Here is a 113,695-nt window from a genome sequence, read left to right on the forward strand (position 1 = left end):
ATACGAAGCGTCCGTCCGGCGGCGGGGGCAGGCGTCGATGGCGAGGGGGGCGGATGGCGTCGGGTCATGGCTTCATTCTGTTGCAGTGCGCCATGCAAGATTCGCGCCGGGTGCGGGGCGGACCACCCGCACTGCCGTGGTGCAGTGTGGTCGCGGGCCCGCCTGGATTCATTGTATGCCGTCGTACGCAGCCCGCCGCGCGCGGTGTATCCTGTTGCCCTGCCGCGCAGGGGGCGTCTGCTGGCGACGCCGCAATGCCTACCCCGCATCCCGCGCCGCGGAACTGATCAGAAAAAATCTGGAGAGATGCATGACCGAATTCGTGTTCGCCCCGCCGGCCCCCGTTGGCGTGCCGGTGCGCGGCAGCAACGCTAGCTTCCCGGTCCGCCGCGTGTACTGCGTCGGCCGCAACTATGCTGCCCATGCCCGTGAAATGGGCTCGGATCCCGACCGCGAGCCGCCGTTCTTCTTCTGCAAGCCGTCCGACGCGGTCAGCTACGTCGCCGATGGCACCGAAGGCTCCTTCCCGTACCCGCCGGGCACCAGCAACTGCCACTATGAAGTGGAGCTGGTGGTGGCGATCGGCACGGGCGGGCGTGACATCCCGGTGGAAAGCGCCGCGCAACACGTGTTCGGCTACGCCGTGGGCCTCGACATGACCCGCCGCGACCTGCAGAACGAATCCAAGAAGACGGGCCGCCCCTGGGAAACCGGCAAGGCCTTCGACCGGTCGGCGCCGATCGGCCCGATCGTGCCGGTCTCGGCCATCGGCCACCCGGAGAAGGGCGAGGTGACGCTGTCGGTCAACGGCGCGGAAAAGCAGCGCGGCGACCTGTCCGACCTGATCTGGTCGGTGCCGGAGATGGTGTCGTACCTGTCGAAGCTGTTCGAATTGCAGCCGGGCGACCTGATCTTCAGCGGCACGCCCGAAGGCGTGGGCCCGGTGGTCAAGGGCGATGTCATGCAGTGCCACGTCGGCGGCGTGGGCGACCTCACCATCAAGGTAGTCTGATCCGATGCTCAAGCTTTACAGCTACTTCCGCAGCTCGGCCTCGTTCCGTGTGCGCATCGCGCTGGAGCTGAAGGGGCTGCCGTACGAATACGTGCCGGTGCACCTGCTCAAGGAAGGCGGCGAGCAGCTCAAGCCCGAGTTCCGTGCGGTGAACCCGGACGGCCTGGTGCCGGCGCTGGCCGATGACGGCAACGTACTGCAGCAATCGCTGGCCATCGTCGAGTACCTGGACGAAGTCCATCCCGAGCCGAAGCTGCTGCCCGGCACGGCGCTGGAGCGGGCCTACGTGCGTGGCCTGGCGCAGGAAATCGCGTGCGAAATCCATCCGCTGAACAACCTGCGCGTGCTGAAATACCTGAAGCACAAGGTAGGCGTGACCGACGAGGTCAAGGACGCCTGGTACCGCCACTGGATCGAGCTGGGCTTCGAGTCGCTGCAGGCCAACCTGGCGCGCGGCGGCAAGGCGGGGCGCTTCAGCTTTGGCGATACGCCGACGCTGGCCGATATCTGCCTGGTGCCGCAGGTGTTCAATGCGCAGCGCTTCAATGTCGACGTGAGCCGCTATCCGACGATCGCGAAGATCTATGAGGCGTGCATGGAGATGGAAGCGTTCCAGAAGGCGGAGCCGAAGTCGCAGCCTGACGCGGAATAAGCGTTCGCGGGATCGCACGCAAGAAAACGCCCCGGTCAATGCCGGGGCGTTTCTGTTTCTGTTTCTGTTTGATGACTGGCTGATGACTGGCTGATGACTGGCTGGCTTCAGCCCAGCAGCGCTTCGGCGAATTCCTCCGCCTTGAAGGGCTGCAGGTCCTCCACCTTCTCGCCCACGCCGATGAAGTACACCGGCACCGGGCGCTGGCGCGCGATCGCCGCCAGGATGCCGCCCTTGGCGGTGCCATCCAGCTTGGTCACGATCAGGCCGGTCAGCCCCAGCGCATCATCGAAGGCGCGGGTCTGCTGCAGGGCATTCTGGCCGGTATTGGCGTCGATCACCAGCAGCACCTCATGCGGCGCCGTCGGCATGGCCTTGCTGATGACGCGCTTGACCTTCTTCAGCTCCTCCATCAGGTGCAGCTGCGTCGGCAGGCGGCCGGCGGTATCAGCCATCACGATGTCGATGCCGCGCGCCTTGGCCGCGTTCACCGCGTCGAAGATCACCGCGGCCGGGTCGCCGCTTTCCTGCGCCACCACGGTGACGTTGTTGCGCTCGCCCCAGATTGTCAGCTGCTCGCGCGCGGCGGCGCGGAAGGTATCGCCAGCGGCCAGCAGGACCTTCTGGTCGTAGCGCTGGAAGTGCTTGCACAGCTTGCCGATGCTGGTGGTCTTGCCGGCGCCGTTGACGCCCGCGATCATCATCACCAGGGGCTGCTCGCGGCCCAGCGCCATGGTTTTTTCCAGCGGACGAAGCAGCTCGGTCAGCAGCGTCTTGAGCGCGGCCTTGACGCCTTCTGCCGATTCGATGCGCTCGGACCTGACCCGCTTGCGCAGCTCGGCCAGCAGGTATTCGGTGGCTTCCACGCCCGCGTCGGCCATCAGCAGCGCGGTTTCCAGTTCTTCGAACAGCGCCTCGTCGACCTTGACGCCCACGAACAGCGTGCCGATGTTGCGGCTGGTCTTGGACAGGCCCGTGCGCAGCCGATGCATCCACCCTTGCCGGGCTTCAGCGGTGACTGCGGGGGCGGGGACCAGTTCAAGCGTTTCGATGGCGGCGGCCGGTTCCGGCGCGGCCACGGGGGCCGGCGCCGGGGGCGGCACCTGTGCGGGAACCGGTGTCGGCGTCGGGACCGGAGCCGGAGCGGGGACCGGGGCAGGCGCGGGTGTGGGCGTGGGGGTGGGCGCGGGCGCCTCTAGCGGCGCGGGTGCCGGGGCTGGCGTCTCGACGGACGCGGGCTCGGCCTTGCGCTTCTTCCAGAAACTAAACATTGGGGAATGGAGTCAATACCGGGGCCGCTACCCTGGTGGCACATTGCCGGCAGGCGACCGGTTAATAATCAAGGGCTTACGCTGACATCGCGAAGGTCGGGGAGAACCCGTTGTGGTCCCGGCCGGCGATTGCGTATAGTTCGCTACATCAGTTCGATACATGGCTGATCCGCGCGCGCATGCCTGCCCGTGTGGATCGATCGGCAAAATTCTAGCAGACGGGGTCGCATGAACCATTGCGTTGTCCTGACCGCGGCGGGCGCCGAAGGTGCCCAAGCACGCATCCAACGGCACTGCCAACCTTCCTCCTCAACACTTCCCGCCGGCGCCGCGCGCCTGGCGCGGCGCATCGTCCCGGCGCTGCTGCTCGGCCTGCTGCCCTGGTCGTTGCCGGCCGGCGCGCAAGGCGTGGTCGGATCGCCGATGCCTTCCGCGCAGACCGCGCCCGCCGGCGCCACCGCGCATGGCACCACTGAATACCGGCTCTCCAACGGCCTGCGGCTGATCGTCAAGGAGGACCACCGCGCACCCACGGTGGCGCACCAGATCTGGTACCGCGTCGGCGGCATCGACGAGGTCAGCGGCACCACGGGCGTGGCCCACATGCTCGAACACATGATGTTCAAGGGCACGCCCAAGGTCGGCGTGGGCGAGTTCTCCAAGCAGGTGGCGGCACTGGGCGGGCGCGAGAACGCCATGACCAACCGCGACTTCACCATGTACTACCAGCAGATCGGCAAGCAATACCTGCCGAAGATGATGGAGCTGGAGGCCGACCGCATGGCCAACCTCATCATCAGGAAGGACGAGTTCGACCGCGAGATGAAAGTGGTGATGGAAGAGCGCCGCCTGCGCACCGACGACTCCGCCCGCGGCAACGTCTATGAGCAACTGCTCGCCACCGTCTACACCGCCGCTGCCTACCGCCACCCGGTGATCGGCTGGATGGACGACCTGGTCAACATGCGCGTCGACGACGTCAAGGACTGGTACCGCCAGTGGTACGTGCCCAATAACGCGCTGGTGATCGTCACCGGCGACGTCAAGGCCGAAGAAGTGCGGGCGCTCGCCGAGCGCTACTACGGCAAGCTCAAGCCGCGCACGCTGCCGCTGCGCAAGGACCAGGAAGAGCCGACGCAGCAGGGCATCAAGCGCATCTGGGTCAAGGCGCCGGCCGAGAACCAGTACATGGTAATGGCCTACAAGGTGCCGCGCCTGCGCGATGTCGAGAAGGATGTCGACCCCTACGCGCTGGAGGTCCTGGCTGCCGTGCTCAACGGCTATGACAATGCCCGCCTGACGCGCGAGCTGGTGCGCGAGCAGCGGCTGGCCGACGACGTCAACGTCGGCTACGACAGCATCAACCGCGGCGAGTCGCTGTTCGTCCTCGACGGCACGCCCGCGGCCGGCCACAACACCGACGAGATCGAACGCGCGCTGCGCGCCGAGATCCAGCGCATCGCCCGGGAAGGGGTGTCGCCGGAAGAACTCAAGCGCGTCAAGGCGCAGGTGGTGGCGGGGCAGATCTACAAGCGCGATTCGGTGTTCGGGCAAGGCATGGAGATCGGCGTAACCGAGATTTCCGATATCCCCTGGCGCCAGATCGACCGTATGCTCGACAAGATCAAGGCCGTCACACCGGCGCAGGTGCAGGCCGTCGCCGCCAAGTATTTCAACGACGACAACCTGACCGTGGCCACGCTGGTGCCGCAGCCGATCGACCCGAACAAGCCCAAGACCCAGGCCCCGTCGGGCCTGCGCCACTGAGGAACGACAATGTCCCAGTCCGCCACTTCCACCAACGCGCGGCCCCGCACGCTGCGCACGCTGGCCGGCGCGGCGCTCGGCGCCGCCATGCTGCTGGCCATGCAGCTGGCCCAGGCCGCGATCCCGATCGAGCACTGGACCGCATCCACCGGCGCGCGCGTGTTCTTTGTCCACAGCCCGTCGATTCCGATGCTCGATGTGAATATCGATTTCGATGCCGGCAGCCGCTATGACCCGCCCGGCAAGGCCGGGCTGGCGACGCTGACGGCGGCGCTGCTGGACAAGGGCGCGGCCGCGCAGGACGGCCAGCCGGCACGCGACGAGGCACAGATTGCCGACGCCTTTGCCGATACCGGCGCGGCCTTCGGCGGCGCGGCGGGCGGCGACCGCGGCGGCATCGGGCTGCGCACGCTGACCGCGCAGCCCGAGCTGGACCAGTCGGTCGCGCTGGCGGCGCAGCTGATCAAGGCCCCGATCTACCCGGACGCCGTGGTCGGGCGCGAGAAGCAGCGCCTGATCACTGCCATCCGCGAGGCCGACACCAAGCCGGGCGTGATCGCCGACAAGGCGCTGGCCAAGGCCATGTACCCGGACCATCCCTACGGCGTGGCGGCCACGCCGGAGAGCGTGCAGTCGGTCACGCGCAATGACATCGCCAAATTCTGGCGCGACAACTACGGTGCGAAGCGCGCGGTGGTGACGCTGATCGGCGCGATCGACCGCAAGCAGGCCGAAGCCATTGCCGAACAACTCACGCGCGGGCTGCCGCAGGGCAGTGCCGCCCCGGCGCTGCCGCAGGTAAAGCTCAATATCCCGGCCAGCGAGCAGCGCCTGCCGCATCCGGCGCAGCAATCGAGCGTGGCCATCGGCCAGCCGTCGATCGCACGCGGCGACCCCGACTATTTCGCGCTGCTGGTGGGCAACTATGTGCTCGGCGGCGGCGGCTTCAGCTCGCGCCTGACTGACGAGGTGCGGGAGAAGCGAGGCCTGACCTACGGTGTCGACAGCTACTTCGCGCCGTCGAAGCAGCCGGGGCCGTTCGGCATCAGCCTGCAGACCAAGAAGGCTCAGACCGACGAGGCGCTGGCGCTGGTGCGCCAGGTGCTGGCGCGCTTTGTCGCCGAAGGCCCGACCGAGAAGGAGCTGCGTGCGGCCAAGGACAACCTTGTCAACGGCTTTCCGCTGCGTATCGACAACAACCGCAAGCTGCTGACCAATGTCGCCAATATCGGCTGGTATGGGCTGCCGCTGGACTACCTGGACACGTGGACCGCGCAGGTCGGCAAGGTGACGCGCGAGCAGGTCAGGGCGGCCTTCCAGCGGCATGTGCGTCCGGACGGCATGGCCACGGTGATCGTCGGCGGCCCGGTGGCCAGCACGCCGACCGCATCGCGTAAGTGATGCAGGCACCGCATCTCGAGGGCCGGCCTATGCGCGCCCCCTCACGCGCGGCTGCGGCGAACCGGCCCGCAGGCTCTACAATCACGGGATGAATTCGCGTTCCCGATTGCCTTCGCCCGCTCCCGGCGGGCGTACTCCTTCCTCCGCGCCGGCCTCCGCTGCAGCCGGCGGACGTTCTCCCGCAGGGCCTCCGCGCCCGGTGCCGCGCCAGGCGCCGTCCCAGGTCCGCATCATCGGCGGGCGCTGGAAGCGCACGCTGCTGCCCGTGCCCGACGCCCAGGGTTTGCGCCCGACACCCGACCGCGTTCGCGAGACCCTGTTCAACTGGCTTGGCCAGGACCTGTCAGGGCTTGCCTGCCTGGACCTGTTTGCCGGCTCCGGCGCGCTCGGGTTCGAAGCCGCCTCCCGTGGCGCGGCTGCAGTAACGCTGGTGGAGTTCAACCCGCGCGCAGCCAGGCAGCTGCGCGACAACCAGTACCGGCTCGATGCCAGCCAGGTCCGCGTAGTGCAGGGCGATGCCTTTACGGTCGCGGCGCAGATGCCCGACGGCAGCTTCGACGTGGTGTTCCTGGACCCGCCCTTTGCCGAGGACTGGATCGGCCCGTCGCTGGAGCATGCCGCGCGGCTGCTGCGGCCCGGTGGCGCAGTCTATGTCGAAACCGACCATGCGCTGACCGGCGTCGAGGCCCCGGTCCCGGCATCGCTGGAGATCGTGCGCCATGCGCGCGCCGGCGCGGTGCATTTCCATTTGCTGCAGCACCGCCAGCATCCACAGCACGGTAACGGCGCCGATTGACAACCTGCGCACGGATTGCCCGAAGCTTCAGTTTCGCCATGTGCTAAGGGCACCTTTCCGATTGCGAAATGGATTCGTGGGTGCAGTGCCGCAAAACGGTGCGCTGCCCGCCTTCCAAGTGGCGCATTTAGGGTTACACTACGCCGCTGTCACAACGCTCGCGACGCAGCACCCACGCCGGTCCGACCGGCGAACGAGGCGGCCACAACGGCCGGCAGCGGGCAGATCAAGGAGGAAGTATGGTCATCGCGGTCTATCCCGGCACCTTCGATCCAATGACCCGGGGACACGAGGATCTGGTCCGCCGTGCGTCGAATATCTTCGACGAACTGGTGGTCGGCGTGGCGCATAGCCCCAACAAGCGCCCGTTCTTTGCGCTCGACGAGCGCATCGGCATTGCCCGCGAAGTGCTAGGGCACTATCCCAACGTGCGCGTGGAGGGTTTTGCCGGGCTGCTCAAGGACTTCGTTCGCAAGAACAATGCGCGCGTAATAGTGCGCGGCCTGCGCGCGGTGTCCGACTTCGAGTATGAATTCCAGATGGCGGGCATGAACCGCTACCTGCTGCCGGACGTCGAGACCATGTTCCTCACGCCGTCCGACCAGTACCAGTTCATCTCCGGCACCTTTGTCCGCGAGATCGCGGTGCTGGGCGGCGATGTCAGCAAGTTCGTGTTCCCGTCGGTGGAGCGGTGGCTTCAAGAGAAAATCGCCAAACCGGAATAAAATACGGCTTCAGACACGTCAGACCGCGGCCAGTCGGGCGCGGGCGTGTCCGCAGGAAGGAAACACCATGGCGCTACTGATCACCGACGACTGCATCAACTGCGACGTTTGTGAACCCGAGTGCCCGAACGAAGCCATTTCGATGGGGCCCGAGATCTATGAAATCGACCCCAACAAGTGTACCGAGTGCGTCGGGCACTTCGACGAGCCGCAATGCCAGCAGGTCTGCCCGGTCGCCTGCATCCCCAAGGATCCGAACCGGGTGGAGTCGCAGGAGGTGCTGATGCAGCGCTACCGGCTGCTGACGGCGGCCAAGCACGCTGCCTGATCCGCTGCCCGCCTGCCTGCACCGCTTCGCGTCGCACTCAGAGGTAAAAAAAGCCCCCGTCACCGCAAGGTGGCGGGGGCTTAACTTTTCCCCAGTTACTACGGTACTACGGCACTACAAGGCACTGCGCGGTTACGCACCCACCGGCTTGCCGTCCGTGCGGCGCACGACGATGGTCGACGAGCGCGGCGGCTTGGCGGCGTCCGGCCACTGGCCGGTCGGGTGCTGGATGTTGATGAAGCAGGTGGTCAGGTCCGGCGTGTAGGCGATGCCGGTGATCTCGCAACCCTTCGGCCCGGCCAGGAAGCGCTTCGACTGCCCGGTCGGCGAGATGTAGTACATGCTGTTGTTGCCGAAGGTGTTGGTATAGGTCGCGCTGGTGCTGGAGTCGGTCTGCACCCACAGGCGGCCCTTCGGGTCCACGCGCAGGCCGTCCGGGCTCGAGAACGTGTCGCCGTTGATGTTGCCCTTCAGGTTGTCCGTGGCCAGCGACGGGTCGCCGGCCTGCAGCAGGATGCTCCAGGTGAAGGCGGTGGCCAGCGGCGAGTCGCCGGCTTCCTTCCACTGGATGATGTGACCGTGCAGGTTCTGCACGCGCGGGTTGGCGGCGTCGGTCTGCTGGCGGCCGCTGTTGTTGGTCAGCGTGCAGAAGACGGTCTTGTCCAGGCCGACCGTGATCCATTCCGGGCGGTCCATCAGCGTGCCGCCGGCCACGCGCGCGGCTGACTTCGTGTTGACCAGCACGTCAGCTTGCGTGGCGAAGTCAACAGTGGTCGGTGCCGGCGAGGTGGCAGACTGGGTCCAGTTGCCCGGATCCGAGGCGCCGACGGTCAGGCCGTTCTTGCCCTGGGTCAGTTCGATCCACTGGCCGCTGCCGTCTGCGTTGAACTTCGCCACATACAGCGTGCCGCTGTCCAGCAGGTTGGCATTGGCAGTGCGGTTGTTGGGGTCGAACGCCTGGCTCGGGATGAACTTGTAGATGCAGCCCGGGGTGCCGTCGTCACCCATGTAGAAGGCCACCTTGTTGCTGGCATCGGTCATGAAGGCAACGTTTTCATGGTCGAAGCGGCCCATTGCCGTGCGCTTGGCCGGCGCGCCCAGCGTGCCGTAGGGGTCGATCTCGACCACCCAGCCGTAGCCCTTCTCGTCCTGGGTCGTATCCAGGTAGTTGTCCGTGCTCTCTTCGCAGGTCAGGTAAGTGCCCCACGGCGTGTAGCCGCTGGAGCAGTTGTTGAGCATGCCGACCACGGTCGAACCCACCACCGCAGCGGCCGGACCGCCCACGCGGTACAGCGTGTTGCCGGTGTAGCGCTTGTTGTAGATCGAGTCGCGCTTGACCTGCCACTTGCCACTGGCTGCCAGCTCGACCTCGATCACCGAGATGCCGACCGCCGACAGCGCGATACGCTTCTGCTCCGGCGTGGCGGTGCCTGCGGTGTAGGTGCCGCCGGCGAACAGGATGTTGTAGTCCGGCAGTTCGTGGTTGATGGCGAGCAGCCCGCCCTTCTGCGGATCGACACCCGACAGCGCGAAGAAGTGCATGCCGTCATGGTTGCCGCCGGCCTGGCGCTCTGTTTCGGCCGACGACTGGAACGCGCCGGCATAGCCGGTGGCGCCGGCCTCGACCGGATCGCCTGCGGAGAACAGTACGTCGACGCTGTAGCCGTTCGGCACGACCACCGTGTCGGCGGTCGACTTGGCGATCGCCTCGAAGGTGACGTCGTAGCTCGGGGCGACGGCGCCAGGCACGGGGCCAGGGGCGGGAGCCGGTGCCGGAGCGGGCGCGGGCGCGGGATCGTCGCCGCCGCCGCAGGCGGCCAGCAGGCCGCTGCCAAAAGCCGAGAACAGCGACAGGCCCACGCCGCCGCGCAGCACCCGGCGGCGAGCGGGGTTGGCGGCGACGATGTCTTCCAGCCTCTGGCCGGGCACGTCAACGTCAGGCTTGGCAGCACGGCCGGCGGCGCGCGCTTCGTCGGTCAGGTACGACATGGGCTTTCCTCTCTTGTGGGTTTGTCATGCGCGCCGGCTACCATGTGATGCCGGAGCGGTGGAAACCCCGCAATGTAGGGACTGCCCGTGGAAGTTTGATGACAGCATGTCTGCAACATAAGAGTTGCAGCGCGCCAACGACAAACGGGCCGCGTGTGCGGCCCGTTTCACATGCTTGTCGCAGGAGTGTGCCTGCGGCGCTTGTTCAGCGCGTAGTGTGCAGCTGCGCCATTGCGCGTTCGGCATCGCCGCGTGCCAGCAGGCCGAGCGGATCCATGCTGCGGTCGATGGCCGCGTCGATCGCTTCCTGCTCCTCTTTGCGCGGTGGCTTGAGCACGAAGTTGACCACGTCCTCGCGTCCCGCGCCGGCGCCGCCGGGCGCATTGCGCGGATGGCCGACGCCGATGCGCAGGCGCCAGTAGTCCTGCGTGGTCAGGTGGGCCGAGATGTCCTTGAGGCCGTTGTGGCCACCCACGCCGCCGCCGCGCTTGAGCTTGACGGTGCCGGACGGCAGATCCATCTCGTCGTGCGCGACGACGATCTCGTCCGGCAGGATCTTGTAGAAACGTGCCAGCGAGACCACGGCCAGCCCGGAGCGGTTCATGAAGGTCGAGGGCTTGAGCAGCCAGATGTCCTGGTCCCACAGCCGCGCGCGCGCGGCCAGTCCGTGGAACCGGCCTTCCACGCGCGGCGTGGCGCCGCCCATGCGGGCGAGCTGGTCCACCAGCCAGAAGCCGGCGTTGTGCCGGGTGGCCTCGTATTCCGCGCCGGGATTGCCGAGGCCGACGATGAGCTTGATCATGCGATTGACTGAGTCGTTGGCGCGCAGGGCTGCGCCACAGGCGCCAAGGATACCGAAAAACCCGCCACCTGCCGGTTCGGCAGGGTCGAAAAAAAACCGCCGCGAAGGGCGGCGGTTTTTCCGTGGCGCGGCCCATGGGCCGCGGCCGCTGCAGCAGCAGCTTAGGCAGCCGGCGTTTCGCCTTCGCCTTCGGCGCTTTCGGCGGCCGAAGCAGCGCCAGCCGGCAGCGAGATGCTGGCGATGGCGGGGTTGTCGTCACCGTGGGTGATGACGGTCACGCCCTTCGGCAGCTTCAGGTCGCTCAGGTGCAGGGTCTGGCCCAGTTCCATCGTGCCGACGTCCACTTCGATGAACTCAGGCAGGTCGGCCGGCAGGCACGACACTTCCAGGTCGTTGACGATGTGGTTGACCAGGCCGTGGCCCAGCTTCACGCCAGGAGCGGTTTCCTGGTTCATGAAGTGCAGGGGCACCTTGACGTGGATCTTTTCGGTGGCCGACACGCGCTGGAAGTCGACGTGCAGCACCAGCGGCTTGAACGGGTGCATCTGGAATGCGCGCAGCAGGGCCTTTTCTGCCTTGCCAGCGACTTCCAGGTCGAGGATCGACGAGTGGAACGCTTCCTTCTTCAGGGCGTGCCACAGCGCATTGTGATCCAGTTCGATCATCTTCGGCTCGGCGGCGCCGCCGTAGATGATGCCGGGGGTCTTGCCCGAATTGCGCAGGCGGCGGCTCGCACCCGTACCCTGTACGCTACGCTCGAAAGCGACAACTTTCATGATGACTCCAAAAGTAAAGAAGGCCGTCCGCGACCAGACAGCCTCGTTGCGGCGCTAACAAAGAATCAGCGCCGATCAAGTCACGTTGGCCGCCGTAAAGCGGCTGCCAACGCAGTAAAGCCCTAAATTCTATCAGGAACCCGCAAACAGCGACATGATCGAGTCGCCCTTGACGATGCGGGTGAAGGTCTCGGCCAGCAGCGGTGCGGTCGAGAGCTGGCGGATCTTGCCGCACTTGGCGACTTCTTCCGACAGCGGGATGGTGTCGCACACCACCACTTCGTCCAGCGCCGAGTCGGCGATACGGGCAGCGGCGCCGCCGGACAGCACGGGGTGCGTGCAATACGCGAACACCTTCAGCGCGCCACGCTCCTTCAGCACCTGGGCGGCCTTGCACAGCGTGCCGCCGGTGTCGATCATGTCATCCATGATGACGCAGTTGCGGCCTTCGACTTCACCGATGATGTTCATCACCTCGGCCACGTTGGCCTTGGGACGACGCTTGTCGATGATCGCCAGGTCGCAGTTCAGTTCCTTGGCCAGCGCACGCGCACGAACCACGCCGCCGACGTCCGGCGAGACCACCAGCAGGTCGCCGTAGTTCTTCTCGCGCAGGTCGCCCAGCAGGACCGGCGATGCGTAGATGTTGTCGACGGGAATATCGAAGAAGCCCTGGATCTGGTCGGCGTGCAGGTCCATCGTCAGCACGCGCTCGACGCCGGCGACTTCCAGCATGTTGGCCACGACCTTGGCCGAGATTGCCACGCGCGCCGAACGCGGGCGGCGGTCCTGGCGGGCATAGCCGAAGTAGGGCATGGCGGCGGTGATGCTGCGTGCCGAGGCGCGCTTGAGCGCGTCGACCATCACCATCAGTTCCATCAGGTTGTCGTTGGTCGGCGCGCAGGTGGACTGCAGCACGATGACGTGCTTGCCGCGAACGTTTTCCTGGATTTCAACCTGGACTTCACCGTCGGAGAAACGACCAACCTGGGCCTTGCCCAGCGGAATGCCGAGGTGCTGTACGACAGCCTCCGCGAGTTTGGGGTTGGCGTTGCCGGTAAATACCATCAAGCCTTCGCTGCTCATTCGGGGCACCTGTCTTGCTGCTGGGGGAGCTTGGTGTCACCGGCGAAGCCGGTGACTTGGGATATCGTGTTCCGTTAGGACACTATAGGAAGTAATGGCAGGGGAAGAAGGATTCGAACCTTCGAATGCCGGAATCAAAATCCGGTGCCTTGACCAACTTGGCGACTCCCCTACACAACCGGGCCGTTCTTCGTGGTACCAACCTGCCGTACCGCGCCGAACGATAACTTGCTATGCGAACGCTGCGAGCGGGTGATGTGCCAGACTCCTCACACACCTGCCATCCCATTCGGGAGGCAACCTTTCCAAGACCTGCTGCGCTGTCTTTGCGTCAGAAAAACGCGCAAACACGCAGGCTCCGGAACCGGTCATCCTGGCATGCTGATTGTATTGCTTCAGCCATTCCAGGGCTCGGGCGACTTCGCCGAACTTCGCTGTTGCTATCGGTTCCAGATCGTTGCGACCGAAATCGAATTTGTTTGTGCGAGCAGCGAAGACCGCAATTATGGAGAGCGGCGTATCCCTTGTCAAGCGGGGGTCCGAAAAAATTTCAGCGGTGGGCACATGCTGCTTCGGATGGATGACCACGAACCAACTCTCGGGCAGGTCCACCGCCGTCAGTTGCTCGCCCACGCCCTCGGCAAAGGCGTTCTGGCCGAACACGAACACGGGCACGTCGGCGCCCAACGACAGGCCGATGCGCATCAGTTCTTCGCGCGCCAGGTCCAGGCCCCAGAGGTGGTTCAGCGCCAGCAGCGTGGTCGCGGCATCCGACGAGCCGCCGCCAATGCCGCCGCCCATCGGCAGCACCTTGTCAATTTCGATGTCGGCGCCGAAGGTGGTGCCCGCCGCGGCCTGCAACGCGCGCGCGGCGCGCACGACCAGGTCGCTGTCGGCGGGTACGCCGGGCACGTCGGTGACGCGCGCCACGATGCCATCGTCGCGCCGGCGGAAATGCAGCGTGTCGCACCAGTCGACCAGCTGGAACACGGTCTGCAGCGTGTGGTAGCCGTCGGCGCGGCGCCCGGTCACGTGCAGGAACAGGTTGAGCTTGGCGGGCGCGGGGCAGTCGCGCAGCTCCGCGGGAGGCAGGTTGTTGGCGCGATTCATGGCGTCTGGGGATCGATGACCAGGCGCACCGACAGCGGGTTTGCGGCGGAGTCGCGCGCCAGGTCGATACGGCGCGGCAATGCCGTGGCCGTGCCAGCGGCAGCAGTGTCTTGCCATGCGACATAGCGCACGGTCCAGCCGTTCTGCGCCAGCGTAGCCACGCGTCCCTGCTCGTCGCGCGTGGTGCGCGCCGGCGAGCCCTGCGCGGCACGGCCGTGCAGCCAGTCGCGCATTCCGGCCACCGGCAGCGCGAAGCCGAGCGCTTCTTCCATCAGCGTGTCGACCTCGGGCGCGTTGCGCGGCGGCTGGTTGGGCAGGTCCAGCGTGGCGCCGGACGGCGTGGCGGTGACCACTGCCAGCGTCTGGCCCAGCGGCGAGACCAGGTCGAGCCGCACGTTGCGGCCTTGCTCTTCCCAGCGGAAGCTGCCGGTCACGCCTTCGTCGCGGCCGTAGCGCACGTAGTTTGCCGAGAAGCGGCCGGTGTATTGCTGGCTTGCGCTGGCGTCGCCGGCATCGAAGCCGCGTGTCGGCGCCACGCTGGCGCAGGCCTGCAGCAGCAGTGGGGCGCCCAGGCAAAGCAGTGCCAGGCGTCTGGTTCGGTTCATGGACATGGTCGTGGAGCGGCGGCGCGCGGCCGTAGCCGCGGCCGCCGCACTGGGACGGGAATCCGGTGCCGTGCCTGGCTGTGCAGGCGCGGCTCGCCGGATTTCTCGGTTACGGGGTTACGGATTACTTGGCCAGCTGCACGTCGAATTTGTACCGGCGCAGCGTATCGACCAGGGTTTCGTTCTCGGGATCGATGCGCATGGCCTCGGTCCAGGTCTTGCGCGCTTCGTCGTGCTCGCCGAGCTGCCACAGCACTTCGCCCAGGTGTGCGCCGATTTCAGCTTCGGGCGCCTTGGCGTAGGCGTTGCGCAGCAGGTCGGCGGCGGGGCGCAGCTCGCCCATGCGGAATTTGACCCAGGCCAGGCTGTCCATGATGTATGGATCGTCCGGGCCCAGCTCAGAGGCGCGTTCAAGCAGGCTGCGCGCTTCGGGCAGGCGTTCGTTGCGATCGGCGAGCGAGTAGCCGAGCGCGTTGTAGCCTTGCTTCTGCTGCGGCTGCAGCGCGATCACGCGGCGCAGGCCCTTTTCCATGCTGTCGTAGCGCTTCTGGCGCTCGTCGAGCATGGCCAGCTCGTAGATCCAGTCGGCGTTGTCGGGCTCGGCCGCGACCCGGTCGTCAAGCAGTTTGCGCGCGCGGTCGTAGGCCTTGGTCTCCATCAGCGTGGCCACCTCGGCCTGGCGGATTGCCATGACGCGCTGCGCGCGCTGGCCCGGGTCGGGGATATCCTCGGCGTCGGCAAGCATTTCGCCAAACAGTGCCTGCGCGTCGTCCAGCTTGCCCAGGCGTGCCAGCAACTGCGCGCGCTTGGCGGTGGCAGCCGGGGCCAGGCGGATGTCCTCGATGCGGTCCAGCCACTGGATCGCATTGGTGTAGTCCTTACGTTCCTCGGCGATCTGTGCCAGGTACTGGTAGGCGATGTCGGGATTGGCCGTGGGCTGCTTCTCGACCAGCTGCAGGTACTCCTTCAGGTATTGCTCGGCTTCGTCGTAGTTCTTGGCCTGCAGGCTGGTCAGCCCAAGTGCCAGCGGCACGCGCGGATCCGCGGGTGCCACCTTGCGCAGGGTCTCGAACTCTTGCCGGGCCGCCTGCATGTCGTTGCGCAGCAGGTACAGGCGTGCCAGCGTGATATGGCCGTTGACCGAATCGGGCGACTTGTCGAGGAAGCGCTTGAGGATGGCGACGGCTTCGTCGGGCTCCTTTTCGGCGCGCAGCTCGGCGGCCATCAGCGCGGCAGGCTCATAGCCCGGCCGCAGCTTCAGCGCCTGGTCGAGCGCGGCGATCGCGCCTGGCATGTCGCCGGCAACTTCGCGCGCGCGCGCCAGCGCCAGGTAGGTTTCCGGCAGCTTGGTATCGTTGCGCGTCAGCTCCTGCAGCAGCGTAGCTGCCCCGGCGGGATCACTGGTGCGCGACAGCTGCTGCTGCATCTGCAGGATGGCGTCGCCGCGGTGGCTGGCGGGTACAGCGGTCAGCTGCTGCTGCAGCAGCGGACGGGCGTCGTCCCAGCGTCCGTTCAGTACCAGCAGCGTCGACAGGACCTGCGCGGCAGCGGGCGAATTGGGCGAGATTTCGCGCCACAGCCGCGCCGCATCCAGCGCCTGCTGCGGGACGCGCGCGTTGAAGGCGATCTCGGTGGCGCGCTGCGCGAAGCGCGGGTCGCGGGTCTGCCGCGCCAGTTCGAGGTAGGTGCGGTAGGCCGGGCCGACCAGGCCGCGCTGCATGGAAATTTCGGCCGCCAGCACCATATAGACGATGTCGTCGGTCAGCTCCAGCGACGGCAGCGGGCTGCGTGCCGACTTGCCGGTGCTTCCGGCGGCGGGGCGCGCGTCGTCAGAAGCGGCGAGCTGCAGCGGCGCAACCTGCGCCAGCGGCACGTCGCCGGCGGGAGGTGCGGCATGGGTGGCGCCGGCGGCTATCGCCAGCAGCGCGGCGGCGCCCAGCGCACGTGCGTGGCGGCGGGTTCTGGCAAAGGCTCTCGCGACGCCTGCTGTGCGCGAAAATGCGCCCTCGCGTACGGGTATCCCGCACACAGTGGCTTGCAATGTGGCGTCCGGCATCAAATCCGGCGTCAGGTCCAGCTTCAGGTCCGACATGTATCGAGTGCTCCGGCGCACGCTGGCGAAGGAATGGATAAGGCCATTGTAGCCTGCCGCTACAATGCGCTGCTTGGCGCGCGGGCCCATGGCCCGCAAGGCCGGCAGGAGTTTGGAGCGCTAACCAACGGAGAGGTTCGATGCCTGAATTGCCCGAGGTCGAAGTGACCCGGCGCGGCTTGCTGCCGCACGTTGTGGGACGGCGAATTGAGGCGGTGACGGTGCGCCACCGCGGGCTGCGCTGGCCGGTCGACCCGGACCTCGAAGACCGCCTGTCGCAGCGCGTGGTGCGCCGGATCGAGCGCCGGGGCAAGTACCTGCTGCTCGAATGTGTCAGCGATGAACCCGCCGAGCCGGCCGGCTGGCTGCTGGTGCACCTGGGCATGACCGGCACGCTGAGGGTACTGCCCAAGGCGCCGCCGCCAGGCGCCCATGACCACCTGGACGTGGTGCTGGCTCCTGGTGCCGAGGGCATAGAGGGTGGCCAGGGGCCGGTGGTGCTGCGCTTTCGCGATCCGCGCCGCTTCGGCGCGGTGCTGTGGACCACGCTGCCCGAGCACGAACTGCCATCCCACCCGCTGCTGCGCACGCTCGGCATCGAGCCCTTCGATGCCGCTTTCGACGGCGCCTGGCTGCACCGCCACACGCGCGGCCGCAGTGCCGCCATCAAGACGGTCTTGCTGGCCGGCGGCATCGTGGTCGGGGTCGGCAATATCTATGCGTCGGAAAGCCTGTTCCGCGCCGGCATTCGCCCGACAACCCCGGCCGGCCGTCTCAGCCGCGCGCGTTGTGACCGGCTGGCGCAGGCCGTGCGCGAGACCCTGGCGCAGGCCATCGAGCGCGGCGGCAGCACGCTGCGCGATTTCGTCGGCAGCGACGGCGCCAGCGGCTATTTCCAGCTCGATTGCTTTGTCTACGACCGGGCCGGCCAGCCATGCCGCGTCTGCGCTACCCCGGTGCGCCAGATCGTGCAGGGCCAGCGCTCTACCTTCTACTGCCCGCACTGCCAGCACTGAACGCCGCTGTGGTGATGCGCCGTGTGGCGCACAATGCGCGTCGCCGGCGATTGTCGATGGCTCGGCGCAACACTCAGGCCCGCACGCCACCCGCATGGGACGCGAATTCCACAAAACCGCCGTGGAAACCTGTATCGTGTGCGCAGTCATAAAAAGTTACAAAAATGGAACAGATTGGTCCGCCGGACGACCGCGGCGGGCCGGTAGTGCGGGAACACGGGCGCGCCACCGCTGGCGGCGCCCCGAAGTAAAAACCGAGTCAGCCGAACAGCCATGACAACGCTCGCCCACCAATTCGAACAATACGGCGCCTGGAGAACGGGGGTCCTCCAGTCCCTGGCCGAATTCCAGTCGTGGCTGCAACAGCACGACCTGTATGACGCGCAGGCCGACGATCGCGTGCAGCGGATCCAGAACGTGCTACGCAGCGACCGGCTCAAGGTAGCCTTCATTGCGGAGTTCTCGCGCGGCAAGAGCGAACTGATCAACGCGATCTTCTTTGCCGACTACGGGCGCCGTATCCTGCCGTCATCGGCGGGCCGCACCACGATGTGCCCGACCGAACTGCGTTACGACGAGGCCGAGCCGCCTTGCATCCGGCTGCTGCCGATCGAAACGCGGCTGCAGGACGCCTCCACCGCCGACTTCCTCGAGGCCGGCCCGTCGGCAACGCACTGGCATACGGTGTCGCTCGACCCGTCCTCGCCCGAGGGCATGCTGGAAGCCTTCCAGCACGTGGTCCAGACCGTGCGCGTGCCGCCGCAGCAAGCCGAGGCGCTGGGCCTTTACCACGAGAGCGACCCCGATGCCGCTTACGCGGTCGATGCAGAGGGCATGGTCGAGATCTCGCGCTGGCGCCATGCGGTGATCAATTTCCCGCACCCGCTGCTGCGCCAGGGGCTGGTCATCCTCGACACGCCGGGGCTGAACGCGATCGGCACCGAGCCCGAACTGACGCTGCGCCTCATCCCCGACGCGCACGTGGTGGTGTTCGTGCTGGCCGCCGACGCTGGCGTGACCAAGAGCGACCTGGAGCTGTGGCGCACCCACGTGGACGCCGGCCACCGGCGCGGCTGCCTGGCCGTGCTCAACAAGATAGACGGACTCTGGGACCCGCTGCGCCAGCCTTCCGAGATTGCCAGCGAGATCGCGCGGCAGGTCTCGAGTACGGCGCAGGTGCTGGGCATCGAGCAGGCGCGCGTCTATCCGGTGTCGGCGCAGAAGGGCCTGGTGGCCAAGGTCACGCATGACGATGCACTGCTGGCGCGCAGCGGCTTGCCGGAGTTCGAGCATGTGCTGTCCAACCAGCTGATCCCGCGGCGGCGCGACATTGTCTCCGACCAGGTGCACCGCCAGGCGCAGGACATGGCGCGCGCCGCGCAGCAGCTGCTGCAGAGCCGCCGCCGCGATATCGTCGAGCAATTGTTCGAACTGCGCGGGCTGCGCGGCAAGAACCACGCGATGGTCAAGCACATGCTGATGCGCGTGCAGGGCGAGAAGGAGGAGTTCGAGCAGAGCATCAGCAAGTTCCAGGCGCTGCGGCTGGTGTTCGGCCGCCACAGCGCCGACATCATCAAGAGCCTGCAGCTGCGCGACGTGCGCAGGACCATGCGTACCGCGCGCGAGCAGATGAAGGAGCGCTTCTTCTCGCGCGGCCTGCGCGAGGACATGGATGCGCTGTTCGCCCAGCTCACCGCGCTGGTGACCGATGCGGATAACAAGATCGGCCAGCTGCACCAGCTGATCGAAAGCATGTACCGGCGCTTCAATGCCGAGCATGGCTTCACGCTGCCCGCGCCGATGCAGTTCACCGCCGAGCGCTACGTCGCCGAGCTGCAGGAAACTCTGCGGCTGGTGCATGCGCACTTCGGCACGGTCAGCATGCTGACGCGTTCGCGGCCGCAGCTGGTGGAGAACGCGTTCAGCACCATGGCCAGCCGCGTGCTGGAGAATTTCCGCGACCTGAACCGCGATATCGAGGTCTGGCTCAAGTCGGTGATGACGCCGCTGGAAGCGCAGGTGCGCGAGCACCAGAAGCAGCTGCGCCGGCGCGTCGATTCGATCGAGCGCATCCATGAGGCGACCGATACGCTGGAAAGCCGTATCGCGCAGCTTGAGGAAGTGCTGAACGGGCTGGATGAGCGCAGCGGCAAGATCGAAGGGTTTGCGCTGCGGTTGCTGCGGCCGGCGGCCGGGGCGGAGGAAGCGAGCCTGGCGGTGGCGTGACGGGAAGCGGTTGACGGGATTCGGCTGACGGGATTCGGCTGACGGGATTCGGCTTTCCTGGCCGGTATATCATGTAGCGCCGCGCATAGCGGCGCATTTTTTTTGCTGACAACGTTCGCATCCCCCAGAAATGATGCAACGTCGGTCGTCAACACCAGCCCACACCACAAGCCGTACCCCATGCCCCGCAAGTCCACCCCCCGCGCCACCGCCGCCATTCCCGACGACATCCACGTGCCCCCCGATTTCGGCGCACGGATCGTCAACTGGCAACGCGTCCACGGCCGGCACGACCTGCCGTGGCAGAACACGCGCGACGCCTACCGCATCTGGCTGTCGGAAATCATGCTGCAGCAGACCCAGGTCAGCGCGGTGATCGAATATTTCCAGCGCTTTGTCGCCGCATTGCCGACGGTGCAGGCACTTGCCGCCGCGCCCGCAGACCAGGTGATGGCGCTGTGGGCCGGCCTCGGCTACTATTCGCGCGCGCGCAACCTGCACCGCTGCGCGATGCAGTTGGTCAGCGAGCACGGCGGCGTTTTCCCAACCGATCCCGCGGTGCTGGCCACGCTCCCCGGTATCGGCCGCTCGACCGCGGCGGCGATCGCCGCATTCAGCGCCGGCGTGCGCTCGCCGATCCTCGACGGCAACGTCAAGCGCGTGTTTGCGCGCTGCTTCGGCATCCATGGCCATCCGGGCGAGCGCGCGGTGGAGACGCGCATGTGGCAGCTGGCCGAGATTGCACTGCCCGCAGCGGGCCCGCGCCAGGCCGACGACATGGTCGCCTATACGCAAGGGCTGATGGACCTGGGCGCGACGGTCTGCTCGCGCGGCAAGCCGGCGTGCCTGGCCGATGCCGGCGCCTGCCCGCTGTCCGCCGACTGCGCGGCGCGCCGCGAAGGGCTGACCGGCGTGCTGCCCACGCCAAAGCCGCGCGCCGCGATTCCCGAGCGCAGCACGGTGATGCTGATGCTGCGGCGCGAGCGTGAAGTGCTGTTGCGGCTGCGCCCCGATAGCGGCATCTGGGGCGGCCTGTGGAGCCTGCCTGAAATGCCGGTCGACACCGTGCCTTTCGATGCGGAAGCCGCCGAAATGGCCGCGCTCGACTACGCCCGCGCCTACGGCAAGCCCGTGCGCGCCGCGATGGCGGGTGAGCTGACCCATGTCTTCACGCACTTCCGCCTGTTGATCCGCGCGATTCGCGTCGATGTGGGCGCAGGTGATTTGATGGTGCAGGACAGCGTCACGGAAGCCGGGCAACGCTGGCTCTCGCTCGACGATCTCGACGCGCTGGGAACGCCCGCGCCGGTGCGCAGGCTGCTGGAGGACCAGGCCCGCGGCGGCCTGTTCTGAAGGGGACCGCGGCGCGGGTCAGACGATGTGGTTCTGCCGCATGTAGCGGTGCACGATCTCGATGCGCATGCCCGCATCGGGCAGCGCCATCAGCATCTGCTTGGCCTTCAGCGGCACCGGCAGCAATTCGCACAACCGGTTGGCGACCCAGCTGGGATCGTCCCACAGGTAAGGCTCGTCGAACGGCATCCGGTCGGGTTGCTCGGCATGCAGCCGCGTCACGATGCGGCGCAGCGCATCCAGGCATTCGCCCAGCAGTTCGAGCTTGCAGTCGATGATATCGGCGGGCAGCACCTCCGCACGCGCCACCAGCAGGCCGTCGTCGCGGGTCTCGTGGCTGATGATGTGGAAGCGCTCGCGCCCGCGCGCGCGGATCAGCAGCACGCCGAGCTGCTCCATGTTGCAGTCGACGATCTCGGCCAGGCAGCCCACCATCTCCGGCACGGTTGCCTTGCCGGGCTGCGCCACTTCGTCGCCGCTCTCGATCAGGCAGGCGCCGAACGGGGTGCTGTCGCGCAGGCAGTTGCGCACCATGTCGACATAGCGCGCCTCGAATACGCGCAACGGCAGCCGGCCACCGGGAAAGAGCACGGTGTGCAGCGGGAACAGCGGGAGGTTGTCTAGCGTCTGCGGCTCGGGGTCGGACCCGGCGGACGAGGTGGGGCGGTAAAGGTCAGTGGAAGACATGCGGTGCCAGCGTGCATAAGGGGATGCAAGGGGATGCCAGAATGCAGCAACGGCGCGCCGCCGGACCGTACGCCGCGCCGCCGATGCCCGCAGGCCCGCACGCTTGGCGTCAGCCCGCCGGCGCGAGCTCTCGGTGTCTCACCAGCACATTACCATGCGCGCGGAAATAGTTGGCGAGCCTTTCCGCAATATAGACCGAGCGATGTTGGCCGCCGGTACACCCGATGGCGACGGTCAGGTAGCTGCGGTTGTCGGCAATGAAACTCGGCAGCCACTTTTCCACATAGGCGCGGATATCCTCGGCCATTGCCAGCACCATCGGCTGCGCCTGCAAAAAATCTATCACCGGCGTGTCACGCCCGGTCAGCGGGCGCAGCGCCAGGTCGTAGTAGGGATTGGGCAGCGAACGCACGTCGAACACCATGTCGGCATCGCTGGGCACGCCGTGCTTGAAGCCGAAGGACTCGAACAGCAGCGTCAGGCGCTCGCTGTCGTCGCGGATCAGTTCCTTGATCCAGCTGCGCAGCGTATTGGTGCGCACATTGCTCGTATCGATGCGGTGCGCGGCCTCGGCCAGCGGACTCAGCAGTTCGCGCTCCATCTCGATCGCTTCCATCAGCGCCGTGTCGCTGAGCGCCGGTTCACCACCAGGGCCCTCCTGGTCGGCGGTACGGATCGACAGCGGATGGCGCCGCCGCGTCTCGGAATAACGCTGCACCAGTGCATCGGTGCTCGCTGTCAGGAACACCACCTCGACCTGGTGCTCGCCGGCGAGCGCGCGCACGGTGTCGGGCAACTGGTCGAGCGACTCGCGGCTGCGGATGTCGGTGGCGACGCCCAGGTGCGTGTAGCCCTGGCTGGAAAGGTAGCGTGTCAGTTCCGGGATGAACTGCGCCGGCAGGTTGTCCACGCAGTAATAGCCTGCATCTTCGAGGACGTTCAGTGCGACGGACTTGCCGGAACCGGAAATGCCGGTGATGAGAATGATGCGCATAGCAACTGAAGCATAGCATCAGGTGATGGCCGCGTCATGACAGCAGGATGACGGCGGACCCGCAAACAACAATGGCGAACCTCGCGGTTCGCCATGCCGTGGTTCCTTCCGGGGTCGTACCTCAGGCCGCCTTCGACAGGCACTCCTTCATGTACGCCTTGTATTCGTCGCCCTTCTTACCCTTGCCTTCCTTGCTGCAGGCTGACATCTTTTCCTGCTGGGTCTTGGGCGTGGCGTCCGATTTGGCCGACAGGCACTCCTTCATGAACGCCTTGCGATCGTCCCCCTTCTTGTCGCCGGCCTGCGCATTGCAGGTCTTCATCTTTTCCTGCTGCGCGGTGGGCGCCTTGGCGGCGTCCTTGGCCGGGGCGGCCGGTGCCGACGCCGACTGGGCGAAGGCCACGGATGCCAGCAGCGGGGTGACCAGCGCGCACATCGCGATCAGTTTCTTCATGCTTGCTCTCCTTGGTGTGGAAAACATCGTGGCCGCACGGTGTCAGGGGCTGGCGGCGGCCTTGTAATGGGCTCGATGCCCATTACAGCACAAAACGGAAGACGTCCCTAGCGCGTTGACGGCGGTGGTCGCCGCCGTTGTAAGCAATTGAAAACGGAGCGCTGATGGCCCCGGCGCTCAGAGCAGGCGGCCCTGGCCGCGCGAGACCGCATCGGCCTGCATCGCGGCGCGCTGGCGGTCCATGAAATCGCGCAGCGTGTCGATGCCACGCAGGCGCAGGATGGTGTTGCGCACCGCGGCCTCGACCAGCACGGCGAGGTTTCGCCCGGCCGCCACCTGGATCTTGACCATGTGGATCGGCAGGCCCAGCACGTCGAGGTATTGCGAATCGAGCGGCAGGCGCTCGAACTCGCCGTCGTTGCGGCGCACCAGCTGCACCACCAGCTTGATCTTCATCTTCCGGCGCACCGCGGTCTCGCCGAAGATGGTCTTGATGTCGAGCAGGCCCAGGCCGCGCACTTCTAGCAGGTTCTGCAGCAGCGGCGGGCACCGGCCCTCGATGAAGTCCGGCCCCAGGCGTACGAAGTCAACCGCGTCGTCGGCCACCAGGCCGTGTCCGCGCGATATCAGTTCCAGGCCCAGTTCGCTCTTGCCCAGGCCCGATTCGCCCATGATCAGCACGCCCATGCCGAGGATGTCGAGAAACACCCCGTGCATGGTCACGCGCGGCGCGGAGATGCGCGACAGGTACAGGCGCAGGTGGTCAATCACCGCGGCCGACGACACCGGCGTGGTGAAGAGCGGCGTCGACGAGCGCGTGCAGCGCAGTTCCAGGTCCGGCGGCGGCTCCATGCCATCGGCCACCACCAGGAAAGGCGGCTCCAGCAGGATCAGCTCGCCCATCTGGCGCTTGCGGATATCGTCGTCCAGCCGCTGGTAGTAGGTGATTTCGGGCTTGCCGAGCACCTGGATGCGGTTGGGGTGGATCAGGTTCAGGTGGCCAACCAGGTCCGCGGCAGAGGTGGCTTCGCGGGCGAATTCCACGTCGAAGGCGCGGTCCGCACCTTCCAGGCCGGCCACCCACGAGAGTTTGAGGTCGGCTGCGTTGTCGTCGAAGATGGACTGGGAAGTGACGCCGGTGAGTTCCATGCGGGTATGACGTGTGGGGCGGTGTGCCAGGCGCTGCGCCTGTCCGGTCTGTGCCGGCCCGTTCGGGACAGATCAGGGGATCAGGGGTGCCATTCGGTCAGCAGCTGGTGCACAGCTTCGGAAGTTGGCAAGGTCGCCAGCCCTTCGCGCATGTCGCGGTCTGACAGCAGCTGCGCGATCTCGGACAGGATTTCCAGGTGTTGCTGCGTGGCCTGTTCCGGCACCAGCAGGAAAATCAGCAGCGACACCGGCTTGCCGTCAGGCGATTCAAACGGGATCGGCTCGGCCAAGCGCATGAAGGCGGCCAGCGGCTGCTTCAGGCCCTTGATGCGGCCGTGCGGAATCGCCACGCCGGCGCCGAGCCCGGTGGAGCCCAGCGACTCGCGCGCAAACAGGTTGTCCGTCACGATGGCGCGCGCCACGCCATGGTTGTTCTCGAAGAGGAGCCCGGCCTGCTCGAACACACGCTTCTTGCTGGTGACGCTGACGTCGAGGGTGATGTTGCCGGGTGGCAGCAATTTGGCCAAACGATTCATGGGCGATGCGCAGGATTTCAGTTAGCGGGCGGATCCGCCGTTCCGCCGGGCAGTGGATGGCTCAGAGGCAGCGGATCACCGGCAGCGCCGAGGCGTCCGGCCATTATAGAGCAGCGGCCTCCCTGTGATTGTGCACCGCAGCGCTGCGCCCGTGTGGGTCCGCACCGTAACCGGGCGCGGGGCAGAATGCGGCGCTGCATGTATGGCGCAGCATACACCTTGCTGCGGCCGTTGCGAACACTCCGCCTCAAACGGGTGACAGGCGTTTGCGCACGCGCCACAGCGCTGCAGGCGCAAAAAAGCCGCGCAAATGCGCGGCTTGCCTGTTTTGTCTTGATTCAGCAGCCCTCTGTGGGGCCACCGGGCACGGTCATTGCTGCATCTGCGCTGCGGCCATCTGGTACTTGACCGCTTCGCGGTCGTGGCCCTGCACGCGGTCCTTGTAGCGGAGTACCTGACGGTCTAGCTTGTCGACGAGTGCGTCGATCGCTGCATACAGGTCTTCATGATGCGCTTCAACGAAGATGTCCTTGCCCCTGAGATGTAGATTGATTTCCGCGTATTGCCGACGGTCCTTTTCCTTGTGGTTGTCGACAGAGAGCAGCACGCTAACGCCAATGACCTGATCGAAATGCCTGACGATTCGCTCCAGCTTCGTTTCCACGTACTCACGCAACGGCGGCGTGATGTCCAGGTGGTGTCCACTGATCTTGAAGTTCATAGCGCTTCTCCTTCTGAAAGAGCCTCACCAGGCAGGCGGTGGGCTCGGCTACAAAGACTTGCGGAGATTCACTGCGGGGATCTTCAGGGCTTCGCGATATTTGGCAACGGTGCGGCGTGCGACAACGAAGCCTTGCTCACCCAGCAGTTCGGCGATGCGACTGTCGGAAAGGGGATTCCTCGGGTCTTCGGCTCCTATCAGTTGCTTGATCAAGGCGCGGATGGCCGTTGATGAAGCCGCGCCACCGGTTTCGGTGGACACGTGGCTCCCGAAGAAGTACTTCAGTTCGAAAGTACCCATCGGCGTTGCCATGTATTTATTGGTCGTCACCCGGGAGATGGTTGACTCGTGTAATCCCAGTGTATCGGCAATCTCCCGCAAAACCAAGGGGCGCATGGCGATTTCGCCGTGCGTGAAAAAGTTCTTTTGACGCTCGACAATGGCCTGCGAGACACGCAGGATCGTGTCGAACCTTTGCTGGATATTCTTGATCAGCCAGCGTGCCTCCTGCAGCTTCTGCTGCAGGCCAGCGGTACCTGACTCTCCCTTCGCGCCGCGCAGGATCTGCGCGTACATGTCGTTGATGCGCAGCCTCGGCATCACATCCGGATTGAGTTGCGCGATCCAGCCGCCGCCGCTCTTGCGCACGAACACATCGGGCACGACGAAGTCGGCTTCGGGGCGGCTATACGCGTGGCCGGGGTAAGGTGCCAGCGAGCGGATCAATTCGTGCGCGGCCTTGAGTGCTGGCTCGTCTACCTGCAGCGCTTTCTTCAGTCGCGTGTAGTCGCGCACTGCCAGCAGTTCCAGGTGGTTATGCACGATGTTCAGCGCCAGCTCGCGCTGCGGGTGCTTCAGCCGGCGCAACTGCAGGCCGAGGCACTCGGCGGCATTGCGCGCGCCCACGCCAGGCGGGTCGAAGCTCTGCAGCAGCGTCAGCATGGCCTGCACTTCGTCGATCTCGAACTCGAGTTCTTCGGGCAGTTCTGCGCAGATTTCTTCGAGTGAGGCGCTGAGGTAGCCGTCGTCGTCGAGTGATTCGATCAGGAAGATGGCAAGGCCCTTGTCGCGCACCGAAATCTTCAGCGGCGTCAGCTGTTCCATCAGGTATTCGCGCAGCGTGGGCTCGGCCTCGCGCAGCTGCATCGGCGTCTTCTCGTCTTCGTCGCCTTGCGGGCGGCGCGCGAAGTCGTCCAGGCTCCAGTCGCCGCCATAGTCATCGCCGCTGTTGCTGTCGCCGTAGCTGTCGTCGTCGCCCGCGCCATCGGCGCGCGCCTCGCCGTTGCCTTGCGGTTCGGCTGGTGCCGGGGCCGGCGCGCTCTGCAAGTTGACCGAACCATCGGCAGCCACGCGCAGCGGGCTTTCGATCCAGTCGTTCTCGCGTTCGAGCAGCGGGTTTTCCGTGAGCGCCTGTTCGACTTCCTGCTGCAGTTCCAGCGTCGACAGCTGCAACAGCCTGATCGACTGCTGCAGTTGCGGCGTCAGTGCCAGGTGCTGGGAGAGGCGGAGCTGTAGCGACGGTTTCATGCGACCTATTTTATGCGCATCTTTCCGTTGTTGGAACGGAAATTGCTATCGATGTCGCGGCTTGATCGACGCCGGCAGTGGGCTGGCCCATATGCAGATCATGGGGCCGAAAGCAGGGAGAATCAATGGCCTGCCGCAGCGGGCAGGCCAGTACATCACATGCGGAAGTTCTCGCCCAGGTAGACGCGCCGCACCGATTCGTTGGCGATGATCTCCTCGGGCTGGCCCGCGGCCAGCACCGTGCCTTCGCTGATGATGTAGGCGTGGTCGCAGATGCCGAGGGTCTCGCGCACGTTGTGGTCGGTGATCAGCACGCCGATATTGCGCGCCTTCAGGAAGCTCACGATGCGCTGGATTTCGCCCACTGCGATCGGATCCACGCCGGCGAACGGTTCGTCCAGCAGGATGAAGCGCGGCGACGATGCCAGCGCGCGCGCGATTTCCACGCGGCGGCGTTCGCCGCCGGACAGCGACAGCGCCGGGTTGTTGCGCAGGTGCGCGATCTGCAGGTCGTCGAGCAGCGCGTCGAGCCTGCGTTCGATCTCGGCCTTGGCCAGCGGCTTGCCGTTCTCCACCTGCAGTTCCAGCACCGCGCGGATGTTCTCCTCGACGTTGAGCTTGCGGAAGACCGACGCTTCCTGCGGCAGGTAGGACAGGCCCATGCGCGCGCGCTCGTGGATCGGCAGGCCGCTGATATGGTCGCCGTCGAGCACGATATCGCCCTCGTCCAGGTTCACCAGCCCCACGATCATGTAGAACGAGGTGGTCTTGCCCGCGCCGTTGGGGCCGAGCAGGCCGACCACTTCGCCACTCTTCACGTCCAGCGAGACATCCTTGACCACGGTGCGCGAGCCGTAGCGCTTTTTCAGGTGGCGCACGACCAGCGTGCTGCCGCCTTCGAGGACGGCCGTGGCTTGGACGGAAGGCTTTTCGGCGATGGTGGCGGTATCGGTCATTGGCACAGTCTGGCGTTCAGCGTTTCAGGCGAGGAAGCGGTCCCGGCCCGGCGTCAGGGTTTGTTGGCGGGCGCGGGCGCCGGCTTCAGGTCCAGCGGCGAGCCGCTGCCCGAACCCTGCGCATTCGGGTCCTGCCGCGGCGACAGCACCGCGCGCACGCGGCCCGACGGATTGGCGGCCGAGGTATTGTCGCCGCCGCCGGCAGCCGTGTAGAACTCCTTGCGGCTGTCGTAGGTCAGCACCGCGCCGCGGATTTCGTCGAGCATCTTGGCGCCCTGCAGGCGAGCCATGCGCGCGTGGCCGATCAGCTTGGACAGTTCCTGCTTGCCGTCGTATTCGATGCGGTCGCCCCAGCCGTCGATGTATTCGTCGACGCCTTCGCGCTTCTGCCGGATGTAGGCCTGCTTGCCGGCCTTGGCGGTGGCCACCGCGAACTGGTAGCCCTCGGGATCGGTGCGCAGCTCGGCCGCATCTGACTTCAGGACCATCGTGCCCTTGGTCAGCACCACGTTGCCGGTCAGCGTATAGATCTGCTTGACGTCGTCGTAGCTGGCGTTGTCGGCCTCCAGCACCATCGGCTTGTCGCGGTCCGCGCGCTCTGCCAGCGCGGGCTGGGCCAGCAGCAGGCCGAGGGCCGTGGCCGTGGCGAGCAGGGCCTGGGCGGCGTGTCGACGGGACGAAGTCGTCAGGGAAGCGGTCATGTTGGCAGCAGTGGCTAGAGGGCGTGTTGGTGCGGGTGGTGCGGGTGGTGCGGGTGGTGCGGGTGGTGCTGGTCGTGCGGGCAGGCAGGGCGCGCAGCGGCATTGCCGGCGGCCGGCCGCGTGGCCGCGCGGACCGGGTCAGGGCCCCGGCGTACGGCCCGGGGACGGCCCGGTGACGATGGTGCCGCGTACATTGCCGAGCAATTGTACTTCGCGGGTGACGTTGTTGAAGATCAGCCCGTTCGCGGTCATCACCGAAGGGCCGCGCGTCAGCTTCACCGGCTTGTCGGTCTTGACGATGTCGTCGTTGACCAGCAGCTGGAAATAGCTCGACGCGGCGGTCAGCTGCGGATCCTTGGACGGATCGACACCCTGCTGGCGCAGGATATGACCGTTGCCATACAGGTCGATCACCGAGCCTTCGGCGTTCATGTGCCCGATGTCGGCCCGCGCCGTCACTGGTGGGCGGTCGGGTTCATAGGCGCGCAGCGCGGGACGCGTGACCTCGTAGGTCTGGTCGTCCTCGAAGTGGACCATGCGGTCGCCGGTGAAGCGGATCTTGGTGCTGCCATCCTGTGCCAGTTCCGTGGCCGAGAAACGGTCCATGAAATAGTCCGGCTCGTGCTTCTTGGTGGCCTGCGTATCCTGGCTTTCCTTGGGCGAGTTGATCTGCACCAGCCAGAAAGTGCTGCCAGCGACGATGGCCATCAGCAGCAGCGGCAGCAGCCGCATGACGATGCCGCTGAGGGAGGCGATGAGTGCCTGCATGGTGTGCTTGTCCGCGCCCCGTTCAGATGACCTTGGCGCGGGTCAGGTCGTGGATATGCAGCGCGCCGACCAGGCGCCCGTCGTCGTCGACCACCAGCAGCTGGTTGATGCGGTTGGCTTCCATGACCTGCACTGCCTCGACCGCAAGCTGGTTCTGGTTGACCACATGCGGGTTGTGGTGCATGACGTCGCCGATGGGAACGGTCTTCCAGTCGCGCGGGGTTTCCAGCAGGCGGCGCAGGTCGCCGTCGGTGAAGACGCCGATGGCATGGCCGTCGGGATCGACCACCGCGGTCATGGCCATGCCCTTGCGCGTGATTTCCATCAGCGCCTGGGCCAGCGGGGTGTTTTCCCGGACTTCGGGCACCGCATTGCCGCTGCGCATGACGTCGCGCACATGGGTCAGCAGCTTGCGCCCAAGCGCGCCGCCCGGGTGCGAGCGGGCAAAGTCTTCCTCGCCGAAGCCGCGCGCGTCCAGCACCGCCACCGCCAGCGCATCGCCCAGCGCCAGCGCGGCGGTGGTGCTTGCCGTCGGCGCCAGGTTCAGCGGGCAGGCTTCTTTTTCCACGCCCGCGTCGAGGTGCGCATCAGCCAGCTTGGCGAGGTTCGATTCAGGATTGCCGGTGACCGAGATCAGCCGCGCGCCGATGCGCTTGACGATCGGGATGATCGACAGCAGCTCGCCGGTCTCGCCGGAATTGGAAAACGCGACCAGCACGTCGTCGCGCGTGACCATGCCCAGGTCGCCGTGGCTGGCCTCGGCCGGATGCACGAAGAACGCCGGGGTGCCGGTGGAGGCCAGCGTGGCCGCCACCTTGCGCCCGATATGGCCGGACTTGCCGATGCCGGAGACCACCACGCGCCCATTGCATTGCAGAATCATCTGCACGGCGTGGGCAAAGTCGTCGGTCAGGCGGCCGGAAAGTGCGGAAACCGCATCGGCTTCGGTCTGGAGGGTATCGCGGGCAAGGCGGAGTGCTCGATCCGCATCGAAATTGGCTATCATGGCGTCGAAGTATACCAACGAATGCGACGTCGCCCGGGGCTGGCTCCATGTCCCCCTGGTGCCCGCCGCATCGCCGCGCTTGCCAAGTTTCCCCGGCAGGGTGCCCGTGCCGGGTCGGACGCGCGCCTGGCCGGTCACCCGACCATCTTGATGCACTCACCGCTGGAACTGACCCTGGTGCTGCTGGCCGCTGCCGTCTTCGGCGTGGTCGCTTTCCGCATGCTGCAGCTGCCGCCGATGCTTGGCTACCTCGCCGTGGGCATCCTGATCGGCCCGCATGCGCTGGGGCTGGCCAGCGACACCGCGCAGACCAAGTACCTGGCCGAGTTCGGCGTGGTGTTCCTGATGTTCTCGATCGGGCTGGAGTTCAGCCTGACCAAGCTACGCTCGATGAAGCGCCTGGTGTTCGGGCTGGGCGGCTCGCAGGTGGTGCTGTCGATGCTGGCGGTGGTGCCGGCCAGCTGGGCCTTCAACTGGCTGTTCCCGCTGTCGTGGCAGGCCTCGGTGGCGCTGGGCGGGGCGCTGGCGATGTCGTCCACGGCGATCGTCTCCAAGATGCTGTCCGAGCGCATGGAGCTGGAAAGCGAGCACGGGCGCAATATCATCAGCATCCTGCTGTTCCAGGACCTGGCGGTGGTGCCGCTGCTGATCGTGATCCCGGCGCTGTCGCGCGATCCCGGCGACCTGGTGGTGGCGCTGGGGATGGCCACGGTCAAGATCGTGGTGGCGCTGGGCGCGATCTTCTTCCTCGGCCAGCGCCTGATGAGCCGCTGGTTCCACATCGTCGCGGCGCGCCGCTCGCAGGAACTGTTCATGCTGAACCTGCTGCTGGTGACGCTGGGCATGGCGGCGCTGACCGAGCGGCTGGGCCTGTCGATGGCGCTGGGCGCGTTCATGGCCGGCATGCTGATCTCCGAGACGCCGTACCGCCACCAGGTGGAAGAAGACATCAAGCCGTTCCGCGACGTGCTGCTGGGGCTGTTCTTCGTCACCATCGGCATGCTGCTCAATATCCGAGTAGTGCTGGACCACCTGTGGCTGGTGCTGGCCCTGCTGGTGGTGCCGATCGTGTTCAAGCTGGTGCTGATCGCGGTGCTGGCGCGGCTGTTCGGTTCGCGCCAGGGCGTGGCGATCCGTACCGGCCTGGGGCTGGCGCAGGCCGGCGAATTCGGCTTCGTGCTGCTGAACCAGATCGACGGCCTGAACCTGGTCGACCCGGTGCTGATCCAGGTGATCCTGGCCTCGATGCTGCTGTCGATGCTGGCCGCGCCGTTCCTGATCCAGTACAGCGACGCCATCGTGCTGCGCTTTGCCGCCAACGAATGGCTGATGCAGTCGCTGAACATGACCCGCATCGCCGCGCAGAGCCTGCAGACGGAAAAGCACGCCATCATCTGCGGCTTCGGCCGCAGCGGGCAGAACCTGGCACACATGATGGAGCGCGAGGGCATCACCTATGTCGCGCTCGACCTGGACCCCGACCGCGTGCGCGAAGCCGCCGCCGCCGGCGACACCGTGGTCTACGGCGATGCCGGCCGGCGCGAGGCGCTGATCGCCGCTGGTCTCCACCGCGCCGCGGCGCTGATCATCACCTACGCCAACACGCCGTCGGCGCTCAAGGTGCTGCACCACGTGCAGGAGCTGGCGCCGGCGCTGCCGGTGATCGTGCGCACCGTCGACGATTCGGAACTGGATATCCTGCAGAAGGCGGGCGCCACCGAGGTGGTGCCCGAGATCATCGAGGGCAGCCTGATGCTGGCCTCGCACGCGCTGGTGCTGCTGGGCGTGCCGATGCGGCATGTGCTGCGCGGCGTGCAGGAGGCGCGCGACGCGCGCTACAGCCTGCTGCGCGGCTACTTCCACGGCCGCGACGACGATGAAGACATGGTCGAGCGCGATTCGGTGCGGCTGCATTCCGTGTCGCTGGGGCCGCAGTCCACCGCGGTCGGGCGGCGCCTGGGCATGCTCGGGCTGGAGCGGATCGGCGTGGAAGTTACCGCGGTGCGCCGGCGCGGCATCCGCGCCTTCGATCCGGAGCCCGAGACCGTGCTGGAACCGGGCGATATCGTCGTGCTGCGCGGCCAGCCGGAAGCGCTGGAAGCCGCCGAGACACGGATCCTGAACGGCTAGCCGCCGTGCGGGGCGCCTGTCAGTGGGAGAGCGCTTGCCGTGGGCGTGCTTCCGCCCATGACTCCGGCAGGTCGTTCAGCACCGCGCGCGCGTCCAGCGAGCGGATCGGCACCGACTGGTCCGCCGGAATCCGGCCCTCGCCCTGCAGCTTCAGGTAGCGCAGGCAGCACACCCGCAGGAACGAAGAGAAGTTGCCCGCTACCGCTTCGCTGCCGCGGTGGGCGGTCAGCTCGTCATGCAGGCGCGTGATCAGCTGGTTGACGGTCATGCCGTCGCGACTGGCCAGTTCTTCCAGCACCTCCCAGAACAGGCTTTCCAGGCGGATGCTGGTGGCCACCCCGTGCAGCCGCAGCGACCGTGCCTGGGTCTGGTACGAGGCCGGGTTGGCGCGGATAAAGATTTCACACATCGAAGCTCTCCGTGCTGCGCCGCGAGCGGCGTGCGGGTGCATGCCACGCCGCTCTGAAATGGCGCGGCGCCGCGTGGCGGAAGGCTCTAATGTACGATCCGCGTGCCCAGCACCGCAAGGAACTGTGCCAGCCATGCCGGGTGCGCGGGCCAGGCCGGCGCGGTGACCAGCTTGCCATCGGTATGCGCCTGGTCGACCGGGATATCGACATAGGTGCCGCCGGCCAGCTTTACTTCCGGTGCGCACGCCGGGTAGGCCGAACAGCCCTTGCCCTCCAGCACGCCGGCGGCGGCCAGCAGCTGAGCGCCGTGGCAGACCGCGGCGATCGGCTTGTCGGCCTGGGCGAAGTGGCGCACGATCTCCAGCACGCGGGCATTCAGGCGCAGATATTCGGGCGCGCGGCCGCCGGGGATCACCAGCGCGTCGTACGCGGCCGGGTCGACCTCGGCAAAGGTGGCGTTCAGCGTGAAGTTGTGGCCGCGCTTCTCGGTGTAGGTCTGGTCGCCCTCGAAGTCGTGGATCGCCGTGGCGCAGGCGGCGCCTGCCTTCTTGTCGGGGCAGACGGCGTGGACGGTATGGCCGACCATCTGCAGTGCCTGGAACGGCACCATGGTCTCGTAGTCTTCGGCGTAGTCGCCGACCAGCATCAGTATCTTTTTCGCCATCGCGGTCTCCTGTATGGTTACGGGTGGCCGGCCGACAGCCGGCAGGGCCATTGTGCTGGCCGGACCGGCGGCGCGGGTGGTATCCCGTTACCGCAGCCGGCGCGGGCATCTTTCACCGGCGCGCCAGCGTGATCCTGCGCTCCTGCTCCTGATTTCTTCCAGACCCTATGGCAGATTCCATCATCCAGTCCCCCGACCTCGGCGACGTCACCGGCTACCTGCGCGACCGCATCCGGACCGTGCCGGACTGGCCCATGCCGGGCGTGATGTTCCGCGACATCACGCCGCTCTTGCAGAACCCCAAGACGCTGCGCGTGCTGATCGACGTCTTCGTGCACCGCTACATGGACGCGGAGCTCGACCTGGTTGCCGGCATCGACGCGCGCGGCTTTATCCTGGGCGCGATCGTCGCGTACGAGCTGAACCTGGGCTTCGTGCCGATCCGCAAGAAGGGCAAGCTGCCATTCCAGACGGTGGCCGAGGAATACGAGCTGGAGTACGGCAGCGCGACCGTCGAGATCCATGCCGATGCCTGCAAGCCCGGCGACCGCGTGCTGCTGGTCGACGACCTGATTGCAACCGGCGGCACCATGATGGCGGGGCGCAAGCTGCTGGAGCGGCTCGGCGCCACGGTGGTGGAAGGCGCCGCCATCGTCGACCTGCCCGAGCTGGGCGGCTCGAAGCTTTTGCAGAACGGTGGGTTGCCACTGTTCACGGTATGCCGCTTCGAAGGGCATTGAGCCGCGGCCACCGGACCGCACACCCGCCGCCAGATTTCCGCTGAGGACTTCCCATGCCAGACCTGCTGCTGTTCCTGCTGACCTCGGTCGCCGTCACCGTCGCGCCCGGCCCCGACAACCTCCAGGTGCTGGCGCGCGGCATGGCGCAGGGACGCAGCGCGGGGCTGGTGGCGGCGCTGGGCTTCTCGGTCGGCTGCCTGTTCCATACCGTGATCGCGGCGGTCGGGCTGGCGGCGGTGCTGCGCTCGTCGCCGCTGGCGTTCCAGCTGATCAAGTACGCCGGCGCGGCCTACCTGATCTGGATCGGCATCCAGGCGCTGCGCGCCAAGGGCGGGCTGACGCAGGGCGGCGATGTAGACGCCGTGCCGCTGGGCCGGGTCTTCCGCCAGAGCGTGCTCGGCAACATCATGAACCCCAAGGTCACGCTGTTCTTCCTGGTGTTCCTGCCGCAGTTCGTGCGCGCCGATGCCGCGCATCCGGGGCTGCAGTTCCTGCTGCTGGGCGTGGTCTTCATGCTGCAGACCGCGGTGGTGTTCTCTCTGTTCGGGCTGTGCGCGGGCTGGCTGGGTGCCTGGCTGCGGCGCCGCCCGGCCACCGGCCGCTGGCTCGACCGGGCCGCGGGCGCGATCTTCGTCGGGCTGGGCATCAAGGTCGCGCTGCCCTGAGCGGATTGACCCGACTTGCCCCCGACGCCGCGCTGCGGCACCTGTTGCCTGTTGCCCGCATCCCCGCCTTGTGCCGTTGCCGCTGCCCCGTGACGGGCGCATAATGCCTCATTGACAACTACACGATGACCGGGCAGGGCCGCCTCCGGCAGTAATTCGGCACCGGTCACACTGAGGCGCACAATGGGCGTACTTCTTCATCTGCTCTCGGGCGTTGCCCTGCTTGTATGGGGCACCAACATCGTCAAGGTTGGCATCCTGCGCGTCTACGGCGCCAACCTGCGCCACGTGCTGTCGACCAGCGTCTCCAACCGCTTCACCGCCTTTCTCGCCGGGCTCGGCGTCACCGGGCTGGTCCAGAGCAGCAACGCCACCGCGGTCATCGTCAGCTCCTTCGTCGGCCAGGGCCTGATCGCCGTGGCGCCGGCGCTGGCCATCATGCTGGGCGCCAACGTCGGCACCGCGCTGATGGTGCAGGTGTTCTCGCTGGACCTGTCGTGGCTGTCGCCGCTGCTGATCTTCGTTGGCGTGATCGGCCACCTGACGTGGAAGGGCAGCAAGCCGGGCCATGTCGGGCGCGTGCTGATCGGCCTGGGGCTGATCACGCTGGCGCTGGAGCTGATCTCCATTGCCACGCGGCCGGTGGTGCAGGCAGCCGGCGTCAAGGTGCTGTTCGCCTCGCTGACCGGCGACTCGGGGCTGGACATGCTGGTGGGCGCGTTCCTGACCATCCTGTGCTATTCCAGCCTGGCCGTGGTGCTGTTCTGTGGTGCGCTCGCCTCGGCCGGCGTGGTATCGATCCACGTGGCGCTGGCACTGGTGCTGGGTGCCAACCTGGGCTCGGGCATCTCGGCGCTGCTGACCACCTCGGGCAACAACCAGCCGGGCAAGCGCGTGACGCTGGGCAACCTGCTGTCGCGCCTGCTGGGATGCCTGGTGGCGCTGCCGCTGCTGAACCAGGCCGAAGAACTGCTGGCGCTGATCGACCATGACCCGCAGCGGCTGATCGTCAATTTCCACCTGCTGTTCAACGTCGCGCTGGCGGTGCTGCTGCTCGGCGCCACGGCGCCGCTGGCGCGCCTGTGCGAAAAGGTGCTGCCCGGGCGCAATACCGGCGACAGCCAGGTCACGCCGCGCCATCTCGACCCGGCCGCACTGACCACGCCCACGCTGGCGCTGGCCAACGCCGCGCGCGAGGTGCTGCGCATCGGCGACCGCGTCGAGCAGATGCTCGACAACATGCTGCGCGTGATGCGGACCAACGACGCCAAGCTGGCCACAGCCACCTGCCGCATCGACAACGAGGTCGACGACCTCTACACCGCGATCAAGCTCTACCTGACCCGCATCAGCCTGGAAGCGCTGGACGAGCGCGACGGCCAGCGCTGGACCGAGATCATCTCGCTGACCATCAATCTGGAGCATGCCGGGGACATCATCGAGCGCATCCTGCTCGATACCAAGGACAAGAAGATCGCCCACAACCTGATGTTCTCCGAGGCTGGCATGCAGGAAATCGCCGAGATGCATGGGCGCCTGGTGGCCAACCTGCGGCTGGGTTTGTCGGTGTTCCTCAACGGCGACCTGAAGAGCGCGCAGGCGCTGATGGCGGAGAAGGCCAACTTCCGCGAGCTGGAGCGCAAGTACGCGCGCACCCACCTGCAGCGCGTGGCGGTGCAGACGGCCGAGAGCGTCGAGACCAGCTCGCTGCATCTGGACGTGATCAGCGAGCTCAAGCGCTTGAACTCGCTGTTCTGCGCGACGGCCTATCCGGTGCTGGAGCAGGCCGGCGTGCTGAACCGCAGCCGGATGAAGGAAGACGATGTGCCGCCCGTCACGCGGGTACAGGCGGCGCAGCACTGAGCCGCACGGCTACAGTTTGTAGCCGATCTTGCGCAGCAGCCCCTTCCGCTCCGCCACATCCGCCTCGGTCTCGATTCCCAGCGGCGAGGCGCCATCGATCACGCCCACCACGCCGCGGCCGGCATCGGTCTGCGCGACGATCACCTGCGTCGGGTTCGCCGTCGCGCAGTAGATCCGGCACACCTCCGGCACCGCGCGCACCGCGCCCAGCACGTTTACCGGGAAGAACCCGTCGCCCAGGAAGATCAGGAAGCTGTGTCCCGCGCCGATGGCGCGCGCGTTTTCGCACGCCATGTCGATCAGGGGCTCGTCGGTGCCCGACCAGCGCACCAGCCGCTTGCCCGAGGCCTCGCAGAACGCCAGCCCGAAGCGGATGCCGGGCACCGTGCCCACCAGCGCTTCGTGCAGGTCTTCCACGGTCTTGATGAAGTGCGACTGGCCGAAGATGAAGTTGGTGGCTTCCGGCTTGGTGACCGGTACGACCGTCAGTTCCATGGCGGGGCTCCTGTGCGATGCATGTCGCCGTCCGGTTCATGGTAGGGCGCGAGGTGGTGAAAGCAAGCCAGCGCCTGCTATACCGGAGGGGTTGGCCCACCACCGGAGCCGCCGATGCCCGCCTTTTTCCGCTTGCCTGCCGTGCTTGCCATGTTCGCCATCGTTCCCACGCTTGCCGCCGCGCAGGTCGCTCCGGCATCACAGGGCGAGATCGCGGTGAGCGAGCTGAAGCGCGCGCATGTCGTGGTGGTGCTGCGCCATGCCAGCGCGCCGGGCGTGGGCGACCCGCCGGGATTCCGGCTGGCCGATTGCGCCACCCAACGCAACCTTGACGCGCGCGGACGCGAGCAGGCAGCGCGGCTGGGGGCGAGCTGGAAGGCGGCCGGCTTTCGCCCGACGCAGGTGTGGAGCAGCGCCTGGTGCCGCTGCCAGGACACGGCGCGGCTGATCGGCCTGGGGCCGGTACAGGTGCAGCCGCTGCTCAATTCGTTCTTCGGGGCGGAAGCGCAGCGCCGCGACGCGCAGGTCGCGCAGTTGTCGCGCCTGATCGACGGGCTCGACCCGCGGGGCGGGCCTTACCTGATGGTCACGCACCAGGTGGTGATCACCGCGTTGACCGGCCATGGAGCCGACAGCGGTGGCGGCGTGGCGATCGAATTGCCGCAGGGCGGCGCGGCGCGGCGCACGCGCGTGCTCCCGGCCGCCGGACTCGACTGAGCCCGGCAGGTCGGCCGGTCAGCCGCGCTTGAGCAGCGGCGCCAGGTACTTGCCGGTGAAGCTGGCCTTGCTCTTCGCCACCGCCTCCGGCGTGCCGCGCGCGATCACCTGGCCGCCGCCGGCGCCGCCCTCCGGGCCCATGTCGATCAGCCAGTCGGCGGTCTTGATGACGTCCAGGTTGTGCTCGATGATGACCACGGTATTGCCCTGGTCGCGCAGCTTGTGAATGACCTTGAGCAGCAGCTCGATATCGTGGAAATGCAGGCCCGTGGTGGGCTCGTCCAGGATATAGAGCGTGCGCCCGGTGTCGCGCTTGGACAGCTCCAGCGACAGCTTCACGCGCTGTGCCTCGCCGCCGGACAGCGTGGTCGCCGACTGCCCCAGCCGGATATAGCCCAGGCCCACGTCCAGCAGCGTCTGCAGCTTGCGCCGCACCACCGGCACGGCGCTGAAGAACTCGTGCGCCTGCTCGACGGTCAGGTCGAGCACCTCGGAGATGTTCTTGCCCTTGTACTGCACCTCAAGCGTTTCGCGGTTATAGCGCTTGCCGTGGCAGACGTCGCAGGGCACGTACACGTCGGGCAGGAAGTGCATCTCGACCTTGAGCACGCCGTCGCCCTGGCACGACTCGCAGCGCCCGCCCTTGACGTTGAACGAGAAGCGGCCCGGGTCATAGCCCCGTTCCTTGGCCGACGGCACGCCGGCGAACAGCTCGCGGATCGGCGTGAACAGGCCGGTGTAGGTGGCCGGGTTGGAACGCGGCGTGCGGCCGATCGGGCTCTGGTCGACGTTGATGACCTTGTCGAAATGCTCCAGCCCTTCGATGCGGTCGTGCTGTGCCGGCTCCGGCGTCGAGCCGTACAGGTGGCGCGCCACCGCATGGTAGAGCGTGTCGTTGATCAGCGTGGACTTGCCTGAGCCCGATACGCCCGTGATGCAGGTCAGCAGGCCCACCGGCACTTCCGCCGTGACGTTGCGCAGGTTGTTGCCGCTGGCGTTGACGATGCGCAGCAGCCGCTCATCGTCCGGGGCCGCGCGCTGCTTCGGCACCTCGATGCGGCGCTGGCCCGACAGGTATTGCCCCGTCAGCGATGCCGGCGAGTCTTCGATCTGGCGCGGCGTGCCCTCGGCGACGATCATGCCGCCGTGCACGCCGGCGCCCGGGCCGATATCGACCACGTAGTCGCAGGCGCGGATCATGTCCTCGTCATGCTCGACCACCAGCACCGAGTTGCCGATATCGCGCAGGTGCTTGAGCGTGCCGATCAGGCGGTCGTTGTCGCGCTGGTGCAGGCCGATCGAGGGCTCGTCCAGCACGTACATCACGCCGGTCAGGCCCGAGCCGATCTGCGACGCCAGCCGGATGCGCTGGGCCTCGCCGCCGGACAGCGTATCGGCGCTGCGCTCCAGCGACAGGTAGTCCAGCCCGACATTGTTCAGGAAGTTCAGCCGCGCGGAGATCTCCTTGATGATCTTGTCGCCGATTTCGCGCTTGGCGCCGTGCATGTCCAGCGTCAGGAAGTACGTCAGCGCGTCGCGCAGCGGCCAGCCGTTGATCTCGAAGATCGCGCGCGCCTGCTCGCCCTCGCCCAGCTTGACGTGGCGCGCCTCGGTGCGCAGCCGCGTGCCGTGGCAGGCGGGGCAGGGCTGGTTGTTCTGGTACTTGGCCAGTTCCTCGCGCACGGCGACGGAATCGGTCTCGCGGTAGCGGCGTTCCAGGTTGGGGATGATCCCTTCGAACACATGTTCGCGCACCGTGGTGCGGCCGCGCTCGTTGATATAGGTAAAGGGGATTTCCTGCTCGCCCGAGCCGTGCAGCACCACCTGCTGCACGTTCTCCGGCAGCTCCTCGAACGCTGTCTCGGTATCGAAGTCGTAGTACGCCGCCAGGCTTTGCAGCATCTGGAAGTAGAACTGGTTGCGGCGGTCCCAGCCCTTGATCGCGCCCGAGGCCAGCGACAGGTTGGGGAAGGCCACCACGCGCTTCGGATCGAAGAAGGTGATCTGGCCCAGCCCGTCGCAGCTCGGGCACGCGCCCATCGGATTGTTGAACGAGAACAGCCGCGGCTCCAATTCCTGCAGCGAGTACGAGCAGATCGGGCAGGCAAAGCGCGAGCTGAAGGTGTGCTCCTTGCCGCTGTCCATCTCCAGCGCCAGCGCGCGGCCGTCGGCCAGGCGCAGCGCGGTCTCGAACGACTCGGCCAGGCGCTGCTTGATGTCGGCGCGCACCTTCACGCGGTCGACCACCACGTCGATGCTGTGCTTCTCAGTCTTCTTCAGCTTGGGCAGCTGGTCGACCTCGTACACCCTGGCCTCGGCCTCATGCGCGGTGCCGCCGCCCGAGCGGATGCGGAAGCGCACGAAGCCCTGCGCCTGCATGCTGTCGAACAGGTCCGAATGCTCGCCCTTGCGGTCGACCACCACCGGCGCCAGGATCATCAGCTTGGTGTCCTCCGGCAGCGCCAGCGCCGCATCCACCATCTGCGACACGCTCTGCGCCTGCAGCGGCAGGTTGTGGTCGGGGCAGTAGGGCGTGCCGGCGCGGGCATACAGCAGGCGCAGGTAGTCGTGGATCTCGGTGACGGTGCCGACGGTGGAGCGCGGATTGTGGCTGGTGGCCTTCTGCTCGATCGAGATCGCCGGCGACAGGCCCTCGATCAGGTCCACGTCCGGCTTTTCCATCAGCTGCAGGAACTGGCGGGCGTAGGCGGAGAGCGACTCCACGTAGCGGCGCTGGCCCTCGGCATAGAGCGTATCGAAGGCGAGCGAAGACTTGCCCGAGCCCGACAGGCCGGTGATCACGATCAGCCGGTTGCGCGGCAGGTCGAGATTGATGTTCTTCAGGTTGTGGGTACGCGCCCCACGGATCTTGATTTCTTCCATAAGCCGAAAAGTCGTCGCCAGGCAGGCCGCCGCGGCCGGGGTGGCCGAGGTTGTCTGAAGGAAAGGCAAAACCCAATATGGCAAAGCCCAATGGCAAAACCCCACTAAGCAGGTGCAGCCAAGTGCGCTGGCTGGCACTCCGGACCGCTGGCGACGGCCGGAATGCGCATCCGGGCACACGCCGAGGGCCGCTGGCATGGCCAGGTGACCCGGGAAGCGCGAAGGAGCAAACCTGTTAATATACCCAACTTCGGTTTCCGGGGTGGTCGTCCCACAGCGGGCGCGTGCCGGGAACCTGGCGCAGAGCCGCCGCCGGCCCGGCTCCCGGGCGACCCGGAAGGCGGGAGGCGATGGGCTTCAGGCGATCCCGGTCGCGACCGTCCTGGACTGTCCGCCAGCCGACCCCGCTTTCCAGAGATCCTCACGAGCGCAATGCCGCCGATCCAGTCTTCTTCCCCGGACGCGAGCCCTGCCGGCGCGTCCCAGGCCCCCGCCCGCGAACGCATGACGCGCACCGAGCTGCGCGCCAGCGTGTCGCTGGCCAGCATCTTTGCGCTGCGCATGCTGGGGCTGTTCCTGATCCTGCCCGTATTTGCCGAATACGCCCGCAACCTGCCCGACGGGCATGACGCGCAGCGCGTTGGCCTGGCCATGGGCATCTATGGCCTGATGCAGGCCTTCCTGCATATTCCGCTGGGCTGGCTGTCCGACCGCATCGGGCGCAAGCCGGTGATGGTGGGCGGGCTGCTGCTGTTTATCGCCGGCGGCCTGGTCGCGGCGTTCTCCGACACGCTGACCGGCATCATCGCGGGCCGGGCGCTGCAGGGCATGGGCGCCATTTCCGCGGCCATCACCGCCTGCATCGCCGACCTGACGCGCGAGCGGCACCGCACCAAGGCGATGGCCATGGTGGGCGGCAGCATCGGCCTGACCTTTGCGCTGTCGCTGGTGATCGCCTCGCCGCTGCTGCACAGCATCGGCATGCCGGGCATCTTCAGCCTGATGTCGGTGCTGGGCGTGGTGGCCATCGGCGTGACGCTGTTCCTGGTCCCGACGCCGCCGGCGCCGCACCCGGTGCGCCTGCCGTTCCGCAAGGTGCTGCTCAATGCCGACCTGGCGCGGCTGAACGTCGGTGTGCTGGCGCTGCACGCTTCGCAGGTCGCCATGTTCATGGTGGTGCCGGCGATGCTGACCGATGCCGGCATGCCGCTCGACCAGCACTGGAAGGTCTACCTGCCGGTGGTGCTGGTGTCGTTCGTGCTGATGCTGGGCCCGATGATGGCGGCCGAGCGCTACGGCCGCGTACGCCCGGTGCTGCTGGGCGCGGTGGCGCTGATGACCGCGGTGCAACTGCTGTTTGCCGCGGTGCATGGGCTGTGGGCCATCGTCGGCGTGCTCTTGCTGTTCTTTGTCGCGTTCAACGTGCTGGAGGCAATGCAGCCCTCGCTGGTGTCGCGCTACGCCGCGGCCTCGCGCGGTGCGGCACTCGGCGTCTACAACACCACGCAGGCGCTTGGCCTGTTCCTTGGCGGTGCCGTCGGCGGCTGGCTGCTGAAGTACGAGGGCCGCAGCGCGGTGTTCGTCGGCTGCGCGGCGGTGCTGCTGGTCTGGCTTATAATCGCCTGGAACATGAAGGCGCCCCCGGCCCGCGGGCAGGAAGGCGCACCGGCGCCGGCAGCCTGAAATTGCCTTGCCATCGCATCAATCCGTAAAGCTTTTCGGGCCGGAACCGGCCTAGCATGATCGCGCCACCCGACACCCGGCCGGGCGGCGCGATGTTCGTTTACGTTGCTGCGCGCGGCGGCACCGCAGTGAATGCGCGGTGACGGCGCGGTGCTGAATCAGGCATCCGGGCACGGTAGCCGGCGGCGCAGTATCGGATCACACTTACAGTCAGCTTCACCCTCATCGTATTGCCACGCTTTTCAACACAGCGCGTGGCTTTTGGAGAACATTCACATGGCATCGGTCAACAAAGTCATTCTCGTCGGCAACCTCGGCGCAGACCCCGAAACCCGCTACATGCCCAGCGGCGACGCCGTCACCAACCTCCGCCTGGCGACCACCGATCGCTACAAGGACAAGCAGTCCGGCGAGATGAAGGAAGCCACCGAGTGGCACCGCGTTTCGATGTTCGGCAAGCTGGCCGAGATCGCCGGCCAGTACCTGCGCAAGGGCTCGTCGGTCTATATCGAAGGCCGCATCCGCACCCGCAAGTGGCAGGACCAGTCCGGCCAGGACAAGTACTCGACCGAAATTGTCGCCGACCAGATGCAGATGCTGGGCTCGCGCCAGGGCGGCGGCGGTGACGAAGGCGGCTTCGGCGGTGGCGGCGGTGGTGGTGGCTACAGCCGTGACGCGCAAGGCGGCGGCGGTGGTGGTTACGGCGGCGGCCGTGGCGGCCAGGGCGGTGGCCAAGGCGGTGGCCAAGGCGGCGGCCAGGGCGGTGGCCAGGGTGGTGGCGGTGCGCGCCGCCCGCAGCAGGCACCGTCGAACGGTTTCGAGGATATGGACGACGATATTCCGTTCTAATCTTGTGTAACTTACATTTGTGAAGATCAGCCCCGCTTTTATGCGGGGTTTTTCTTTTTTATCAGTACCTTATGGGCAGTGGTGCGTTGGAAAGATCCAAGCGTGGTTTTGCGGAGGAGCATGAGATTTCAGTCAGGGAGCAAAAGTGTCAACTTCGGCGTCCAAGGAGCGAAAATCTCGGGCAGGATCATCAACGTCCAACGGGGTGGACATGCTGTGCGAGGAATGTGAGCCAGTGCTAACCACCGTTGAAAGACGCATAACGGACCCTCTGCGGTCGTTCAGGCGTAGCTGCGCTGTGGCCGCTTCGCAGCGGCTGCTGCCGCTCAGCTACCGCAAGCCGATACCTACCGCTTCATCCAGTGATCGCTTCTGTTACTGTGCGTATCATTAGGGCCATCACGACAAGGGAGATAGCACAGCAATGGCACGATGCACAGCACCAGTTCGAGGGCACCACTCGGCAGCCGCGCAAGCAGCCTGCCCTGCATGTAGTTCCCGCTATGGCGGGTACCGCAGCAGCTATGGCAGCGGGTACGGCAGTGGCTACAGCTCGTCCTACTCTTCTGGCGGCGGGAGCAGCTACAGCAGCGGTGGCAGGTCCAGCGGAGGCGGGAGTTCAAGGCCGCGCTGGTCGCGTGCCGGTTCGTCCGTTTCGTACACGCCTGCTCAGGTGGCGTCCCTCACACCGATTCGCGAGGCTGTTGAAAAAGAAGCAGCGGCGAAACCGGACCTTCGGGATTGCTTCCTCTGCCACGCTTGGGATGACAGGCAGGGCGCCGCCAAGGAGCTGCACGATTTGCTCGAGGCGGCTGGTGTCAAGGTTTGGTTCAGCGAGAAGGACCTTGGCCTTGGCGTGCCGATGATGCGAGCCATCGATAAAGGCTTAGCGGCCTCGAAAATTGGGCTCGTCCTGGTGACCCCTGCCTTGTTGGCACGCCTTCCGAAAGAGGGCGTCGCCGACAAAGAACTTTCGACTCTTCTGCAGGGTAACCGTCTCGTGCCCATCGTGCACGGCACTACGTACACTGCGCTCCGGGATGTCAGCCCCATGCTTGCTTCGCGAAGCGGACTTGACACGTCGGAAGACACGATGGCGGTGGTCGCAACTAAAATTGCCGAGCTGGTCGCCATCTGGAGCTGACAGGTGAGGCTTTCTTCGGCGGCTTCACCTTTGACTCTAGTCTCCGGGTCTCCCTCCAAGACCGCAGTCAGCCTGAAGTGGTCGATCAAGAAAAAGCTCTGACTGGCCGCTCGTGGCCGAATTCTGCCTCCGGACAGGGAGTCCTGTCTCAAATCCACCTGGTGTGTGGGGAAACGCCGGCGAGAGCCGGCCTTTTGCTTTCGGGGGCTGCGGCCACCGCTTCGTGACATGGAAAAGTCGTAAACATTGCCTTATATGGTCGCCTCCCTTTTGCAAGGGATATTTGTCAATAGCCAGTAGGTGGTTGCGGACTTATATCCGGACTCTATCGCGGGCGTACCCGCCGGCCCCGATGGATTTCGCCGCAGAGGTCCTCATCTACAGTCCGGACTCAAGGTCCGAGTAATGTTTCAGGTTTGGCTCTGCGCGGTCCGACCTGTCTTGCCATCAATTCAATATCAACCTATGCAACCGTGAAAGGTGGTGTGGATAGTCGTTTCATCGAAGTCACGCCGGTAATGGTGGCGCGAGGGGAACCTGGTACGCGCGTCCATGTGCAAGGAGAGCCCAAATGATTCTCGCCATCTTGTTGGCCAGCGCGACGGCCACAACGTTTTTCGGTCGCCGCGCCAGCATAGATATAAAGTGGTCTGGCAAATGACGCGCTCGCGAAATTACGGCTCGTGCCCCGTGGATCAACAAGGTGCGGAGATAGACGTCGCCCCGCTTGCTGATGCCGCCCAGTTTGACTTTGCCGCCGGAGCCGCTCTGTCGAGGCACAAGTCCAAGATAGGCTGCAAATTCTCGTCCGGACTTGAAGGTGCGGGCATTCCCAATGACGGCGACTGCGGCAGTGGCTGTCAACAGGCCAACCCCCGGGATGTCGGAGATACGGCGGCACGCTTCGTCACAGCGGCGCCATTCCATAATGCGTTGCTCAATCCGTTGGATCTGCTCGTCGAGCGCGAGCAGCCGAGATAGTTGGTCTTGCAAGCCATCCGTTAGCATCGCAGGCAACTGGTCTGCCAGATCAGCCAAGGCGATCTTGGCAGCTGCGATCCCCGTGCGGCGCCCCTGTGGCAGCACCACCCCGAACTCATATAATAGTCCGCGCAACTGGTTCACCTGCATCACGCGAAAGCGTACAAGTTGCTGGCGCATGCGGTGGAGCGCCAGCATGGCTTGCTGTTCCTCCGTCTTGACGGCCACAAACCGCATTCCTGGGCGTTGCGCTGCCTCCCAGATTGCTGCGGCGTCTGCGGTGTCGTTCTTGTTGGATTTGACAAACGGCCGCACGAACTGGGCCGCAATAAGCCGGACATCGTGCCCGAGTGCAGACAACTTCCGTGCCCAGTAATGCGCACTGCCACAGGCCTCCATGACGATGCGGGATGGCGGTCGGTTTGTGAAGAACGGCAACAGCTGAGCGCGCCTCATGGCTTTGCTGTGAATCGTGCCAGTGTCTGGCTCAACGAAATGAATTTGGAAAACGTGCTTGGCCAGATCGATGGCTACTGTGGTCGGTTCCATGTGGATCCTCCTTGGCAGGCTGCGACGACAGAATCACCACTGTGACACACATGGGAGCTCAGCCTTACGAACTGCTCCGGCACGGTCGGCGATTCGCCGAGGCGGGAGGCGACCATTCCATCTACGGTAATTGGGACGCGTCGGCCGAAGGAGCGCCAATGCATGCCCGATTCCATGTGGTGACGGTCCGGCATCCGGATGGCGAGCGCTTCCCGATCCTACTGGACGCCGACCGGCATCCCATCAGCTGGATCAACGAATATGCGATTCTGCGGCTGCGTCCGCGGCTGTCAGCCAACAGTCTGTCCAAAACACTGCAGGTCCTCGGGCTGTTGTGGCTGTGGGCGGATCAGCATTCCATTCCGCTGCAGGCGAGACTGATTGCCGGCGAGGGCCTCTCACCGGACGAGATTGCCGGTCAACTCTATCCTTGGTTACGACGCAACTTCCAGTCGCGAGCAGCAGTGCGCCGGCTGGTCGTGGCCCCGACTACCGTAGCGCAGCGTCTGCAGGTCGTCATGCAGTTCATTCGTTGGCATCTGGAAGGCGCCATGGGGCGTTTGCCGACCGGTTGCCCGGAACTGAGCGATATCAGGGAGCGACTGACGACGATGCAGCACACCTTTGCCACGGCAGGGCCAAGACGTGCCGCTTCAGTGCATCATGCCTCTCCGCTGTCCGCGGAGGGGGTGAATCGTCTTCTGAGCATCTGCCGTCCTGGTGATGATAAAAATCCGTGGAAGGCGCCGTATCAGGATCGCAACTACCTCATCGTCCTAGTGCTGTTGTTGCTGGGTATCAGGCGGGGTGAAATCCTAAAACTGCGGGTTGGGGACTGCATGCTATCCGGAGCCATTCCGGAGATCAGGGTCGAGCGCTCGCCTGACGACGCAAGGGATCCTCGTCGCAACGAACCGCAGGTGAAGACGGAGTCGCGACAGTTGCCTTGCGATCGCGCGCTGGCTGGACTGTTGAACGCCTATATCTGTCGAATCCGTCGAGAGGTACCGGGTGCAGACAAAAGTCCGTTTCTGTTCCTGAGCCGGAATGGGACGCCGATGAGCCTGGCTCGCGTTAATGGATTGGTCACGCAGGTGGGCGCAGCGCACGCGGAATTCCGCGATCTGCATCCTCACTGCCTGCGCAGCACGTGCGCGACGAACTTCCGTGCGCAAGCGCTACGCACCGGCCTGGATGAGGAGCGAATCGAGAAGCACATGATGTACTTCTTTGGTTGGCGTTCGTCGGACTCCATCCGGCCGTACGTTTGGCATGCAATCCGGCGAGAGTCTTGTGAACTCAGCCTTGAATACCAGTCCACGATCTTTAATGCATTGACTTCGGATATCGAATGACCAACTCCGAAGTCAACCGCGCCATCATGTCATTGCTGCGCCAAAACAAACTCCCGCCGTTGCCGAGCTACGTCATCGATCGAGATGGCCGTCGCATGGAAATGAGTGGAACGTACTGGAAGTTCAACGTCCCGACCTTCCATGCGGCGTTTGACTGGGCGAGGCAGTCGGACGGAAGCATCATCGTGGGCTACGCGCTGCGGCGATGGGCATCGATGCTTATGACGCAGCAAGCGGGATGGAGTGTGCTGAACGCGCTGACTACTGTGCTTGGCGCCCTGAGAGGAAGGTCCTCTGACAATGGTACTCAGGCACGGTTGCTATTGGAGCAATGGCAAGCCTTGGCGTCGACGGCGGAGGCAGACGATCTGAAGGGTGCCCTGCGCAGGCATGTCGAGGCAGCCGTTCGCGCGCTGCGGACCGGGAAGGCGATGGACGAGTTCTACCTTCTGCGAAGTTGGTATCGTTGGTCGGCAACAATGCTGCCATGTCTGGGGTTCGATGAGCAGTTCGCGCTCGAGCTAGACGAGGTTCCTGTGCCCACGCGCTCTTCCTTGCTGGCCGTGGAGATGGAGGACGAAGAACGCGGGCCGCTCTGGGACACCGAGGTAACCGTCTTGCGAGCGGCATTGGCGAGTGACCGCTCGCAGGAGCGATCGCATGTGATGCAGCGTGCCGCGGTAGCGTTGAGCCTCGCTTATGGTCGGAATCCATCAAATTATTGCCTCCTGAGGGAAGAGGACCTGTCCAACCAGTTAGCAGCGTTCGATGTGCCGCCACAGTGGATATTGGCCATCCCTCGCATCAAAAAGTGGGGGATAGGAGCACGTCAACAATTCGTGGAAGAGCGGGTAAGCAACGAGCTATTGCAGTTGATGAGGGATCTGCTGGCGGCCAACGCGAGTATCGATTGCAAAGGGTATCCGCGACCGCTATTTATGCGCGCCAGTGCGGACGCGTGGCGAGCCGGTACCGGTATTGAAGAGTACGCGCACCACATGACGGGAAAGGAGTTTCTGTCACTTATACGGGCGTTCGCAACACGAATGGCGATCGTATCGCCTCGAACAGGGCGGCTGCTTCGACTGAGTTCGCGCCGATTGCGTTACACCTTCGCGACGACGATGGTGGAGCTTGGCGCATCCAAGACCGTACTCGCCACGATGTTGGACCACTCCGATACGCAACATGTGCGGGTCTACTACGCTTTGAAGGGAGAGCGGCTGACCCGCATTATGGATCGCGCCGCAGCTCTGCGACTCGGCCCTCTTATGAAGCTGTTCAAAGGGGCGCCCATCGGAGCAGACTCGGAAGTGGCGAAGGAGGTGAGCCAGGAAAAGCGAGTCCGCTTCGTCGGCGACACGGAAGCGGTGGATCCAGTGGAGATTGGCGCATGCGGCCAGTCACCGCGCTGCTTGCTGGACCCACCATTCTCCTGCTACGTGTGCCCCAAGTTCCAGCCGTACCTTGAGGCTGATCACCAAGCCGTACTAGATGCGCTACTCAAAGGCAGAGAAGATCGCCGTGGTCGGCTCGGCACGCGACTGTCAGTACAGATGGATGAGGTGATCTACGCAGTAGCAGAGGTTGTTCAACTGGTGGCTCACCATGGCAAACGGAACGGCGGGCAGGCGTAAGACCATGGCGGCCGTCGGCCGCCCGGAGGTACTCGCAGGCGATGACTGGGTCGAGAACGCAAAACAGTTGATCGGCAAGGCGAAAGCGTTGATGCCGTTCGGTGACGTCGATTGGGCAGCGGCGGTCTGGGATGTCTCGGCGGCCTATGAACACCGAACGCGAGCATACAAGGCAAATGCCCGCGGACTGCGACTGCCATTCACGCAGCACAGGCAAGTGGCCAAGGGTGTGGGCGAGCCGCTGCCAGAGGCCTTCGCGGAGCTGGTCAAGGCGCTTGTATGCATGCGCCATCAAAAGCGAGGTCAGTCTGTGGGAAGCCACAGCGTGTTCATCCGCGCTACGCGCTACGTCTGCGAAGCAATCCGAAGGCCGGGGCGTCAACTCAGCGAATTATGTAAAGATGATCTGGATCGGGCGGCGGCCATGGTTCTCCGAAAGGAACGGGAGACATCCGCATACAAGGTTCTTGGCCACATGGAGGAGTTCGCCGATATGTTGGACCGATACCGGCTCAGCCGGGTGAGGCTGGACTGGCGTTGTAGGCGGAAAGCGCGGCCCCGGTCATTAACCCCCGATAGGATCGGGGACACTCCGACTGAGGTACCGGACAGGTTGCCCAAAGAAGAAGCGATCCGGGCGCTTGGGTGGCTCTACCAGACGATCCCTCGAGCCGAACACCTGGACGACGCGGGCGCCGCGGACCGCATACTGATTCTGATCGCCACGATCATGGCGTGTACGGGCCTGAGAGTTGGCGAGATGCTGACGCTGCCGGTGAATCCGATCTCCGTCGCGCAGGATGGCAGTCGGAACCTGCGCTATGCGAGGCTGAAAGGTCGCGCTGACGACGTGATGGTCGAATGGCATTCCAAGCCATTACTGTCCGAGACGGTGGATCTAGTGGAGGCTGCAGTGGCGGAACTGCGCGAGGCAACCGCTGGGCCGCGACAGGTTGCTTTGCAAGCCAGCCGCCGCGGATCTCTGATGCCGAGGAACGCGCTTCCCAAAGTTCTATACACGCGTGACCTGCGAGCTGTTCTAGGGTTGAACAGTTCGAATCTTGCGCAATTCCTGCGGGCCCGCGCGATTCCCTTCGAGATCGTGGATCGACGGCTACGCGTAGATCGCGACGCGCTGTGCAGAGGCATTGAAAAAGACCATTGGTTCGGACCGGTGATCCCGGGGGCCGCCGGTCAAGGACTCAAGCTCCACCAAGCGCTGTGCGTCGTCTATGCGAACCAGCTCCATCGCGGGACACGGACAACGCTCACATATGCGGCCCGGCTGGTGTCCGATCAGAACGTGCAGGACTTCCTGGCCGGACGGCCCGCCATTCGGTCGGCGTTCGAGCGGTATGGGCTTGCGGGTGAAGATGGCCTGGTACTGCGTTTGCGATCGCATGGACTCCGGCACTTCTTGAACCATCTGCTGGACGAAGGTGGGGCGCCGGATCTCGTGCAAACGAAATGGTTCGGGCGAAAGCATGAGGCAGACACGAGAGCCTATCAACATCTGACGACTGCCCAGCGCGCGGCGCAGGTGGTTAAGGAGGTTCTGGAAGGCAAGTTGGCGGGCGGTATCGTTGAGGTGGCCAAAGCCCTCCCGCTTGAAGTGGAAAAGACATTCCTGGCAGCGCGCATTAAGGCGGTCCACGACGTGGGACCGGGACTATGCGTCCACGACTTCCAGATGTCGCCCTGCGAGCGGCATTTGCAATGCACGGCGAAGTGTGATGACTACCTTTGGATCAAGGGCGAAGAGGCGAGAGTGCATGAATTGAAGAGGCAGGCGGCTGTGGCATATGTCAGTCTGCATACGGTGACGGCGCGTGCGAGGTCGCGATCCTTGATGCAATCGGATTGGTATCGGCACATTGCGACTCGATATGATCAGCTGATGAAGCAGCTAGCAACGATAGGATTCCATCAAGCTGATCTGGTGCAATACGTGGAGGAGTCTGGAAATGCCGGCACGCATCCGCGCGAGTGCAAAGATTAGTGAGCAAAGGAAGGCAGGAATCATTGCCGAGCTTGAGCGATGGCAAGGAAGGGAGCTTGGTACGCAGCTGACCTGGTGGCGTATCGAAGCGTTCTCTGGATACAGCCGGCAAGCGCTCAGCCGTCACCCTGAAATCGTGCACGCCTATCAGGAAGCGAAGCGAGCGTTGGCCGATCGCGGACAGAAGTCCCGGTCGCGAACGCGCCGCGATGAAATCGCGTACCTCGATCAAACGGTGGAGAGGCTGCGCGCAAAGATCCGATGGTATGAACAACTCGAAGCGTCTTGGCTGGAGCGTTGGCAACGTATTACCAATCAGTGCCTGCAACGCGGCCTCAGCATCGAGGATCTGGATCGCCCCCTGGATCCATTGAACCGAAAAGGCTAGACCGTCCGAGCCGTGCTGGACGGGCTGATGTCGAGTGTGTGACACGGGACGCTCCATTCCGGCAGGAAACAGAAATATTCTGCCATCTGGTCAGAGTGCTTTATACGGCTCCCGAGAAAGCTACGCAAAATTGGTGAGCATTCGCTCCGCCATCCTGCATGAATGTGTAGGAGAATGATCCCACTCCAGCGCATCGCGCATCGATCTCCGGCCCTAGCCTGGGCCCCCACGATCCTCAATCTTTACGATTGCCGGGTCGCATCTCTCCCAAAGCCACCATCCATGCCGGTTTGCGGTCAATGTTTACGCCATTGCGCAACAGAACCGTTCTGAGTTTGCCTAACGCAGAACCGTGACACCAACCCCGCCTGTGCGCGGGGTTTTTTTATGTCAGTAGCTTATGGAGTATCAGGTGCGGTCATGCTCCATGGACCCAGAGGTGACGGAACAGCTGGAAACCGGAGAACACGGATTGCCGCCACAGCAGTTCTCCGTGAGGTATCCGAGCAGGGCATTCATGGTTTCGAACTGAGCCACGTAAATGATGGAGCGCCCTTCCTGGCGGCTGGCGAGCAGGCCAGCCCGGTGCAGCTCCTTCAGGTGGAAGGACAGCGACGAGGGCGGCATCTCCATGAGTTCTGCGATGCGCCCTGCGGGCAGGCCTTCAGGACCCGCCTGCACGAGCAAGCGGAATACGGCCAGCCGGATGGCGTGTGCAAGCGCGGCAAGCGCTTCAAGGGCTTTGTCGGTTTCCATATTTCGAATATAGTCAAAATATCGGGGGCAGGCAACTGACTCGCCGGCCGGGTGCGATCTTTATACGTTCTTTATGCCGACCCGCTCCCTTTCTACCCGGTTTTTACGACCCTGCCGGTAAGCTGCATGCCAGGACTCACTCAAGGATGCCATGCCGTGATCGGGATCTTCCTGATCGTATTGATCGCCTTCGCCGCGCCGCGCCGCAGGGCGCCATCCATTTGCCATCGCCGTGCGTGTGGCAGGCGGCCGTTCTGCTAGCATGGGACGCGAACTTTCCCATGCCTGATACCGAACTCCGCGCCGCGGGCGCACGCCCCGATCCGGATGACCTGCTCAGGCAGGTGCAGGCCGAAACCGCACGGGCCGCGCGCGGCAAGCTCAGGGTCTACTTCGGCGCGTCGGCGGGCGTTGGCAAGACCTTTGCCATGCTCACCGCAGCGCGCGCGGCGGCGGCGCAGGGCATCGATGCCGTCATCGGCGTGGTCGAGACCCACGGCCGCGCGGAAACCGACGCATTGATCGACGGCATCGAGCGCCTGCCGATGAAAGCAGTGCCGTACCGCGAGCGGGTCTTGAGCGAGTTCGACCTGGACGCGGCGCTGGCCCGCCATCCCGCGCTGGTGCTGGTCGACGAACTGGCGCATTCCAACGCGCCGGGCAGCCGCCATCCCAAGCGCTGGCAGGACATTCAGGAGCTGCAGGCGGCCTGCATCGACGTGTGGACCACGGTCAACGTGCAGCACCTCGACAGCCTGAACGAGGCCGTCGGCGGCATCACCGGCATCCGCGTGTGGGAGACCGTGCCCGACACGGTCTTCGACGCCGCTGACGAGGTCGTGCTGGTCGACCTGCCGGCCGATGAACTGCTGCGCCGGCTGAAAGAGGGCAAGGTCTACCTGCCCGAGCAGGCGCGCCACGCGGCACGGAATTTCTTCCGCAAGGGCAACCTGATCGCGCTGCGCGAACTGGCGCTGCGCCGCACCGCGGATCGTATCGACGACGATGTGCGCGCCTGGCGCCAGTCCGAAGCCGTGCAGGCGGTCTGGCGCACGCGCGAGGCGGTGCTCGCCTGCATCGGCAGCGGCGACGATGCGGAGCAGGTGGTGCGCAGCGCGCGCCGGCTCGCCGGGCAGCTCGATTGCGACTGGCACATGGTGACGGTGGCGACGCCCCGTCTGGCGCCGCTATCCGATACGGCCAGGCTGCGCCTGCAGGCCGCGATGCGCCTCGCCGAGGAACTGGGCGCGCGGACCGAGACGCTGGCTGGCAACGACATGGTGCAGGCAATTGCGGGCTACGTGCGCCGCCATAACCTGACCAAGGTCGTGCTCGGCCGCGCGCCGGCGGACTGGCGCCGCGGCGGCTCGCCGGTAGAGCGTGCGCGGGCGCTGCTGGGCCTGGTGCTGTCGCCGCTCGTCAGCGGCCCGGGTGGGCTGCCCGGCCGCCGCGCCAGCTTTGCCGATTCGCTGGCGCGCGGCTGCCCCGAGATCGATATCATCCGCGTGGCCGCCGACATGACGCGCGCCGATCTCCGTCCACGCCACGGCATCGACGAAACGGAAACCTCGGCAAGCACCGATGGCGCCAGGCGCAAGGACTACGCCTGGGCCGTGGCATGGTGCGCGGGCGCGACGCTGCTGTCGGCGCTGGCGCTGCCGTGGTTCGAAGTGGTCAACATCGTCATGCTGTTCCTGGTCGCGGTGGTCGGCGTGGCGCTGCGCCATGGCCGCGGGCCGGCGGCGCTGGCGTCGGTGCTGGCGGTGGCGGCGTTCGATTTCTTCTTCGTGCCGCCGCGGCTGTCCTTCGCCGTCACTGACGTGCAGTACCTGCTGACCTTCCTGGTGCTGCTGTCGGTCGGGCTGGTAGTCGGCCAGCTGACCGCGGGGCTGCGCGAGCAGGCGCGGCTGGCGGTGCGGCGCGAGGAAGATGCGCGCACGCTGTACGAACTGGCGCGAGAACTCTCGGCGGCATTGCAGCCCGAACAGATCGTCGCGATCGGCAGCCGCTTCCTGCGCGCCGCCTTCGATGCCAGCTCGGCCTTCTTCCTGGTCTCGGAGGACGGGCGGCTGTTGCCGCCGGTGTCGGATGCCAGCCCGCCGCGCAGCATGGGAAGCAGCGCCGGGCACACCGACTCGATCGACCGCGTGCTGGCCGAATGGGTCTTCCACCATGGCCAGCCCGCCGGCACCGGCACCAACACGCTGCCGGGCAGCACGGTGCTGTACCTGCCGCTGAAGGCGCCGATGCGGACCCGCGGCGTGCTCGCCGTGGAGCCCGCGGTGCCGCACGCATTCGCGCAGCCCGCGCTGCGCCGGCAGGCCGACGTGTTCTGCACGCTGATCGCGATCGCGGTCGAGCGGCTGCACTATGTCGAGGTGGCGCAGCAGGCGCTGTTGTCGATGGAGTCGGAGCGCCTGCGCAGTTCGCTGCTGGCCGCGGTCTCGCATGACCTGCGTACCCCGCTGACCAGCCTGATCGGCATGGCGGAAACCATGCAGCGCGTTACGCCACAGCTGGCCCCGCCGCTGGATGAGACCGTCGCCGCGATGCTGGAGCAGGCGCGCCGCATGCGCACCATGGTGGTCAACCTGCTCGACATGGCCAGGCTGCAAAGCCGCGACGTGCACATCCGGCGCGAGTGGCAGTCGGTCGAGGAGCTGGTAGGCGCGAGCCTGGCCGCGATGCGCGATGCGCTGGCGCGCCACCGTGTCGCCGTGGCCGATCTGTCGCAGGTGCCGCTGGTGGAATGCGATGGCGTGCTGCTCGAGCGCGTGCTGTGCAACCTGCTGGAGAATGCCGCCAAGTACACGCCGCCAGGCACCCAGATCCGGCTGTCCGCGGCGGCCGAGGGCGACGAGATCCGGGTCGTGGTCGAGGACGACGGACCCGGCGTACCCCGGGGCAGGGAGCGGCAGATCTTCGAGAAATTCACGCGCGGCGAGCGCGAGTCTGCTACCGCAGGCGTCGGGCTGGGACTGGCCGTGTGCGATGCCATTATGCAGGCGCATGGCGGGCGCATCTGGGTGGAACCTGCGCAGCGGCATGGGGAGCATGAACGTCCCGACGAGGGCACCGGCGCGCGCTTCACCATCGCGTTGCCGCGCGGCAACCCGCCCACGATCGAGCCCGAGCCGGCCGAACTGCCAGAGCTGTCGCCAACCAGGCAAGGAGAGGCATAGATGCCGTTCGATTTCTCGCCCACGATCCTGCTCGTCGAGGACGAACCGCATATCCGCCGTTTCGTCCGCCTGACGCTGGAGGCCGAGGGCTGCACGGTGCACGAGGCCGAGTCGCTCAAGCGCGGCCTGATCGAGGCCGGGACGCGCCAGCCCGACCTGGTCATCCTCGACCTTGGCCTGCCGGACGGCGATGGGCTCAAGCTGATCGGCGAGATGCGCACGTGGACCGCCGTGCCGATCCTGGTGCTGTCCGCGCGCAGCGGCGAGGCCGACAAGGTCGGCGCGCTGGACGCGGGGGCCGACGATTACCTGACCAAGCCCTTCGGCGTGGCCGAGCTGGTGGCGCGCCTGCGCGTGCTGCTGCGCCGGCATGCCCGGGCCAATCCGCAGGGTTCCAGCCAGGTCAAGTTCGGCGACGTCCACGTCGACCTCGCCAACCGCGTGGTCACGCGCGGCGGGCAGGCGGTGCACCTGACGCCGATCGAGTACCGGCTGCTGGCGGTGCTGATCGCGCATCGCGGCAAGGTCATGACGCACCGCGAACTGCTGCGCGAGGTGTGGGGCCCCGCGCAGTCGGAGAGCAGCCAGTACCTGCGGGTCTACATGGGACACCTGCGCCACAAGCTCGAAGCGGACCCGGCGCAGCCGGTACACCTGCTGACCGAAGTGGGGCTGGGCTACCGGTTCGCCGGATAAGGCGGGGCACGGCAGCCGGCGGCACGCCTGCCGGCATCAACGACCACCATATCCACCCCACGGATCCGAGGACCTTCCGTGCCGGAGTGCCGTGGAAGTTCCAGGCGACGGCGCTACCACGCGCTGTCCGCGCCCCCCGGCCCCCGCGAGCGGTGCCCGGCAAACCGCTCCAGCATGAAATCCACCAGCGCCCGCACCTTGTCGGGCCGGTGGTTGCGCGCCGGGAACACCAGGTAGATATCCGCCGGCGCCAGCTGCCACTGCGGCAGCACGCGGCGCAGCGCCCCGCTGCGCAGGTGCTCGGCCACGTCCCATTCGGACCGCACCAGCAGCCCTTGCCCGTCCAGCGCCCACGCCAGCGCCGATTCGCCGTCGTTGGTGCTCATGGTGCCGCGCACCTTGACCGTTTCCTGCTGGGCGCCGTTGCGCAGGTGCCAGGTGCCGAAGGTTTCGTCCGCCTCGCGGATGAAGATGCAGTTGTGCCGCGCCAGCTCGCGCGGGTTCGCCGGCTCGCCGGCGGCCTGCAGGTAGGACGGCGCGCCGCACAGCAGGCGGCGGTTGTTGGCGAGCAGCCGCGCGGTGAGCCGCACGTCGGGCAGCTCGCCGAAATGGATCAGAGCGTCCAGGCCCTGTTCGACCAGGTTCAGCGGCCGTTCGCTCAGGTGCAGCTGCACCTCGATCCTGGGGAACGCGCGTGCGAACGCCGACAGCGCGGGCGCGATATGGCGGCGACCGAAACCCAGCGTTGCGCCGATCTTCAGCAGGCCGTGCGGCGTGCTGCTGCTGCCGGCGATGGCGCGTTCCAGCGCTTCCATTTCCGCCAGGATGCGCGCGCCTTCGACCAGGTAGCTTTCGCCCTCCGGCGTCAGGCTGATGCGCCGCGTGGTCCGGTGCAGCAGCCGCACGCCCAGCCGCGCCTCCAGCGCGGCCAGCCGCTTGCTGACCGCGGGCGGCGTCACGCCCAGCTCCTGCGCGGCGGCGGCCAGGCTGCCGTGCTTGTTGATGCACTGGAAGAAGGCCAGGTCGGAAAAGTTGTCCATTGCTGAATTACAGGAACTAAAGAAGTAACGGAGTCTGAATTATGTTTCTCCGGGGCAATGATACGATCGTTTCCACAACAATTCATCCCACAGGAGACGCCCGTGAAACTTGTCCGCCTGACGGCCTTGATGGCTTGCGCCGCGGCTTTCGCCGCCACCGCTGGCACCGCCGCCGCCCAGTCCTATCCCCAGCGCCCGGTCCGCCTGGTCGTGCCTTATGCTCCCGGCGGCAGCGCCGACATCGCCGCGCGCCTGGTCGCGGATGCCTGGGCCAAGAGCCTCGGCGGCACCATGGTGGTGGAGAACCGCGCCGGCGCCGGCGGCAACATCGGTGTCGACGCCGTCGCCAAGGCGCCCGCCGATGGCTACACCATCGGCCTGCAGACGGTGTCGCTGGCGATCAACCCCGGCCTGTTCCCGCGCATGCCGTACGACACGCTGAAGGACCTTGCGCCGATTGGCATGGTCGCCAGCTCGCAGCACGTGCTGGTGGTCAACAACAACATCCCGGCGAAGACGCTGCCGGAGCTGATCGCCGCGGCGAAGGCCCAGCCGGGCAAGATGACCTACGGCTCGGCCGGCAACGGCAGCACCTTCCATATGTCGGCGGAGCTGTTCAAGTCGGTGGCCAACGTGTCGATCGTCCACGTGCCGTATCGCGGCGGCGGTCCGGCGCTGGTCGACACCATTGCCGGCCAGGTCGACATGAGTTTCCCGGTGGTGTCGGCGGCCCAGCAGCATGTGCAGGGCGGCAAGCTCAAGGCGCTGGCCGTGACCGGTTCCAGGCGTTCCGCGCAGTTGCCGAACGTGCCGACGGCGGCGGAGGCCGGCCTGCCTGGCTACAACTTCGAGACCTGGTTCATGGTGTTCGCGCCGACGGGCACGCCCAAGCCGGTCATCGACAAGCTGAACACCGCGCTGAACGCCGCGCTCGCGACGCCGGCCACGCGTGACCGGATGCTCAAGGAAGGCTTCGAGCCGACGCCGAGCACGCCCGCGGCCGCCCGGCAGCGGCTGGAGAAAGAAATGCCAGTGTGGGCCAACCTGATCAAGCAGCGCGGCATCACCGCGGAATGACCGTCATACCATCACCAAGCATTACCAAGGCCTTTGCCATGACACCCCGGACCCTGTACCAGAAGCTGGTCGACTCCCATACCGTCGCCAGGATCGACGACGACAACGTGCTGTTGTACTGCGACCTGCACCTGATGAACGAATACACCAGCCCGCAGGCCTTCGCCGGCCTGCATGAGCAGGGGCGCGGCGTGCTGGTGCCGGGGCAGAACGTGGCCGTGGTCAGCCATATCATCCCCACGCACCCCGGCGCGATCCGCGTGATCGCCGATCCGGCGTCGGCGCTGCAGGCCACCAACCTGCGCAGCAACTGTGACCGGCACGCGATCCCGCTGTTCGACACCAACGACACGCTGCAGGGCATCGAGCACGTGGTGGCGCCCGAGCACGGCATGATCCGCCCGGGCACGGTGGTGATCTGCGGTGACAGCCACACCACCACCTACGGTGCGCTCGGCGCGCTGGGCTTTGGCATCGGCACGTCCGAGGTCGAGCACGTGCTGGCCACGCAGACGCTGGTCTACCGGATGGCAAAGACCATGCGCATCCGCGTGGACGGCAAGCTGCCGCTCGGCACCACTGCCAAGGACCTGATCCTGCGCATCATCGGTGCGATCGGCGCGCAGGGTGCGCGTGGCTACGTGGTGGAGTACTGCGGCACGGCCATCCGCGACCTGAGCATCGAAGCCCGCTTCACGCTGTGCAACATGACGGTCGAGGCCGCCGCGCGCGGTGCGCTGATTGCGCCGGACGAGGCCGCCATCGACTACGTGCTGCGCCGCGCGCCGGATATTGATGGCCCGCTGCGCGACGCCGCGTTGCAGTACTGGCAGACGCTGCACAGCGACGCCGGCGCGCAGTTCGACATGGAATACGTCTTCGACGCGAGCCAGGTCGAGCCGCACGTGACCTGGGGTACCAGCCCCGACCAGGTGCTGCCGGTGTCGGGCCAGGTCCCGTTCCCTGAAGACCAGATCGACGAGGCGGAGCAGCGCGCGGTCGAGCGCGCGCTGGCCTACACGCACCTGCAGCCGGGCGCGACGCTTGCCGGCACGCCGATCCAGCACGTCTTCATCGGCTCATGCACCAATGGCCGCATCGAAGACCTGCGCGCGGTCGTGAGCGTGGTGCGCGGCAAGCGCGTCGCTGCGGGCGTGCGTGCCATGGTCGTGCCGGGATCGGGCGCGGTGAAGGCGCAGGCCGAGCGCGAAGGGCTGGCCGACATCCTCACCGCCGCGGGATTCGAATGGCGCCAGCCCGGCTGCTCGATGTGCCTGGCCATGAACGACGACGTGCTCGCCGACGGCGTGCGCTGCGCCTCCACCACCAACCGCAATTTCGAAGGCCGGCAGGGACGCGGTGCCATCACCCACCTGATGAGCCCGGCCATGGCGGCCGCGGCGGCCATTACCGGCGCGATCACCGACGTCCGCAAGCTGGAGCTGTCCCATGCCTGAACTTTCCTGCCTCACCGGCAAAGCCGCCGCGATCCGTTTCGAGAACCTCGACACCGACCAGATCATTCCCAAGCAGTTCCTGCGCGGTATCGACAAGTCCGGGCTCGCCGAAGGCATTCTCTATGACCACCGCTTCGACGCCACCGGCGCGCGGCGCCCGGAATTCGTGCTGAACCGGCCGGAGTACGCCGGCACCAGCATCCTGGTCGGCGGCGCCAATTTCGGCTGCGGCTCCAGCCGCGAGCATGCCGTATGGGGCCTGCAGCAATTCGGCATCCGCGCCGTGATCGCGCCCAGCTTCGGCGAGATCTTCTACTCGAATGCGATGAACAACCGGCTGCTGCTGGTGATGCTGCCGCGCGAGGTGATCGAACGGCTGATGAACGCGGTCGATGCCGACAGCGCCAACGCCATCCACATCGATGTCGAGGCCATGCAGGTGCGCACGCCGGTGGGCGACTTCCCGTTCGAGCTGTCGGCACGGCATCGCCGCATGTTCCTGGAGGGGCTCGACATGATCGGCCTGTCGCTGACGCAGCGCGACGAGATCGAGCAGTTTGCGCGGCGCTACTGGGATGCGTTCCCGTGGGCCAAGGATGTGGCCCGGCGCACGCGCGAGCGCTTGGGAACAACCTGAGCGCTTGCAGATGCCGCGTCATCCCCGGCGCGGCAGAAACCGCATGACGTCATGCGGACACATTCGTATGCGGATGGTTGTCCGCGCCTCTATATTTTGCGTCCTAACTTTGTATGCAAAATGGAGGTCGACGTCAGATGGTCCGTCAGGGAGTCCGAACAACGAGGCGCGGTCGCGCCATGCCGCGGGCGCGTGCCGGCGGGCTCGCTGGCGCATTTGCCGGCGCATTGGCTGGCGCATTTGCCGGAGTTGTTGCCGCCAGCGTATCCACGCCTGCACAGGCCCAGTCGGTCACGCTGTATGGCCTGCTCGACACCATGGTCCGGTACTCGGACAACAACCGCGGCGACCAGCGCCTGGCGGAGTTGAGCGAGGGCTATTTCAGCGGCTCGCGCTGGGGCGTGCGCGGCACGGAGGCGCTCGGCGGTGGCTGGTCCGCGCTGTTCAACCTGGAAAGCGGCTTCGACCTTTCCACCGGCATGTCGCTGCAGGGCACCGCAACCACCAACTACGGGCAGGTCGGCACGCAGGGCAACGGCCGGCTGTTCGGGCGGCAATCGTATGCCGGCCTGCAGCATGAGACGCTCGGCACGCTGACCTTCGGCCGCCAGTTCACCACGGCCTATGACGCCACCTTCCGCTTCCAGCCGTACGGGCATCCGAACCTCGATGCCGTCGCCATCCTCAACGGCTATACGGGGCCGCGCCAGGACAACATGGTCAAGTACGCCGGCAAGTGGGGCGCGCTGTCGGCGGCGGGGCACTACACCTTCGGCGAAGTGCCAGGGGATATCCCGGCCAACAGCAGCCGCGGCCTGGCGCTGGCATGGACCACGCGCAGTGTCGACATCGGCGCGCTGTTCCAGAGCACCAATGCCGCCAGTACCGAAGAGCGCCGCACGATCTGGGGCATCGGCGGCAGCACGCAGCTGGGCCCGGTCAAGCTCGCGCTCGGCTATCTCGACAACCGCTACCACCTGAGCCCGACGCGCAACCATGTACTGACCGGCGGCGCCACCGTGCAGGCAACCGCGGCGCTGGCGCTGTCGCTTGCGGCGGGCTACGACCGGCAGGCGGTTGCCAGCGGCCATCGGCTGATGCTGACCGGCGTGGCCGATTACGCCTTGTCCCGGCGCACCAGCGTCTATGCCGAGTTCGACTTCAACCGTGTCAGCGGCGCCTACGCGCTGCCGGCGTTCATGGGCGTATATGGCAACAAGTTCGGCGGCGGCGTGGGCCTGCGCCACCGGTTGTGACATCGATGCCGCCGAGGAACTGACATGATTTCCAGAAGACGATTCCTGGCCGCTTCCGCCGCGCTGTCGCTGCCATTGCCCTTGCCATTGGCGGCGCGCGCCGACGCCGCGCCGTGGCCACGCCATCCGGTGCGCATGGTGGTGACCTTCCCGCCGGGCGGCGCCAGCGACATCGTGGCGCGGCTGCTGGCGCCTGCGCTGCAGGAGCGGCTGGGCCAGCCCTTTGTCACCGACAACCGCCCGGGTGCGGGCTCGACCATCGGCGCGGCCGCCGTTGCCGCGGCGCCGGCGGACGGCTACACGCTGCTGATGTCGAATTCAGCCGCGCTGAGCATCTCGCCGTTCCTGCCCGGCCGGCGCCCGTACGACCCGGTTCGCAGTTTCACGCATGTGCATTACATCGGCGCGGTCCCCACCGTGTTCGCGGTGCATCCGTCCGTGCCCGCGCGCACGCTGCCGGAGCTGGCGGCGTGGATCCGCGCGCAGCGCGATCCGGTGCCGTTCGGCAGCGGCGGCGCGGCATCGGTCGCGCATATCGTCGGGGAACTGTTCGGGCAGCAGGCCGGGCTGCGGCTCACGCACGTGCCATACAAGGGCGCGGGGCCGATGCGCGCCGACCTGCTGGGCGGGCAGCTGCCCTTCGCCGTCGATGCCTTGCCGCAGAACCTGCCGTTGATGCAGTCCGGTGCGCTGCGCCTGCTCGCCGTGACCGCGACCCAGCGCGTGCCGCAGGCACCGCAGCTGCCCACCGTGGCCGAAGCCGGGTTTGCCGGGCTGGTGGCCGAGAATTTCGTCGGCGTCTCGGCGCCGGCCAACCTGTCCGGAGACATCGTGAACCGCTTGCACCATCACCTGAATGAAATCTTGCAGCAACCCGCTGTGCGCACCCGCCTTGAAGCCTTGGGCTTCGTGCTGGCACAGCGTCGGCCCGACGAATTCGCCGCGTATGTGCGCCAGCAGGCGCAGGCCTGGGGCCCGGTGGTGGCCGCGACCGGAGCGAGCCTGTCATGAGCGCGCGCATCCAGGTCGTATTGTTCGGGCCGCAAGGGCGCGGCAGCTTCAATGAAGCCGGACATGCCGGCGCCTTGCGCGCCCGCGCGGCGGGGCACGACGTAGGGATCGCATGGATCGGAGACCCGTCGCCGCGGGCGCGCACGCAGGCGCTGCTGGCGCTGTGCGATGCGCGGCCGGACCTGATCGTCGCGCACGGCGGCCAGGGTGACGTGCCGGTTGCCGCCGCGGCGGCGCGCTATCCGGCCCAACGCTTCGTCATCACGCAGGGCAGCGCGCTGTCGGCCAATATCGCCAGCTACGAGGTGCTGCAGGAACAGTCCGCATTCCTGGCGGGTGTGCTCGCCGCGCTCACTTCGCAAACGGGCGTGGTCGCGCACCTGTCCGGCGAGAAGGTGCGGCCGGGCCTGAAAGGCCGTGCCGCCTTCGTCCACGGCGTGCGCAGCGCAGTGCCCGGGCTGCCGGTGCTGACCACGTTCTGTGGATACCAGCACGATCCCGCGCTCGCGGCTGCCACCGTCGAGGCCCAGGCGCGCGCCGGTGCCGACATCTTGTTCGCGATGATCGACGGCGGCCGCGACGGCGCCATCGCGGCGTGCCGCGCCACCGGCGTGCGCCAGATCGGCAATGTGCTCGACTGGACCGCGCGTCATCCCGACGTGTTCATCGCCTCGGCCATCGCCGACAGCGGGCTGTGCGTGGAACGGGCGATCGACGACTATGTCCGCGGGCAGGTGGCGTGGGGGACGGTGCGCAGCTTCGGGCTTGAAGTTCCCGAAGCGGTCCGTCTCGCGCTGGGGCCGGGAGTCGGCCACGACGTGCGCGCGGCGCTCGATCAGTGGAGCCAGCGGCTGCTCGACGGCAGTGTGATGTTGCCGGAATCGGTGGCGGTGCAGGAGTTCGACATCGACAGCGCGCCGGATCATTAGTATGTGTCGGTAAAGCCCGATGGTTCGGAAATCGGGCGAACCGAAGTTCATGCGCCCGCGGCCGCGCGTCGCTATGCTTGGCATATTTCCGCAAGCCGCAACGGCATGCAGCCCCGGACAATGCCATGACGACGAACGACGACAGCGCAGTCCCCGCACCGCCCGACGCGGGCCACCCCGCCAACCCGCGCCTGCTGGCCGCGATGAGCCACGAGATCCGCACGCCGCTGTACGGCATGCTCGGCACGCTGGAACTGCTGTCGTTGACCGAGCTGAGCGCGGCGCAGCGCCAGCAGGTTGCAACCATCACCGCATCCTCGCGCGTGCTGCTGCAACTGCTCGATGACCTGCTCGACTTTTCGCGCATCGACGCTGGCCAGCTGCGCCTGGAAGCTGTGCCATTCGATCCGGTCGCGTTGGCAGAGACGGTGGCGCGCGCACAGGAGCCGCTGGCCATGCGCAAGGGCGTGGCGCTGGACTGCGACCTGCAGCCGGGCGTGCCGTGGCTGCTGGGCGATCCGCTGCGCGTGCGGCAGGTGCTCGCCAACTTGTTGCGCAATGCGATCAAGTTCACCGCGCACGGGCGCGTCACGCTGCGCATGTGGCACGAACCGCAGCCCTCGCCGCTCCCGGTCAGGCTGATGCTGGAAGTGGCCGACACCGGCCCAGGCATCGATGGCGCGCTGCTTGCGCACCTGTTCGAGCCCTTCACGCAAGGCGATACCGCAGGCGCGGACCGGCACGGCGGCGCCGGGCTCGGCCTGGCGATCTGCAGGCACCTGGCCAGGCTGATGGGCGGCGACATCACTGTGGACAGCACGCCGGGCCAGGGCAGCCGGTTTCTCGTGGCACTACAGTTGCAGGCCACCGCCGCACGGTCAGCGAGCGGCGCCGCCTGCCCCGACACGGCGCAGGCCATGCCTGCGCTGCCGCATCTCGGGCTGCGCGTGCTGGTGGTGGAAGACCATCCGTACAACCGGCAACTGCTGCGTGGCCAGCTGGAGCGGCTTGGCTGCACGGTGCAGCTGGCGAGCGACGGCGCGCAGGGGCTGGCGGCCTGTGCGGCAGGGGCCTTCGACGTCGTGCTGACCGATGTGCAGATGCCGGTCATGGACGGCTACGCGCTCAGCCGCCAGCTGCGCGCGACAGGCAATCCGGTGCGCATCGTCGCGCTGACCGCCAACGCCGGCGATGGCGAAGCCGGCCGCTGCCACGCGGCGGGCATGGACCGCTGCCTCGTCAAGCCGGTGCTGTTGCCAGAGCTGGCCGCGTGCCTGCAGGCACTGGTGCCGGCGCACGGGGAGATGTCGCCAGGCGCCGGCGACGACGCTGAAGCCAATGCGGCGCTGCTGGCACAGAGCGTGCGTCACGACCTCGATGCCTTGCTTGCCGCTGCCGCCAGCGGCGACCTGGGCGCGGTGCAGACGCACGCGCACCGCATGCGCGGCGCGCTGGCGCACATCGATGCCGCGCGCGACGCGGCGCAGCTTTGCCAGGAGCTGGAGGCCGGCGCCGCGTGGGCCGTGCAGGCGGCGCAGGACCGCGTTGGCGACCTCCGCCTGTCCCTCGACGCCAGTTTTCCGGGCCACCACCAGCCGCGCTTGTCGCCATGATCCGGTCCTCGTCCGCGGCATGGCAATCATCGAGGGAATCTGCCTGTAGCCCTGTCTCAGACGAGGGCGCCAAGCGCCTGCAAGGCTTCGTCCCGCTCCCAGGCGACGCAGTTGCGGCCGCGGTTCTTGGCCGCGTAGAGCACGTGGTCGGCGCGCATCAGCAGCGCATCCAGGTCCTCGCCGGGCCGCAGCGTCGCCACGCCAAAGCTGGCGGTCACGCGGTGCACGCCGGGTAATACCGTCATCGGCGTGTGTTCGAGCGTGTGGCGCAGGCGCTCGGCCAGTTGCAGCGCGGCGTCGGGCGCGGTATCCGGCAACAGCACGACGAACTCCTCGCCGCCCAGCCGCGCCGCGATGTCGCGCCGGTGGATGCCGCCGGCGATGATCTGGCCGAACTGCGCCAGCACCGCGTCGCCGGCGCTGTGGCCGTAGTTGTCGTTGATGAACTTGAAGTGGTCGAGGTCGCACAGCAGCAGGCTGAGCGGCTGCCCGGGAGGCGGCGGGATCTGGTACATGGCCAGCGCGGCCAGGCCGCGGCGGGTATGCAGCAGCGTGAGCGGATCGGTGTCGCGCTCATGCCGCAGGCCGACGATGATGTCCTGCACCGCCGCGGCCAGCAGCGCCAGGGCCAGCGCCATCAGCATCAGTGCCAGCGTGGCCTGCAGCCACAGCCAATAGGCCGAGCGGGTGAAGCTGGCCGGATCGTACGATGCCGCCGGCACGACGGTCAGCACGGTGCGCGGCAGGAAATGCAGCGCGAACAGCAGGTAGGTCCAGAACAGCATGCGGTCCGCCAGGCGCCCCGTGCGCAGTCGGGCCAGCGCCGGCATGCCCAGCAGCAGGATCATGGCGATGCCGATGTTCAGGATGTAGATGCGTGCCACCAGCCGCGGCTGCACCAGGTCGAACCACGCGATGGCGCCGAGCAGCGCGAGCGGCAACGCCACCTGCACACAGGTATCGACCCGTGCGCCGATGCGCGCCAGCATGCCGCGCAGCAGCAGCACGCCGCTGCCCAGGTACAGCAGGCCGGTCACCGTGGCCTGTCCGCCCCCGTCACGCGGCGGCCACACGATCTGCACGCTGATGGCGATCGCATACATGCAGTACGCGGCCGCCGGCAGCAACAGGTAGTGCCGGGTGCGCTCATAGCGCCAGGCTGTGACGAAGCACAGCGAGAATGCGATGGCGATGGCGGGATTGACCAGTGCCAGTAGTCGACCAGCGTCTTGCAACACGAGAGTCCCCTGTTCTTGTCGTCCTCTGGCAGGGGTGCTTGCAAGCCGCGGCAAGGGCGCGGACAAGCGGCGGCATCAGGCGGCCGGCAGCTCTCGCGACCAGCATCCGGTGACCGAAGGGGCATGGCCAGGGAACATTATGGGGCGCATGCGCCCGGGCAGGCGCGACGCTCGCCGCGGCCTGCTGAGTGTTTCCGTCAGGTCGCATTCTAGCCAGCACCTGGGCTCGCGGCGCATGGCGGGTGCCGCCGCGCGGCAAACAATTGTGAACGCAAGGGCGTGGCTGGCGGGCCACGGATGCCACGTTTTCCGCTTTTGTGACTAATCTGGAAGGTGCTGTCCGGATCCTCCGGCAGTTCGGTTTTCCGTACGCAAGGAGATCACGATGAATACCAAGAAAGCGATGCCGGCACTGCTGCTGGCGGCAAGCGTGCTGGCGGCGCCGTTTGCCATGGCGCAGGGCACCGGCCGGACTCCCCGGCCGATGACGGAACCCGCGGCGTCAGCGCCGCCACCAGCCCCGCAAAGCTCGCCGTATGTGCAGGTGCAGCAATGGAAAAAAGGCGATCGCCTGCCGACCGAGTTCAGGGATCGCCAGTATGTGATCGACGATTACAAGCAGTACAACCTGCCGGCGCCGCGCAAGGGCACGCGCTGGGTGGGGGTTGGCGCCGAGTATTACCTGGTGGCGCCCAATGGCGTGATCCAGCAGGTCGGGTCGGGCTCCTGATCCACACCGTCCTGGGCGCCTCGCCCCGGGCCATGCAGCAAAGCAGAGCCGCCGCGCGGGGTGCGCGGCGGCTCCATTTTTTGTGCAGCGCTCCGTGTCACATGCCGAGTATCTTCTTGGCCTCCAGCAGCGACTTCATCGATTCGTCATGCTTGCCGGCCTTGTGGTAGGCCTCGCCGTCGGCACGCAGCTTGGTCACCTTGGCGGCATTTTCGGGCGACAGCGCCGGCTTGGTGGAGAGCTTGGCGTCGATGGCCTTCATCTCGTTGGGACAGTTGTGGGCGAGCGCCAGGCCGCTGGCGCCGCACAACACCAGCGCCGCGAGGATCGGGATGGATTTACGCACGTCGGCCTCCGCTTGGAGATGGTGGAATTTCCAGCATAGTGCATCGCCCGCGTGGCCAACATGCCCGCTGCCGGCCGACGCCGATGCTGAAACCGGCGATACCCCCTGCAGGGGGTAAATCGGGGCGCAATGTTTCTTGCATGAAATACGCGAATCCGGTTGGCTCATCCGGATTTCAGCCGTTTGGACGAAACCTGCATCTTTTGATTTCAGCAGCGCCTTTGCCCTGCTGGTGCGTTTGACGGTCCCATTTTCCGAGGCACCGGAGGCACGCGGGAATACACGCCGGCAGGCGGTTTCCCTGAATCAAAAAGACCATTTCGCGAATCGCGCGCATTTTAAACGGCGCTATGTTTAGAGCCGTCTGCATTAGCTGGCGAGGTGATTTTCCTCATCCTTGCCGCGCGCTTCATTCCTGAATCAGCCCGTGCCAACGCACGATTCTTCTGAACCTCCGCGAAACATAAATTGAAGTCGCCCGGCAAACAGCCGGACAGCGAAATAAAAAAATATACGGGGAGCTTCACAATGAAACACATCCACCTGAAACGGGCGGCAATTCCGGTCGCGTGCCTGGCGTTCATGCTCGCCGGTTGCGGCGGCGGTGGCGGGGATGCGGCACCGGCCAGCATCTCCCCGTCGGAAAGCGTGCCGGGTCCGGCTGGCGCCAATGGCAAGACCATCCTGTCCGGCATCAATGCGCCGGGCGCGAGCGTGGGCTCGGACGGCGATTTCTACCTCAATCTTTCTACCTCGACGCTGTACGGGCCAAAGGCCAACGGCGAATGGCCGGCCGGCGTGCCGCTGGTCGGGCCGCAGGGGGTTGCCGGCGCGCCGGGCGCCTCGCTGCTGCACGGCGCGGCGGACCCGACCGCGGCCGATGGCGCCGAGGGCAGCTTCTACCTCAACACCACCACCAACACGCTGTTCGGGCCCAAGACCGGCGACAACTGGCCGGCGGGCATCTCGGTGGTCGGGCTGACCGGCCCGGTGGGCGCTGCCGGCCCGACCGGTCCCACTGGTGCGACCGGGGCCACCGGCGAGCAGGGCCCTGCCGGCCCGGCCGGCGCCGATGGGGCCACGGGGGCGACGGGAGCGACGGGAGCGACGGGAGCGACGGGAGCGACGGGGCCGCAGGGAGAGAAGGGCGATAGCGGCGCTACCGGTGCTACAGGCGCTACCGGTACGCAAGGCTCTCAAGGAGACAAGGGCGACAAGGGAGATACCGGCACTACTGGCGCTACCGGCGATACCGGGGCCCAGGGCCCGCAAGGGGAGAAGGGCGACCAGGGAGAGAAGGGAGACCAGGGCGCGGCGGGCGCAACGATCTACACCGCCAACTTCGCGGTCTCCAAATCGTCCGGCGGCAACGGCACCTATGTCATGACCGGCAGCGGACTCGACCTGCAGGGTAGCGACCCATACTTCGGCGCGCTGATGCCGGTCGGCTGCGCGGGCGGCATGACCATGACGGCAACCCTGGCCGGCTCGCCCCAGTCGGGCTCGCTGTACACCGTGACCGCCTACCGGGTGGCCAGCGGCACGGCGCTGCAGACGGTCAATCCGGTCGCCATCACCGAGTCGGCCAGCTGCAATCTGAGCAGCTCGGGCAGGACCTGCTCGACGCCGGCCACGGTGCCGGTGGCGGCCAACGACATCATCCAGGTCCAGGTCAGCGGCAACCGCACCTTCAACTGGGACGGCGGCCTGTACGTCAGCCTGTCCTGCAAGACCCAGTAAGCCGCCGCCCCGTTGCGCCTGCGTTCCCGTGCTGGTTTTCCCGCGCGCCTTCCGGTGTTATGTTGGAGGGCGTCTTTTTTTGCCCGCCCGGTACCGGACGCCCCCGCCCCTCAACCGGTTGCGCATGGAAAACTCTGCCGAAAATTTCTTGCTGGCCCTGCTGTGCGCCGCGGTGCTGACCGTGACCGTGGTGGGCATCCACTACGAAGCGCTGCGCCTGCTGTCGGCGCTGCATCCGCGGCGCTGGAGCGGGCGCGTCAATATCGGCGTGCTGATCGTCTGCATCATCCTGGTCCACTGCCTGGAGGCGATGGTGTTCGCGTTCGGCTTCTGGTTTGCCGACAACGTGCTCGGCCTCGGCTGGCTGGCGGGATCGACCGCGCCCGGCATGCCGACCCGCCACGGCGAGCCGTCGCTGCTGGTCTATGCCTACTTTGCGCTGGAGACCTTCACCACGCAGAGCCTGGGCGATCTCTACCCGGTCGGCGCGACCCGGCTGATCGCGACCATCGAGCCGCTGGTGGGCCTGATCCTGATCGGCTGGTCCGCATCCTTTACCTATGTGGTGATGCGGCGCGACTGGCAGCTCGACGACGAAGGCGAGCATCGCGCGCGCTAGTGCAGCGCCCGCCGCCGGCGCCGGCCAGGAATGCCGGAAGTGCCACAGATGCCGGTAGTGCCAGATGAGCCGCGAACGATTAAGCTTGGCATCTTCCGAAAGCCAACGAGCCACCCACGAGGAGCCACCATGTCGAGCCGACAGCGCAACCTGATCCGCCTAGCCGCCGTTGCCACCCTTGCCATGGCCTGCAGCGTCCACGCGCAGAAGCAGGACGGCCAGGGTGCCGCCGCCGCCGCGATCAATGAGGCCGTGCAGCAAGGCACCACGCCCTACCGCCCCGATCCCGCCGCGACGCCGGGCAGCATCGAGTCGGCGGAATGCCGCGAGCTGGCCGCCCAGATCGCCACGGCGCCCAAGCGCGAGTACCGTACCACCGACTCGACCATCGAGACTGCGCAAGGGCGGCAGATCCCCGAACTGGAACGCGAGCGTCCGCGCAAGTCGCTGCAGCAGGCGTACCAGGAGAAGTGCACCCAGTAAGCCGTTTCCACGGCGGAGGGCTGTGCCAGGCGCGCCCTCCGCCGCTGTCCTTCCGCTGCCCTTCCTACTACCTTCCGCTCTGGCGCGGTTCCGCGCCAGATCTCGCCCCTGCCAGTCCCATGCTGCGCCGCCGCACGGATCCGGCGCCTCGATGCCCCACGTTCGCGCACGTTCGCCCGCCGTCCCAACGGGCGTTTCACCACGCCGGTGAAAAAATACATATGTTTCATGGTTATCCATGATGGAACACTTGTTGCTGATTGCCTAGCATTGGCGATGCGATGGCGCATCGCTGAGCGCTACCCACGCCAACCAAGCTATCCCAGGAGAGCCTGTATGAAAGCAGCAGAAGTCACGCGTCCGTGCGGCGGTTCATCGACCCCGCGCCGGTTCACGGGCGCAGCGGTCGCCGCCGCGGCGCTGGTGCTCTGCAGCGGCGCGGCCGGCACGGCGCATGCCGCCGATGTCGCCGCGAGCCCGACCCTCAGCAAGATCAAGTCGTCAGGCACGATCTCCATCGGCCATCGCACTTCGTCGATCCCGTTCTCGTACTACGACGCCAACCAGAAGGTGATCGGCTTCTCGCAGGACATCTGCGACCGGGTGATCGATGCGGTGACGCGCGAGACCGGCGTGCCGGCGCTGCAGGTGCGCATGGTGCCGGTGACCTCGCAGAACCGGATCTCGCTGGTGCAGAACGGCACCGTCGACCTGGAGTGCGGCGTCACCACCAACCTGAAGTCGCGCCAGCAGCAGGTGGCGTTCTCGACCACGTTCTTCGTCGCCGGCACGCGGCTGCTGGTGAAGAAAGGCAGCCCGGTGCGCGACTTCGGCGACCTCTCGGGCAAGGCGGTGGTGACCAATGCCGGCACCACCTCGGAGCGCATCCTGCGCCGGCTCAACGACGAGAAGCACGCCAACATCACCATCCAGAGCGCCAAGGACTATGGCGAGTCGTTCCTGATCCTGCAGTCAGGACGCGTGGCCGCGTTCATGATGGACGACGTGCTGCTGTCGGGCGCGCGCACGCTGGCGCCCAACCCCGCCGACTGGACCGTGGTGGGCACGCCGCAGTCGTTCGAGGCCTATGCGTTCATGCTGCGCAAGGACGATCCCGGCTTCAAGCAGGTGGTCGACAACGCCATCAGCGGGCTGATCCGCAGCGGCGAGATCAACAAGCTCTACAGCAAGTGGTTTGCCGCGCCGGTGCCGCCCAAGCAGGTCAACTTCGAGCTGCCGATGAGCGAGCCGCTGAAGAAAGCCTACGCCAGCCCCAGCGACGAGGCCTTCGAATAATCCCCCTCAGCCGCGGCCGGCGGGCACGTAGGCGCCGGTGCGGTGCAGCTCGCCTTCCGCCTGCTCGAGCGCGCGGATCGCGCCCTTGCCCTTGCGCGCCAGCAACTGTTCGACCAGCGCCTCGACCATGGCCACGCCGGCCGTGATCGACGGGAAGAACGACGGACTCTCGACCGAAAACAGCAGCGTGCAGTCGGCCGCCAGCGCGATCGGCGACACGGTGCTGTCGGTCAGCGCGATCACCTTGCAGCCGCACTCGCGCGCGGCCGCGGCCACGCGGATGCTCTCCTGCGAATACGGGGCGAAGCTGGCCACCACCACGGCGTCCTTGGGCGCCAGGCCGCGCAGCTCCATTTCCAGCGTGCCGGCATCGGCGCGGATCAGCTGCACCGAGCTGCGGAACAGGCGGTAGACATAGTGGAAGGTGAACGCGATCGGGAAGCACGAGCGGAAGCCCGCCACGTGCACGTTCTGCGCGTGCGACAGCAGCTCCGCCGCCTGCTGCAGGGTCTTGTCGTTGTTGGCGGCGATCAGGTCGAGGTTGTGGTGCTGCGCGTCGAGCATCTCGCCGAGCATGTGGCTGGCGCTGCTTTCGCGCACCACCTTGCGCGCGCGGCGCGCATAGGGCTGGCTGCCGCCGCGCAGCGCATCGACAAAGAGCTCGCGCAGGCCCTGCCAGCCCTCGAAGCCAAGGTGCTGCGACAGCCGGACCAGCGTGGCGGGCTGCACCCCTGCGCTGGCCGCGATCTTGCGCATCGACAGCACCGGCACGTCCTGTGGGTGGTCGAGCAGGTAGCGAGCGCCGCTCTGGAACTGCGTGCTCAGGGTCGGAAAGCTGGCGCGCAGCAAGGCCAGCAGCGCGTCGAGGTCCTGGGGTGGCGCCGGCTCGGGTTCGGCCTGGGGGGGCTGCGGCGGAGGGGTGGGGCTGTCGGACGGCATGGGCACTCCGGATTCGTGGTTGTAACGATTGTTGCACAGCCGTGCGCCGGAGCGCCGGGTCGCGGCGCTCCGGTGCGACCTGCCACGTTGTCACGCCGTCACATCGTCACGTCGAAAGCCGGTTAACGTCCGACCGCCGCCAAAGCTGTACCCGGGGCTTTTGGCAAGCCCCCCGATTGTCGGATTGCCGCAACGCCGGCGCACTGTCATCAGAATTTCCTTACCCACTTAGGAGGCGGTGACTTACACTCCGCGCCATAACCTCCGGAAATCGGTCATCCGGAACATAATTGGTACGGAGCGCGAGCATGGGACATAGAAGCCCTGCAGTGCGACACGGCGGCACGGTCACGCCGCCGTTTCGGGTCAAGGGTCAAATCGGGGCAGGAACAGACACGGCCGGAGCCATGCCGGGCCGCGGCGCGTGCGCGCGCGGCTTCACGCTGGTCGAGCTGATGATCGCCGTCGCGATCATCGCCATCCTGGCCGCCGTCGCCATTCCCAACTACAGCCGCCATGTGGTGCGATCGCACCGCGCCGCGATCGAGTCATTCATGCTCGAAGTCTCCGGCGCGCAGGAGCGGTTTCTCGTCGACAACCGCGCCTATGCCGCCAACCTCGGCGCGCTCGGCATGTCGGTGCCGTCCGCACAGAGCACGCGCTACGACGTCACCGTGACTCCCACTGCCGCGCTGCCGCCGGGCTACAGCATCGTCGCCACGCCCAAGGGCAGCCAGCTGAGTGCCGACACCGGCTGCGGCACGCTGACGCTGACCAGCGCCGGCGCGAAGTCGGCGTCCGGTGGCGGCACCGACTGCTGGAACTGACCATGGCAGCCACCTACCGGCTTCACCATCGCCACCGGCAGCCTCGGGCGCTGCGTGGCTTCACCCTGGTCGAACTGATGTGCACGCTGGCCGTGCTGGCGATCCTCGCGTTCGCTGCCGCGCCCTCGTTTGCCTCGCTGATGGCAGGGCAGCGCGTGCGCAGCGCCTCGCTCGACCTGAGTTCGGCGCTGCTGCTGGCGCGCAGCGAGGCAGTCAAGCGCAACGCCACCGTGACGCTGGCGCCCACCGGCGCGGCCTGGACCGCGGGCTGGGCCGTCAGCGCCGGCGCGCAGACGGTGCGCACCTTCGGGCCGTACGGCGGCCTCACCATCACCCCCAGCGCTGCCGGCGCGGTGGCGCTCGGCAACGACGGCCGGCTCACCGGCGCGGCCATGCGCTTCGAGCTCGCGCCCGCCAACGATACGGCGGCCGCGCTGCGCGTGTGCGTGCAGGTCAGCGAGACCGGCCGCGTTGCCTCCGACACGGGAGCCTGTTCATGACCCGCATCCCTGATCGCGCCGCCCGCCGCCACGGGCAACGACGGGCGCGCCTGCCGCGCCGCGCAGCGCAACGCGGCCTGCTGCTGATCGAAGTGCTGGTGGCGGTGGTGATCCTGCTGGTCGCGCTGCTGGGCACGGCCGGGCTGGTGGCACGCTCGGGCCAGAACGAGATGGAGTCCTACCAGCGCGTGCAGGCGATGGCGCTGCTGCAGGACATGGCCGCGCGCATCAATGCCAACCGCCAGGTGGCACAGTGCTATGCCGATGGCGCCAACGGCGTGCGCCTGGGCACCGGCAGCGCCGCGCCGGCGGCCTGCGCGCTGGGAACGGCCGCGCAGAACGCCACCGCCAATGGCGACCTGCAGGCGTGGAACACCGCGCTGCTGGGCAGTGCCGAAATGACTGCCGCGGCCAGCGGCGTGGCGGCGCGGGCGGTCGGCGCCATGATCGGTGCGCGCGGCTGCATCGACACGGTCGACGCGGCTGCCAACGTCTACCGCATCACCGTCGCCTGGCAGGGCCTGGCCGCCACCGGCGCCCCCGCGCTTGGCTGCGGCCAGAACCAGTACGGCGGCGAGGCCTACCGCCGTGCGGTCAGCACGCAGATCCGCATCGGCTCGCTGGGGACCGTGTCATGAAACGCCTGCCTCCGCGTATCGCACAACGCCGGCTGCGCCAGCGCGGCGTGTCGCTGGTCGAGCTGATGATCGGCATCACCATCGGACTGCTGATGCTGACCGCGCTGGCCAGCCTGTACTACGCCAACAGCCTGTCGCGCACTGAGTTCGTCAAATCGGCCGAGCAGGTGGAGAACGGCCGCTATGCGCTGGAGCAGATCCGGCGCGAAGTGGAACTGGCCGGCTTCTACGGCGTCGGCAACATCGGCCGTGCCATGAAGGCCGCGGCGCCGGCGCTGTGCGCCACCGATGCCGGCACGCTGGGCTTCTCCGCCACCGGCGAAACCGTGCCGCTGGCGTTGGCCGGCTACGGCCCCGGCGTGGCGGCGGCATGCCTGCCCGACCTGCTGCCGACTTCGGAAGTGCTGGTGGTGCGGCGCGTCTCGACCACGCCGGTCGCCGCGCCGGCCGCCGGCGTGCCTTACCTGCAGGTGTCCGCGTGCTCGCAGGACACCGTGCCGTTCGCATTCGATGCCAGCGCCGCCGCCGCCTTCCCGTTGCGCACCAAGCTGTGCGACCCGAACCAGCCCGCCGAGCTGAGGCAGGCCGTGGTGCGCATCTTCTACCTGGCCGGCTGCGACCGCTGCGGCAACGGCGGCGACGGCATCCCCACGCTGAAGATGGCCGAACTGGCCGGCGGCGCGTTCCAGGCGCGCTCGATCGCGCAGGGCGTGCAGGACATGCATGTGGAATACGGCGTCGACTTGGATGGCAACGGCTCGGCCGACTGCTATGTGGCGGACCCGACCGCGAACAACAGCGCCGCCTGCCCCGGCGTGCCCGGCTATGACTGGGGCGTTGCGCTTAACAACCAGGCCAATGTCACCACGGTGCGCGTGAACGTGCTGGCGCGCACGCTGAAGCCTTCGGCCGGACAGACCGATACGCGCAGCTATGACCTGGGCCGCGGCGTCGCCAGCGGCCCCTTTAACGATGGCTACAAGCGCCATGTCTACGCCCAGGTAGCGCGGATGGTCAACGTAGCCGGCACGCGCGAGCAATAACCCGATCCGCAGGTAACCGCAAAGAGCATGCAATGACGAAGTCCCCAGGCAAGCTGCGCCGCCGGCAGACCGGGGTCACGCTGGTCGTGACCCTGGTGTTCATGGTGCTGTTCCTGCTGATCGCGGTGGCCATGGTCAATTCCGGCCTGGTCAACGTCAAGGTCGCGGCCAACCAGCAGCACACCGCCGAGGCGCGCGACGTGGCGCAGCAGGCGATCGAGCAGGTGATCTCCGACGATTTCACCAAGGCGCCGGCGGCGGTGGAGGTGCCCGTCGACGTCAGCGGCGACGGCAAGCCAGATTACGTGGCACAGGTGGCGGCGCCCACCTGCGTCACCAGCAAGCCGGTGGTCAAGGTGATCGACCCGGAAACGCATCCCGAGGACGCGGAATGCACGCTCGGCAGCGCCACCGCCAACGGCAACCTGGTGATCGGCGCCTCCGGCGCGGGCGCGGTCAGCTCGTTGTGCAACGACACGCAATGGGACGTGGCGGCGACCGTCAACGATGCCGCCGGTACCGGCACGGTGATGACCGTGCACCAGGGCGTGGCGGTACGCACGCTGTATGGCTCCACGTGCCCGTGACGCGGCGGGCAAGAATCAGCTCCTGAAAGGAAAAACCGCATGCTCCTGTCCGCACGCCGCCCACGCATGTCTCGCGCTTTCGCTGCCTGTGCCGCCGCGCTGTCGCTGGTTGCGGCCATGCCTGCAGCCCACGCCGAAGACATCGACCTGTTCACCGGACTTCAGTCCAACGCCGGTACGCGACCCAACGTGCTGCTGATTCTCGACAATGCGTCGGCGTGGAATGCCAATGCGGCGTTCACGTGCGGGATAGACGGCGTGGTCGGCAGCAACAACCTCAACAACAACGTCGGCGCCGAGCAGTGCGCGCTGTACAAGGCCATTTCGGACCTGATCAAGGACGACAACACCAAGGGCAAGATCAACCTTGGGCTGATGATGTTCGGGCATGGCACCAACACCGGCGGGCAGTTCCGCTTTCCTGGTGTGACGCCCCCGACCGCGCCGCCGGGGCTGACGCTGATGGACGCACAGGGCGGCACTGCCTTCCTGAACTACATCACCACCATCGATCGCATCGCGGACAACGCCAACAACTCGCAGGTCGGCGGCGGCATGCAGGAGGCCTGGGCCTTTTTCTCTGGCAAGACCGGGTTGTCAGGGACGAAGTACACCTCGCCGATCACCAACCCGTGCCAGCGCAACTTCATCATCTACATCGCCAACGCGCTTAACAACGGCAAGCCGCAGGACACCGGCCAGGACGCCTACAACAAGTTGCGCGAGGCGGGCGCCAGCGCCGCGCAGCTGGTGCCGCTGGGGCTGCCCAAGGGCAACAACATCGACAACTGGGGCGACGAATGGGCGCGCTTCCTGTATGAGATGGACCTGAATGCCGCCAACAACGCCAACACGGATACGCCGACGCGGCAGAACGTCATCACCTACACCATCGCGGTGACCGACGGCAGCAAGCAAAGCCTGGACTACCGAGACTTTGCCGCCAGCATGGGCAAGGCGGGCGGCGGCGGCAACTACCTGGTCAAGTCCGGCGATGCCGATGCGCTGTCCAATGCGTTGAAGGAAATCTTCAACGAGATGCAGGCGGTGAACAACGTGTTCGCCTCGGTCAGCCTGCCGGTCAGCGTGAACGGGCAGGGTTCGTACCTGAACCAGGTCTATATCGGCATGTTCCGCCCCGACGGCAAGGCGCGGCCGCGATGGGTCGGCAACCTGAAGCAGTACAAGCTCGGCTACGACAGCGCAGGCAGCCTGGTGATGCTCGACGCCGGCACGCAGGGCGCGATTGACGAACCGGAGAGGGGCGCCGTCAGCAAGGCGGGCACCGGCTTCATCTCGCCAAACGCGCGCAGCTACTGGACCGAGGATCCGCCCAAGGTGCTGGGTGGCTCGTCGGTGGTCACCGACTGGCCAGCGGACGGCTTCTGGAAGAACGCATCGGCGCTGCTGCGCAATGCCAAGGATGCGCCCGACGGCGAGATCGTGGAGAAGGGCGGTGCCGCCCAGATGCTGCGTGCCGACTACCTCACCGGCCAGACGGCACGGCGCCTGCTGACTTGCGCCAATGCGAAGTGCGGTGCGGCCACGCCGACGCTGGCGGCATTCGATACCGGCAACAAGGCGCTGACCGAAGGCAGCGGCCCGTCGCTGCTCAAGACCACCACCGCCGACGTAGCCAACATGATTGCGTGGATGCGTGGCAAGGATGTCTTCTCCAGCCTGACCGGCACCGATCCGCGCAAGGAGGCCGAGCCCGGTCCCGGCGGCAACGTCACGGTGCGCGGCTCGATCCACGGCGACGTGCTGCATTCCCGGCCGGTGGTGGTGGACTATGGCGGCACCACCGGCGTGGTGGTGTTCTACGGCGCCAACGACGGCGTGTTTCACGCCGTGAATGGCAACCGCACCACGGCCATTGCCACCACGTCCGGCATGGTGCGCCCGGGCGGTGAGTTGTGGGGCTTCGTCGCGCCGGAGTTCTACGGCAAGCTGGCACGGCTGTATAACAACGCGCCCGAGATCCAGCTGACCGGCAGCCCGGCGGCAACCGGCGACACCCAGTTCCAGCCGCGCGATTATTTCTTTGACGGCACCACCACGGTCTACCAGAACCTGGCCGCCACCACCGGCCCCAAGGTAGTGATCTACCTGACCGCACGGCGCGGCGGCCGGCTGATCTATGCGCTCGACGTGACTGATCCGGGCCAGCCGAAGTACCTGTGGAGCAAGACCAACAGCGATATCGCCGAGCTGGGGCAGACCTGGTCGCAGCCGCGCGTGATGCAGGTGCGCGGCCATACGGGCCCGGTGCTGATCATGGGCGCGGGCTACGACCCGGACGGCGAGGACCGCGATCCGGCGCTCAATGGCGATGCCACGGCAGGCAACCTGCAGGGCCGCGGCGTGATCGTGCTGGACGCTATCAAGGGCGACCCGGTGTGGGCCGCGCTGGCCGATTGCACCGGATTCGGTGGCACCTGCGTGACCGTGCCCGCGCTCAAGCGCGCGATCCCGTCCGACGTCGCGGTGGTCGACCGCAACGGCGACGGCTATGCCGACAAGGCCTATGTCGGCGACGTGGGCGGCAATGTCTGGCGCATCGACTTTGGCTCCAATACCAGCGACCTGCCGGCCCAATGGTCGATCGGCAAGCTGGCGGAACTGGGTGGCGCGGTCAATACCAACGACGCGCGCAAGTTCCTCTACCCGCCCGACGTGGTCGCCACCGGCAAGTACGATGCCGTGATGATTGCCTCGGGCGACCGCGAGAAGCCGCTGTACTCGACCAGCAATACCGCGGGCGCGGCGCAGAACGTGCGGAACCGCTTCTACATGGTCAAGGACCCCAACACCGGCAAGGGCCTGCCCGCGGAATGGACGGCGGTCAAGGAATCGACCCTGGTCGATGCGACCAGCGTGGCCTACCGCGATTCGGCGGCCGTCAACGGCTTCTACCTGGCGTTCGGGGCCGGCGAGAAGGCGGTGAACGCGCCGCTGACGGTGGCTGGCTACACCTACTTCGGCACCAATACGCCATCGCCGATCCGGGCGGGCGCGTGCTACCCCGACCTCGGCATCGCGCGCGGCTACGCGGTGTCGTTCCTGAACGGGCAGGGCATCGACAACGGCCCGCGCTATGTGGTCTTCGACAACGGCGGCCTGCCGCCGTCACCGGTGTTCGGCATGGTGTCGGTGACGCAGCCCGACGGCTCCACGCGGCTGGTGCCGGTGCTGATCGGCGGCGGCAAGCAGGGCGGCGGCGGTGGCGATGCCACTTCATCGCTGGGCGGACAGGAGGTCAAGCCCGCGAGCGTCGGCAAGCGCAAGCGCACCTACTGGTACTCGGAGGCCGACAAGAAGTAGCTGCGAGGGTTAGGCCACCATGGTCAGCGTGGCGACTTCAACGCTGCGCTGTCGCCTTCCTGCCACCACCCGCCGCCCAGCGCCTGCAGCAGCGCCGCCGAATCCGCCAGCCGGTCGGCGCGCGACTGCGCCAGGTCCAACGAAGCCTGCCGCGCCTCGCGCTCGGCATCGAGGACGGCCAGCTGGCTGACGCCGCCGAGCCGGTACTGTTCCGATACCACCGTTAGCGTGTCGCGCGCCTGGCGCGCGTTGTCGGCGCGCTCGCGCAGCGTGGCGGCGTCGGCCTCCAGCGCGCGCAGCGAATCCGCCACGTCCTGCAAGCCTTGCAGCACGGCCTGCTGGTAGGCGGCCAGCGCCTGCTCGTACGCCGCTTCTGCCGCGCGCTTGCGTGCCTGCAGTTCGCCGCCGCGGAATACCGGCTGCACCAGCCCGGCGGCGAGGCTCCACACGTTCAGGCTGCTGAACAGGTCGCGCGCGGCGGTGGCCTGGCTGCCGCCACTGGCGCTCAGCGTTACCTGCGGATAGAGGTTGGCGGTGGCCACGCCAATATCGGCGCTGGCCTGGTGCAGCAGCGCTTCGGCCGCGCGGATGTCGGGGCGGCGCCGCGCCAGCGTGGCCGGCAGGCTGACCGGCAGCGTGTCGGGCAGATGCAGCGCGTCCAGCGTGAATGTCGGCAACGAGGCCGCTGCCGGGGTCTGGCCGGTGTAGACCGCGAGCTGGTGCCGCGTGGTCTCCAGCTGGCGTTGCAGGCCAGGCACCAGCGCCTGCGTCTGCGCCAGCTGCGCGCGCTGGCGCTGCACGTCGACGCGCGCGACGCCGCCGGCGCGCAGCCGTTCGTCGGCGATGCCGAGCTGGCGCCGCTGGGCTTCCGCCAGCGCCAGGGTATCGGCCAGCTGCGCGCGCAGTCCTGCTTCGCGGATCGCCGCGGTGGCGACGTTGGCGGCCAGCGCCAGCCGCGCCGCTTCCAGCTCGTAGCCCTGGTAGTCGACCGCGGCCTGCAGCCCTTCGAGTTCGCGCCGCTGGCCGCCGAACAGGTCGAGCACGTAGGACACCTGCACCGTGGCGCCGTACAGCGTAAACGGTCCCGGGCTGGGGATCGACGTAATGCCCATCGACTGGAAATTGACCTGCTGGCGCGTGGTATTGAGCTGGGCGTCGACAGCGGGCCAGCGCGTGGCGCCGGTGCGCGCGACGAGGTTTTCCTGCGCCTCGCGCAGCCGCGCGCGCGCCTGCGCCAGCGTGGGGCTGGCGTCGAGCGCCATGCGGATGGTGGCGTCCAGTTCGGGGCTGCGGAACAGCGTCCACCATTGCGCCGGCACGTCGGCGCCGGCGGCCAGCGTCTGCGCGTGGGATTGCGGGTGGCGATCGCCGCTGTCGGCCGCCACGGTGGCAACCGGTTGCGGGCCTGGCACGTAGCCGGCGTCGTCGGTCGGCGCGGGGCTGCGGAAGTCGGGGCCGACGGCACAGCCGGCCAGCAACGCGGCCACGGCCACGGTCACAAGAGGAAGAAATCGGGTCATGGCAACAATCCTTCAGTCCAGCGTGCGGCGGTAGAAGCGCACCGCGATCATCATCACCACCACGATGAACAGCGCCATCGGCCAGACCTGTGGCCATAGCTCGGCCCAGCCGCTGCCCTTGAGCAGGATGCCGCGCACCATGCGGTTGAAATACGTCATCGGCAGGATGTTGCCGATCGCCTGCGCCCAGCCGGGCATGCCGGCGAACGGGAACATGAAGCCCGACAGCAGGATGTTGGGCAGGAAGTAGAAGAAAGTCAGCTGCATGGCCTGCAGCTGGTTCTGCGCCAGCGACGACAGCGTGATGCCCACCGTCAGGTTGGCCGCGATGAACAGCAGCGCCGCCAGGTACACCGCAGTCACCGAGCCGACGAAGGGCACGTCGAAGATCCAGCGCGCGGCCAGCAGCACGATGGTCGACTGGATCAGCCCGATGAAGATATACGGCACGATCTTGCCGGTCATCACCTCCAGCGGCCGCACCGGCGTGGCCAGCAGGTTTTCCATGGTGCCGCGCTCGCGTTCGCGCGTCATCGCCAGCCCGGTCATCATCACCATGGTCATCGACAGGATCACGCCCATCAGGCCGGGGATGATGTTGTACTGGGTCAGGCCCTCTGGGTTGTACAGGCGCTGCACCTGCACGTCGAACGGCGCCTTGCCGCCCGCCAGCGGCGCCAGCGAGCCTTTCAGGTCATGGGTGCCGACGCTGAACGGCAGCTGCGGCAGCGCGGCGATCGCCTGGCCGGTGGCCGAGGGATCGGTGGCATCGGCCTCCACCAGCAGCGCGGGGCGTTCGCCACGCAGCAGCTTGCGCGTGAAGTCCGGCGGGATGCTGAGCACGAACTGCACGTCGCCCTTCATCAGCGCCTCGCGTCCGGCAGCTTCGTCGGGCAGCGTGGCGACCACCTTGAAGTAGGTGGAGTTCTGCATGCTGGCGATAAAGGTGCGTGTGAATTCGCTCTGGTCGGCGGCGATCACCGCGGTCGGCAGGTGGCGCGGGTCGGTGTTGATGGCAAAGCCGAACAGCAGCAACTGCATGATCGGCAGGCCGACGATCATGCCAAAGGTGACGCGGTCGCGGCGCAGCTGCAGGAATTCCTTCAGCACGATGCTCCACCAGCGCTGGAGCGAAAAGCGCGTGCCGTTGGCGCGTGGCTTGCGGGGGTTCCGGATGGCGGCGGCGTTCATGTCGGCTCCTTCGCCTTGCGCGTGCCCATGTTGTCCTCGGCCCGGCTCATCATGTGGATGAACACGTCTTCCAGGCTGGTCTCGGTCTGCGTCACGCGGCGTCCCGGTCCGGCCAGGCGTTCAAGCGTGGCGGCCAGCGCCTGCGCGTCGCGGCCGGTGACGTGCAGCGCGGTGCCGAATGCCACGGTCTGCTCCACGCCGGGCGCACCCTGCAACTGCCCTGACAGCGTGGCGAGGTCGTCGCCTTCCACGCTCCACGTCGACAGATGCTGGCTGGCCACGACCTCGTCGGCGGTGCCTTGCGCCAGCAGCTTGCCGTAGGCGATATAGGCGAGCTTGTGGCAACGCTCGGCCTCGTCCATGTAGTGCGTGCTGACCAGCACCGAGATGCCGCGCGCGGCAAGCAGGTGCAACTGCTCCCAGAAGTCGCGCCGCGCCTTGGGGTCGACGCCGGCGGTGGGCTCGTCCAGCAGCAGCAGTTCCGGCTCGTGCAGCAGGCACGCCGCCAGCGCCAGCCGCTGCTTCCAGCCACCCGACAGCGACCCGGCGAGCTGCGCCGAGCGCGTGGCCAGGCCCAGGTCTTCCAGCGCGCGGTCGACCGCATTGCGCCGGTCCGGCATGCCGTACACGCGCGCGACGAAGTCGAGGTTCTCGCGGATCGACAGGTCGTCCCAGTACGAGAATTTCTGCGTCATGTAGCCGACGCGGCGCTTGATCTCGTCGGACTCGCTCAGGATGTCGAAGCCCAGGCAGGTGCCCTCGCCGGAATCGGGCGTCAGCAGGCCGCACATCATGCGGATCGAAGTGGTCTTGCCGCTGCCGTTGGGACCGAGGAAGCCAAAGATCTCGCCGCGCGCGACCTGCATGCTGAGGTCGTTGACCACGTGCTTGTCGCCGAAGTGCTTGTTCAGCCCGCGCACGTCGATGGCGAGTCCTTGCGCGCGGCCGTTGGCGCTGGCGCCGGTGTCAATGCTCGTGTTCATTGCCGCACCACCTCGACGGGCTGGCCGGGCCGCAGCTTGATGGCATCGGCGGCCGACGGGCGCGCTTCCACCAGGAACACCAGCTTGTTGCGGGTCTCGTTGCTGTAGATCACCGGCGGCGTGAATTCGGCTTCGTTCGCGACATAGGTGATGCTGGCCGCCACCGGCGCGGCGCAGCCGTCGCAGCGCACCTGCACCGCCTGCCCGTTGCGCAGCGCGCCGACCACGGCCTCGGGCACGTAGAAGCGCACCTTGACGTTGCCGGGCGGCAGCATGCGCACCACCGGGCTGCCGGCGGGCACCCATTCGCCGAGGCGGTAGGGCGTGTCGTAGACCAGCCCGGCCTGCGTGGCGGCCACGGTCTTGCGCGACAGCTTCCAGTCTGCCTGCGCCAGCGCGGCGCGCGCGGCGGCGACTTGCGCGGCCTGCGCCGCCTGCTGCGCATCGCGGCCCGGCAGCCGTGCCACGTCGATATCGCGCTGCAGCTCGCGCACGCGTGCCGCATCGCTGCGGGCCTGCGCGCGCGATTCGTCGAGCTGCGCCTGCGCAATGCCGCCGATCTCGAACTGGCGCTCGTCGCGACGCTGCGCGGCGGCGCTGCGTTGCGCCTGGGCCTGCGCCTGCGCCAGCTGGGCACGGCTGACGTCGACCTCGACCGGGCGCTTGCCGGTCTTCATGTCCTGCAACTGGGCTTCGGCGGCGCGCAACTGGTCCTCGGCCTGCTGGCGCGCGGCGCGTTCGTCATCGGATTCGAGCGCGAACAGCGCGGCGCCCTGCGCGACCTGCTGGCCGCGCTGCACGGAGAGCGTATCGAGGCGGCCGGCAAAGGGCGAGGCGACGCTGACGAACTCGCCTTCGATATAGCCTTGCCAGGTGTCGGTGCCGGACTTGCTGCAGCCGGCGGCCAGCAGCGCGGCGCCGAGCAGCGCAGCGATGGGGAGCGCGCGCGGCGGCGCGAGAAGGTCGGAAACAGCGGTGTTCATGAAGCGGACTCCGGGGAATGCCTGGGCGCGCGGCCCTTCTTTTTCGATGCGGGTGCAGGGGAGGCGTTGGCACCGGCAGTCGGCACGGGGCTCAGGCCGTGCGTCAGCAGTGCCGAGACATGGCGCACCAGCGCGTCGGTATCGACCGCCTCGGCACCGGGCAGCCGGCGCCAGATATGCGTGGTGGCCAGCGGCAGCAGCGTCAGGCCCACCAGCGACGGCATCACCAGTGCCGGTTCCAGCCCGCGGTTGAGCTGCCCGTTGGCGATCGCCGCGGCCAGCGGCGCCATCATGGCGCCGGCACGCTGCAGCGCGAAGCGCTTCAGCACACGCTCGCGCAGCGCGCCGTCGTCGCTGGCGACCTCGCGGATCCACAGGCCGGGAAACCAGGGCGTATCGGCCACGGCGCGGACCAGCCGGGTGGCGATGCCGACCAGCATCGCCAACGGCTCAGTGTCCTGCGGGCCGGCGGCGAAGAACTGTGCCACCAGTGGCTGCACCTTTTCCTCGATCACGGCATCGAGCAGCAGGTCGCGGTCGCTGAAGTAATAGTGGACCAGCGCGGGCGTGACGCCCGCCAGCACGGCGATGGCCTTGACCGGCGTGCCGGCGACGCCTTGCCGCGAGAACAGGTCGGTGGCGGCATCGAGGATGCGCTCGCGCTGGCCGGGCTGGCCGGCGGCAGGGCGCCCGGGCGTGCGACGCTCTGGCGGCTTCGGGGTAGCGGGTTTGCGTGGCATGGCTATGTATTGAACCGTGTCGAATCAATATTAATTTTCGAATTAATTAATTCAAGCCCGGTTACAACGTCGGCATTCCCGCACCTGGCTCGCGGTGGACATGTCATGTGCCCTTGGCTATGCTGCGTGCGCCGGGGGCGCCGCTCCCGGCACTTCGTTCGCCAGCCCCTTCTTCCATGCTGTTTGCGCCACTTGCCACCGCGTACCCGCGCGCCCGATGCAGTTTCCGCCGCGCGCTGGCCGCGCTGGCCTGCTGCGCCTGCCTGCCCGCAACGGCGCAGCAGGCGATCACTGCAGACGCTGCCGCCGACACGGAAAGCCCGTTCGCCTTCCACGGCCAGAGCACCTACATCTGGCAGCGCAAGCCGGCGTTCAACGCCGCGTATTCGGGCCCGAACAGCCTTGGCACCGAACGCGCCAAGAGCTACTCGTTCAGCGCGACGCTGGACCTGGGCCTGAAGCTGTGGCGGGGTGCGGAATTCCACTTCAACCCGGAAGCCACGCAAGGCGTGCCGTTCTCGGGCCTGCATGGCCTGGGCGGGCTGTCCAACGGCGAACTGGGCAAGGCGGCCAGCACCAACCCCGTCTTCTACCGCGCCCGCGCCTTCGTGCGGCAGACGTGGGGCATGGGCGGCGGCAGCGAAACGCTGGAGGCCGATTTCAACCAGTTCGCGCGCACTGTCGACCGCCAGCGCGTGGTGCTGACCGCGGGCAACTTCGGCGTGCTCGATGTATTCGACCAGAATGAATTCGGCTCGGACCCGCGCACGCAATTCATGAACTGGTCGTTCATGACGCATGGCGCGTTCGACTATCCGGCCGATGCGCGCGGCTATACCTGGGGCGTGTCGCTGGAGTACATCGGCGACGGCTGGTCGGCGCGCATCGGACGCTTCCTGCAGCCGCTGGAATCGAACGGGCTGGAGCTCGACACGCGCATGTTCGAGCACTATGGCGACATCATCGAACTGGAGAAGCGCTACCAGCTCGCGGGCCGCCCCGGCACCGCGCGGCTGCTGCTGTTCCGCAACAAGGCGCGCATGGGCGCGTTCAGCGATGCGATCCAGTTCGGCATCGCCAACAACACCACGCCGGACCTGGCCAACGTGCGGCGCGAGCATGCCAAAACCGGCGTCGGCGTGACGCTGCTGCAGGAGGTGACGGATTCGCTGGGAGTGTTCGCGCGCGCGAGCCTGTCGGACGACAAGACCGAGACCTATGCCTTTACCGAGATCGGCAGGCAGGTGTCAGCGGGCGGCGTGCTGAAGGGGGAGGCGTGGGGACGTGCCCGCGATGCACTGGGCGTGGCCGTGGCGATCAATATGCTGGGCGGCCAGCATCGCAACTATCTTGCCGCGGGCGGGCAGGGCGCGTTTCTTGGCGATGGCGCATTGCGCTACGGGCCCGAGCAGATCCTGGAGATCTACTACAGCTTCCAGCCGGTGAAGTACCTGAGCATCAGCCCGGACTTCCAGTTCGTGCGCAATCCCGGCTACAACCGGGATCGCGGGCCGGTGAAGTTTTACGGGGTGAGGTTTCACGGGGAGTTCTGACTCCACGTCGTGCGCTTATTGCTGCGCGCTTATTGCTGCGCGCTCATTGCCGCGCGTTGCGCTTGTTATCCGGCCAGGCCGTATTGAAGTTGGTCCGGAACGGATTGATATCCAGCCCCCCGCGCCGCGTATAGCGCGCATACACCGCCAGCTTGACCGGCTTGCATTGCCGCAGCACGTCCATGAAGATCCGCTCGACGCATTGCTCGTGGAACTCGTTATGGTTGCGGAACGAGATCAGGTACTTGAGCAGCGCTTCCTGGTTGATCGGCGCGCCCACGTAGCGGATCTGCACGCTGCCCCAATCGGGCTGGCCCGTGACCAGGCAGTTGGACTTGAGCAGGTGCGACACCAGCGTTTCCTCCACCGGCGTTTCGTCCTGGTCGGCGAACAGCAGTTCGGGCGCGGGCTCATAACGGTCGACCTCGATGTCGAGCCGGTCCAGCAGCAGGCCGTCAAGCTCGCCCATCTGCTGCTTGCCGAGATCTGACTCGGTGACCAGCCGCACCTGCACCGTGCCGCCAGTGGCTTCGGACAGGTCGTGGTGCAGCAGCTGCTGCAGCGCCTCGGGCGATGCAATCTTCGTCTGGTTGAACGAGTTCAGGTACAGCTTGAACGACTTGGACTCGATGATATTGGTCGTGTCCGACGGGATGATGAAGGTGGCCAGCGCGACCTGCGGCTTGCCCCTCAGGTTCAGCCATGAGAGCTCGTACGCGTTCCAGATGTCGACGCCGAAGAACGGCACCGGCCTGCCTTCGGGCAGGCCGATCTCGGTGCGCTTGGGCTGGCGCGGGATCGGGAACAGCAGCGAGGCGTCGTATTCGGTCTTGTAGGCCGAGGGCTTGCCCAGCGGCGAATGTTCGGGGAGGCTCATGGGGCGCTCAGCAGGGATCGTTCAGGACAAAAACAGCTTGTACACCGGGTTGTCCGTTTCGTCCCAGTGTACGTAGCCCAGCGTCGAAAGGAACGCACGGAAGGCGCGCTTTTCGTTCTTCGGCACCTGGATGCCGACCAGGATGTTGGAAGTGTCCGCCCCCTGGTTGCGGTAGTGGAACAGGCTGATGTTCCAGTTCGGGCTCATGCTCGACAGGAACCGCATCAGCGCGCCCGGGCGCTCCGGGAACTCGAAGCGGTACAGCAACTCGTCATGCGCCAGCGCCGAGCGGCCGCCCACCATGTAGCGGATATGCTGCTTGGCCAGTTCGTCGTTGGACAGGTCGAGCGTGTCGAAGCCGTGCTTGCGGAAGCTGGCGGCGATCTTGTCGTTCTCGGCGCGGCTGGCGATCTGCACGCCGACAAAGATATGCGCCATGCTGGTGTCCGCGATGCGGTAGTTGAACTCGGTCACGCTGCGGGTGCCGACCAGTTCGCAGAAGCGCTTGAAGCTGCCGCGCTCCTCGGGGATGGTCACGGCAAACACGCCTTCGCGCGCCTCGCCCACCTCGGCGCGCTCGGCGACGAAGCGCAGGCGGTCGAAGTTCATGTTGGCGCCGCACGCGATCGCGACCAGATGCTGGCCCTTGAGCTTCTCGCGCTCGGCATACGCCTTCAGGCCCGCCACCGCGAGCGCGCCGGCCGGTTCCAGGATGCTGCGCGTGTCCTGGAACACGTCTTTCACGCCGGCGCAGATGGCATCGGTGTCGACCAGGATGATGTCATCGACCAGCTCGCGCGTGATGCGGAAGGTTTCCTTGCCGACCAGCTTGACCGCGGTGCCGTCCGAGAACAGCCCCACTTCCTTCAGCTCGATGCGCTTGCCGGCGTCGACCGAGCGCTTCATCGCATCCGAGTCCACGGTCTGCACGCCGATCACCTTGATCTCCGGACGCACCGCCTTGATGTACGAGGCAACGCCCGAGATCAGCCCGCCGCCGCCAATGGCGACGAATACGGCATGGATCGGGCCGGGGTGCTGGCGCAGGATTTCCATGGCGATGGTGCCCTGGCCCGCGATCACCTCGGGATCGTCGAACGGGTGGATGAAGGTCAGCTTGTGCTTCTTCTCCAACTCGGCGGCGTGGTGGTAGGCATCGCTGTAGGACTCGCCGTGCAGCTCGACCTGGACCCACTGGCCGCCGCGCTCGCGCACCGCGTCGATCTTTACCTGCGGCGTGGTCACCGGCATCGCGATGATGGCCTTGCACTGCAGCCGCGCCGCGGACAGTGCCACGCCCTGGGCATGGTTGCCGGCCGACGCGGCGACCACGCCGCGCTTGAGTTCCTCCGCCGACAGCGACGCCATCTTGTTGTACGCGCCGCGCAGCTTGAACGAGAACACGGGCTGCGTGTCCTCGCGCTTGAACCAGACCGAATTGCCGGTGCGCGCCGATAGCTGGTGCGCGTAGGTGAGTTCGGTTTCCTGCGCCACGTCGTAGACCTTGGCGGTCAGGATCTTCTTCAAATAGTCGGGGCGGGCGGCGGACGAGCGGGTCATGGTGTCAGGGCAGGGCCGCGGGGGCGGCGCAAAAAAAGCCGGAAATTCTGGCGGAAACCGCCAATGATAAAGGATGGCGGCGCCGCGCACCCTACCCGGGCGGCCCTTCCGCCGCCCTCGGCACGACGCGCGGGACGGCGCAAGGGCGTGGAGAGAGTGGCCTGGCGTGCACTCGCGGTGGGGTATGGGGCGGATGCCTGCGGCTGGCCCCGGACTTGCGTCGGTCGCGAATTGCGCTGCCGCCATGTAGGACGGCGCCCGGTGGACGCCGGTCAAAACGACGTGTTACGGTGTAACGCGATGCCTCAGCTACCGCTTATCGAACCCAATACCGCCCTGTTTCTCGACTTTGACGGCACGCTGGCCGATCTTGCGCCGCGGCCCGAACTGGTACAGGTAGAACCTGAACTGGTCGGCACGCTGCGCACGCTGTACCAGCGGCTGGATGGCGCGCTCGCCGTCATCTCCGGCAGGCCGATCGTCGAGCTGGACCACTTCCTGCAGCCGTTGCAGCTGCCGGCGGCCGGCGTGCACGGCGCCGAATTCCGCACCGACGGCGGCATGGTGTCCAAGACACCCGCGCCCGGCCTCGAACCCCTGATCCCACACCTTGAAGCGCTGGTGCACGCCTATCCGGCGTTGCGGCTGGAGCGCAAGTCGGTTGCCGTTGCCATCCACTACCGCCAGGCGCCCGAGCTGGCCGGCCTGGTCGATGCCGCGGTCACTGACGTATTGCGTCACGCGGTCGGGCTGGAAGCACTGCCCGGCAAGATGGTGGTCGAGATCAAGCCCGCCGGCGTCGACAAGGGCGACGCCATCGCCGCCTTCATGAAGTCGGCGCCGTTCTGCGACCGCACGCCGCTCTTTGCCGGCGACGACATGACTGACGAGCCTGGCTTTGCCGCCGTGCGCAAGCTCGGCGGGCTGGGCGTGCTGGTGGGCCGGCGCGAGACCGTGGCCGGCGTCTGCGTGGAGGGGCCCGCCGCGCTGCGCAGCTGGCTGCACCGTTCCGCGCGGGCGCTGGACCAATCCGCGCGCGCCGCCGGCCATGCCGGCGCCGTGCCGCACGAGGCCGAGCCAGGCCACGAGGGCGCACCGCGCCACATCCCGCATCCAACAGCATCCTGAGGGAGGTACTGCTGTGACCAATACGAGCAGCCCCAGTGAGCTGGGCAAGCCGCCGAGCGAAGGCGTAAACAGGACCGTTGACGGAAACACCCGGCATGCCGAGGGCTCGCTCTCGCTGGGCATGATCGGCAACTGCGCGATTTCCGCGCTGGTAGACGGCCGCGGGCGCATTGTCTGGTCTTGCCTGCCGCGCTTCGACGGCGACCCTGTCTTCAACGCGCTGCTGGACCCAAGCGAGAACGCCGGCCATTTCTCGATCGAGATCGAGGATTACCACAGCGCCACCCAGTGGTACGAGCCCAATACGGCGGTGCTGCGCACGCGGTTGACCGACACGCACGGCAACTGCCTGGAGATCACCGACTTCGCGCCGCGCTTCTTCCGGCTCGGGCGCTATTTCCGCCCGACCACGCTGATCCGCCGCATCCGCCCCGTCCGCGGCGCGCCTCGCGTGCGCGTAGTGGTGGCGCCGCGTTTCGAATGGGGCCGCAAGGCGCCGGAGATCACGCGCGGCAGCAGCCACGTGCGCTATATCGGCGACTCGATGACGCTGCGCATGACCACGGACGCGCCGCTGGCCTACGTGCTGTCGCACACGCCGTTCCTGGTTACGCGCGGGCACAACTTCATCCTGGGCCCGGACGAGACCCTGGCGCATGGCGTGGAAGAGATCGCGCGCGACTTCGAGCAGGAAACCACGGCCTACTGGCGCCTGTGGAGCCGCCGCCTGGCAGTGCCGCGCGAATGGCAGGACGCAGTGATCCGCGCTGCCATCACGCTGAAGATGTCGCTGTATGAAGAGACCGGCGCCATCGTCGCCGCGATGACCACCAGCATCCCCGAGGCCCCGGGCAGCGGCCGCAACTGGGACTACCGCTTCTGCTGGCTGCGCGACGCTTTTTTCGTGGTGCGCGCGCTCAACAGCCTGTCCGAAGTCGGCACTATGGAGGACTACCTGCGCTGGCTTTCCAACGTGGTGATGCAGTCGCAGGATGGCCATATCCAGCCGCTGTATGGCATCGGCCTCGAACGCGAGCTGCCGGAAAGCATGCTCGATCACCTGCCCGGCTACCGCGGCATGGGACCGGTGCGCGTGGGCAACCAGGCGCAGGAGCACTTCCAGCATGACGTCTATGGCAACGTGGTGCTGGGCGCGGCGCAGGCCTTCCATGACCACCGGCTGCTGCACCGCGGCGGCCCGGCCGAGTTCCGCCGGCTGGAAGAGGTGGGCGAACAGGCGGTGAAAGTCTTCGGCACGCCCGATGCCGGCATGTGGGAGCTGCGCACGCGCGCCCGTGTGCATACCTCGTCGGCGCTGATGAGCTGGGCGGCGTGCGACCGGCTGGCCAAGGTCGCCGAGAAGCTGCAGATCGCCACGCGGGCGGCGTACTGGCACGACCATGCCAACCGCATGAAAGAGCAGATCCTGGCCGAGTCGTGGAGCGAATCGCGCCAGGCCTTTGCCGAAAGCTTCGGCGGGCGCGAGCTCGACGCCAGCGTGCTGCTGATGGCCGAGGTCAATTTCATCGATCCGCGCGACCCGCGCTTTATCGCCACGGTGAAAGCGCTGGAGACTTCGCTGTGCGACGGGCCCTACATGCGCCGCTACGAGGCCCCCGACGATTTCGGCAAGCCGGAGACAGCTTTCAATATCTGCACCTTCTGGCGTATCGACGCGCTGGCGCGCATCGGCCGGCGCGACGAGGCGCGCGAGATCTTCGAATCGATGCTCGCCGCGCGCAACCCGCTCGGTTTGCTGTCCGAGGACACCCACCCCGTGACCGGCGAGATGTGGGGCAATTTCCCGCAGACCTACTCGATGGTCGGGCTGATCAACGGCGCGATGCGGTTGTCGGCGCCGTGGGACTCGGTGATCTGATGCCGCACCCTGCGATTCCGCCACGCCGCATGGCACAAGAACAAAGGACACCAGAAAACAACATATGCCAAGACTCGTAGCGGTATCCAACCGTGTCGCAGATCCGCGCAACGTGGCCGCCGGCGGCCTTGCCGTGGCGCTTTCCGAAGCCTTGCGCCAGACCGGCGGAATGTGGTTCGGCTGGAGCGGCAAGGCGCTGGACTCCGCCCAGGGCGGTACCCCCGGCGAAGGCGACCTGCACCTGCAGCAGGCCGGCAACGTGACGCTGGCCACGGTCGACCTGAGCCGCGAAGACCATGACGCCTATTACCTGGGCTACAGCAACGGCGTACTTTGGCCGGTGTTCCATTACCGGCTCGACCTGGCCGACTTCGATTCCAACTTCCTGAACGGATACCGCCGCGTGAACCAGCTGTTCGCGCGCAAGCTGGCGCCGCTGCTCAAGCCCGACGACGTCATCTGGATCCACGACTACCACCTGATCCCGCTGGCGTCCGAGCTGCGCGCGATCGGCTGCGGCCAGAAGATCGGCTTCTTCCTGCATGTGCCGCTGCCGCCGCGGCTGATCCTGGCAGCCATCCCGCAGCACGAGTGGCTGATGCGGGCGCTGTTCGCGTACGACCTGCTCGGCTTCCAGAGCCAGGCCGACGTGGACCACTTCTCGCGCTACGTACAGGCCGAGGCCCAGGCCGAGCCAATGGGCGAGCACCGCTATCGCGCCTTCCACCGTACGGTGCGGGCGCAGGCGTTCCCGATCGGGATCGACGTGGACGAGTTCATCGAACTCGGACGCGGCGAGGAAGCGCAGGAAACCTACGAGATGATGTGCGGCCAGTACGCGCGCCGCCGGCTGCTGCTCGGCATCGACCGGCTCGATTACTCGAAGGGGTTGCCGCAGCGGCTCAAGGCGTTCTACCGGCTGCTGGCGGAATACCCGGAAAACCGGATGAGTGCCACGCTGGTGCAGATCGCCGCGCCTTCGCGCGAATCGGTCGATGCCTATGTGGACTTGCGCAGCGAGATGGAGCGGTTGTCCGGCGCGATCAATGGCGAGTTCGGGGAGCTGGACTGGATGCCGGTGCGGTATATCCATCGCACCACCGCGCGCAAGCGCCTGCCTGGACTATGCCGCGCCAGCCGCGTGGCGTTGGTGACGCCGCTGCGCGATGGGATGAATCTGGTGGCCAAGGAGTTTATTGCCGCGCAGGATGCGGAGGATCCGGGGGTGCTGGTCTTGTCGCGTTTTGCCGGCGCGGCGGAGCAGTTGAAGGAGGCGCTGCTGGTGAATCCCTACGATACCCGTGCGACTGCGCAGGCGATCCAGCAGGCGCTGCATATGCCGCTGGCCGAGCGCCAGTCGCGGCACCAGAAGTTGCTGGAGCGGATTCGGGCGCAGGATGTGCATTGGTGGAGTAGTGAATTCTTGCGCGCGCTGGCTGAGACCGAGGGCGGTTGATTTCTTTGCTGCCTGCCTGTTTGGGAGTGGGCTATGAGTGAGGATCTGGGGTCGCAAACTTGCACGCCATGCCGGGGCGGGGTGCCGCCGTTGACGCCTGACGAGGCTGAGGCGTTATTGCCGCAGGCGCCGGGATGGGATCTGGTGGATGGGGCTACGCGGTTGGAGAGGCGTTTTGCTTTTGGCAATTTCGCCGAGGCACTGGCGTTTGTTGGACGCGTCGGGCAGCTCGCGGAAGAGCAGGGGCATCATCCGGAGATCAGCTTTGGTTGGGGGCATGCCACGGTGTCGTGGCGGACCAAGAAGATCAAGGGGCTGCATCGGAATGATTTCATCATGGCGGTGAAGACTGGGGAGTTGGTGGGGTAGGTCTTGTTGTTCATGTGCTGCTGTTGCTGCTGTTGCTGCCCAGCCGCCAGGCACAGAAGCCACCAGACAAAAAAATCACCCCAAATCCCCAGGCGTATCAATATCCCGAAACGCCCCTTCATCCTCAGTCAATATCCGCGTCACCGGCTTCCCCTGAAGAAAAGCCCGCGCCCCTTCATCCCCATCGAGTCTGAGCAGGTCATCCCGCCAGGCAGCACCAAAGCCCACGGGATGCCCCCGCTGCCCATTGCGCCATGGCGCGGCAATCGTCTCCGGCGTGGTAATCGTCAGCGCCACCGCCCGCACCAATTCCAACGGCAACCAAGGCATATCAGCCAGCGCAACAACCCAACCCCGCGCATCAGGCGTAGCCGCCACCGCCGCGCGCAACGCAGCCCCCATGCCCAATTCGGCGTCGGCCGATTCGAGCACGCGGCAACCCCCACGCTTGAGTTCTTCCGCCAATGCGGGATTGCCCGGACGAATCACCGCAATCGAATCCGGCAACGCCGCGGCCAACGTACGCGCACTGCGCCACGCTACGGTGCGCCCACCGGGCAACATTTCAAGCAGCTTGTTCCGTTTGCCGGCGGCATCGAAGCGTCGGCCAAAACCAGCCGCCAGCAAAATCCCGGTAGGCAGGTCGGTGCGAAGCAGGGGAGCATTGGGGGCGGCAGTCATGGCGGGCACTCGGTTATCACTCGTCAGGCAGACGGGCCAGCGGCAACGTCGCAGCTGCTGCCGGTGCCGGCAGCCATCTCGCGCGCGGCCTTGGCGCCTTCCACCTGCAGGATGTCAGGCAGCGACACATGGTTCTTGGCGGCAACCACTTCCGCCAGGATCGAGATGGCGATCTCCGGCGGCGTGCGGCTGCCGATATAGATCCCGACCGGCCCATGCAGCCGCGCCAGCTGCAGCTCGGTCAGATCGAATTCCTTCAGCCGCTCGCGCCGTGTCTGGTTGTTGCGGCGCGAGCCAAGCGCGCCCACATAGAAGGCATTGGTGCGCAGCGCTTCCATCAGCGCCAGGTCGTCCAGCTTGGGATCGTGCGTCAGCGCAATCACCGCGCAGCGCTCGTCCAGCTTCATGTCCATCACGGTGTCGTCCGGCATGGTGCGCACCATGGTCACCCCGGGGATGTCCCACGTCTCCGTGTATTCCTCGCGCGGATCGCACACGGTGACCTGGAAGCCCAGCCCCACCGCGATCTGGCACAGGTACTTGGACAGCTGCCCCGCGCCGATCACCAGCATGCGGTAGCGCGGGCCGTGGATGGTCAGCAAGGTCTTGCCGTCGAAGACCAGCCCGTCGGTCGCACTGGCAGGCCCCAGCGTGGCGGCTCCGGTGCTCATGTCGAGCGTGCGCGCGACCAGCCGGCCGTTCTCCACCGCGTCGAGCAAATCAGCAATGCCGCTGGCCGGCTTGAGCGGCTCGGTGACCAGTTCGATGGTGCCGCCGCAGGGCAGCCCGAAGCGGTGGGCTTCCTCTGCGCTGATGCCGTACTTGACTGCCTCGGGCTGGTCCGACGTGATGCCTTGCCGGCGCACGCGGTCGATGATGTCGTCTTCGATGCAGCCGCCCGAGACCGAGCCGACTACCAGGCCGTCGTCGCGCACCGCCAGCATCGCGCCTTCCGGGCGGGGCGACGAGCCCCAGGTGCGCACCACGGTGACCAGCAGCACGCGATGGCCCTGTTGTTGCCACTGCACGCTGTTCTTCAGGACTTCGAGATCCACGCTGTCCATGATCGTTTCCGCTTCGGCTCCTCTGTCTGTTCGCTTGTTTCGCTATTACCAGCAGCTGCGGCGGGGGCGCCCTCGGCCGCTGGTGTTTCTTGTGTGGTGTCCGGTGTTACCGCCTCGGTGAAGCGCGCAAAGAAGGTATCCGCCAGCTTGCGTGCCGCGGCATCCACCAGCCGCGAGCCGATCTGTGCGATCTTGCCCCCCACATGGGCGTCGACGGTGTAGCTCAGCACGGTCTCGTCGCCATCGGGTTCGAGCCTGACGCGGGCGGTGCCCTTGCCGAATCCGGCCGCGCCACCCTGGCCGTCGAAGCGGATGGTGTAGCTGTCCGGAGCCTGGATATCCTCCAGCGCCATGCGGCCCTTGAAGCGCGCCTTGACCGGGCCTACCGCGGCCGTCATGGCCACCAGGTAGGCGTTTTCGCCGTCGGGCTCGATACTCTCACATCCGGGGATGCATTGCTTGAGCAGCTCGGTGTCGTTGAGGGCTTCCCATGCCACCTGCTGGGGGATCGGCAGGCGCTGGCTCTGGTTCATTTCCATGGCGGGGCTTCCTTTCTTGGTGGGTTGGGGGCGCCGGCCCGCACCGGGCCGCCCTGGTCGGACAGCAGGGATTCGAGCGCCAGCAGGCTGTCCAGGTTATGTGCGGGACGCAGCGTGTCGACATGCGGCAGGATCGCCTGCACGCCGCGCGCCTGCGGCGTGAATCCAGGGTAGCGCAGCAGCGGATTGAGCCAGACGATGCGGTGCGCAAAGCGGCGCAAGCGAGCCATTTCGTCGCCGAGCAGGTCGATATGCTCGTGGTCGAGGCCGTCGGTGACCAGCAGCACGGTGGCGCGGCCGGACAGCGTGCGGCGCGCCCAGTGGCGGTTGAAGCTCGCCAGCGCGGCGCCGATACGGGTGCCGCCGGCCCAGTCGCGCACCTGGGCCGTGATCACGGCGACGGCCTCGTCAGGGTCGCGTTCGCGCAGCGAGCGGGTGATGTTGGTCAGCCGCGTGCCGAACAGGAATACCGACAGCCGCTCGCGCGACTGCATCAGCGCATGGCAGAAGTACAGCACCGCGCGCGAGTACTGGCTCATGGAGCCGGAGATATCGAGCAGCAGCACCACCGGCGGCTTGCGCTCGGCGTGCTTGCGGAATTTCCAGCGCAGCCATTCGCCGTGCTGGCGCACTGCCAGGCGCGCGCTGGCGCGCAGGTCGGCATGGGTGCCGCAGGTGGCGGCGCGCAGCCGGCGCGTTCGCTGCAGTGCAAGATGGGCGCGGCGGGTGCGCACCAGATGCTGCAGTGCGCGCCATTCCTGCGCGGTCAGGGTTTCGAAATCGCGTTGTGCCAGGCGCTCCTGGTCGGAGAAGGTCAGCGGCACGTGGATGCGCTCCGCCTCTGCCTGGGCCGGGCGCGATGGCATTTCCGGCTGGCGCGCGGCCAGCGCATCGGCGAGCCGGTTGCTGCGCTTCGGCGGCGGCGCGCCCGCGTCGACGCGCGGCAGCAGCAGCGCGCGCAGCTTGCCCTCCCAGTCGGGATCGCGCCAGAACAGGTCGAAGGCGGCATCGAACAGTGGCCGCTGGTCGGGGCCGGACAGCACCAGTGCCGCCAGTGCGGCGCGTACTTCGTCGCGGCGGCCGATATCGATCAGGCGCAGCGCTGTCAGTGCATCCACCGCGTGCGCCGGCGACAGGGCAAAGCCGCCGTCGCGCAGCAGCCGCATGAAGTGGGTGACGTTGCGCGCCAGCACCGGCAGTCCCGCTTGAGGACCGCCGCTGCGCGCCGCGGCGTGCAGCATGGGCACGGTTCAGCCTCCCGGCGCGGCGCCCGCCAGCAGTTCCGCCACGGTGGGGCCGTCGACGCGCGCCAGGTCGTCCTGGTATTTGAGCAGCACGCCGAGCGTGTCGCGCACCGACTGCGGGTCGAGCTCGGTCACCCCCAGCGCCGCCAGCGCGCGGCACCAGTCGATGGCTTCGGCAATGCCGGGCGCCTTGAACAGGTCGATGCCGCGCAGCCGGTGCACGAAGTCGATCGCCTGCGCCTGCAGCGCCGCGGCGGCCTCGGGTGCGCGCGCGGCCACGATCTGCAATTCACGGTCGCGGTCCGGATAGCCGACCCATTGGTACAGGCAGCGGCGCTTGAGCGCGTCGTGGACCTCGCGCGTGCGGTTGGAGGTGATCACGATCAGCGGCGGACGCTCGGCGCGGATCACGCCGATCTCGGGGATCGAGACCTGGAATTCGGAGAGCACTTCGAGCAGGAAGGCTTCGAAGGGTTCGTCGGCGCGGTCGATCTCGTCGATGAGCAGCACGCGTGGCACGCCCGGCGCGGCGGGGTCGGGCAGCAGCGACTCCAGCAGCGGGCGCTTCAGCAGGTAGTCGTCGTGGTACAGCGATTGCGCCTCGGGCCGCTCGCCGCGGGCTTCGGCCAGGCGCAGCGCCATGATCTGGCGGGGGTAGTCCCATTCGTACAGCGCGCTCGCGGCATCGAGTCCTTCATAGCACTGAAGCCGCAGCAGACGGGTGCCGAGCACGCCCGCCATGGCTTGTGCCAGCGCGGTCTTGCCGACGCCGGGCTCGCCTTCGAGGAACAGCGGGCGCTGCATGCGCAGGGCAAGGTAGAGCACCGTGGCGGTTTCGCGGTCGGCGAAGTATTGCTGGTGTTCGAGTCTGGCGAGGGTGTCGTCGATGGAGGTGGGGAGCATGAAGCGTTTGTATGTGCCGACGCTCTAGCGCGCCGTCGGTTTGCTCCCCTCTCCCGCTTGCGGGAGAGGGGCAGGGGAGAGGGCAGGAGGTTCGCCCTCGATAACGCCTGATTCAGGCGCGGGCCCTCTCTCCCCGACCCCTCTCCCGCCGGGCGGGAGAGGGGAGACAATATGCGGCAGTGGAGAAACGCTACCCCTTCACCGCCGCCTCCACCGCCCTTGCCGCCAGCACCGGAATCAGATGAGCCCGGTACTCCGCCGACGCATGCAGGTCCGTATTCAGCTTCCCTGCATCGACCTTCACCCCACGCGCCGCCTGCGCGCTGAAGTTGGCCGACAGCGCCTGCTCCAGCGGCTGGCAACGGAACACACTGTCGGCAGCGCCGGTGACCGCCACGCGCACCGTATTGCCGGAGCGCGCCACCATCACCCCCACCAGCGCAAAGCGCGACGCCGGATTGCGGAACTTCACATAAGCCGCCTGATCCGGGATGGGAAAGCGCACTGCGGTGATCAGCTCATCCGGTTCCAGCGCGGTCTCATACAGCCCCCTGAAAAAGTCATCCGCCGCGATGCTGCGCCGGTCGGTGACCACGGTAGCGCCCAGCCCCAGCACGGCCGCCGGGTAGCAGGCCGCCGGATCGTCATTCGCCAGCGCGCCGCCGAGGGTGCCCATCGCCCGCACCTGCCGGTCGCCGATGCCACCGGCCAGTGCCGCCAGCGCGGGAATGCGCTGGCGCACCTCAGCGTTCTCGGCCACGTCGGCATGGCGCGCGGCGGCGCCGATGACGATCTCTTTGCCGTCGACGCGGATTTCGGCCATGCCGGGAATGCGTGCCACGTCCACCAGCGTGGAGGGCGACGCCAGCCGCAGCTTCATCGCCGCCAGCAGGCTCTGGCCGCCGCCAAGGAACTTGGCATCGGGATCGGCCTTGAGTTTGGCCACCGCCGCCTTGGCATCCGCGGCGCGTTCAAAGTTGAATGCGTACATGTCGGTTTCCTTTGCGGTACGGGTCAGGGCCGGGCGGCCTGGATCGCCTGCCACACGCGGTGCGGCGTGGCGGGCATCTGCATGTCCTTTACGCCCAGCGGCGACAGCGCATCGATCAGCGCGTTGATGAACGCGGGCGGTGACCCGATCGCGCCGGCCTCGCCGCAGCCCTTCACGCCCAGCGGGTTGTGGGTGCACGGCGTGCCGCTGGCGGTCTCGACGGTGAAGTCGGGCAGGTCGCCGGCGCGCGGCATGGCGTAGTCCATGTAGGAACCGGTCAGCAGCTGGCCGCTGTCGTTGTCGTACACGCACTGCTCCAGCATGGCCTGGCCCAGCCCCTGGCCGATGCCGCCATGCACCTGGCCTTCGACGATCATCGGGTTGATGATGTTGCCGAAGTCGTCGACCGCGGTGAACTTGACCACCTGCGACTCGCCGGTGTCAGGATCGACTTCCACCTCGCAGACGTAGGCGCCCGATGGATAGGTGAAGTTGGTCGGGTCGTAGAACGCGTTCTCGTTCAGGCCGGGCTCCAGCTTGTCGAGCGGGTAGTTGTGCGGCACGTAGGCGCTCAGCGCGACTTCGCCGAAGGTCTTGGTGCGATCCGTGCCGGCCACGCGGAACACGCCGTCGCTGAACTCGATGTCGCTGTCAGATGCCTCCAGCAGGTGCGCGGCGATCTTCTTGGCCTTGGCCTCGATCTTGTCGAGCGCCTTGACGATGGCCGAGCCGCCCACCGCCAGCGAACGCGAGCCGTAGGTGCCCATGCCGAACGGCACGCGGCCGGTATCGCCGTGAACGATCTCGACCTGGTCGAGCTGCAGCCCGAGGCGGTCGGCCACCACTTGCGCGAAGGTGGTCTCGTGTCCCTGCCCGTGGCTGTGCGAGCCGGTGAAGACCGTCACGGTGCCGGTAGGATGCACGCGGATCTCGCCGACTTCGAACAGGCCGGCGCGTGCGCCCAATGCGCCGGCGATGTTGGACGGCGCAAGGCCGCAGGCTTCGATGTAGCAGGAATAACCGAGGCCGCGCAGCTTGCCGCGCTGCTTCGCCTCATCGCGCCGGGCCGGGAAGCCCTTGACGTCGGCCAGCTCCTGCGCGCGCGCCAGGCACGGCTCGTAGTCGCCGGTGTCGTAGGTCAGGCCCACCGGCGTGGCGTACGGGAACTGGCGGATGAAGTTCTTGCGGCGCAGTTCGGCCGGGTCGGTATTCAGCTCGTGCGCGGCGGTCTCGACCAGCCGCTCGACCACGAAGGTGGCTTCGGGCCGCCCGGCGCCGCGGTAGGCGTCGACCGGCGCGGTGTTGGTGAACACCGACTTGACCTCGGCATAGATCGCCGGGGTCGAGTACTGGCCGGCCAGCAGCGTCGCATACAGGATGGTCGGCACGCTGCTGGCAAAGGTCGACAGGTACGCGCCCATGTTGGCGACCGTATGCACGCGCATCGCCAGGAACTTGCCGTCAGCGTCGAGCGCCAGCTCTGCCCTGGTCACGTGGTCGCGGCCATGCGCGTCGGTCAGGAAGGACTCGGAACGGTCCGCGGTCCACTTGACCGGTCGGCCGACCTTCTTCGAGGCCCAGGTCAGCGCGACGTCTTCCGGATACAGGAAGATCTTGGAGCCAAAGCCGCCGCCTACATCGGGCGCGATGATGCGCAGCCGCGATTCCGGCAGCCCCAGCACGAACGCGCCCATCAGCAGGCGTTCGACGTGCGGGTTCTGGTTGGCGACGTAGACGGTGTAGCTGTCGTCCTGGCGCGCATAGCTGGCGTTGACCGCGCGCGGCTCGATCGCGTTGGGGATGAGCCGGTTGTTGACGATCTCCAGCGTGGTCACGTGCGCGGCCTTGGCGAAGGCGGCATCGGTGGCGGCCTTGTCGCCGTGGCCCCAGGTGTAGCAGGTGTTGGCCGGCACGTCGTCGTGCACCAGCGTCGATGCCGACGCGGCATCGGCGGCGCGGACCACGGCGGGCAGCTCTTCGTAGTCGACCTCGATCTTCTCGGCGGCGTCGCGCGCCTGCTGCAGCGTCTCGGCGATGACCAGCGCCACCTGGTCGCCCACGTGGCGCACCTTGCCCTGGGCGATGACCGGGTGCGGCGGCTCTTTCATCGGCGAACCGTCGATGCTGTGGATCAGCCAGCCGCAGGGCAGGCCGCCGACCTTGTCGGCGGCGAGGTCATCGCCGGTCAGCACGGCGATCACGCCGGGCGCGGCCAGCGCCTCGGTCTTGTCGATCGAACGGATGCGAGCATGCGCATAAGGCGAGCGCAGGAAATACGCGTAGCTTTGCTGCGGCAGCACGATGTCGTCGGTGTACTGGCCGTTGCCGGTCAGGTAGCGGAAGTCTTCCTTGCGCTTGACCGGTGCGCCCACCAGGCGCTGGCTCTCGGGTGCGTTCATGGCGTCTCCCCCTTATTCAGCGCTGGCGGCCGTGGCTTGCATGGCCGCCTGGCCTTGCTGCACCGCACGCACGATGTTGTGGTAACCGGTGCAGCGGCACAGGTTGCCTTCCAGGTGAGCGCGGATGGTGGCGGCGTCGGCGCCGGGATGCTCCTGGACGAGCGCGGTCGCGCTCATCACCATGCCCGGCGTGCAAAAACCGCATTGCAGCCCGTGGCAGTCGCGGAAGGCTTCCTGCATCGGGTGCAGGCCATTGCCAGCCCGGTCACCGGCCAGCCCTTCGATGGTGGTCACGGTGGCGCCGTCCGCCTGCAGCGCCAGGATGTTGCACGACTTGACCGCCCGGCCATCCAGGTGGACCGTGCAGGCGCCGCACTGCGCGGTGTCGCAGCCGACGTGGGTGCCGGTCAGGCGCAGCTGTTCGCGCAGGAACTGGACCAGAAGGGTGTTGGGTTCTACCTGCGCGTCAACGGGCTTGCCGTTGACCGTCAGGCGGATCGGAATCGCCATGCTTGTCTCCATGTGGGGTGGACGCGCATGACCAATTCCCAGATCCCGAAAGCAACTGCGCGGGACTGGCCACGACGCGGTACTGCCGCTTAAGACGGCTATAGGACGGCTATTTCGTGATATTGGTGCTGCCGCTGCAACTGCTCTGGGTGCGCCAGCGAACGCTGCGGCCGGCGCTTTGGCACGGCCGGCGAACGTTTGGCCGCGACAGGCTCTAACAGTTAATCACAAATCCGTAACAGGTGCCATGAGGTTTGCCCGCGCCCCATCCGGGGTAGGGGCCTCGCCTCGGAGCGGCTGGGCCGCTGCTAGAATGGCCCGGCCCTCCCGCCTGCCCCGACATGGAAGCCTTCTTCGACTGGCTCTTTCAAACCGTCGCCTTGCCCAAGGTGGGCCTGCCCGCGATCTTCGTGGTCAGCCTGGTGTCGGCCACGCTGCTGCCGCTGGGCTCGGAACCGGCTGTGTTCGGCTACGTCAAGTTAAATCCCGAGATGTTCTGGCCGGCAGTCCTGGTGGCCACCGCCGGCAATACCGTGGGCGGCGCGATCGACTGGTGGCTGGGCTACGCGGCCAAGCTGGCGCTGGTGCGCTACCACCTGCGGCGCCGGGCGCGCGAGCACGAACTGGAGCACGAACAGCACCGGAAGCACGCGCGCAAGCCGCCCAAGCCCAAGCTCGATGCCAAGTATTTCCGCTGGATGCGCCGGCTGGGTCCGCCCACGCTGCTGCTCTCGTGGCTGCCGGGGATCGGTGATCCTTTGTGCACGCTGGCCGGCTGGCTGCGTTTGTCGTTCTGGCCGAGCCTGGCCTGGATGGCGGTTGGCAAGTTCCTGCGCTACCTGGCAATGACTGCCAGCCTGCTATGGATTCCCGACAGTTTTTGGCAGAACATTGCGCAAACGGTCAAGTCATTCTTCTGATAAAAGTGCGCCGTGAAGCCTATTTCATGTGATGCAGGCACCGCCGGGTCACGCCTAATCCCTTGTTCCGACAAGGATTCCGCTTTGTTGCAATGCGGCGAAACCGGGCCTTGCAGTACAATCGCCCTTTAATGAACGATTCGCGCACTGTCCCCGTGCGCAGCAGGAAGCGGTCCCCCCATGAACGCCCCACTCGTGCTCGACGCCAAGCTCGCCGCGCAGGACGCCCCGCCGCGCCTGCGTGAAATTCCTTATAACTACACGTCCTTCTCGGACCGCGAGATTGTCATCCGCCTGCTGGGCGAGGAAGCCTGGCGCATCCTGGACGAGCTGCGCAGTGAGCGCCGCACCGGCCGCTCGGCCCGCATGCTGTACGAAGTGCTGGGCGATATCTGGGTGGTTCGCCGCAACCCCTACCTGCAGGACGACCTGCTGGAAAATCCAAAGCGCCGCCAGATGCTGGTCAGCGCGCTGCACCACCGCCTGAACGAGATCGAGAAGCGCCGCGCCGCCGACCGTGCCGAGCACGCCGAGCCCGCCGCCGAGGATCGTTCGCACCGCGTGGAGCAGCTGGTCGCCTTTGCCAAGCAGGCGATCGAGGACTTCAAGAACGAATTCGCCGCCGCCTATGACCTGCGCAAGCGCGCGCAGCGCGTGCTGGGCAAGGTCACCCAGAAAGACAACATCAAGTTCGATGGCCTGTCGCGCGTGTCGCACGTGACCGACGCCACCGACTGGCGCGTGGAATACCCGTTCGTCGTCCTGACCCCGGATACCGAGGAAGAGATCGCTGGCCTGGTCAAGGGCTGCTTCGAGCTCGGCCTGACCATCATCCCGCGCGGGGGCGGCACCGGCTATACCGGCGGCGCCGTGCCGCTGACGCCGATGAGCGCGGTGATCAATACCGAGAAGCTGGAACAGCTGGGGCCGGTCGAGCAGACCGACCTGCCGGGCGTGCCGCACAAGGTCGCCACCATCTTCTCCGGCGCCGGCGTGGTGACGCGCCGCGTGGCCGATGCGGCCGACAAGGCCGGACTTGTCTTTGCGGTCGACCCGACTTCGATCGATGCCTCGTGCATCGGCGGCAACGTGGCCATGAACGCCGGCGGCAAGAAGGCCGTGCTGTGGGGCACCGCGCTGGACAACCTGGCCTGGTGGCGCATGGTGGACCCGGAGGGCAACTGGCTGGAAATCACCCGGCTGGACCATAACCTGGGCAAGATCCACGACGTGCCGGTGGCCACCTTCGAACTGAAGTGGTCGGACGGCAACCGCGCCCCGGGCGAGAAGGTGCTGCGCACCGAGACGCTCGCGATCGAGGGCCGCAAGTTCCGCAAGGAAGGCCTGGGCAAGGACGTCACCGACAAATTCCTGGCCGGCCTGCCTGGCGTGCAGAAGGAAGGCTGCGACGGCATCATCACCAGCGCGCGCTGGATCCTGCACCGCATGCCGAAGTTCATCCGCACGGTCTGCCTGGAGTTCTTCGGCCAGGCGCGCGACGCCATCCCGAGCATCGTCGAGATCAAGGACTTCCTCGACGCCGAGACGAAGAAGCCCGGCGGCGCCATCCTGGCAGGCCTGGAGCACCTGGACGAGCGTTACCTGCGCGCGGTCGGCTACGCCACCAAGAGCAAGCGCAACGCCTTCCCGAAGATGGTGCTGATCGGCGATATCGTCGGCGACGATGAAGACGCCGTGGCGCGCGCCACCTCGGAAGTGATCCGCATGGCCAACGGCAAGAGCGGCGAAGGCTTTATCGCCGTCAGCCCCGAGGCGCGCAAGAAGTTCTGGCTCGACCGTTCGCGTACCGCCGCCATCGCGCGGCACACCAACGCCTTCAAGATCAACGAAGACGTGGTGATCCCGCTCAACCGCATGGGCGAGTACACCGACGGCATCGAGCGCATCAATATCGAGCTGTCGATCAAGAGCAAGCTGCAGCTGGTCGACGCGCTGGAAGCGTTCTTCGCGCGCGGCAACCTGCCGCTGGGCCGCAGCGACGACGCCAACGAGATCCCCAGCGCCGAGCTGCTGGAAGACCGCGTGCAGCACGCGCTGACACTGCTGCGCGAGATCCGCGCGCGCTGGCGCTATCTGCAGGACCACCTGGACACGCCGCTGGCGCAGGCCAGGGCCTCGCTGATCGGGCATGGGCTGGGGCTGCTGGGCCAGGAGTTCGAGGCGCGGCTGCACCAGCAGCCGGACGCCAACGTGTTCCACCTGCTGCAGGACCGCACCATCCGCGTGTCGTGGAAGAACGAGATCCGCGCCGAGCTGCGCAAGATCTTCAACGGCGGCGAATTCAAGCCGATCCTGGACGAGGCGCAGAAGATCCACAAGCAGGTGCTGCGCGGCCGCGTCTTCGTGGCGCTGCACATGCACGCCGGCGACGGCAACGTGCACACCAACATCCCGGTCAACTCCGACGACTACGACATGCTGCAGGACGCGCACCGCGCGGTGGCCCGCATCATGGACCTGGCGCGTTCGCTGGACGGCGTGATCTCGGGCGAGCACGGCATCGGCATCACCAAGCTGGAGTTCCTGACCGAGGAAGAGATCGGCGACTTCCGCGCCTACAAGGCCAAGGTCGACCCGCAGGGCCGCTTCAACAAGGGCAAGCTGTTGCCTGGCGCCGATCTGCGCAATGCCTACACGCCGTCGTTCGGCCTGATGGGGCACGAGTCGCTGATCATGCAGCAGAGCGACATCGGCGCCATTGCCGAAAGCGTCAAGGACTGCCTGCGCTGCGGCAAGTGCAAGCCGGTGTGCGCCACGCACGTGCCGCGCGCCAACCTGCTGTACAGCCCGCGCAACAAGATCCTGGCGACCTCGCTGCTGGTCGAGGCCTTCCTGTATGAAGAGCAGACCCGCCGCGGCATCTCGGTCAAGCACTGGGACGAGTTCTCCGACGTGGCCGACCACTGCACCGTGTGCCACAAGTGCGTGACGCCGTGCCCGGTCAAGATCGACTTCGGCGACGTGTCGATGAACATGCGCAACCTGCTGCGCAAGATGGGGCAGAAGAAGTTCAACCCCGGCACGGCGGCGTCGATGTTCTTCCTGAACGCCACCAACCCCGAGACCATCAACCTGACCCGCAAGGTCATGATCGACTGGGGCTACAAGGCGCAGCGCCTGGGCAACGAGGTGCTGAAGAAGCTGGCGAAGAAGCAGACCGCGCATCCGCCCGCCACGGTGGGCAAGCCGCCGGTACGTGAGCAGGTGATCCACTTCATCAACAAGAAGATGCCGGGCAACCTGCCCAAGAAGACGGCGCGCGCGCTGCTCGACATCGAAGACAACGAGATCGTGCCGATCATCCGCGACCCGAAGGCGACCACGCCGGAATCGGAAGCGGTGTTCTACTTCCCGGGCTGCGGCTCGGAGCGGCTGTTCTCGCAGGTCGGGCTGGCGACGCAGGCGATGCTGTGGCACGTCGGCGTGCAGACCGTGCTGCCGCCGGGCTACCTGTGCTGCGGCTATCCGCAGCGCGGCAGCGGCCAGTACGACAAGGCCGAGAAGATCGTCACCGACAACCGCGTGCTGTTCCACCGCGTGGCCAACACGCTGAACTACCTCGACATCAAGACCGTGGTGGTCAGCTGCGGCACCTGCTACGACCAGCTCGCCGGGTATGAATTCGAGAAGATCTTCCCCGGCTGCCGCATCATCGATATCCACGAGTATCTGCTGGAGAAGGGCGTCAAGCTGGAGGGCGTGACCGGTACGCGCTACATGTACCACGATCCCTGCCACACCCCGATCAAGACCATGGACCCGACCAAGCTGGTCAACGACCTGATGGGCGGCAACGCGGGGCTGGGCAAGATCGAGAAGAACGAGCGCTGCTGCGGCGAGTCGGGCACGCTGGCGGTGACGCGTCCTGACATTTCGACGCAGGTCCGCTTCCGCAAGGAAGAGGAAATGACCAGGGGCGCCGACAAGCTGCGCGCCGACGGCTTTACCGGCGACGTCAAGATCCTGACCAGCTGCCCGTCGTGCCTGCAGGGTCTGTCGCGCTACAAGGAAGATGCGTCGGTGCAGGCGGATTACATCGTGATCGAGATGGCCAAGCACCTGCTGGGAGAGAACTGGATGCCTGAGTACGTGGCGAAGGCCAATGCGGGTGGCATCGAGCGGGTGCTGGTGTAAGCCATCGCCATGACGCGTTCTCCGAACTGCCCGCTTTGCGAAACCGACGGCGGCGAACTGGTCTGGATGGGCGACCGCGCCCGCCTGATCCTGGTCGAGCATGACCGCTTCCCCGGCTTCTGCCGCATCGTCTGGAACGACCACGTGGCAGAACTGACCGACCTCGACGAGGCCGACCAGGCCTGGCTGATGCGGCTGGTGGCGCGCGTGGAGCGCGTGGTGCGCGAGGTGATGGCGCCCGGCAAGGTCAACCTGGCGGCGTTCGGCAACATGGTGCCGCACCTGCACTGGCACATCATTCCGCGCTACCGCTGGGACACGCATTTCCCCGAGGCGATCTGGGCGGCGCCGCAGCGCGCGGCGGACAGCGTGCGCGTGCAGGAGCTGGCCAGCCGGCTGCCGGCGCTGCGTACGGCACTTTCGCTGATCGAAGCCAACGACGCCTGAAGCGGGCGTGGAACCCGCGCCGGCCTGCAACCGTCTGAATGCTGTTGCCGCCGCGGTCGCGCCCGCGCGCCGCGGCACGAGAACAACATGCCCGGCCACGCATCCCGCTGGCGGGCCAGAAAGCTGCCGCTATGTCCTCGACCCCGACTTCCGTCACCGTACCGGGCCCTGCCGTTCCTGCCAAGGCCCTCAAGATCCAGAGCCGGCTGCGCATGGCCGCGACCTGGGCGCTGATCAAGCCCTACTGGAAATCCGACGATCGCGTCGCCGGCCTCGGCCTGCTGGCGCTGGTGGTCGTGCTCAACCTGGGCATCGTCTACATCAACGTGCTGCTCAACGAGTGGAACCGCGTGTTCTACAACGCGCTGGAGCAGCGCGACTACGCCTCGTTCAAGGTGCTGCTGCTGCGGTTCTCGTGGATCGCGGCGTTCTTCATCGTGGCGGCGATCTCGCGCCAGTACTACACCATGATGCTGCAGATGCGCTGGCGTACCTGGATGACCGGCCGCTTCATGGGCCACTGGCTCGGGCACCAGGCCTACTACCGCATCGAGCAGACCCATACCACCGACAACCCCGACCAGCGGATCGCTGACGACTTGCGCCAGTTCACCGACGGCGCGCTGTCGCTGTCGCTCGGGCTGCTCAACTCGGTGGTGACGCTGCTGTCGTTCGTTGGCATCCTCTGGACGGTGTCCGGGCCGATCAGCTTTGCGCTGGGCGGCACCGAGTGGACCATCCCCGGGTATATGGTCTGGTTCGCGGCTGGCTATGCGGTGATCGGCTCGCTGGTGGCGCACGTGGTCGGCCGCCCGCTTATCGGGCTGAATTTCCAGCAGGAACAGTACGAAGCGGATTTCCGTTTCACGCTGGTGCGCCTGCGCGAGAACAGCGAGCCGGTGGCGCTGTACCGCGGCGAGCCGACCGAGCAGGCCGGCCTGCGCGCGCGCTTCGACCGCATCCGCGCCAACTGGAACCAGCTGATGCGCTATACGCGGCGGCTGACCTTTGTCAGCTCCGGCTATGCGCAGTTCGCCATCATCTTCCCGATCCTGGTGGCGGCGCCGCGCTACTTCGCCGGCAAGATGACGCTGGGCGGGCTGATGCAGACCAGCTCGGCGTTCGGGCAGGTGCAGGGGGCGCTGTCGTGGTTCGTCGACAGCTATGCCACGCTGGTGGGCTGGAAGGCCGCGGCCAACCGCCTGATCGATTTCCAGGAAGCGATCCGCGTGGCCGAACGCCAGGACCAGGCCCCCGGCGGCACGCGCGACGTCGAGGTCGAGCATACCGGCAAGCCGCAGGAAGGCATCGTGATCGACGGCCTGGCGCTGGCGCTGCCGGTGCGCGCCGCCCGCGGCAGCGCCGTCGGCCAGCGCCCGCTGGTCGCGCCGTTCTCGCTGTCGGTCGCGCCGGGCGAGCGCTGGCTGGTGAGCGGCCCGTCAGGCTGCGGCAAGAGCGTGCTGTTCCGCGCGCTCGCCGGCATCTGGCCTTATGGCAGCGGCACCGTGACCATGCCCGAGGGCAAGCGCATGCTGTTCCTGCCGCAGCGCAGCTACCTGCCGATCGGCACCCTTGCCGACGCGCTGGCCTACCCCGATGCCGGCACCGAGCACAGCTCGGAAGCCCTGCAGGTGGCGCTGCGCCAGGCGCGGCTGGCGGCGCTGACCGACCAGCTCGACGTGTTCGACAACTGGTCGCTGCGGCTGTCCCCGGGCGAGCAGCAGCGGCTGGCGTTCGCGCGCGCGCTGCTGCAGAAGCCCGACTACCTGTTCCTGGACGAAGCCACCAGCGCCCTCGACGAAGACACCGAAGGCGTGATGTACCGGCTGATGGTGGAGTCGCTGCCGGACGCGGCCATCGTCAGCATTGCGCACCGCAGCACGGTGGCGGCCTTCCACGGCCGGCGCCTGCGCTATGTGCCGCAGGATGGGGAGGCGGCGCGGGCTGCGCAAGCCGGCGAGCCTGGGGTAAGCTATCGGGTCGTAAGCGAAGCGTGATGCGGCGCGAGGCGGCGCCTGGGGCGCCGCTCGTCGTGTCGCCGCGCCGGATTCCTATATAGAGAGAGCGCCCGTCACCCGGGCCGCGAATCATCATGGCAGGCCTGGACAAAGACACCCCCCATCCCACCGCACTGACCGTCCATACGCAATCGCGCGTGCTGGAGGTCGGCTTCGACAACGGCCGCAGCTTCCGGCTGCCGTTCGAGCTGCTGCGCGTGTATTCGCCATCGGCGGAAGTGCAGGGCCACGGCCCCGGCCAGGAAATCCTGCAGACCGGCAAGCGCGACGTCGTCATCAGTGCCGTCGAGCCGGTGGGCAACTACGCCATCCTGATCCGCTTCAGCGACGGCCACGACACCGGCATCTATTCGTGGGAACTGCTGTACCGGCTGGGCGACCAGCAGGACGCGCTGTGGCAGGACTACCTGAAGCGCCTGGAAGCCGCCGGCGTCGATCGCGATACCCCCATGCCTGGCGCCGGCGCTGCCGGCGGCCACGGCTGCGGCCACCACCATTGAGCCGCCCCCGACAATCCTGGAGTCTGAGAAATGAGTGAAACCCACTTCGGGTTTGAGAAAGTCGACGAAACGGAAAAAGCCGACAAGGTCGCCGGCGTGTTCCATTCGGTGGCGAGCAGGTATGACGTGATGAACGACCTGATGTCGGGCGGCATGCACCGGCTGTGGAAGATGTTCACCATTGCCCAGGCCAATGTCCGGCCCGGCCACAAGGTGCTGGACATCGCCGGCGGCACCGGCGACCTGGCCAAGGCATTCGCGAAGCAGGCCGGCCCGACCGGCCAGGTCTGGCTGACAGACATCAACGAGTCGATGCTGCGCGTCGGCCGCGACCGGCTGCTGAACAAGGGCATCGTGACCCCGGTGGCGCTGTGCGACGCCGAGAGGATCCCGTTCCCCGACAACTACTTCGATCTGGTCACGGTGGCGTTTGGCCTGCGCAACATGACGCACAAGGACGCCGCGCTGGCCGAGATGCGCCGCGTGGTCAAGCCGGGTGGCAAGGTCATGGTGCTAGAGTTCTCCAAGGTGTGGAAACCGCTGGAGAAGGCGTATGACGTCTATTCTTTCAAGGTACTGCCCTGGCTGGGCGAGCGCGTGGCAGGGGATGCCCCCAGCTATCGCTATCTCGCGGAATCGATCAGAATGCATCCAGACCAGGTCTCACTTGTACGCTTAATGGAACATGCGGGCCTGGAAAATGTCGAATACTTCAATCTGACGGCCGGAGTGGTGGCGCTCCACGTCGGGCGGAAGTATTAAGAACACTTGAAATCGCCATGCCTCGCCCACACATGGGTGAAACTGACAGGGGATAACAGCATATGTCGTCAATTCGTGGAAAATTCCTGGTGGGGTCGCTGGTAACGGCGCTGGCCTTCGGGATGACGTTGGACGCCGAGGCCAAGCGCATGGGCGGCTCGCGCAGCGTGGGCAAGCAGTCTGAATCGGTCACGCAGCGCCAGCAGACGCAGCCTACCTCGCCGACCCAGCAAGCGCAGCAGCCTGCACAACAGGCGGCACCGGCTACGGCCGGGGCAGCCGGCGCGGCAGCGGCCGCAGCGCCCAAGCGTAACTGGGGCGGCATCCTGGGCGGCATCGCCGCCGGCCTTGGTATCGGCTGGCTGCTGTCGCACTTCGGCCTGGGCGGCGCGGCGCTGAGCTTCCTGTCCAACCTGATCCTGATCGCGATCGTCGCCTTCGCGGTGATCTGGCTGATCCGCAAGTTCCGCGGCGGCAGCCAGCGCAGCCACCAGCCGGCATACGCGGGTGCAGCCGGTGCGGCGGGTGCCGGCAATGCCGGCGGCATGGGCCGCAGCGCCGAGCCGATGCTGCGCCAGCCGCTGAACACGCCGGAGAGCACGCCGGCAGCCACCCCGATGATGCAGGGCGCCGCAGCCGCGCCGGTCGCGGCGGGTGCCGTGGCCCAGCAGCCGTGGGGCGTGCCGGCCGATTTCGACACCGAAAACTTCCTGCGCAACGCCAAGGTCCACTTTGTGCGCCTGCAGGCAGCCTGGGACGCCGGCAACCTCGACGACATCCGCGAGTTCACCACGCCTGAGATGTTCGCCGAGATCAAGATGGACCTGTCCGAGCGCGGCGCCGAGGTCAACAAGACCGACGTGGTCACGCTGGAAGGCCAGTTGCTCGGCATCGAATCGACGCCGTCGCAGCATATCGCCAGCGTTCGCTTCTCGGGCATGATCCGCGAGAAGGCCGGCGAGGTGGCGCAGCCGTTCGCCGAAGTCTGGAACCTGGCCAAGCCGGCGACCGGCACCGGCGGCTGGCTGCTGGCCGGCATCCAGCAGGAGTCGTGATGCCGCGCCTCCGTGGCGAGTGATGCGCCCGGGGGAGTAGCTTAGAATGGAGGCCCACGTGAAAGCGTGGGCCTTTTTGTATTTGGGCGCCCGGCGTGCAAACCTCGCCGGATGCCTCACCGCCAGCCAAACCGCGCTGCCATGAACACTCTGCCTTCCGCCCTGGCCACTCCCGCGATCTCGGCACTGAACCACCTGCTCGAGCAGGAGCCGTGGGCCCGCAACCAGCTCGTGCCGTTTGCCGGGCGCGTGATCCGCTTCGATGCCGCCGCCTTCGTGCTGTCGCTGAAGGTGACCGAGCACGGCGGTACCGAGCTGGCGCCGGAAGCCGAGGCCCCGGCGGTGACGCTGCGCGTGCCGGTGCAGCAGTGGCCGCTGGTTGCCGCCGATGTCGCCGAAGGCGGCCAGGCCGCGGCCATGCGCCATGTGCGCATCGAAGGCGATGCCGAGCTGGCCAATACCGTGTCGGCGCTGGCGCGCAACCTGCGCTGGGATGCCGAGGAAGACCTGTCCCTGGCGCTGCGCGGCATCATGGGCGGGCCGCTCAGCGACAGCGTGGCGCAGCGCGTGGTCGGCGGCGCGCGCCAGGTCCACGAACAGGCCATGCGCGTCGGCCGTGCGCTGGTCGACAACGTCACCGATTACCTGCTGGACGAGCAGCCGACGCTGGTGCGCCACGCCGCGCTGGACGCCTTCGGCGCCGACGTGGGCCAGCTGCGCGACAGCCTGGCGCGGCTGGAGAAGCGGCTGGAAAAGCTGGAGCGCGCCTCCGTGCCAACCACCCCCGCCACGCCCGGCCAACTGCCGTCGCCGCACCGTTGAGCGCGGCCGCGCCCGCATCCATCCTGTGCCAACCGCTACCCTGACTGCCCGCCCCGGCCCCGAGAAGACTCCCGAATGACCCGCCTCCTGCGCCTTGGCAAGATCATCTTCGTCATCCTTTATTACGGCCTGGACGAGCTGGTGCTCTCCGGCTTCAGCAACCGCAAGATCCGTTTCCTGGTGCGCGTCATCACCATCGGGCGCAAGCTCGACATGCCGCGCGGCGAGCGCCTGCGGCGGGCGCTGACGGCGCTGGGGCCGATCTTCGTCAAGTTCGGCCAGGTCCTGTCGACGCGGCGCGACCTGATGCCGCCCGACATCGCCGATGAGCTGGCCAAGCTGCAGGACCAGGTGCCGCCGTTCGACTCGGTGGTGGCGGTGAAGATCATCGAGCGCTCGCTGGGCCGCCAGATTTCGGCGCTGTTCGAGACCTTCGAGCACCAGCCGGTCGCCAGCGCGTCGATCGCGCAGGTCCACTTCGCCACGCTCAAGGGCGGCCCCAACCATGGCCGCGAGGTCGCGGTGAAGGTGCTGCGCCCGGGCATGCTGCCGGTGATCGACAGCGACCTGGCACTGATGCGCGACATGGCCACCTGGCTGGAGCGCTTCTGGGCCGACGGCAAGCGCCTGAAGCCGCGCGAGGTGGTCGCCGAGTTCGACAAATACCTGCACGACGAACTCGACCTGATGATCGAGGCGGCCAATGCCAGCCAGCTGCGCCGCAACTTTGCCGATACCAACCTGCTGCTCGTGCCCGAAGTGTTCTGGGACTGGTGCAGCAGCTCGGTGTTCGTGATGGAGCGCATGCACGGCATCCCGATCTC

The 113,695-nt window shown here is 66.9% G+C and carries 101 protein-coding genes and 1 tRNA gene (2 of these 102 cut by a window edge); 56 read left to right on the forward strand and 46 right to left on the reverse strand.

The features are described 5' to 3' along the window. Positions 1-68 carry the beginning of an ANTAR domain-containing response regulator gene (locus LPA45_RS01600; RefSeq protein WP_116317807.1) on the reverse strand. The gene continues 568 nt to the left of window position 1, outside the view, so only the first 68 of its 636 coding nucleotides appear in the window; the start codon lies at positions 66-68; the stop codon falls past the left edge of the window. Between the two features lie 242 nt (positions 69-310). On the opposite strand from LPA45_RS01600, the gene LPA45_RS01605 reads away from it, so the two are divergent. Continuing rightward, positions 311-1,012 carry a fumarylacetoacetate hydrolase family protein gene (locus LPA45_RS01605; RefSeq protein ID WP_367394828.1) on the forward strand — a complete coding sequence of 234 codons (702 nt, stop codon included), beginning with the start codon at positions 311-313 and terminating at the stop codon, positions 1,010-1,012. A 4-nt stretch (positions 1,013-1,016) separates the two neighbouring features. Then, the gene (gene maiA, locus LPA45_RS01610; RefSeq protein WP_367394829.1) at positions 1,017-1,664 is read left to right on the forward strand and encodes a maleylacetoacetate isomerase; all 648 of its coding nucleotides are present in this window, start codon (positions 1,017-1,019) and stop codon (positions 1,662-1,664) included. A gap of 107 nt (positions 1,665-1,771) precedes the next feature. Here the strand turns inward: maiA and ftsY are convergent, their stop codons facing one another. After that, a complete protein-coding gene (ftsY, locus tag LPA45_RS01615) occupies positions 1,772-2,935 on the reverse strand; it encodes a signal recognition particle-docking protein FtsY (RefSeq protein ID WP_367394830.1) in 1,164 nt (387 codons plus the stop codon). A gap of 228 nt (positions 2,936-3,163) precedes the next feature. Between ftsY and LPA45_RS01620 the strand changes: the two genes are divergently transcribed. From LPA45_RS01620 to LPA45_RS01640, 5 genes are all read left to right on the forward strand, one after another. Further along, on the forward strand, positions 3,164-4,702 hold the full coding sequence (locus LPA45_RS01620) for a M16 family metallopeptidase (RefSeq protein WP_367394831.1): 1,539 nt from the start codon (positions 3,164-3,166) through the stop codon (positions 4,700-4,702). Positions 4,703-4,711: 9 nt separating this feature from the next. Next, positions 4,712-6,103, forward strand: coding sequence for a M16 family metallopeptidase (locus tag LPA45_RS01625; RefSeq protein ID WP_367394832.1), 1,392 nt, complete (start codon positions 4,712-4,714; stop codon positions 6,101-6,103). Positions 6,104-6,191: 88 nt separating this feature from the next. After that, complete coding sequence (rsmD, locus tag LPA45_RS01630; RefSeq protein WP_317919929.1) at positions 6,192-6,899, forward strand: 16S rRNA (guanine(966)-N(2))-methyltransferase RsmD; 708 nt, start codon at positions 6,192-6,194, stop codon at positions 6,897-6,899. 239 nt (positions 6,900-7,138) lie between these two features. After that, positions 7,139-7,624: a pantetheine-phosphate adenylyltransferase gene (gene coaD / locus LPA45_RS01635; RefSeq protein ID WP_116317009.1), complete on the forward strand. Its 486-nt coding sequence runs from the start codon at positions 7,139-7,141 to the stop codon at positions 7,622-7,624. 67 nt (positions 7,625-7,691) lie between these two features. Continuing rightward, positions 7,692-7,952, forward strand: coding sequence for a YfhL family 4Fe-4S dicluster ferredoxin (locus tag LPA45_RS01640; protein WP_116317010.1), 261 nt, complete (start codon positions 7,692-7,694; stop codon positions 7,950-7,952). 132 nt (positions 7,953-8,084) lie between these two features. On the opposite strand, the gene LPA45_RS01645 is transcribed toward LPA45_RS01640, so the two are convergent. The 8 genes from LPA45_RS01645 to LPA45_RS01680 all read right to left on the reverse strand — a co-directional run bounded on the left by LPA45_RS01645 (position 8,085) and on the right by LPA45_RS01680 (position 16,412). Continuing rightward, positions 8,085-9,941: a PhoX family phosphatase gene (locus LPA45_RS01645; RefSeq protein WP_367394833.1), complete on the reverse strand. Its 1,857-nt coding sequence runs from the start codon at positions 9,939-9,941 to the stop codon at positions 8,085-8,087. Positions 9,942-10,146: 205 nt separating this feature from the next. Then, on the reverse strand, positions 10,147-10,743 hold the full coding sequence (gene pth / locus LPA45_RS01650; protein ID WP_367394834.1) for an aminoacyl-tRNA hydrolase: 597 nt from the start codon (positions 10,741-10,743) through the stop codon (positions 10,147-10,149). A gap of 161 nt (positions 10,744-10,904) precedes the next feature. Next, positions 10,905-11,519, reverse strand: coding sequence for a 50S ribosomal protein L25/general stress protein Ctc (locus LPA45_RS01655; protein ID WP_116317013.1), 615 nt, complete (start codon positions 11,517-11,519; stop codon positions 10,905-10,907). A gap of 132 nt (positions 11,520-11,651) precedes the next feature. Beyond that, positions 11,652-12,605: a ribose-phosphate pyrophosphokinase gene (locus tag LPA45_RS01660; RefSeq protein ID WP_116317014.1), complete on the reverse strand. Its 954-nt coding sequence runs from the start codon at positions 12,603-12,605 to the stop codon at positions 11,652-11,654. 95 nt (positions 12,606-12,700) lie between these two features. Continuing rightward, positions 12,701-12,777 (reverse strand) — tRNA-Gln (locus LPA45_RS01665). A gap of 59 nt (positions 12,778-12,836) precedes the next feature. Further along, positions 12,837-13,715 carry a 4-(cytidine 5'-diphospho)-2-C-methyl-D-erythritol kinase gene (gene ispE, locus LPA45_RS01670; RefSeq protein ID WP_367394835.1) on the reverse strand — a complete coding sequence of 293 codons (879 nt, stop codon included), beginning with the start codon at positions 13,713-13,715 and terminating at the stop codon, positions 12,837-12,839. After that, positions 13,712-14,320, reverse strand: a complete 609-nt coding sequence (gene lolB / locus LPA45_RS01675; protein ID WP_116317809.1) for a lipoprotein insertase outer membrane protein LolB — start codon at positions 14,318-14,320, stop codon at positions 13,712-13,714. Before lolB ends, ispE begins: the two co-directional genes overlap by 4 nt. A 124-nt stretch (positions 14,321-14,444) precedes the next feature. Then, a complete protein-coding gene (locus LPA45_RS01680; RefSeq protein ID WP_233527940.1) occupies positions 14,445-16,412 on the reverse strand; it encodes a tetratricopeptide repeat protein in 1,968 nt (655 codons plus the stop codon). 140 nt (positions 16,413-16,552) lie between these two features. Here LPA45_RS01680 and mutM point away from each other — a divergent pair, with 140 nt between their 5' ends. The 3 genes from mutM to mutY all read left to right on the forward strand — a co-directional run bounded on the left by mutM (position 16,553) and on the right by mutY (position 21,007). Then, on the forward strand, positions 16,553-17,428 hold the full coding sequence (gene mutM, locus LPA45_RS01685) for a bifunctional DNA-formamidopyrimidine glycosylase/DNA-(apurinic or apyrimidinic site) lyase (protein WP_116317016.1): 876 nt from the start codon (positions 16,553-16,555) through the stop codon (positions 17,426-17,428). A gap of 273 nt (positions 17,429-17,701) precedes the next feature. Further along, positions 17,702-19,654: a dynamin family protein gene (locus tag LPA45_RS01690; protein WP_317919947.1), complete on the forward strand. Its 1,953-nt coding sequence runs from the start codon at positions 17,702-17,704 to the stop codon at positions 19,652-19,654. 180 nt (positions 19,655-19,834) lie between these two features. Beyond that, entirely contained in the window at positions 19,835-21,007 is a 1,173-nt protein-coding gene (mutY, locus tag LPA45_RS01695; RefSeq protein WP_116317018.1) for an A/G-specific adenine glycosylase, read from the forward strand. Between the two features lie 18 nt (positions 21,008-21,025). On the opposite strand, the gene LPA45_RS01700 is transcribed toward mutY, so the two are convergent. The 11 genes from LPA45_RS01700 to LPA45_RS01750 form a co-directional block, all read right to left on the reverse strand. Beyond that, a complete protein-coding gene (locus tag LPA45_RS01700) occupies positions 21,026-21,694 on the reverse strand; it encodes an LON peptidase substrate-binding domain-containing protein (protein ID WP_367394836.1) in 669 nt (222 codons plus the stop codon). Positions 21,695-21,803: 109 nt separating this feature from the next. Then, a complete protein-coding gene (gene rapZ / locus LPA45_RS01705; RefSeq protein ID WP_116317020.1) occupies positions 21,804-22,688 on the reverse strand; it encodes an RNase adapter RapZ in 885 nt (294 codons plus the stop codon). 121 nt (positions 22,689-22,809) lie between these two features. Next, entirely contained in the window at positions 22,810-23,142 is a 333-nt protein-coding gene (locus LPA45_RS01710; protein ID WP_116317021.1) for a PsiF family protein, read from the reverse strand. Positions 23,143-23,319: 177 nt separating this feature from the next. After that, the gene (gene hprK, locus LPA45_RS01715; RefSeq protein ID WP_063236682.1) at positions 23,320-24,291 is read right to left on the reverse strand and encodes an HPr(Ser) kinase/phosphatase; all 972 of its coding nucleotides are present in this window, start codon (positions 24,289-24,291) and stop codon (positions 23,320-23,322) included. 80 nt (positions 24,292-24,371) lie between these two features. Further along, positions 24,372-24,827: a PTS IIA-like nitrogen regulatory protein PtsN gene (ptsN, locus tag LPA45_RS01720; RefSeq protein ID WP_116317022.1), complete on the reverse strand. Its 456-nt coding sequence runs from the start codon at positions 24,825-24,827 to the stop codon at positions 24,372-24,374. A gap of 370 nt (positions 24,828-25,197) precedes the next feature. Next, positions 25,198-25,548: a ribosome hibernation-promoting factor, HPF/YfiA family gene (gene hpf / locus LPA45_RS01725; protein WP_029046778.1), complete on the reverse strand. Its 351-nt coding sequence runs from the start codon at positions 25,546-25,548 to the stop codon at positions 25,198-25,200. Between the two features lie 48 nt (positions 25,549-25,596). Beyond that, complete coding sequence (locus LPA45_RS01730; RefSeq protein ID WP_116317023.1) at positions 25,597-27,075, reverse strand: RNA polymerase factor sigma-54; 1,479 nt, start codon at positions 27,073-27,075, stop codon at positions 25,597-25,599. A 155-nt stretch (positions 27,076-27,230) separates the two neighbouring features. Next, on the reverse strand, positions 27,231-28,031 hold the full coding sequence (gene lptB / locus LPA45_RS01735) for an LPS export ABC transporter ATP-binding protein (RefSeq protein ID WP_116317024.1): 801 nt from the start codon (positions 28,029-28,031) through the stop codon (positions 27,231-27,233). 53 nt (positions 28,032-28,084) lie between these two features. Continuing rightward, entirely contained in the window at positions 28,085-28,732 is a 648-nt protein-coding gene (lptA, locus tag LPA45_RS01740; RefSeq protein WP_116317025.1) for a lipopolysaccharide transport periplasmic protein LptA, read from the reverse strand. Positions 28,733-28,870: 138 nt separating this feature from the next. Beyond that, complete coding sequence (gene lptC / locus LPA45_RS01745) at positions 28,871-29,500, reverse strand: LPS export ABC transporter periplasmic protein LptC (protein ID WP_116317026.1); 630 nt, start codon at positions 29,498-29,500, stop codon at positions 28,871-28,873. Between the two features lie 22 nt (positions 29,501-29,522). Continuing rightward, on the reverse strand, positions 29,523-30,506 hold the full coding sequence (locus LPA45_RS01750) for an SIS domain-containing protein (RefSeq protein ID WP_116317811.1): 984 nt from the start codon (positions 30,504-30,506) through the stop codon (positions 29,523-29,525). A 150-nt stretch (positions 30,507-30,656) separates the two neighbouring features. Between LPA45_RS01750 and LPA45_RS01755 the strand changes: the two genes are divergently transcribed. Beyond that, the gene (locus LPA45_RS01755; RefSeq protein ID WP_116317812.1) at positions 30,657-32,636 is read left to right on the forward strand and encodes a monovalent cation:proton antiporter family protein; all 1,980 of its coding nucleotides are present in this window, start codon (positions 30,657-30,659) and stop codon (positions 32,634-32,636) included. Positions 32,637-32,655: 19 nt separating this feature from the next. Here LPA45_RS01755 and LPA45_RS01760 read toward each other — a convergent pair whose 3' ends face one another. Together LPA45_RS01760 and LPA45_RS01765 are read right to left on the reverse strand one after the other, a co-directional pair. After that, positions 32,656-33,045 carry a ribbon-helix-helix domain-containing protein gene (locus LPA45_RS01760; RefSeq protein ID WP_116317027.1) on the reverse strand — a complete coding sequence of 130 codons (390 nt, stop codon included), beginning with the start codon at positions 33,043-33,045 and terminating at the stop codon, positions 32,656-32,658. 86 nt (positions 33,046-33,131) lie between these two features. Next, entirely contained in the window at positions 33,132-33,710 is a 579-nt protein-coding gene (locus LPA45_RS01765) for a DJ-1/PfpI family protein (protein ID WP_116317028.1), read from the reverse strand. A gap of 167 nt (positions 33,711-33,877) precedes the next feature. On the opposite strand from LPA45_RS01765, the gene LPA45_RS01770 reads away from it, so the two are divergent. The 3 genes from LPA45_RS01770 (at position 33,878) to LPA45_RS01780 (ending at position 36,978) form a co-directional block, all read left to right on the forward strand. Then, the gene (locus tag LPA45_RS01770; RefSeq protein WP_367394837.1) at positions 33,878-34,450 is read left to right on the forward strand and encodes an adenine phosphoribosyltransferase; all 573 of its coding nucleotides are present in this window, start codon (positions 33,878-33,880) and stop codon (positions 34,448-34,450) included. 53 nt (positions 34,451-34,503) lie between these two features. Further along, complete coding sequence (locus tag LPA45_RS01775) at positions 34,504-35,115, forward strand: LysE family translocator (protein ID WP_317919958.1); 612 nt, start codon at positions 34,504-34,506, stop codon at positions 35,113-35,115. A 183-nt stretch (positions 35,116-35,298) separates the two neighbouring features. Beyond that, positions 35,299-36,978: a Na/Pi cotransporter family protein gene (locus tag LPA45_RS01780; RefSeq protein ID WP_116317031.1), complete on the forward strand. Its 1,680-nt coding sequence runs from the start codon at positions 35,299-35,301 to the stop codon at positions 36,976-36,978. A 9-nt stretch (positions 36,979-36,987) separates the two neighbouring features. Here the strand turns inward: LPA45_RS01780 and LPA45_RS01785 are convergent, their stop codons facing one another. Beyond that, a complete protein-coding gene (locus tag LPA45_RS01785; RefSeq protein WP_116317032.1) occupies positions 36,988-37,473 on the reverse strand; it encodes an adenosine-specific kinase in 486 nt (161 codons plus the stop codon). 114 nt (positions 37,474-37,587) lie between these two features. On the opposite strand from LPA45_RS01785, the gene LPA45_RS01790 reads away from it, so the two are divergent. Beyond that, positions 37,588-38,190: a histidine phosphatase family protein gene (locus LPA45_RS01790; RefSeq protein WP_367394838.1), complete on the forward strand. Its 603-nt coding sequence runs from the start codon at positions 37,588-37,590 to the stop codon at positions 38,188-38,190. Positions 38,191-38,208: 18 nt separating this feature from the next. Here the strand turns inward: LPA45_RS01790 and uvrA are convergent, their stop codons facing one another. Further along, positions 38,209-41,073: an excinuclease ABC subunit UvrA gene (gene uvrA, locus LPA45_RS01795; protein WP_317919960.1), complete on the reverse strand. Its 2,865-nt coding sequence runs from the start codon at positions 41,071-41,073 to the stop codon at positions 38,209-38,211. Positions 41,074-41,505: 432 nt separating this feature from the next. Here uvrA and LPA45_RS01800 point away from each other — a divergent pair, with 432 nt between their 5' ends. From LPA45_RS01800 to LPA45_RS01810, 3 genes are all read left to right on the forward strand, one after another. Further along, positions 41,506-42,756, forward strand: coding sequence for an MFS transporter (locus LPA45_RS01800; RefSeq protein WP_116317035.1), 1,251 nt, complete (start codon positions 41,506-41,508; stop codon positions 42,754-42,756). 276 nt (positions 42,757-43,032) lie between these two features. Next, positions 43,033-43,605: a single-stranded DNA-binding protein gene (locus tag LPA45_RS01805; RefSeq protein WP_367394839.1), complete on the forward strand. Its 573-nt coding sequence runs from the start codon at positions 43,033-43,035 to the stop codon at positions 43,603-43,605. 673 nt (positions 43,606-44,278) lie between these two features. Beyond that, a complete protein-coding gene (locus LPA45_RS01810) occupies positions 44,279-44,749 on the forward strand; it encodes a toll/interleukin-1 receptor domain-containing protein (RefSeq protein WP_367394840.1) in 471 nt (156 codons plus the stop codon). A gap of 507 nt (positions 44,750-45,256) precedes the next feature. On the opposite strand, the gene LPA45_RS01815 is transcribed toward LPA45_RS01810, so the two are convergent. Further along, positions 45,257-46,279, reverse strand: coding sequence for an IS110 family transposase (locus tag LPA45_RS01815; protein WP_367394841.1), 1,023 nt, complete (start codon positions 46,277-46,279; stop codon positions 45,257-45,259). Between the two features lie 158 nt (positions 46,280-46,437). On the opposite strand from LPA45_RS01815, the gene LPA45_RS01820 reads away from it, so the two are divergent. From LPA45_RS01820 to LPA45_RS01835, 4 genes are read left to right on the forward strand one after another with little or no spacing between them, the layout of a single operon-like run. Beyond that, the gene (locus tag LPA45_RS01820) at positions 46,438-47,634 is read left to right on the forward strand and encodes a tyrosine-type recombinase/integrase (protein WP_367394842.1); all 1,197 of its coding nucleotides are present in this window, start codon (positions 46,438-46,440) and stop codon (positions 47,632-47,634) included. Next, positions 47,631-49,271 (forward strand): tyrosine-type recombinase/integrase, encoded by a 1,641-nt coding sequence (locus LPA45_RS01825; RefSeq protein WP_367394843.1) that lies wholly within the window; start codon positions 47,631-47,633, stop codon positions 49,269-49,271. The genes LPA45_RS01820 and LPA45_RS01825 overlap by 4 nt, the downstream gene beginning before the upstream one ends. A gap of 4 nt (positions 49,272-49,275) precedes the next feature. Beyond that, on the forward strand, positions 49,276-51,270 hold the full coding sequence (locus LPA45_RS01830) for an integrase (protein WP_367394844.1): 1,995 nt from the start codon (positions 49,276-49,278) through the stop codon (positions 51,268-51,270). Beyond that, a complete protein-coding gene (locus LPA45_RS01835) occupies positions 51,236-51,658 on the forward strand; it encodes a hypothetical protein (protein ID WP_367394845.1) in 423 nt (140 codons plus the stop codon). Before LPA45_RS01830 ends, LPA45_RS01835 begins: the two co-directional genes overlap by 35 nt. Before the next feature lie 408 nt (positions 51,659-52,066). Here LPA45_RS01835 and LPA45_RS01840 read toward each other — a convergent pair whose 3' ends face one another. After that, on the reverse strand, positions 52,067-52,414 hold the full coding sequence (locus LPA45_RS01840; RefSeq protein WP_116317037.1) for a helix-turn-helix transcriptional regulator: 348 nt from the start codon (positions 52,412-52,414) through the stop codon (positions 52,067-52,069). 281 nt (positions 52,415-52,695) lie between these two features. On the opposite strand from LPA45_RS01840, the gene LPA45_RS01845 reads away from it, so the two are divergent. Next, positions 52,696-55,596: a DUF4118 domain-containing protein gene (locus LPA45_RS01845; protein ID WP_367394846.1), complete on the forward strand. Its 2,901-nt coding sequence runs from the start codon at positions 52,696-52,698 to the stop codon at positions 55,594-55,596. Continuing rightward, positions 55,597-56,292, forward strand: a complete 696-nt coding sequence (gene kdpE / locus LPA45_RS01850; RefSeq protein WP_116317039.1) for a two-component system response regulator KdpE — start codon at positions 55,597-55,599, stop codon at positions 56,290-56,292. A gap of 113 nt (positions 56,293-56,405) precedes the next feature. Here kdpE and LPA45_RS01855 read toward each other — a convergent pair whose 3' ends face one another. Then, a complete protein-coding gene (locus LPA45_RS01855; protein WP_116317040.1) occupies positions 56,406-57,332 on the reverse strand; it encodes a LysR family transcriptional regulator in 927 nt (308 codons plus the stop codon). A 102-nt stretch (positions 57,333-57,434) separates the two neighbouring features. Between LPA45_RS01855 and LPA45_RS01860 the strand changes: the two genes are divergently transcribed. From LPA45_RS01860 to LPA45_RS01890, 7 genes are all read left to right on the forward strand, one after another. Further along, positions 57,435-58,409 (forward strand): tripartite tricarboxylate transporter substrate binding protein, encoded by a 975-nt coding sequence (locus tag LPA45_RS01860; RefSeq protein ID WP_376790626.1) that lies wholly within the window; start codon positions 57,435-57,437, stop codon positions 58,407-58,409. A 38-nt stretch (positions 58,410-58,447) separates the two neighbouring features. Beyond that, entirely contained in the window at positions 58,448-59,866 is a 1,419-nt protein-coding gene (gene leuC, locus LPA45_RS01865) for a 3-isopropylmalate dehydratase large subunit (RefSeq protein ID WP_116317042.1), read from the forward strand. Further along, positions 59,859-60,503, forward strand: coding sequence for a 3-isopropylmalate dehydratase small subunit (leuD, locus tag LPA45_RS01870; protein ID WP_116317043.1), 645 nt, complete (start codon positions 59,859-59,861; stop codon positions 60,501-60,503). The genes leuC and leuD overlap by 8 nt, the downstream gene beginning before the upstream one ends. A gap of 179 nt (positions 60,504-60,682) precedes the next feature. Next, positions 60,683-61,759: a porin gene (locus LPA45_RS01875; RefSeq protein WP_367394847.1), complete on the forward strand. Its 1,077-nt coding sequence runs from the start codon at positions 60,683-60,685 to the stop codon at positions 61,757-61,759. Between the two features lie 24 nt (positions 61,760-61,783). Then, positions 61,784-62,770 (forward strand): Bug family tripartite tricarboxylate transporter substrate binding protein, encoded by a 987-nt coding sequence (locus LPA45_RS01880; RefSeq protein WP_367394848.1) that lies wholly within the window; start codon positions 61,784-61,786, stop codon positions 62,768-62,770. Beyond that, positions 62,767-63,699 (forward strand): BMP family ABC transporter substrate-binding protein, encoded by a 933-nt coding sequence (locus LPA45_RS01885; RefSeq protein WP_367394849.1) that lies wholly within the window; start codon positions 62,767-62,769, stop codon positions 63,697-63,699. Before LPA45_RS01880 ends, LPA45_RS01885 begins: the two co-directional genes overlap by 4 nt. Positions 63,700-63,824: 125 nt before the next feature. Then, positions 63,825-65,312, forward strand: a complete 1,488-nt coding sequence (locus LPA45_RS01890) for an ATP-binding protein (RefSeq protein WP_367394850.1) — start codon at positions 63,825-63,827, stop codon at positions 65,310-65,312. A 56-nt stretch (positions 65,313-65,368) separates the two neighbouring features. Here LPA45_RS01890 and LPA45_RS01895 read toward each other — a convergent pair whose 3' ends face one another. Then, on the reverse strand, positions 65,369-66,550 hold the full coding sequence (locus LPA45_RS01895; protein ID WP_367394851.1) for a diguanylate cyclase: 1,182 nt from the start codon (positions 66,548-66,550) through the stop codon (positions 65,369-65,371). Between the two features lie 385 nt (positions 66,551-66,935). On the opposite strand from LPA45_RS01895, the gene LPA45_RS01900 reads away from it, so the two are divergent. After that, positions 66,936-67,280, forward strand: coding sequence for an RcnB family protein (locus tag LPA45_RS01900; protein WP_116317049.1), 345 nt, complete (start codon positions 66,936-66,938; stop codon positions 67,278-67,280). A 97-nt stretch (positions 67,281-67,377) separates the two neighbouring features. On the opposite strand, the gene LPA45_RS01905 is transcribed toward LPA45_RS01900, so the two are convergent. Next, on the reverse strand, positions 67,378-67,626 hold the full coding sequence (locus LPA45_RS01905; RefSeq protein ID WP_116317050.1) for a hypothetical protein: 249 nt from the start codon (positions 67,624-67,626) through the stop codon (positions 67,378-67,380). A 528-nt stretch (positions 67,627-68,154) separates the two neighbouring features. Between LPA45_RS01905 and LPA45_RS01910 the strand changes: the two genes are divergently transcribed. The 4 genes from LPA45_RS01910 to LPA45_RS01925 all read left to right on the forward strand — a co-directional run bounded on the left by LPA45_RS01910 (position 68,155) and on the right by LPA45_RS01925 (position 71,764). Beyond that, positions 68,155-69,366, forward strand: a complete 1,212-nt coding sequence (locus LPA45_RS01910) for a collagen-like protein (protein ID WP_367394852.1) — start codon at positions 68,155-68,157, stop codon at positions 69,364-69,366. 124 nt (positions 69,367-69,490) lie between these two features. Next, a complete protein-coding gene (locus LPA45_RS01915; protein ID WP_116317051.1) occupies positions 69,491-69,985 on the forward strand; it encodes a two pore domain potassium channel family protein in 495 nt (164 codons plus the stop codon). Positions 69,986-70,114: 129 nt separating this feature from the next. Beyond that, positions 70,115-70,468, forward strand: a complete 354-nt coding sequence (locus tag LPA45_RS01920) for a hypothetical protein (RefSeq protein WP_367394853.1) — start codon at positions 70,115-70,117, stop codon at positions 70,466-70,468. A 336-nt stretch (positions 70,469-70,804) separates the two neighbouring features. Then, positions 70,805-71,764, forward strand: a complete 960-nt coding sequence (locus tag LPA45_RS01925) for a glutamate/aspartate ABC transporter substrate-binding protein (protein WP_367394854.1) — start codon at positions 70,805-70,807, stop codon at positions 71,762-71,764. Between the two features lie 6 nt (positions 71,765-71,770). Here LPA45_RS01925 and LPA45_RS01930 read toward each other — a convergent pair whose 3' ends face one another. Then, positions 71,771-72,703 carry a MurR/RpiR family transcriptional regulator gene (locus LPA45_RS01930; protein WP_116317054.1) on the reverse strand — a complete coding sequence of 311 codons (933 nt, stop codon included), beginning with the start codon at positions 72,701-72,703 and terminating at the stop codon, positions 71,771-71,773. Between the two features lie 407 nt (positions 72,704-73,110). Here LPA45_RS01930 and LPA45_RS01935 point away from each other — a divergent pair, with 407 nt between their 5' ends. The 6 genes from LPA45_RS01935 to LPA45_RS01960 are packed head-to-tail and all read left to right on the forward strand — an operon-like array spanning position 73,111 to position 79,622. After that, entirely contained in the window at positions 73,111-73,530 is a 420-nt protein-coding gene (locus tag LPA45_RS01935; protein WP_376790627.1) for a type IV pilin protein, read from the forward strand. A 2-nt stretch (positions 73,531-73,532) separates the two neighbouring features. Beyond that, positions 73,533-74,030 carry a GspH/FimT family pseudopilin gene (locus LPA45_RS01940; protein WP_367394856.1) on the forward strand — a complete coding sequence of 166 codons (498 nt, stop codon included), beginning with the start codon at positions 73,533-73,535 and terminating at the stop codon, positions 74,028-74,030. Then, positions 74,027-74,668 carry a type IV pilus modification protein PilV gene (locus LPA45_RS01945; RefSeq protein WP_116317057.1) on the forward strand — a complete coding sequence of 214 codons (642 nt, stop codon included), beginning with the start codon at positions 74,027-74,029 and terminating at the stop codon, positions 74,666-74,668. Before LPA45_RS01940 ends, LPA45_RS01945 begins: the two co-directional genes overlap by 4 nt. Beyond that, positions 74,665-75,711: a PilW family protein gene (locus tag LPA45_RS01950; RefSeq protein ID WP_116317058.1), complete on the forward strand. Its 1,047-nt coding sequence runs from the start codon at positions 74,665-74,667 to the stop codon at positions 75,709-75,711. The genes LPA45_RS01945 and LPA45_RS01950 overlap by 4 nt, the downstream gene beginning before the upstream one ends. Positions 75,712-75,743: 32 nt before the next feature. Beyond that, the gene (locus tag LPA45_RS01955; RefSeq protein ID WP_116317059.1) at positions 75,744-76,298 is read left to right on the forward strand and encodes a pilus assembly PilX N-terminal domain-containing protein; all 555 of its coding nucleotides are present in this window, start codon (positions 75,744-75,746) and stop codon (positions 76,296-76,298) included. A 39-nt stretch (positions 76,299-76,337) separates the two neighbouring features. Then, positions 76,338-79,622 (forward strand): pilus assembly protein, encoded by a 3,285-nt coding sequence (locus LPA45_RS01960; protein WP_116317060.1) that lies wholly within the window; start codon positions 76,338-76,340, stop codon positions 79,620-79,622. Positions 79,623-79,645: 23 nt separating this feature from the next. On the opposite strand, the gene LPA45_RS01965 is transcribed toward LPA45_RS01960, so the two are convergent. The 5 genes from LPA45_RS01965 to LPA45_RS01985 are packed head-to-tail and all read right to left on the reverse strand — an operon-like array spanning position 79,646 to position 85,039. Further along, positions 79,646-81,142 (reverse strand): efflux transporter outer membrane subunit, encoded by a 1,497-nt coding sequence (locus LPA45_RS01965; RefSeq protein ID WP_367394857.1) that lies wholly within the window; start codon positions 81,140-81,142, stop codon positions 79,646-79,648. Positions 81,143-81,154: 12 nt separating this feature from the next. Continuing rightward, on the reverse strand, positions 81,155-82,333 hold the full coding sequence (locus LPA45_RS01970; RefSeq protein WP_116317062.1) for an ABC transporter permease: 1,179 nt from the start codon (positions 82,331-82,333) through the stop codon (positions 81,155-81,157). Further along, positions 82,330-83,316: an ABC transporter ATP-binding protein gene (locus LPA45_RS01975; protein WP_317919975.1), complete on the reverse strand. Its 987-nt coding sequence runs from the start codon at positions 83,314-83,316 to the stop codon at positions 82,330-82,332. The genes LPA45_RS01970 and LPA45_RS01975 overlap by 4 nt, the downstream gene beginning before the upstream one ends. After that, entirely contained in the window at positions 83,313-84,299 is a 987-nt protein-coding gene (locus tag LPA45_RS01980; protein WP_116317064.1) for an HlyD family secretion protein, read from the reverse strand. Before LPA45_RS01980 ends, LPA45_RS01975 begins: the two co-directional genes overlap by 4 nt. Next, the gene (locus LPA45_RS01985) at positions 84,296-85,039 is read right to left on the reverse strand and encodes a TetR/AcrR family transcriptional regulator (protein WP_116317065.1); all 744 of its coding nucleotides are present in this window, start codon (positions 85,037-85,039) and stop codon (positions 84,296-84,298) included. The genes LPA45_RS01980 and LPA45_RS01985 overlap by 4 nt, the downstream gene beginning before the upstream one ends. 176 nt (positions 85,040-85,215) lie before the next feature. Here LPA45_RS01985 and LPA45_RS01990 point away from each other — a divergent pair, with 176 nt between their 5' ends. Next, positions 85,216-86,592: a carbohydrate porin gene (locus LPA45_RS01990; RefSeq protein WP_116317066.1), complete on the forward strand. Its 1,377-nt coding sequence runs from the start codon at positions 85,216-85,218 to the stop codon at positions 86,590-86,592. A gap of 43 nt (positions 86,593-86,635) precedes the next feature. Here LPA45_RS01990 and queF read toward each other — a convergent pair whose 3' ends face one another. Beyond that, the gene (gene queF / locus LPA45_RS01995) at positions 86,636-87,469 is read right to left on the reverse strand and encodes an NADPH-dependent 7-cyano-7-deazaguanine reductase QueF (RefSeq protein ID WP_367394858.1); all 834 of its coding nucleotides are present in this window, start codon (positions 87,467-87,469) and stop codon (positions 86,636-86,638) included. Between the two features lie 21 nt (positions 87,470-87,490). Next, positions 87,491-89,029 carry a threonine ammonia-lyase, biosynthetic gene (ilvA, locus tag LPA45_RS02000; protein WP_116317068.1) on the reverse strand — a complete coding sequence of 513 codons (1,539 nt, stop codon included), beginning with the start codon at positions 89,027-89,029 and terminating at the stop codon, positions 87,491-87,493. A 300-nt stretch (positions 89,030-89,329) separates the two neighbouring features. On the opposite strand from ilvA, the gene otsB reads away from it, so the two are divergent. The 4 genes from otsB to LPA45_RS02020 all read left to right on the forward strand — a co-directional run bounded on the left by otsB (position 89,330) and on the right by LPA45_RS02020 (position 93,861). Next, positions 89,330-90,157, forward strand: a complete 828-nt coding sequence (gene otsB / locus LPA45_RS02005) for a trehalose-phosphatase (protein WP_116317069.1) — start codon at positions 89,330-89,332, stop codon at positions 90,155-90,157. Between the two features lie 13 nt (positions 90,158-90,170). Continuing rightward, complete coding sequence (locus LPA45_RS02010) at positions 90,171-92,036, forward strand: glycoside hydrolase family 15 protein (protein WP_116317070.1); 1,866 nt, start codon at positions 90,171-90,173, stop codon at positions 92,034-92,036. Between the two features lie 64 nt (positions 92,037-92,100). Continuing rightward, positions 92,101-93,492, forward strand: a complete 1,392-nt coding sequence (otsA, locus tag LPA45_RS02015) for an alpha,alpha-trehalose-phosphate synthase (UDP-forming) (RefSeq protein ID WP_116317071.1) — start codon at positions 92,101-92,103, stop codon at positions 93,490-93,492. Positions 93,493-93,525: 33 nt separating this feature from the next. Then, complete coding sequence (locus LPA45_RS02020) at positions 93,526-93,861, forward strand: 4a-hydroxytetrahydrobiopterin dehydratase (RefSeq protein WP_116317072.1); 336 nt, start codon at positions 93,526-93,528, stop codon at positions 93,859-93,861. A 75-nt stretch (positions 93,862-93,936) separates the two neighbouring features. Here LPA45_RS02020 and LPA45_RS02025 read toward each other — a convergent pair whose 3' ends face one another. From LPA45_RS02025 to LPA45_RS02060, 8 genes are all read right to left on the reverse strand, one after another. After that, a complete protein-coding gene (locus tag LPA45_RS02025) occupies positions 93,937-94,542 on the reverse strand; it encodes an NTP transferase domain-containing protein (RefSeq protein ID WP_367394859.1) in 606 nt (201 codons plus the stop codon). 23 nt (positions 94,543-94,565) lie between these two features. Beyond that, positions 94,566-95,606 carry an XdhC family protein gene (locus LPA45_RS02030; RefSeq protein WP_116317074.1) on the reverse strand — a complete coding sequence of 347 codons (1,041 nt, stop codon included), beginning with the start codon at positions 95,604-95,606 and terminating at the stop codon, positions 94,566-94,568. Beyond that, positions 95,579-96,145, reverse strand: a complete 567-nt coding sequence (locus LPA45_RS02035) for a CoxG family protein (protein WP_116317075.1) — start codon at positions 96,143-96,145, stop codon at positions 95,579-95,581. The genes LPA45_RS02030 and LPA45_RS02035 overlap by 28 nt, the downstream gene beginning before the upstream one ends. Then, on the reverse strand, positions 96,136-97,386 hold the full coding sequence (locus LPA45_RS02040; protein WP_367395005.1) for a VWA domain-containing protein: 1,251 nt from the start codon (positions 97,384-97,386) through the stop codon (positions 96,136-96,138). Before LPA45_RS02040 ends, LPA45_RS02035 begins: the two co-directional genes overlap by 10 nt. Before the next feature lie 9 nt (positions 97,387-97,395). Continuing rightward, the gene (locus LPA45_RS02045) at positions 97,396-98,292 is read right to left on the reverse strand and encodes a MoxR family ATPase (RefSeq protein ID WP_317923655.1); all 897 of its coding nucleotides are present in this window, start codon (positions 98,290-98,292) and stop codon (positions 97,396-97,398) included. A gap of 190 nt (positions 98,293-98,482) precedes the next feature. After that, complete coding sequence (locus tag LPA45_RS02050; RefSeq protein WP_317923654.1) at positions 98,483-99,283, reverse strand: xanthine dehydrogenase family protein subunit M; 801 nt, start codon at positions 99,281-99,283, stop codon at positions 98,483-98,485. Between the two features lie 23 nt (positions 99,284-99,306). Continuing rightward, entirely contained in the window at positions 99,307-101,682 is a 2,376-nt protein-coding gene (locus LPA45_RS02055; protein WP_116317079.1) for a xanthine dehydrogenase family protein molybdopterin-binding subunit, read from the reverse strand. Between the two features lie 12 nt (positions 101,683-101,694). After that, complete coding sequence (locus LPA45_RS02060; RefSeq protein WP_367394860.1) at positions 101,695-102,192, reverse strand: (2Fe-2S)-binding protein; 498 nt, start codon at positions 102,190-102,192, stop codon at positions 101,695-101,697. Positions 102,193-102,533: 341 nt separating this feature from the next. On the opposite strand from LPA45_RS02060, the gene LPA45_RS02065 reads away from it, so the two are divergent. From LPA45_RS02065 to ubiB, 9 genes are all read left to right on the forward strand, one after another. Further along, positions 102,534-103,112, forward strand: coding sequence for a YqaA family protein (locus LPA45_RS02065; protein WP_116317081.1), 579 nt, complete (start codon positions 102,534-102,536; stop codon positions 103,110-103,112). A gap of 180 nt (positions 103,113-103,292) precedes the next feature. After that, positions 103,293-107,267: a DUF3683 domain-containing protein gene (locus LPA45_RS02070; RefSeq protein ID WP_367394861.1), complete on the forward strand. Its 3,975-nt coding sequence runs from the start codon at positions 103,293-103,295 to the stop codon at positions 107,265-107,267. Positions 107,268-107,276: 9 nt separating this feature from the next. Then, a complete protein-coding gene (locus LPA45_RS02075; protein ID WP_367394862.1) occupies positions 107,277-107,714 on the forward strand; it encodes an HIT family protein in 438 nt (145 codons plus the stop codon). Positions 107,715-107,845: 131 nt separating this feature from the next. Further along, on the forward strand, positions 107,846-109,711 hold the full coding sequence (locus tag LPA45_RS02080) for an ABC transporter ATP-binding protein/permease (protein ID WP_116317813.1): 1,866 nt from the start codon (positions 107,846-107,848) through the stop codon (positions 109,709-109,711). 95 nt (positions 109,712-109,806) lie between these two features. Further along, positions 109,807-110,232 (forward strand): DUF971 domain-containing protein, encoded by a 426-nt coding sequence (locus LPA45_RS02085; RefSeq protein WP_317923650.1) that lies wholly within the window; start codon positions 109,807-109,809, stop codon positions 110,230-110,232. 30 nt (positions 110,233-110,262) lie between these two features. Further along, positions 110,263-110,994 carry a bifunctional demethylmenaquinone methyltransferase/2-methoxy-6-polyprenyl-1,4-benzoquinol methylase UbiE gene (ubiE, locus tag LPA45_RS02090; protein ID WP_317923649.1) on the forward strand — a complete coding sequence of 244 codons (732 nt, stop codon included), beginning with the start codon at positions 110,263-110,265 and terminating at the stop codon, positions 110,992-110,994. A 62-nt stretch (positions 110,995-111,056) separates the two neighbouring features. Beyond that, positions 111,057-112,049: a Tim44 domain-containing protein gene (locus LPA45_RS02095; protein WP_116317086.1), complete on the forward strand. Its 993-nt coding sequence runs from the start codon at positions 111,057-111,059 to the stop codon at positions 112,047-112,049. 141 nt (positions 112,050-112,190) lie between these two features. Then, a complete protein-coding gene (locus tag LPA45_RS02100; RefSeq protein WP_116317087.1) occupies positions 112,191-112,871 on the forward strand; it encodes an SCP2 domain-containing protein in 681 nt (226 codons plus the stop codon). A 75-nt stretch (positions 112,872-112,946) separates the two neighbouring features. Next, on the forward strand, positions 112,947-113,695 hold the start of the coding sequence (gene ubiB, locus LPA45_RS02105; RefSeq protein ID WP_116317088.1) for a ubiquinone biosynthesis regulatory protein kinase UbiB. 829 nt of this gene lie beyond the right edge of the window; only the first 749 of its 1,578 coding nucleotides appear in the window; it begins with the start codon at positions 112,947-112,949; its stop codon lies off the right edge, out of view.

It is taken from the genome of Cupriavidus sp. Agwp_2 (assembly GCF_040784895.1).
Lineage (GTDB): Bacteria > Pseudomonadota > Gammaproteobacteria > Burkholderiales > Burkholderiaceae > Cupriavidus.

Bases quoted from the DNA above. Each gene is read 5' to 3' on its own strand.
- LPA45_RS01605 (WP_367394828.1), top strand. From the start codon at position 311: ATGACCGAATTCGTGTTCGCCCCGCCGGCCCCCGTTGGCGTGCCGGTG.
- maiA (WP_367394829.1), top strand. From the start codon at position 1,017: ATGCTCAAGCTTTACAGCTACTTCCGCAGCTCGGCCTCGTTCCGTGTG.
- ftsY (WP_367394830.1), bottom strand. From the start codon at position 2,935: ATGTTTAGTTTCTGGAAGAAGCGCAAGGCCGAGCCCGCGTCCGTCGAG.
- LPA45_RS01620 (WP_367394831.1), top strand. From the start codon at position 3,164: ATGAACCATTGCGTTGTCCTGACCGCGGCGGGCGCCGAAGGTGCCCAA.
- LPA45_RS01625 (WP_367394832.1), top strand. From the start codon at position 4,712: ATGTCCCAGTCCGCCACTTCCACCAACGCGCGGCCCCGCACGCTGCGC.
- rsmD (WP_317919929.1), top strand. From the start codon at position 6,192: ATGAATTCGCGTTCCCGATTGCCTTCGCCCGCTCCCGGCGGGCGTACT.
- coaD (WP_116317009.1), top strand. From the start codon at position 7,139: ATGGTCATCGCGGTCTATCCCGGCACCTTCGATCCAATGACCCGGGGA.
- LPA45_RS01640 (WP_116317010.1), top strand. From the start codon at position 7,692: ATGGCGCTACTGATCACCGACGACTGCATCAACTGCGACGTTTGTGAA.
- LPA45_RS01645 (WP_367394833.1), bottom strand. From the start codon at position 9,941: ATGTCGTACCTGACCGACGAAGCGCGCGCCGCCGGCCGTGCTGCCAAG.
- pth (WP_367394834.1), bottom strand. From the start codon at position 10,743: ATGATCAAGCTCATCGTCGGCCTCGGCAATCCCGGCGCGGAATACGAG.
- LPA45_RS01655 (WP_116317013.1), bottom strand. From the start codon at position 11,519: ATGAAAGTTGTCGCTTTCGAGCGTAGCGTACAGGGTACGGGTGCGAGC.
- LPA45_RS01660 (WP_116317014.1), bottom strand. From the start codon at position 12,605: ATGAGCAGCGAAGGCTTGATGGTATTTACCGGCAACGCCAACCCCAAA.
- ispE (WP_367394835.1), bottom strand. From the start codon at position 13,715: ATGAATCGCGCCAACAACCTGCCTCCCGCGGAGCTGCGCGACTGCCCC.
- lolB (WP_116317809.1), bottom strand. From the start codon at position 14,320: ATGAACCGAACCAGACGCCTGGCACTGCTTTGCCTGGGCGCCCCACTG.
- LPA45_RS01680 (WP_233527940.1), bottom strand. From the start codon at position 16,412: ATGTCGGACCTGAAGCTGGACCTGACGCCGGATTTGATGCCGGACGCC.
- mutM (WP_116317016.1), top strand. From the start codon at position 16,553: ATGCCTGAATTGCCCGAGGTCGAAGTGACCCGGCGCGGCTTGCTGCCG.
- LPA45_RS01690 (WP_317919947.1), top strand. From the start codon at position 17,702: ATGACAACGCTCGCCCACCAATTCGAACAATACGGCGCCTGGAGAACG.
- mutY (WP_116317018.1), top strand. From the start codon at position 19,835: ATGCCCCGCAAGTCCACCCCCCGCGCCACCGCCGCCATTCCCGACGAC.
- LPA45_RS01700 (WP_367394836.1), bottom strand. From the start codon at position 21,694: ATGTCTTCCACTGACCTTTACCGCCCCACCTCGTCCGCCGGGTCCGAC.
- rapZ (WP_116317020.1), bottom strand. From the start codon at position 22,688: ATGCGCATCATTCTCATCACCGGCATTTCCGGTTCCGGCAAGTCCGTC.
- LPA45_RS01710 (WP_116317021.1), bottom strand. From the start codon at position 23,142: ATGAAGAAACTGATCGCGATGTGCGCGCTGGTCACCCCGCTGCTGGCA.
- hprK (WP_063236682.1), bottom strand. From the start codon at position 24,291: ATGGAACTCACCGGCGTCACTTCCCAGTCCATCTTCGACGACAACGCA.
- ptsN (WP_116317022.1), bottom strand. From the start codon at position 24,827: ATGAATCGTTTGGCCAAATTGCTGCCACCCGGCAACATCACCCTCGAC.
- hpf (WP_029046778.1), bottom strand. From the start codon at position 25,548: ATGAACTTCAAGATCAGTGGACACCACCTGGACATCACGCCGCCGTTG.
- LPA45_RS01730 (WP_116317023.1), bottom strand. From the start codon at position 27,075: ATGAAACCGTCGCTACAGCTCCGCCTCTCCCAGCACCTGGCACTGACG.
- lptB (WP_116317024.1), bottom strand. From the start codon at position 28,031: ATGACCGATACCGCCACCATCGCCGAAAAGCCTTCCGTCCAAGCCACG.
- lptA (WP_116317025.1), bottom strand. From the start codon at position 28,732: ATGACCGCTTCCCTGACGACTTCGTCCCGTCGACACGCCGCCCAGGCC.
- lptC (WP_116317026.1), bottom strand. From the start codon at position 29,500: ATGCAGGCACTCATCGCCTCCCTCAGCGGCATCGTCATGCGGCTGCTG.
- LPA45_RS01750 (WP_116317811.1), bottom strand. From the start codon at position 30,506: ATGATAGCCAATTTCGATGCGGATCGAGCACTCCGCCTTGCCCGCGAT.
- LPA45_RS01755 (WP_116317812.1), top strand. From the start codon at position 30,657: ATGCACTCACCGCTGGAACTGACCCTGGTGCTGCTGGCCGCTGCCGTC.
- LPA45_RS01760 (WP_116317027.1), bottom strand. From the start codon at position 33,045: ATGTGTGAAATCTTTATCCGCGCCAACCCGGCCTCGTACCAGACCCAG.
- LPA45_RS01765 (WP_116317028.1), bottom strand. From the start codon at position 33,710: ATGGCGAAAAAGATACTGATGCTGGTCGGCGACTACGCCGAAGACTAC.
- LPA45_RS01770 (WP_367394837.1), top strand. From the start codon at position 33,878: ATGGCAGATTCCATCATCCAGTCCCCCGACCTCGGCGACGTCACCGGC.
- LPA45_RS01775 (WP_317919958.1), top strand. From the start codon at position 34,504: ATGCCAGACCTGCTGCTGTTCCTGCTGACCTCGGTCGCCGTCACCGTC.
- LPA45_RS01780 (WP_116317031.1), top strand. From the start codon at position 35,299: ATGGGCGTACTTCTTCATCTGCTCTCGGGCGTTGCCCTGCTTGTATGG.
- LPA45_RS01785 (WP_116317032.1), bottom strand. From the start codon at position 37,473: ATGGAACTGACGGTCGTACCGGTCACCAAGCCGGAAGCCACCAACTTC.
- LPA45_RS01790 (WP_367394838.1), top strand. From the start codon at position 37,588: ATGCCCGCCTTTTTCCGCTTGCCTGCCGTGCTTGCCATGTTCGCCATC.
- uvrA (WP_317919960.1), bottom strand. From the start codon at position 41,073: ATGGAAGAAATCAAGATCCGTGGGGCGCGTACCCACAACCTGAAGAAC.
- LPA45_RS01800 (WP_116317035.1), top strand. From the start codon at position 41,506: ATGCCGCCGATCCAGTCTTCTTCCCCGGACGCGAGCCCTGCCGGCGCG.
- LPA45_RS01805 (WP_367394839.1), top strand. From the start codon at position 43,033: ATGGCATCGGTCAACAAAGTCATTCTCGTCGGCAACCTCGGCGCAGAC.
- LPA45_RS01815 (WP_367394841.1), bottom strand. From the start codon at position 46,279: ATGGAACCGACCACAGTAGCCATCGATCTGGCCAAGCACGTTTTCCAA.
- LPA45_RS01820 (WP_367394842.1), top strand. From the start codon at position 46,438: ATGCATGCCCGATTCCATGTGGTGACGGTCCGGCATCCGGATGGCGAG.
- LPA45_RS01825 (WP_367394843.1), top strand. From the start codon at position 47,631: ATGACCAACTCCGAAGTCAACCGCGCCATCATGTCATTGCTGCGCCAA.
- LPA45_RS01830 (WP_367394844.1), top strand. From the start codon at position 49,276: ATGGCGGCCGTCGGCCGCCCGGAGGTACTCGCAGGCGATGACTGGGTC.
- LPA45_RS01835 (WP_367394845.1), top strand. From the start codon at position 51,236: ATGCCGGCACGCATCCGCGCGAGTGCAAAGATTAGTGAGCAAAGGAAG.
- LPA45_RS01840 (WP_116317037.1), bottom strand. From the start codon at position 52,414: ATGGAAACCGACAAAGCCCTTGAAGCGCTTGCCGCGCTTGCACACGCC.
- LPA45_RS01845 (WP_367394846.1), top strand. From the start codon at position 52,696: ATGCCTGATACCGAACTCCGCGCCGCGGGCGCACGCCCCGATCCGGAT.
- kdpE (WP_116317039.1), top strand. From the start codon at position 55,597: ATGCCGTTCGATTTCTCGCCCACGATCCTGCTCGTCGAGGACGAACCG.
- LPA45_RS01855 (WP_116317040.1), bottom strand. From the start codon at position 57,332: ATGGACAACTTTTCCGACCTGGCCTTCTTCCAGTGCATCAACAAGCAC.
- leuC (WP_116317042.1), top strand. From the start codon at position 58,448: ATGACACCCCGGACCCTGTACCAGAAGCTGGTCGACTCCCATACCGTC.
- leuD (WP_116317043.1), top strand. From the start codon at position 59,859: ATGCCTGAACTTTCCTGCCTCACCGGCAAAGCCGCCGCGATCCGTTTC.
- LPA45_RS01875 (WP_367394847.1), top strand. From the start codon at position 60,683: ATGCCGCGGGCGCGTGCCGGCGGGCTCGCTGGCGCATTTGCCGGCGCA.
- LPA45_RS01880 (WP_367394848.1), top strand. From the start codon at position 61,784: ATGATTTCCAGAAGACGATTCCTGGCCGCTTCCGCCGCGCTGTCGCTG.
- LPA45_RS01885 (WP_367394849.1), top strand. From the start codon at position 62,767: ATGAGCGCGCGCATCCAGGTCGTATTGTTCGGGCCGCAAGGGCGCGGC.
- LPA45_RS01890 (WP_367394850.1), top strand. From the start codon at position 63,825: ATGACGACGAACGACGACAGCGCAGTCCCCGCACCGCCCGACGCGGGC.
- LPA45_RS01900 (WP_116317049.1), top strand. From the start codon at position 66,936: ATGAATACCAAGAAAGCGATGCCGGCACTGCTGCTGGCGGCAAGCGTG.
- LPA45_RS01910 (WP_367394852.1), top strand. From the start codon at position 68,155: ATGAAACACATCCACCTGAAACGGGCGGCAATTCCGGTCGCGTGCCTG.
- LPA45_RS01915 (WP_116317051.1), top strand. From the start codon at position 69,491: ATGGAAAACTCTGCCGAAAATTTCTTGCTGGCCCTGCTGTGCGCCGCG.
- LPA45_RS01920 (WP_367394853.1), top strand. From the start codon at position 70,115: ATGTCGAGCCGACAGCGCAACCTGATCCGCCTAGCCGCCGTTGCCACC.
- LPA45_RS01925 (WP_367394854.1), top strand. From the start codon at position 70,805: ATGAAAGCAGCAGAAGTCACGCGTCCGTGCGGCGGTTCATCGACCCCG.
- LPA45_RS01930 (WP_116317054.1), bottom strand. From the start codon at position 72,703: ATGCCGTCCGACAGCCCCACCCCTCCGCCGCAGCCCCCCCAGGCCGAA.
- LPA45_RS01935 (WP_376790627.1), top strand. From the start codon at position 73,111: ATGCCGGGCCGCGGCGCGTGCGCGCGCGGCTTCACGCTGGTCGAGCTG.
- LPA45_RS01940 (WP_367394856.1), top strand. From the start codon at position 73,533: ATGGCAGCCACCTACCGGCTTCACCATCGCCACCGGCAGCCTCGGGCG.
- LPA45_RS01945 (WP_116317057.1), top strand. From the start codon at position 74,027: ATGACCCGCATCCCTGATCGCGCCGCCCGCCGCCACGGGCAACGACGG.
- LPA45_RS01950 (WP_116317058.1), top strand. From the start codon at position 74,665: ATGAAACGCCTGCCTCCGCGTATCGCACAACGCCGGCTGCGCCAGCGC.
- LPA45_RS01955 (WP_116317059.1), top strand. From the start codon at position 75,744: ATGACGAAGTCCCCAGGCAAGCTGCGCCGCCGGCAGACCGGGGTCACG.
- LPA45_RS01960 (WP_116317060.1), top strand. From the start codon at position 76,338: ATGCTCCTGTCCGCACGCCGCCCACGCATGTCTCGCGCTTTCGCTGCC.
- LPA45_RS01965 (WP_367394857.1), bottom strand. From the start codon at position 81,142: ATGACCCGATTTCTTCCTCTTGTGACCGTGGCCGTGGCCGCGTTGCTG.
- LPA45_RS01970 (WP_116317062.1), bottom strand. From the start codon at position 82,333: ATGAACGCCGCCGCCATCCGGAACCCCCGCAAGCCACGCGCCAACGGC.
- LPA45_RS01975 (WP_317919975.1), bottom strand. From the start codon at position 83,316: ATGAACACGAGCATTGACACCGGCGCCAGCGCCAACGGCCGCGCGCAA.
- LPA45_RS01980 (WP_116317064.1), bottom strand. From the start codon at position 84,299: ATGAACACCGCTGTTTCCGACCTTCTCGCGCCGCCGCGCGCGCTCCCC.
- LPA45_RS01985 (WP_116317065.1), bottom strand. From the start codon at position 85,039: ATGCCACGCAAACCCGCTACCCCGAAGCCGCCAGAGCGTCGCACGCCC.
- LPA45_RS01990 (WP_116317066.1), top strand. From the start codon at position 85,216: ATGCTGTTTGCGCCACTTGCCACCGCGTACCCGCGCGCCCGATGCAGT.
- queF (WP_367394858.1), bottom strand. From the start codon at position 87,469: ATGAGCCTCCCCGAACATTCGCCGCTGGGCAAGCCCTCGGCCTACAAG.
- ilvA (WP_116317068.1), bottom strand. From the start codon at position 89,029: ATGACCCGCTCGTCCGCCGCCCGCCCCGACTATTTGAAGAAGATCCTG.
- otsB (WP_116317069.1), top strand. From the start codon at position 89,330: ATGCCTCAGCTACCGCTTATCGAACCCAATACCGCCCTGTTTCTCGAC.
- otsA (WP_116317071.1), top strand. From the start codon at position 92,101: ATGCCAAGACTCGTAGCGGTATCCAACCGTGTCGCAGATCCGCGCAAC.
- LPA45_RS02020 (WP_116317072.1), top strand. From the start codon at position 93,526: ATGAGTGAGGATCTGGGGTCGCAAACTTGCACGCCATGCCGGGGCGGG.
- LPA45_RS02025 (WP_367394859.1), bottom strand. From the start codon at position 94,542: ATGACTGCCGCCCCCAATGCTCCCCTGCTTCGCACCGACCTGCCTACC.
- LPA45_RS02030 (WP_116317074.1), bottom strand. From the start codon at position 95,606: ATGGACAGCGTGGATCTCGAAGTCCTGAAGAACAGCGTGCAGTGGCAA.
- LPA45_RS02035 (WP_116317075.1), bottom strand. From the start codon at position 96,145: ATGGAAATGAACCAGAGCCAGCGCCTGCCGATCCCCCAGCAGGTGGCA.
- LPA45_RS02040 (WP_367395005.1), bottom strand. From the start codon at position 97,386: ATGCTGCACGCCGCGGCGCGCAGCGGCGGTCCTCAAGCGGGACTGCCG.
- LPA45_RS02045 (WP_317923655.1), bottom strand. From the start codon at position 98,292: ATGCTCCCCACCTCCATCGACGACACCCTCGCCAGACTCGAACACCAG.
- LPA45_RS02050 (WP_317923654.1), bottom strand. From the start codon at position 99,283: ATGTACGCATTCAACTTTGAACGCGCCGCGGATGCCAAGGCGGCGGTG.
- LPA45_RS02055 (WP_116317079.1), bottom strand. From the start codon at position 101,682: ATGAACGCACCCGAGAGCCAGCGCCTGGTGGGCGCACCGGTCAAGCGC.
- LPA45_RS02060 (WP_367394860.1), bottom strand. From the start codon at position 102,192: ATGGCGATTCCGATCCGCCTGACGGTCAACGGCAAGCCCGTTGACGCG.
- LPA45_RS02065 (WP_116317081.1), top strand. From the start codon at position 102,534: ATGGAAGCCTTCTTCGACTGGCTCTTTCAAACCGTCGCCTTGCCCAAG.
- LPA45_RS02070 (WP_367394861.1), top strand. From the start codon at position 103,293: ATGAACGCCCCACTCGTGCTCGACGCCAAGCTCGCCGCGCAGGACGCC.
- LPA45_RS02075 (WP_367394862.1), top strand. From the start codon at position 107,277: ATGACGCGTTCTCCGAACTGCCCGCTTTGCGAAACCGACGGCGGCGAA.
- LPA45_RS02080 (WP_116317813.1), top strand. From the start codon at position 107,846: ATGTCCTCGACCCCGACTTCCGTCACCGTACCGGGCCCTGCCGTTCCT.
- LPA45_RS02085 (WP_317923650.1), top strand. From the start codon at position 109,807: ATGGCAGGCCTGGACAAAGACACCCCCCATCCCACCGCACTGACCGTC.
- ubiE (WP_317923649.1), top strand. From the start codon at position 110,263: ATGAGTGAAACCCACTTCGGGTTTGAGAAAGTCGACGAAACGGAAAAA.
- LPA45_RS02095 (WP_116317086.1), top strand. From the start codon at position 111,057: ATGTCGTCAATTCGTGGAAAATTCCTGGTGGGGTCGCTGGTAACGGCG.
- LPA45_RS02100 (WP_116317087.1), top strand. From the start codon at position 112,191: ATGAACACTCTGCCTTCCGCCCTGGCCACTCCCGCGATCTCGGCACTG.